This is a genomic window from Pseudoalteromonas sp. HF66 (assembly GCF_011806445.1).
Classification (GTDB): domain Bacteria; phylum Pseudomonadota; class Gammaproteobacteria; order Enterobacterales; family Alteromonadaceae; genus Pseudoalteromonas; species Pseudoalteromonas apostichopi.
Genome location: NZ_JAATOU010000004.1, coordinates 115,344 through 230,686, shown reverse-complemented (window position 1 = coordinate 230,686; position 115,343 = coordinate 115,344). Strand labels below are relative to the sequence as shown.

112 protein-coding genes (2 of these 112 cut by a window edge) are annotated in these 115,343 nt (G+C 41.1%); 31 read left to right on the top strand and 81 right to left on the bottom strand.

All coding sequences use genetic code 11. The features are described from left to right. The 4 genes from HCZ11_RS06650 to HCZ11_RS06635 form a co-directional block, all read right to left on the bottom strand. Positions 1 to 1,244: the 5' portion of an HD domain-containing phosphohydrolase gene (locus HCZ11_RS06650; protein WP_167657974.1), read on the bottom strand. The gene continues 1,933 nt to the left of window position 1, outside the view; only the first 1,244 of its 3,177 coding nucleotides appear in the window; the start codon lies at positions 1,242 to 1,244; its stop codon lies beyond the left edge, outside the window. Positions 1,245 to 1,365: 121 nt separating this feature from the next. Next, complete coding sequence (locus HCZ11_RS06645; RefSeq protein WP_167657973.1) at positions 1,366 to 3,807, bottom strand: HD-GYP domain-containing protein; 2,442 nt, start codon at positions 3,805 to 3,807, stop codon at positions 1,366 to 1,368. Positions 3,808 to 3,915: 108 nt separating this feature from the next. Then, the gene (locus tag HCZ11_RS06640; RefSeq protein ID WP_167657972.1) at positions 3,916 to 5,079 is read right to left on the bottom strand and encodes a GGDEF domain-containing protein; all 1,164 of its coding nucleotides are present in this window, start codon (positions 5,077 to 5,079) and stop codon (positions 3,916 to 3,918) included. Between the two features lie 175 nt (positions 5,080 to 5,254). Continuing rightward, on the bottom strand, positions 5,255 to 5,905 hold the full coding sequence (locus tag HCZ11_RS06635; protein ID WP_167657971.1) for a glutathione S-transferase family protein: 651 nt from the start codon (positions 5,903 to 5,905) through the stop codon (positions 5,255 to 5,257). A 101-nt stretch (positions 5,906 to 6,006) separates the two neighbouring features. Here HCZ11_RS06635 and HCZ11_RS06630 point away from each other — a divergent pair, with 101 nt between their 5' ends. After that, on the top strand, positions 6,007 to 6,846 hold the full coding sequence (locus tag HCZ11_RS06630; RefSeq protein WP_167657970.1) for a LysR family transcriptional regulator: 840 nt from the start codon (positions 6,007 to 6,009) through the stop codon (positions 6,844 to 6,846). 13 nt (positions 6,847 to 6,859) lie between these two features. On the opposite strand, the gene HCZ11_RS06625 is transcribed toward HCZ11_RS06630, so the two are convergent. Beyond that, positions 6,860 to 8,863 (bottom strand): winged helix-turn-helix domain-containing protein, encoded by a 2,004-nt coding sequence (locus tag HCZ11_RS06625; RefSeq protein ID WP_167657969.1) that lies wholly within the window; start codon positions 8,861 to 8,863, stop codon positions 6,860 to 6,862. A 130-nt stretch (positions 8,864 to 8,993) separates the two neighbouring features. On the opposite strand from HCZ11_RS06625, the gene HCZ11_RS06620 reads away from it, so the two are divergent. Next, a complete protein-coding gene (locus tag HCZ11_RS06620; RefSeq protein ID WP_167657968.1) occupies positions 8,994 to 11,000 on the top strand; it encodes a fused MFS/spermidine synthase in 2,007 nt (668 codons plus the stop codon). A gap of 68 nt (positions 11,001 to 11,068) precedes the next feature. Here HCZ11_RS06620 and aroC read toward each other — a convergent pair whose 3' ends face one another. Both aroC and prmB read right to left on the bottom strand, forming a co-directional pair. Further along, entirely contained in the window at positions 11,069 to 12,166 is a 1,098-nt protein-coding gene (gene aroC / locus HCZ11_RS06615; RefSeq protein WP_130051999.1) for a chorismate synthase, read from the bottom strand. Positions 12,167 to 12,231: 65 nt separating this feature from the next. Next, positions 12,232 to 13,167, bottom strand: coding sequence for a 50S ribosomal protein L3 N(5)-glutamine methyltransferase (gene prmB / locus HCZ11_RS06610; RefSeq protein ID WP_167657967.1), 936 nt, complete (start codon positions 13,165 to 13,167; stop codon positions 12,232 to 12,234). A 101-nt stretch (positions 13,168 to 13,268) separates the two neighbouring features. Between prmB and smrB the strand changes: the two genes are divergently transcribed. Both smrB and HCZ11_RS06600 read left to right on the top strand, forming a co-directional pair. Then, complete coding sequence (gene smrB, locus HCZ11_RS06605; protein WP_130052001.1) at positions 13,269 to 13,826, top strand: endonuclease SmrB; 558 nt, start codon at positions 13,269 to 13,271, stop codon at positions 13,824 to 13,826. Positions 13,827 to 13,850: 24 nt separating this feature from the next. Then, a complete protein-coding gene (locus tag HCZ11_RS06600) occupies positions 13,851 to 14,771 on the top strand; it encodes an AEC family transporter (RefSeq protein WP_130052002.1) in 921 nt (306 codons plus the stop codon). A 2-nt stretch (positions 14,772 to 14,773) separates the two neighbouring features. Here HCZ11_RS06600 and HCZ11_RS06595 read toward each other — a convergent pair whose 3' ends face one another. Genes HCZ11_RS06595 through sixA form a run of 4 tightly spaced genes read right to left on the bottom strand, consistent with a single transcriptional unit; the run spans position 14,774 to position 16,841 of the window. Continuing rightward, positions 14,774 to 15,508, bottom strand: a complete 735-nt coding sequence (locus tag HCZ11_RS06595) for an SDR family oxidoreductase (RefSeq protein WP_167657966.1) — start codon at positions 15,506 to 15,508, stop codon at positions 14,774 to 14,776. Next, on the bottom strand, positions 15,505 to 15,981 hold the full coding sequence (locus tag HCZ11_RS06590) for an ASCH domain-containing protein (protein WP_167657965.1): 477 nt from the start codon (positions 15,979 to 15,981) through the stop codon (positions 15,505 to 15,507). The genes HCZ11_RS06595 and HCZ11_RS06590 overlap by 4 nt, the downstream gene beginning before the upstream one ends. Then, positions 15,965 to 16,315, bottom strand: coding sequence for a RidA family protein (locus HCZ11_RS06585; protein ID WP_130052005.1), 351 nt, complete (start codon positions 16,313 to 16,315; stop codon positions 15,965 to 15,967). The genes HCZ11_RS06590 and HCZ11_RS06585 overlap by 17 nt, the downstream gene beginning before the upstream one ends. 49 nt (positions 16,316 to 16,364) lie before the next feature. Further along, positions 16,365 to 16,841, bottom strand: coding sequence for a phosphohistidine phosphatase SixA (gene sixA, locus HCZ11_RS06580; RefSeq protein WP_130052006.1), 477 nt, complete (start codon positions 16,839 to 16,841; stop codon positions 16,365 to 16,367). A gap of 195 nt (positions 16,842 to 17,036) precedes the next feature. On the opposite strand from sixA, the gene HCZ11_RS06575 reads away from it, so the two are divergent. Further along, entirely contained in the window at positions 17,037 to 19,757 is a 2,721-nt protein-coding gene (locus tag HCZ11_RS06575) for an insulinase family protein (RefSeq protein WP_167657964.1), read from the top strand. A 98-nt stretch (positions 19,758 to 19,855) separates the two neighbouring features. Next, positions 19,856 to 22,048 (top strand): EAL domain-containing protein, encoded by a 2,193-nt coding sequence (locus HCZ11_RS06570; protein WP_254869091.1) that lies wholly within the window; start codon positions 19,856 to 19,858, stop codon positions 22,046 to 22,048. Here the strand turns inward: HCZ11_RS06570 and HCZ11_RS19715 are convergent. Continuing rightward, positions 22,045 to 22,167 carry a hypothetical protein gene (locus HCZ11_RS19715; protein WP_256854814.1) on the bottom strand — a complete coding sequence of 41 codons (123 nt, stop codon included), beginning with the start codon at positions 22,165 to 22,167 and terminating at the stop codon, positions 22,045 to 22,047. The genes HCZ11_RS06570 and HCZ11_RS19715 overlap by 4 nt on opposite strands. Positions 22,168 to 22,177: 10 nt before the next feature. Next, positions 22,178 to 22,303 (bottom strand): hypothetical protein, encoded by a 126-nt coding sequence (locus tag HCZ11_RS19710; protein ID WP_256854756.1) that lies wholly within the window; start codon positions 22,301 to 22,303, stop codon positions 22,178 to 22,180. A gap of 157 nt (positions 22,304 to 22,460) precedes the next feature. Between HCZ11_RS19710 and HCZ11_RS06565 the strand changes: the two genes are divergently transcribed. Then, complete coding sequence (locus tag HCZ11_RS06565; protein WP_167657963.1) at positions 22,461 to 22,937, top strand: DUF4234 domain-containing protein; 477 nt, start codon at positions 22,461 to 22,463, stop codon at positions 22,935 to 22,937. 61 nt (positions 22,938 to 22,998) lie between these two features. Here the strand turns inward: HCZ11_RS06565 and HCZ11_RS06560 are convergent, their stop codons facing one another. The 7 genes from HCZ11_RS06560 to yeiP all read right to left on the bottom strand — a co-directional run bounded on the left by HCZ11_RS06560 (position 22,999) and on the right by yeiP (position 30,276). Beyond that, a complete protein-coding gene (locus HCZ11_RS06560) occupies positions 22,999 to 24,318 on the bottom strand; it encodes a DUF58 domain-containing protein (protein WP_167657962.1) in 1,320 nt (439 codons plus the stop codon). Beyond that, positions 24,315 to 25,298, bottom strand: a complete 984-nt coding sequence (locus HCZ11_RS06555) for a MoxR family ATPase (RefSeq protein ID WP_130052012.1) — start codon at positions 25,296 to 25,298, stop codon at positions 24,315 to 24,317. Before HCZ11_RS06555 ends, HCZ11_RS06560 begins: the two co-directional genes overlap by 4 nt. Then, complete coding sequence (locus HCZ11_RS06550; RefSeq protein WP_167657961.1) at positions 25,295 to 26,443, bottom strand: DUF4350 domain-containing protein; 1,149 nt, start codon at positions 26,441 to 26,443, stop codon at positions 25,295 to 25,297. The genes HCZ11_RS06555 and HCZ11_RS06550 overlap by 4 nt, the downstream gene beginning before the upstream one ends. Continuing rightward, positions 26,433 to 27,893, bottom strand: coding sequence for a hypothetical protein (locus HCZ11_RS06545; protein WP_167657960.1), 1,461 nt, complete (start codon positions 27,891 to 27,893; stop codon positions 26,433 to 26,435). The genes HCZ11_RS06550 and HCZ11_RS06545 overlap by 11 nt, the downstream gene beginning before the upstream one ends. Next, entirely contained in the window at positions 27,883 to 28,833 is a 951-nt protein-coding gene (locus tag HCZ11_RS06540) for a stage II sporulation protein M (RefSeq protein ID WP_130052015.1), read from the bottom strand. Before HCZ11_RS06540 ends, HCZ11_RS06545 begins: the two co-directional genes overlap by 11 nt. Next, positions 28,830 to 29,558, bottom strand: coding sequence for an RDD family protein (locus HCZ11_RS06535; RefSeq protein WP_130052016.1), 729 nt, complete (start codon positions 29,556 to 29,558; stop codon positions 28,830 to 28,832). Before HCZ11_RS06535 ends, HCZ11_RS06540 begins: the two co-directional genes overlap by 4 nt. Before the next feature lie 145 nt (positions 29,559 to 29,703). After that, a complete protein-coding gene (gene yeiP, locus HCZ11_RS06530; RefSeq protein WP_130052017.1) occupies positions 29,704 to 30,276 on the bottom strand; it encodes an elongation factor P-like protein YeiP in 573 nt (190 codons plus the stop codon). 190 nt (positions 30,277 to 30,466) lie between these two features. Here yeiP and HCZ11_RS06525 point away from each other — a divergent pair, with 190 nt between their 5' ends. Beyond that, a complete protein-coding gene (locus tag HCZ11_RS06525) occupies positions 30,467 to 30,853 on the top strand; it encodes an MmcQ/YjbR family DNA-binding protein (protein ID WP_130052018.1) in 387 nt (128 codons plus the stop codon). A gap of 13 nt (positions 30,854 to 30,866) precedes the next feature. On the opposite strand, the gene HCZ11_RS06520 is transcribed toward HCZ11_RS06525, so the two are convergent. The 3 genes from HCZ11_RS06520 to fadI form a co-directional block, all read right to left on the bottom strand. After that, entirely contained in the window at positions 30,867 to 31,397 is a 531-nt protein-coding gene (locus HCZ11_RS06520) for a GNAT family N-acetyltransferase (protein WP_167657959.1), read from the bottom strand. A gap of 138 nt (positions 31,398 to 31,535) precedes the next feature. Then, positions 31,536 to 33,761 (bottom strand): fatty acid oxidation complex subunit alpha FadJ, encoded by a 2,226-nt coding sequence (gene fadJ, locus HCZ11_RS06515; RefSeq protein WP_167657958.1) that lies wholly within the window; start codon positions 33,759 to 33,761, stop codon positions 31,536 to 31,538. Then, a complete protein-coding gene (gene fadI / locus HCZ11_RS06510; protein WP_130052021.1) occupies positions 33,761 to 35,071 on the bottom strand; it encodes an acetyl-CoA C-acyltransferase FadI in 1,311 nt (436 codons plus the stop codon). The genes fadJ and fadI overlap by 1 nt, the downstream gene beginning before the upstream one ends. A gap of 336 nt (positions 35,072 to 35,407) precedes the next feature. Between fadI and HCZ11_RS06505 the strand changes: the two genes are divergently transcribed. From HCZ11_RS06505 to HCZ11_RS06470, 8 genes are all read left to right on the top strand, one after another. Then, entirely contained in the window at positions 35,408 to 36,364 is a 957-nt protein-coding gene (locus tag HCZ11_RS06505) for a MoxR family ATPase (protein WP_130052022.1), read from the top strand. Between the two features lie 3 nt (positions 36,365 to 36,367). Then, the gene (locus HCZ11_RS06500; RefSeq protein WP_130052023.1) at positions 36,368 to 37,312 is read left to right on the top strand and encodes a DUF58 domain-containing protein; all 945 of its coding nucleotides are present in this window, start codon (positions 36,368 to 36,370) and stop codon (positions 37,310 to 37,312) included. Between the two features lie 2 nt (positions 37,313 to 37,314). Beyond that, complete coding sequence (locus HCZ11_RS06495; protein ID WP_130052024.1) at positions 37,315 to 37,755, top strand: DUF4381 domain-containing protein; 441 nt, start codon at positions 37,315 to 37,317, stop codon at positions 37,753 to 37,755. Continuing rightward, positions 37,748 to 38,734 (top strand): VWA domain-containing protein, encoded by a 987-nt coding sequence (locus HCZ11_RS06490; protein ID WP_167657957.1) that lies wholly within the window; start codon positions 37,748 to 37,750, stop codon positions 38,732 to 38,734. The genes HCZ11_RS06495 and HCZ11_RS06490 overlap by 8 nt, the downstream gene beginning before the upstream one ends. 1 nt (position 38,735) lies before the next feature. Next, positions 38,736 to 40,610: a VWA domain-containing protein gene (locus HCZ11_RS06485; RefSeq protein WP_167657956.1), complete on the top strand. Its 1,875-nt coding sequence runs from the start codon at positions 38,736 to 38,738 to the stop codon at positions 40,608 to 40,610. Further along, positions 40,604 to 42,253 (top strand): BatD family protein, encoded by a 1,650-nt coding sequence (locus HCZ11_RS06480; protein WP_167657955.1) that lies wholly within the window; start codon positions 40,604 to 40,606, stop codon positions 42,251 to 42,253. Before HCZ11_RS06485 ends, HCZ11_RS06480 begins: the two co-directional genes overlap by 7 nt. Positions 42,254 to 42,325: 72 nt before the next feature. Next, on the top strand, positions 42,326 to 42,880 hold the full coding sequence (locus tag HCZ11_RS06475) for a sigma-70 family RNA polymerase sigma factor (RefSeq protein WP_368484043.1): 555 nt from the start codon (positions 42,326 to 42,328) through the stop codon (positions 42,878 to 42,880). Continuing rightward, positions 42,880 to 43,626, top strand: a complete 747-nt coding sequence (locus HCZ11_RS06470; protein WP_130052029.1) for a DUF3379 family protein — start codon at positions 42,880 to 42,882, stop codon at positions 43,624 to 43,626. The genes HCZ11_RS06475 and HCZ11_RS06470 overlap by 1 nt, the downstream gene beginning before the upstream one ends. 77 nt (positions 43,627 to 43,703) lie before the next feature. Here HCZ11_RS06470 and HCZ11_RS06465 read toward each other — a convergent pair whose 3' ends face one another. The 4 genes from HCZ11_RS06465 to HCZ11_RS06450 all read right to left on the bottom strand — a co-directional run bounded on the left by HCZ11_RS06465 (position 43,704) and on the right by HCZ11_RS06450 (position 47,648). Next, complete coding sequence (locus tag HCZ11_RS06465; RefSeq protein ID WP_167657954.1) at positions 43,704 to 44,894, bottom strand: amino acid aminotransferase; 1,191 nt, start codon at positions 44,892 to 44,894, stop codon at positions 43,704 to 43,706. Positions 44,895 to 44,967: 73 nt separating this feature from the next. Continuing rightward, positions 44,968 to 45,627, bottom strand: coding sequence for a GAF domain-containing protein (locus HCZ11_RS06460; protein ID WP_167657953.1), 660 nt, complete (start codon positions 45,625 to 45,627; stop codon positions 44,968 to 44,970). Positions 45,628 to 45,672: 45 nt separating this feature from the next. Next, positions 45,673 to 47,343, bottom strand: coding sequence for a fused response regulator/phosphatase (locus HCZ11_RS06455; protein WP_167657952.1), 1,671 nt, complete (start codon positions 47,341 to 47,343; stop codon positions 45,673 to 45,675). After that, entirely contained in the window at positions 47,343 to 47,648 is a 306-nt protein-coding gene (locus HCZ11_RS06450; protein WP_130052033.1) for an STAS domain-containing protein, read from the bottom strand. The genes HCZ11_RS06455 and HCZ11_RS06450 overlap by 1 nt, the downstream gene beginning before the upstream one ends. A gap of 133 nt (positions 47,649 to 47,781) precedes the next feature. On the opposite strand from HCZ11_RS06450, the gene HCZ11_RS06445 reads away from it, so the two are divergent. Beyond that, positions 47,782 to 48,111, top strand: a complete 330-nt coding sequence (locus tag HCZ11_RS06445; RefSeq protein WP_130052034.1) for a stress response translation initiation inhibitor YciH — start codon at positions 47,782 to 47,784, stop codon at positions 48,109 to 48,111. Positions 48,112 to 48,139: 28 nt separating this feature from the next. Here the strand turns inward: HCZ11_RS06445 and HCZ11_RS06440 are convergent, their stop codons facing one another. Then, a complete protein-coding gene (locus tag HCZ11_RS06440) occupies positions 48,140 to 51,139 on the bottom strand; it encodes an EAL domain-containing protein (protein ID WP_167657951.1) in 3,000 nt (999 codons plus the stop codon). A gap of 334 nt (positions 51,140 to 51,473) precedes the next feature. Here HCZ11_RS06440 and HCZ11_RS06435 point away from each other — a divergent pair, with 334 nt between their 5' ends. The 3 genes from HCZ11_RS06435 (at position 51,474) to HCZ11_RS06425 (ending at position 53,573) form a co-directional block, all read left to right on the top strand. After that, positions 51,474 to 52,625: a chorismate mutase gene (locus tag HCZ11_RS06435; protein WP_130052036.1), complete on the top strand. Its 1,152-nt coding sequence runs from the start codon at positions 51,474 to 51,476 to the stop codon at positions 52,623 to 52,625. A 127-nt stretch (positions 52,626 to 52,752) separates the two neighbouring features. Beyond that, on the top strand, positions 52,753 to 53,271 hold the full coding sequence (dsbB, locus tag HCZ11_RS06430) for a disulfide bond formation protein DsbB (RefSeq protein WP_130052037.1): 519 nt from the start codon (positions 52,753 to 52,755) through the stop codon (positions 53,269 to 53,271). Further along, entirely contained in the window at positions 53,271 to 53,573 is a 303-nt protein-coding gene (locus tag HCZ11_RS06425; RefSeq protein WP_130052038.1) for a DUF6170 family protein, read from the top strand. Before dsbB ends, HCZ11_RS06425 begins: the two co-directional genes overlap by 1 nt. Positions 53,574 to 53,902: 329 nt before the next feature. Here HCZ11_RS06425 and HCZ11_RS06420 read toward each other — a convergent pair whose 3' ends face one another. Continuing rightward, positions 53,903 to 54,196 carry a helix-hairpin-helix domain-containing protein gene (locus tag HCZ11_RS06420; protein WP_130052039.1) on the bottom strand — a complete coding sequence of 98 codons (294 nt, stop codon included), beginning with the start codon at positions 54,194 to 54,196 and terminating at the stop codon, positions 53,903 to 53,905. 246 nt (positions 54,197 to 54,442) lie between these two features. Here HCZ11_RS06420 and HCZ11_RS06415 point away from each other — a divergent pair, with 246 nt between their 5' ends. Continuing rightward, the gene (locus HCZ11_RS06415) at positions 54,443 to 54,745 is read left to right on the top strand and encodes a YebG family protein (RefSeq protein ID WP_130052040.1); all 303 of its coding nucleotides are present in this window, start codon (positions 54,443 to 54,445) and stop codon (positions 54,743 to 54,745) included. Between the two features lie 61 nt (positions 54,746 to 54,806). On the opposite strand, the gene putP is transcribed toward HCZ11_RS06415, so the two are convergent. After that, complete coding sequence (putP, locus tag HCZ11_RS06410) at positions 54,807 to 56,318, bottom strand: sodium/proline symporter PutP (protein ID WP_130052041.1); 1,512 nt, start codon at positions 56,316 to 56,318, stop codon at positions 54,807 to 54,809. Positions 56,319 to 56,688: 370 nt separating this feature from the next. Between putP and HCZ11_RS06405 the strand changes: the two genes are divergently transcribed. Further along, a complete protein-coding gene (locus HCZ11_RS06405; RefSeq protein ID WP_130052042.1) occupies positions 56,689 to 57,912 on the top strand; it encodes an EAL and HDOD domain-containing protein in 1,224 nt (407 codons plus the stop codon). A gap of 65 nt (positions 57,913 to 57,977) precedes the next feature. Here the strand turns inward: HCZ11_RS06405 and HCZ11_RS06400 are convergent, their stop codons facing one another. Genes HCZ11_RS06400 through ccmA form a run of 10 tightly spaced genes read right to left on the bottom strand, consistent with a single transcriptional unit; the run spans position 57,978 to position 65,693 of the window. Beyond that, entirely contained in the window at positions 57,978 to 58,709 is a 732-nt protein-coding gene (locus HCZ11_RS06400) for a VacJ family lipoprotein (protein ID WP_130052043.1), read from the bottom strand. Positions 58,710 to 58,718: 9 nt separating this feature from the next. After that, entirely contained in the window at positions 58,719 to 59,981 is a 1,263-nt protein-coding gene (ccmI, locus tag HCZ11_RS06395; protein WP_167657950.1) for a c-type cytochrome biogenesis protein CcmI, read from the bottom strand. Beyond that, positions 59,982 to 60,443, bottom strand: a complete 462-nt coding sequence (locus HCZ11_RS06390) for a cytochrome c-type biogenesis protein (protein ID WP_130052045.1) — start codon at positions 60,441 to 60,443, stop codon at positions 59,982 to 59,984. Then, positions 60,443 to 61,012, bottom strand: coding sequence for a DsbE family thiol:disulfide interchange protein (locus HCZ11_RS06385; RefSeq protein ID WP_130052046.1), 570 nt, complete (start codon positions 61,010 to 61,012; stop codon positions 60,443 to 60,445). Before HCZ11_RS06385 ends, HCZ11_RS06390 begins: the two co-directional genes overlap by 1 nt. Next, the gene (locus HCZ11_RS06380) at positions 61,009 to 62,964 is read right to left on the bottom strand and encodes a heme lyase CcmF/NrfE family subunit (RefSeq protein ID WP_167657949.1); all 1,956 of its coding nucleotides are present in this window, start codon (positions 62,962 to 62,964) and stop codon (positions 61,009 to 61,011) included. The genes HCZ11_RS06385 and HCZ11_RS06380 overlap by 4 nt, the downstream gene beginning before the upstream one ends. A gap of 1 nt (position 62,965) precedes the next feature. Further along, positions 62,966 to 63,445 carry a cytochrome c maturation protein CcmE gene (gene ccmE / locus HCZ11_RS06375; protein WP_130052048.1) on the bottom strand — a complete coding sequence of 160 codons (480 nt, stop codon included), beginning with the start codon at positions 63,443 to 63,445 and terminating at the stop codon, positions 62,966 to 62,968. Further along, complete coding sequence (gene ccmD / locus HCZ11_RS06370) at positions 63,442 to 63,645, bottom strand: heme exporter protein CcmD (protein WP_167657948.1); 204 nt, start codon at positions 63,643 to 63,645, stop codon at positions 63,442 to 63,444. Before ccmD ends, ccmE begins: the two co-directional genes overlap by 4 nt. A gap of 2 nt (positions 63,646 to 63,647) precedes the next feature. Then, on the bottom strand, positions 63,648 to 64,385 hold the full coding sequence (locus tag HCZ11_RS06365) for a heme ABC transporter permease (protein ID WP_130052050.1): 738 nt from the start codon (positions 64,383 to 64,385) through the stop codon (positions 63,648 to 63,650). A gap of 1 nt (position 64,386) precedes the next feature. Further along, on the bottom strand, positions 64,387 to 65,073 hold the full coding sequence (gene ccmB / locus HCZ11_RS06360) for a heme exporter protein CcmB (protein WP_054553246.1): 687 nt from the start codon (positions 65,071 to 65,073) through the stop codon (positions 64,387 to 64,389). Further along, positions 65,073 to 65,693, bottom strand: coding sequence for a cytochrome c biogenesis heme-transporting ATPase CcmA (gene ccmA, locus HCZ11_RS06355; protein ID WP_130052051.1), 621 nt, complete (start codon positions 65,691 to 65,693; stop codon positions 65,073 to 65,075). Before ccmA ends, ccmB begins: the two co-directional genes overlap by 1 nt. Before the next feature lie 102 nt (positions 65,694 to 65,795). On the opposite strand from ccmA, the gene HCZ11_RS06350 reads away from it, so the two are divergent. Together HCZ11_RS06350 and HCZ11_RS06345 are read left to right on the top strand one after the other, a co-directional pair. Then, positions 65,796 to 68,423: a flagellar hook-length control protein FliK gene (locus HCZ11_RS06350; RefSeq protein ID WP_254869084.1), complete on the top strand. Its 2,628-nt coding sequence runs from the start codon at positions 65,796 to 65,798 to the stop codon at positions 68,421 to 68,423. Between the two features lie 5 nt (positions 68,424 to 68,428). After that, a complete protein-coding gene (locus HCZ11_RS06345) occupies positions 68,429 to 68,737 on the top strand; it encodes an EscU/YscU/HrcU family type III secretion system export apparatus switch protein (protein ID WP_130052052.1) in 309 nt (102 codons plus the stop codon). A gap of 28 nt (positions 68,738 to 68,765) precedes the next feature. Here HCZ11_RS06345 and HCZ11_RS06340 read toward each other — a convergent pair whose 3' ends face one another. From HCZ11_RS06340 to HCZ11_RS06190, 31 genes are all read right to left on the bottom strand, one after another. Next, positions 68,766 to 69,170: a DUF2802 domain-containing protein gene (locus HCZ11_RS06340; RefSeq protein WP_167657947.1), complete on the bottom strand. Its 405-nt coding sequence runs from the start codon at positions 69,168 to 69,170 to the stop codon at positions 68,766 to 68,768. 15 nt (positions 69,171 to 69,185) lie between these two features. Next, positions 69,186 to 69,683, bottom strand: coding sequence for a chemotaxis protein CheW (locus HCZ11_RS06335; RefSeq protein ID WP_054553251.1), 498 nt, complete (start codon positions 69,681 to 69,683; stop codon positions 69,186 to 69,188). A 21-nt stretch (positions 69,684 to 69,704) separates the two neighbouring features. Then, complete coding sequence (locus HCZ11_RS06330; RefSeq protein WP_130052054.1) at positions 69,705 to 70,463, bottom strand: chemotaxis protein CheW; 759 nt, start codon at positions 70,461 to 70,463, stop codon at positions 69,705 to 69,707. A 2-nt stretch (positions 70,464 to 70,465) separates the two neighbouring features. Next, on the bottom strand, positions 70,466 to 71,236 hold the full coding sequence (locus HCZ11_RS06325) for a ParA family protein (protein WP_130052055.1): 771 nt from the start codon (positions 71,234 to 71,236) through the stop codon (positions 70,466 to 70,468). 11 nt (positions 71,237 to 71,247) lie between these two features. Beyond that, complete coding sequence (locus HCZ11_RS06320; protein WP_130052056.1) at positions 71,248 to 72,207, bottom strand: flagellar motor protein MotB; 960 nt, start codon at positions 72,205 to 72,207, stop codon at positions 71,248 to 71,250. 6 nt (positions 72,208 to 72,213) lie between these two features. Further along, positions 72,214 to 72,978: a flagellar motor protein gene (locus HCZ11_RS06315; RefSeq protein ID WP_167657946.1), complete on the bottom strand. Its 765-nt coding sequence runs from the start codon at positions 72,976 to 72,978 to the stop codon at positions 72,214 to 72,216. Further along, on the bottom strand, positions 72,971 to 74,134 hold the full coding sequence (locus HCZ11_RS06310; RefSeq protein ID WP_167657945.1) for a chemotaxis response regulator protein-glutamate methylesterase: 1,164 nt from the start codon (positions 74,132 to 74,134) through the stop codon (positions 72,971 to 72,973). The genes HCZ11_RS06315 and HCZ11_RS06310 overlap by 8 nt, the downstream gene beginning before the upstream one ends. Before the next feature lie 62 nt (positions 74,135 to 74,196). Next, positions 74,197 to 76,488: a chemotaxis protein CheA gene (locus HCZ11_RS06305; RefSeq protein ID WP_167657944.1), complete on the bottom strand. Its 2,292-nt coding sequence runs from the start codon at positions 76,486 to 76,488 to the stop codon at positions 74,197 to 74,199. Positions 76,489 to 76,503: 15 nt separating this feature from the next. Further along, entirely contained in the window at positions 76,504 to 77,271 is a 768-nt protein-coding gene (locus HCZ11_RS06300; RefSeq protein ID WP_130052060.1) for a protein phosphatase CheZ, read from the bottom strand. Between the two features lie 17 nt (positions 77,272 to 77,288). Further along, on the bottom strand, positions 77,289 to 77,672 hold the full coding sequence (gene cheY / locus HCZ11_RS06295) for a chemotaxis response regulator CheY (RefSeq protein WP_016708035.1): 384 nt from the start codon (positions 77,670 to 77,672) through the stop codon (positions 77,289 to 77,291). 40 nt (positions 77,673 to 77,712) lie between these two features. Then, a complete protein-coding gene (locus HCZ11_RS06290) occupies positions 77,713 to 78,423 on the bottom strand; it encodes an RNA polymerase sigma factor FliA (protein ID WP_054553325.1) in 711 nt (236 codons plus the stop codon). 26 nt (positions 78,424 to 78,449) lie between these two features. Beyond that, positions 78,450 to 79,310, bottom strand: a complete 861-nt coding sequence (locus HCZ11_RS06285) for a MinD/ParA family protein (protein ID WP_130052061.1) — start codon at positions 79,308 to 79,310, stop codon at positions 78,450 to 78,452. After that, entirely contained in the window at positions 79,303 to 80,784 is a 1,482-nt protein-coding gene (flhF, locus tag HCZ11_RS06280) for a flagellar biosynthesis protein FlhF (RefSeq protein WP_130052062.1), read from the bottom strand. Before flhF ends, HCZ11_RS06285 begins: the two co-directional genes overlap by 8 nt. Positions 80,785 to 80,804: 20 nt before the next feature. Beyond that, entirely contained in the window at positions 80,805 to 82,916 is a 2,112-nt protein-coding gene (gene flhA / locus HCZ11_RS06275) for a flagellar biosynthesis protein FlhA (RefSeq protein ID WP_130052063.1), read from the bottom strand. Positions 82,917 to 83,147: 231 nt separating this feature from the next. Next, complete coding sequence (flhB, locus tag HCZ11_RS06270; RefSeq protein WP_130052064.1) at positions 83,148 to 84,278, bottom strand: flagellar biosynthesis protein FlhB; 1,131 nt, start codon at positions 84,276 to 84,278, stop codon at positions 83,148 to 83,150. Positions 84,279 to 84,287: 9 nt separating this feature from the next. Further along, positions 84,288 to 85,067, bottom strand: coding sequence for a flagellar biosynthetic protein FliR (gene fliR / locus HCZ11_RS06265; protein ID WP_130052065.1), 780 nt, complete (start codon positions 85,065 to 85,067; stop codon positions 84,288 to 84,290). Then, positions 85,068 to 85,337 (bottom strand): flagellar biosynthesis protein FliQ, encoded by a 270-nt coding sequence (gene fliQ, locus HCZ11_RS06260; RefSeq protein ID WP_036970111.1) that lies wholly within the window; start codon positions 85,335 to 85,337, stop codon positions 85,068 to 85,070. Positions 85,338 to 85,377: 40 nt separating this feature from the next. Beyond that, positions 85,378 to 86,118, bottom strand: coding sequence for a flagellar type III secretion system pore protein FliP (gene fliP, locus HCZ11_RS06255; protein WP_130052066.1), 741 nt, complete (start codon positions 86,116 to 86,118; stop codon positions 85,378 to 85,380). 4 nt (positions 86,119 to 86,122) lie between these two features. Continuing rightward, entirely contained in the window at positions 86,123 to 86,506 is a 384-nt protein-coding gene (gene fliO / locus HCZ11_RS06250) for a flagellar biosynthetic protein FliO (protein ID WP_130052067.1), read from the bottom strand. Beyond that, positions 86,503 to 86,904 carry a flagellar motor switch protein FliN gene (gene fliN, locus HCZ11_RS06245; protein ID WP_054553267.1) on the bottom strand — a complete coding sequence of 134 codons (402 nt, stop codon included), beginning with the start codon at positions 86,902 to 86,904 and terminating at the stop codon, positions 86,503 to 86,505. Before fliN ends, fliO begins: the two co-directional genes overlap by 4 nt. Positions 86,905 to 86,926: 22 nt before the next feature. Further along, positions 86,927 to 88,018: a flagellar motor switch protein FliM gene (gene fliM / locus HCZ11_RS06240; RefSeq protein WP_054553268.1), complete on the bottom strand. Its 1,092-nt coding sequence runs from the start codon at positions 88,016 to 88,018 to the stop codon at positions 86,927 to 86,929. Between the two features lie 9 nt (positions 88,019 to 88,027). Beyond that, the gene (gene fliL / locus HCZ11_RS06235) at positions 88,028 to 88,549 is read right to left on the bottom strand and encodes a flagellar basal body-associated protein FliL (RefSeq protein WP_167657943.1); all 522 of its coding nucleotides are present in this window, start codon (positions 88,547 to 88,549) and stop codon (positions 88,028 to 88,030) included. A 72-nt stretch (positions 88,550 to 88,621) separates the two neighbouring features. Next, complete coding sequence (locus HCZ11_RS06230; protein ID WP_167657942.1) at positions 88,622 to 90,997, bottom strand: flagellar hook-length control protein FliK; 2,376 nt, start codon at positions 90,995 to 90,997, stop codon at positions 88,622 to 88,624. Between the two features lie 100 nt (positions 90,998 to 91,097). Further along, on the bottom strand, positions 91,098 to 91,553 hold the full coding sequence (gene fliJ / locus HCZ11_RS06225) for a flagellar export protein FliJ (RefSeq protein WP_130052070.1): 456 nt from the start codon (positions 91,551 to 91,553) through the stop codon (positions 91,098 to 91,100). After that, entirely contained in the window at positions 91,553 to 92,887 is a 1,335-nt protein-coding gene (fliI, locus tag HCZ11_RS06220) for a flagellar protein export ATPase FliI (RefSeq protein WP_167657941.1), read from the bottom strand. The genes fliJ and fliI overlap by 1 nt, the downstream gene beginning before the upstream one ends. A gap of 17 nt (positions 92,888 to 92,904) precedes the next feature. Further along, positions 92,905 to 93,723 (bottom strand): flagellar assembly protein FliH, encoded by an 819-nt coding sequence (fliH, locus tag HCZ11_RS06215; RefSeq protein WP_130052072.1) that lies wholly within the window; start codon positions 93,721 to 93,723, stop codon positions 92,905 to 92,907. Positions 93,724 to 93,726: 3 nt separating this feature from the next. Next, positions 93,727 to 94,767 (bottom strand): flagellar motor switch protein FliG, encoded by a 1,041-nt coding sequence (gene fliG / locus HCZ11_RS06210; protein WP_130052073.1) that lies wholly within the window; start codon positions 94,765 to 94,767, stop codon positions 93,727 to 93,729. Next, positions 94,760 to 96,475: a flagellar basal-body MS-ring/collar protein FliF gene (gene fliF / locus HCZ11_RS06205; RefSeq protein ID WP_130052074.1), complete on the bottom strand. Its 1,716-nt coding sequence runs from the start codon at positions 96,473 to 96,475 to the stop codon at positions 94,760 to 94,762. The genes fliG and fliF overlap by 8 nt, the downstream gene beginning before the upstream one ends. 20 nt (positions 96,476 to 96,495) lie before the next feature. Beyond that, on the bottom strand, positions 96,496 to 96,828 hold the full coding sequence (fliE, locus tag HCZ11_RS06200; protein WP_130052075.1) for a flagellar hook-basal body complex protein FliE: 333 nt from the start codon (positions 96,826 to 96,828) through the stop codon (positions 96,496 to 96,498). Positions 96,829 to 96,998: 170 nt separating this feature from the next. Further along, positions 96,999 to 98,402, bottom strand: a complete 1,404-nt coding sequence (locus HCZ11_RS06195) for a sigma-54 dependent transcriptional regulator (RefSeq protein WP_167657940.1) — start codon at positions 98,400 to 98,402, stop codon at positions 96,999 to 97,001. Further along, positions 98,399 to 99,511: a PAS domain-containing sensor histidine kinase gene (locus HCZ11_RS06190; RefSeq protein ID WP_167657939.1), complete on the bottom strand. Its 1,113-nt coding sequence runs from the start codon at positions 99,509 to 99,511 to the stop codon at positions 98,399 to 98,401. The genes HCZ11_RS06195 and HCZ11_RS06190 overlap by 4 nt, the downstream gene beginning before the upstream one ends. 128 nt (positions 99,512 to 99,639) lie before the next feature. On the opposite strand from HCZ11_RS06190, the gene HCZ11_RS06185 reads away from it, so the two are divergent. Further along, positions 99,640 to 100,230 carry a DNA-3-methyladenine glycosylase I gene (locus HCZ11_RS06185; RefSeq protein ID WP_167657938.1) on the top strand — a complete coding sequence of 197 codons (591 nt, stop codon included), beginning with the start codon at positions 99,640 to 99,642 and terminating at the stop codon, positions 100,228 to 100,230. A gap of 29 nt (positions 100,231 to 100,259) precedes the next feature. Here the strand turns inward: HCZ11_RS06185 and HCZ11_RS06180 are convergent, their stop codons facing one another. Then, a complete protein-coding gene (locus HCZ11_RS06180; protein WP_167657937.1) occupies positions 100,260 to 101,699 on the bottom strand; it encodes a sigma-54 dependent transcriptional regulator in 1,440 nt (479 codons plus the stop codon). Positions 101,700 to 101,841: 142 nt separating this feature from the next. Further along, positions 101,842 to 102,627, bottom strand: a complete 786-nt coding sequence (locus HCZ11_RS06175) for a flagellin (protein WP_167657936.1) — start codon at positions 102,625 to 102,627, stop codon at positions 101,842 to 101,844. Between the two features lie 209 nt (positions 102,628 to 102,836). On the opposite strand from HCZ11_RS06175, the gene pseB reads away from it, so the two are divergent. The 6 genes from pseB (at position 102,837) to HCZ11_RS06145 (ending at position 108,186) form a co-directional block, all read left to right on the top strand. After that, complete coding sequence (gene pseB / locus HCZ11_RS06170) at positions 102,837 to 103,838, top strand: UDP-N-acetylglucosamine 4,6-dehydratase (inverting) (protein ID WP_167657935.1); 1,002 nt, start codon at positions 102,837 to 102,839, stop codon at positions 103,836 to 103,838. Between the two features lie 9 nt (positions 103,839 to 103,847). Then, on the top strand, positions 103,848 to 105,011 hold the full coding sequence (gene pseC / locus HCZ11_RS06165; protein WP_167657934.1) for a UDP-4-amino-4,6-dideoxy-N-acetyl-beta-L-altrosamine transaminase: 1,164 nt from the start codon (positions 103,848 to 103,850) through the stop codon (positions 105,009 to 105,011). Further along, positions 105,008 to 105,892 (top strand): aldo/keto reductase, encoded by an 885-nt coding sequence (locus HCZ11_RS06160; RefSeq protein WP_167657933.1) that lies wholly within the window; start codon positions 105,008 to 105,010, stop codon positions 105,890 to 105,892. The genes pseC and HCZ11_RS06160 overlap by 4 nt, the downstream gene beginning before the upstream one ends. A 60-nt stretch (positions 105,893 to 105,952) precedes the next feature. Beyond that, positions 105,953 to 107,101, top strand: coding sequence for a Gfo/Idh/MocA family protein (locus HCZ11_RS06155; RefSeq protein WP_167657932.1), 1,149 nt, complete (start codon positions 105,953 to 105,955; stop codon positions 107,099 to 107,101). Between the two features lie 3 nt (positions 107,102 to 107,104). Further along, on the top strand, positions 107,105 to 107,575 hold the full coding sequence (locus tag HCZ11_RS06150) for a hypothetical protein (protein ID WP_167657931.1): 471 nt from the start codon (positions 107,105 to 107,107) through the stop codon (positions 107,573 to 107,575). A 248-nt stretch (positions 107,576 to 107,823) separates the two neighbouring features. Beyond that, positions 107,824 to 108,186 (top strand): FkbM family methyltransferase, encoded by a 363-nt coding sequence (locus HCZ11_RS06145; RefSeq protein WP_167657930.1) that lies wholly within the window; start codon positions 107,824 to 107,826, stop codon positions 108,184 to 108,186. A gap of 46 nt (positions 108,187 to 108,232) precedes the next feature. On the opposite strand, the gene HCZ11_RS06140 is transcribed toward HCZ11_RS06145, so the two are convergent. From HCZ11_RS06140 to HCZ11_RS06105, 8 genes are all read right to left on the bottom strand, one after another. Further along, positions 108,233 to 109,741, bottom strand: a complete 1,509-nt coding sequence (locus HCZ11_RS06140; protein WP_167657929.1) for a class I adenylate-forming enzyme family protein — start codon at positions 109,739 to 109,741, stop codon at positions 108,233 to 108,235. Positions 109,742 to 109,745: 4 nt separating this feature from the next. Next, on the bottom strand, positions 109,746 to 111,308 hold the full coding sequence (pseG, locus tag HCZ11_RS06135) for a UDP-2,4-diacetamido-2,4,6-trideoxy-beta-L-altropyranose hydrolase (RefSeq protein WP_167657928.1): 1,563 nt from the start codon (positions 111,306 to 111,308) through the stop codon (positions 109,746 to 109,748). Beyond that, positions 111,295 to 111,555, bottom strand: a complete 261-nt coding sequence (locus HCZ11_RS06130) for a phosphopantetheine-binding protein (protein WP_062566791.1) — start codon at positions 111,553 to 111,555, stop codon at positions 111,295 to 111,297. The genes pseG and HCZ11_RS06130 overlap by 14 nt, the downstream gene beginning before the upstream one ends. Beyond that, complete coding sequence (gene pseI, locus HCZ11_RS06125; protein WP_167657927.1) at positions 111,552 to 112,589, bottom strand: pseudaminic acid synthase; 1,038 nt, start codon at positions 112,587 to 112,589, stop codon at positions 111,552 to 111,554. The genes HCZ11_RS06130 and pseI overlap by 4 nt, the downstream gene beginning before the upstream one ends. A gap of 1 nt (position 112,590) precedes the next feature. Continuing rightward, on the bottom strand, positions 112,591 to 113,361 hold the full coding sequence (locus HCZ11_RS06120) for an NTP transferase domain-containing protein (protein ID WP_254869080.1): 771 nt from the start codon (positions 113,359 to 113,361) through the stop codon (positions 112,591 to 112,593). 1 nt (position 113,362) lies between these two features. Next, positions 113,363 to 113,851, bottom strand: coding sequence for a GNAT family N-acetyltransferase (locus tag HCZ11_RS06115; protein WP_167657926.1), 489 nt, complete (start codon positions 113,849 to 113,851; stop codon positions 113,363 to 113,365). 1 nt (position 113,852) lies between these two features. Beyond that, complete coding sequence (locus tag HCZ11_RS06110) at positions 113,853 to 115,172, bottom strand: aminotransferase class III-fold pyridoxal phosphate-dependent enzyme (RefSeq protein ID WP_167657925.1); 1,320 nt, start codon at positions 115,170 to 115,172, stop codon at positions 113,853 to 113,855. Positions 115,173 to 115,272: 100 nt separating this feature from the next. Beyond that, positions 115,273 to 115,343 carry the 3' portion of a 6-hydroxymethylpterin diphosphokinase MptE-like protein gene (locus tag HCZ11_RS06105; protein WP_167657924.1) on the bottom strand. It continues 2,008 nt past the right edge of the window, so the window shows 71 of its 2,079 coding nt (coding positions 2,009-2,079); its start codon lies off the right edge, out of view — the gene reads right to left on this strand; its stop codon occupies positions 115,273 to 115,275.

The following is a 115,343-nucleotide window of genomic DNA, read 5'->3' as shown; positions in this document are numbered from 1 at the left end:
ATTACCGACCAGCCTTCACCAATTGCTAACTGTTTACCCGCTAACTGCTTCATGCTAACGACCGGTGTTGAACCTTTTGCAGTAATGATACTGAACGGCAAAGTTGCCATTGTTTGGCTCATAAGACCGAGCGACTCATTTGCTGGGGTTTTAAAAATAGGCTGTACAATATCTATTTCATCTTTTGCAAATTGAGTTAAAAACTCAGTCCATGTAAAACCGTTAATAAAAGTTACCTTAATTCCGAGCAACTCAGCCAAGGCATTAATATAATCAATACTATAGCCTTTCGGGTTACCGCCGACACTAAAGTCCATTGGTGGCCAATTAGTTTCGTTAGAAACGCTCAAATAAGGGTACTTCGCCAATACACTTTGCTGCTGTTCTGTTAAGGGAAGTTTTTCAAGCCTTGGCAAAAGTAAGCTATTTTTTTGTTGGTTAGAGGCAACAATTTCACCTTCTTTATTGTAAATGTACAGCTCACTTAAATACTGGCTGCTCATTTTACTTTGCTGTTGACTCAAATATTCAGAAATACTCGACAAGCTAACGTCTAACGCCAACACACTATTTTCATTTGCTGACTTTATTGAGTAGGTTTGCCCAGGTGCTTGCAGGTGAGTAAAGAAATATGGCTTTGTTTTTTTCACGCGTGTTGAGTTTGCTTGCTTAAACCACAAGCGCTCTCGCGGATCATAGCTGGTGCCTTTGGTTTGCGAGATACGTAAATTAAATTGCTGGTCAAAATAATGAGTATGCTGAACACGCTCTGCCCCTTCACCGCTAATGTGGATCACCACCCAACGGTCTGCTTCAATGGCCTGCAACTGCTGACGCACTATTTCACTGCTTTCTAAATTAATTAATTCATAAAAGTCACCATTTTCATAGCCTACATACAACGCATAAAACAATGGATTGAGCTGCATGATTTCACTCATGACATTTCTCAGCTCACTTTTATCTTCGCTATTGGCACTGATCAAGCTACTATTTTGAACCATTACACTTAGCGTGTTTTCTGACTTTTCATTCACCCTTGCAAGGTAATCAACCACTGAGCCTGTGGCTAAATTAAAGTTTTTGACACTGGCCTCTATAGCCATTTTTTCGCTGAAATAATATTGCAGACTAATTGCAATGAGAGCTGTTAGTGAAGTTGCTAAAACGAACACGGCAACAACGGTAAGGCGAATCGAAAAACGAATTCTCGATTTAAGTTTTTGAAAAGCAGATACCAGCACTTATGCATCTCCTTGCAATGCTTTGTTCGTTAGTAATATTAGCTTGTATATCTTTTATACACCAATAATTTTGTATTACAAACAAAACTCTGCAATTTTATCCTAAAGCATAAGCAAATAATTACCTTAGATATTTTGTTAAATTGACAGAATCAATTTGCGACTCATGTAAAAACTGTTTTGCATATTTTAGGTAAATGCCGGAAGTTAAAAAGAGCTCAAATACGTCACGGTCAATATGATCGTCATCAACCATTTTCGCTAAAATATCAATAGCAACACTCAAAGGTTTGGCTTTTTTATATGGGCGGTCTGCCGCGGTTAATGCTTCGAAGATATCAGCAAGTACTAACACACGTTCAGGTATTGATAATTGTTCCGCGGTTAATTTTCGTGGGTAGCCAGTCCCTTTTAAGGTTTCGTGGTGGGTTGATGCATAACGCGGAACTTTAGCTAATTCTTTCGGGAATGGCACACTACCAAGCATACGAATTGTACTGATCACATGCTCATTGATCTTAAACCGGTCTTCCGCTGTAAGCGTGCCCCGCGCCACCGACAAGTTATACACTTCGCCAAGGTTATATTTATACTCCGGAATCGCCATATTAATGCCCAAACTTTCTGGGTACTCAACGGCTTTTTCGTGTGGAATTAAATCACTTAGCTTATCGCTCAGGAGTGACTCTTCGACAGGTAAATGCTGATTCTTCAAATCAGCCATACGCATTTCTTCAAGGGGCGATAAACCTAAACTTGCGTCAAAATGGCGCTGCCACTTAATGCTAGCAACCTCATGTAAACGAGACAGCTGCGCTTCATCCATAAACTCACCACCAACATTACAGGCAGCAATAAAGCTAAAGTCTGCATGTAACTTTTTGGTTCGTTGGTCAAGCGTTTGCTTAAGCACAGATTGCTGCTCAGGATGGGCTAATAACTGCTCATAATAAGTAATTTTTGCATCACGTAGCAGCACCTCAAATCGAGTACGTACTTCATGAATACGGTTATAAATGGTTTCAAGCTTAGTGCCTTTATCAACGATATGCTCAGGCGTAGTAATTTTACCACAGTCGTGCAACCACGCAGCTAAGCGAAACTCTCGTCGTTCATCAGACGTTTTAAAGCTGAACTCAGAAAACGCCTCATTTTTTGAGTCTGACGCAGCATCAGCAAGCCAAATACCCAGCTCAGGGACCCGCTCACAGTGCCCTGCCGTATATGGTGATTTGTCATCAATCGCTTGGGCGATAAGCTCTACAAATGACTCCATCAGGGCTTTTTGTGAGTTTTCATGTTGCTCAATAGAGCGACTCATATCCACCATCGAACTTGCCAAATAATGGATTTCTAAAATGTGGCTAGAGAGTGTTGAAACTTCATTATAATCTCGCTGCTGAATTTTTTTATTTTCACCTACTAATTTGAGAATCGGGTTGACGATTGAAGAGGCAAAAAACCAAGAGACTGGCAGCAGCAAAATTAAAAATAAACCAGTCACTAAAATTGAAATACGAATTTTATCTCTTATAACCGCCAGCACGTCATCTTTAGATACCAGCACCGTGAAATAATCAACTTCATCTGATTGCATATCGCTACTAAGCGGCAGCGGCAGTACAAACATGTATTTTTCTATGCCCTTTTCATGCACATTTAACATTTTGCCGAATTGATGTTCTTTGTTAGCAAGCCCTGATTTTTGTTCATCCAATTTAACTAACTTAGATAGGTCAGCAAAACTATGCTGATGACTTTGATTTTTACTGCTTGCAATAATTTCACCATTCCCCCGATAAACATACATTTCGCTTTCAACAAGGTGCTTCATTTTAGATTGTTGGTCGGTTAAAAAGTGATTCAAACTTGCACTGGCTATATCAATCGCTAATACATCGCCTGTTTGCGCTGACTTTATTGCATAGGTGTAACCTGGTACCTCAAGTACTTTAAACACATACTGCTCGGTTTTCGTTACAGAGTCACTCGTTGCATCCAGAAACCAAACTCTATTCCGTGGGTCGTAATCCGTAGTTTGGGTGTCTCTTTTACGAATGACCAACGACTCATCTAAATACGTGGTTACATGCTTACGCTCCTCCCCCTGCCCAGAAATTTGATACACTAACCAATGATCGTCTTCATCGAGCTGGATTGATGGGGGAAGCTTTGCATACCCTTTTAAATTAATAACCTGTAATAAGTCACCATTAGCATGACCAAGAATTAGCGAATAAAAGTCAGGATGACGCGTTAAAATTTCGATCAGCACTTGCTGTAAAATTTCTTTGTTATTTTGGCTCTCTGATAATAGCCTAGTGTCGTGGATCATCACGCTTAAGGTATTATCAGCACGCTGATTGATTCTTGTTATGTGATCGGCTATTTGCTGACTAGTTTGTTTGAACTGTTCTGATTTAGATTGCAGTAATAACTTTTCACTAAAGTAATAATGCAAACTTATCGCCACGATACCGGTGAGTAAGCTAGCAAGGGCAAAAACCAGCAATACACTTGCCCTAATTGAAATTTTATAGCCTTCCGCCTGGCGTGTTAGCATTCGCGACTCCTTGCTTGCTAATAATTCAGATTAAATTAATAGAAAAGAATGTATAAAGATTATACTTAAACGAGCATAAGGTACATATTTTGACTTATATTTAGGCTATTAAAATTTAATAACTAATTGATTCCGTCCTGCATCTTTAGCCTGATAAAGTGCAGCATCAGCTCTGGAGATAACTGACTTTTGCTCCTCTTCTTTCATTACGGTTAAGCCAAAACTTGCACGTATTGCTAAAGATAACTCACCAACCTCGCACATTTCACTATTCATCCTTGCGATCATAGTATTAATAATAACAGTTGCATCTGACACTGAGCATAGTGGTAGCACAATAACAAATTCTTCACCGCCAAATCGATATACATCATCAGAGGAACGTAATGAGTCAGTTAAAAAAGCAGAAAAACGCTGCAATACAACATCACCTACCTCGTGACCATGGGTATCGTTAACACGTTTGAAGTAATCAATATCAGCTAAAATAACACATACTTGCTTGGACTCACCTTGCTGCTGTTTAACCATCCGCTGATATTCTTCATAGGCATTATCAAAAGCACGACGGTTAGGTAACTGAGTAAGGGCATCTTTAAGGGCTTGGCTTTTCATCTCATGGGCAAGCTGAGCAAGCTGGGTGTTCCTTACAAAAAGTTCTCTACGGATAATATGTTCATGAGCAGCCATGATCATACCTGCTAAGTTTGCTGCCACATGCGCTAAAACCACCATGTAAAAAGAGTGGTTAGATATTTCTTTACTGAAATAGATAACAGAGATAGCAAGAGCACTATATGAAATACTTAAAAATACCGATAACTTAATTGAAACCAAGGTCGAGAAATAAAATGTGATCAAGATGATCACATCAAAAAACATATGCAAAATATAGAAACGCTCATAAGTGATAGCCATAAATTGCATGTTCAAAAATAAAAACAGCATAAACACAGATATCACCAAACGAAATGACTGGATGCTTTTAATATAATTCAGAGCAAAAGCACTAAGAATACAAACTGAGACCATAATAGCTCGGCCGATTAAAGCGGTTTCTGGCCAAAATGAAGCCTGTATAATCATCTTATCGAAGAAGGTTACAAGCGCAGTGACTAATGCAATTGTACAGCACAAAAATTGCGCTATTTTTTTATCTTGACCGAATTTACTTTGTAAAAAGACATGCTCTACCTCAAGCGACTTAAATTGACAGGCATAGCGCTCAATTGTCATATCTTGATTTAATAATTTTGCTGCAAAAGCGCCCATAAATAAATGCCTACTACGAAAGGAAATGTGGGATGTTCGATTAAAGAGCAACTACTCTAGTATAGTGTGTGTGCTCATTAATTGAACTAGTATTTTTGTATAAAAATATGCCAAAAAATCCCACGCAAAAGTATAATAGGCAATAAAATTAATAGTTAGAAATTCTCAATATCGGCTAGTTAATTTCCTCACCTGCTTCATCACAGTCAACGATATCTGTTTCCTTAAGAGCTTCGCTAATCCAGATTTTGATAACCGGGCAAGCAAGTAGATGCTGGCAATAAGTTTGTGCAGCACACGATAGCTCAACTTGATACGTTTTAAAACGAAGTACTACAGGTGCGAACATCGCATCAACAATAGAGAAATCGCCAAATAACCACATATTAGGATAACTTTGTTGCTGAGAAGAAAATATCTCATCGATACGAGCGATATCTTTTTTAGCTTGTTCTGATAATTCAACATGCCTTTTAGCACGAATATTCATTGGCATTTCATTACGAAGTGCAGCAAAACCAGAGTGCATCTCGGCAGCTAGACTGCGCGCTTTTGCTCTTTGGGCTATTTCACTAGGCCAAGCGGCACCATTTAGATAAGCATCATTGATGTATTCACAAATAGCGAGTGAGTCCCACACGGTTAACTCAGCATCAATAAGTGCCGGTACTTTTTGCACGGGAAACTTATTTTTTAATGCTTCATAAAATTCAGGCGTATCTAAAACCAATTGTTGCTCTTTAAAAGAAACATTGAATTTACTTAGTAAATACCACGCTCGCAATGACCAAGTTGAGTAGTTTTTATTGCCAATAAATAATTGCATTGTACTTCCTTTAACGTTTAGATTAGGCTCACTATAAAACAGCAATTGGGCAATTACTCGCCAATTGTTTTTATAGTACCTATAAGAAAAGCTGATACATTATGGATATTGATGCCCTTAGAACATTTTGCGCCTTCGTCGATACAGGTAGTTTCACCCGTGCTGCAGCGCAAATTTCTAGAACCCAATCTGCGGTAAGTATGCAAATGAAAAAGCTTGAACAGGACCTCGCAAGTTCACTATTTGAAAAGCAAGGTCGTCAGCTGGTGCTAACCCATCAAGGCCACCAGCTAGCAAGTTATGCGAAGCAACTGATAGCCCTTCATGATGAAGCCTTTAAACAATTAAAAGCAGGTACTTGCAATTTACGTGTGCGCATCGGCTGTCCTGACGACTATGTCCACTCTTTGCTACCACAGCTTGTTTGTGCCCTACACCAACAGTTTGATGCCTTAGATATACAGATAAGCTGCGCCCCAAGTTCTGAGCTTAGAGCCAAACTAGACCAAGGTATGCTCGATTTAGTTGTTGCCACTCGCTCACCAGACAGCGAAGAAGGTTACTTATTGCAATCAAGCCAAGGCGTATGGGTGAAAAGCCCCGCTTTTGAGATTGAAGATTCAACCCCACTTCCTATTGCCCTGTTTCAACGAGACTGTAAGTTTCACCAAGCCAGTATTGAAGGTCTCTTAAAAACCGAGCGTCGTTTTAATATTATTGCCTGCTGTGGATCAGCAGGTGCATTACATGGCTTAATTGAACAAGGGTTGGCAATCGGCAGCATGGCGCGAATAAGCATGCAAAAAGGTTTGGAAGAAATCAGCGATAATTCGTTACCAGTACTGCCTATGATTGATATCGTACTGTTGTACGGTAATCATGCCCACAATCCACTCAATCATGAACAGCTTAAGCAGCTTGTGGAGTTGATTAAGACGTAAAGAACATATCAAGCTACTGAAGTTTTACTAACTTACGAGTTCTATAAGGTTCTGTAAGATATAAAAACTCTTTTAAATCATGAGCACTGTTGATCAACATATGTTGCTTAGGTTGTGTTAACTGCCAACTTTCTGTTTCAGCAGTTGCCAAATCGATACGCTGGAAATTAATTGTATCTGCATGCTCCATTGTTACTGCTAATTGCTGGTTACTAACAGATATACCAATAATGTCATTGCTAGCTGCTTGCCAAACAGTTTCTATATCTCCACGGGTATTAACTCGAAACACTTCATTGCTATTTGAGAAGTAGATCTGATCTTGCTCATCTAAATCCATACCATAACAGCTTAAACGTTTCCCTGAGCCTGTGAATGGTGTCAACGTTAAGCTTGTTAAATCGAATTTTGCTGGATGAAACGTCTGTCCATCCTCTGCTCGATACGAAACTAAAATCGCGTCTTCATTGTGATACATTTCTCTCAAATAAAAAGAGTGATTTCCATGAGGTATTGTTTCATAAGTGCCACTGTTTAAATCAATTTTAAACAGTGTATCTTTACTTGCGGTGTAAACCAGCCGTGCGTCTTGGCTCCAAACAATGCCAAATAACTCATGGTTATCAGGGTTAGCAAAAATGCGCGTTTGCTTGCCACTATCGTATAAAAATAATTGTTTTAATCCAAAACGATGAGACTCAAAAACAAATTTCGTTGAGTCTGGCGAAAACACGGGTAGAAAGTCGATTGATGAGGTATCAACGAGTTTAGTCAATTTGTCAGGGTTGGCCCGTGTTTGGCTAACAATATCTACATCAACATTCACTAACTCCATCAAAATGGCTTCAGCGTCTGGTGTGTACTGTGCATCACGAATTATTTGATAATTATTAAATGAAATTAACTGAAGCTCACCATCAAGATCTAGATTTACAAGCTGATTTCGTTGGCTAATTAATAGCGCTTGATTATTCGGGTGCCAACTTAACCCTTGAATACCGTTTTCTATGATAGCAATAGTTTGTATTTTTTTACTGGCAAGGTCGAGTACATCAATACGGTATTTATTTTGCCCAGCCTCAATCCCCATCGCGACTTTACTACCATCTTTCGATAACGCATTAACGAGCAACCAATCTTGCTGTGTAGCAGCTAGTAACTGTGTCTTTTGTTTAGATTCTAAGTTAAGTGAAACGAGTCGAGTATCGTTGTTTAGTTTATCTTTTTCTATGTAATAGAGCAGCTTATCAACATGCCAATCGATGTGGTGACTGGTTAAAACGGTGTCATTAAAAACACTCACAGTCGCTTGTTCTAATGGCTGAAATTTAGATAAATCAATGCTTATAGTGTTTAGATGTTGTTTCTGCTCTGTACTTTTCACAAATGCAATCGCATTATCGGAGGTCGACCACCCCAAAGCGTAGTAGCTTGCAGCATCTTCAGTCAGCCTCACCTCTCGCTCAGTCGCAAGCTCTTTAATCCAAATCTGCTGACTTCCTTTATTACCTCGAACAAAAGCAAGGTACTTACCACTATGTGAAAGTGACAAATTAGCTTCATTTAGTTCACTCGAAGTGAGTGGCATCAACTGAGTAAAGTGAGCAGTATCTTGTTGTTTAGGCACTAGTTGCCACGCAATAGCAATAAAGCTAACTAGTAAAACAAACAGCAACAGAACATGTTGCGCTTTTAATTTTTTGCCTGGCCCCTGTGTTACTTTCTCAAGGCTATAACCGCGCTTAGGGTGTGTAATTATAAACTGTGGGTTCTTGGCATCTTCTTGGAGTGCTTTTCGTAGCAATGCTATACAACGCTGTACCGAACTGGGGTTATAGGTAGCATTAGGCCACACTTTTGCAAAGATTACTTCTTGGCTTACAACTTCACCTTTATTTAAATAAAGGGTATGTAATACATCCATGACCTTTGGCTCGACTATTTGCTTATAATCTTGCGATGAAATTAAACATCGACTCTCATCAATTGCAAACTTGCCGATTCGATAACGCGCCACTTACTTCTCCAATAAATATTTACGAATCAAAGATTAAGGTTTTCTTAAGAGAAACTCAAGGGTTACTCCATTGTCACTTTGCTCTGGCTATTGGATTGTTTTTGCTATCTCAAAATAGGTAATAAAAACAATGTATAAATATTTATCAACGCTCACTATTTTCATCAGTGCTTTTTTAATTTTTCAAATCCAACCGATGCTTTCAAAGCAACTGCTACCACAATTTGGTGGTGGTGCCTCTATCTGGTCAGCGAGTTTAGTGTTTTATCAAGTCATGTTACTTATTGGCTATTTCTATGCGCATAACATGGGTCGTTTTCATATTAAGTTGCAGGTAGTCATCCATATAGTTTTAGTCACCTTTGCCACACTCATTGTTGTGACAGAATTTGCAGCCCCAAATCTCACAAATTGGCCGCCTGCGCTTGCGGTGTTTGTTAATTTATTTATAGAAATTGGTCCAATATTTACTCTACTGAGCGCTACCAGCGTACTTTTACAAAGATGGTATGTGCAAACTGCTTCAGCACAGGTGCCTTACCATTGGTATTCCATCTCAAACTTGGGTTCTTTACTGGCGTTAATGAGCTACCCGCTCGTTTATGAATTACTATTTTCTTTAGAGCAGCAAACTACCTACTGGCTATTTGGACTTATCAGCTACTGCTTGTTATTAGCACTTCTAGTAATATTTTTACTAAAAAAAGCACCCGATTTATCAAGAGAGTCTATTCAGACTAGGCCTGTCACACTATTAAAAGGTAAAGGTCAATGGCTGTTATTAAGTGCCTTAAGCTCAGCCATGTTGGTATCTACCACGCATATGATCAGCACTAATATTCCCCCCATGCCATTACTTTGGTCGTTACCTCTTGTAATTTACTTGCTCACCTTTAGTTATACGTTTGCCAACAAAGCAAATTATCAGCGTCATGTCTGGGCATATGCGTTTATATTTTCGGCTTTTGCAGGCCTGCTGATGTTTTATTTTGGCAGCTTATTCAATGCCCTAGCCCAGCTTATAATTTACAGCATGATTCTATTAACCGCCGGTATGGTCTGTCATGGTGAGCTGAGAAACAAAGCCCCTGAAAACGAGCAATTTACCGTTTTTTATTTTTATATCGCCCTTGGCGGTGTGTTAGGTTCGCTTTTCAGTACGCTCATTGCCCCATTGCTATTTGTCCAGATTGACGAGTATTTACTTACATTAGCGGTTATTTTTAGTTTTGTGTGTTACTACCAAATAAAAGCTAAAACAAAGACAAAACAGCTCAAATTCACTCTCGCAACCAGCTCAGTTACTTGGTTAGCATGCTATTGTTTTTTAGCGGTAAACTTTAACCAATATAACGTTGCGACTAGCCGCAACTTTTATGGCTATTTAGCGGTTAAAGATATAAACACTCAATCAATAAAAGAAAGGCGCTTAATTGACGGCACCACGATTCATGGCTCAGAGCCACTAAATCCAAGCCAACAGTTTGGGCAAAGTTATTACCACCAGCATACTGGTGTCGCTAAATCACTTGCCATACTAAAGCAACACAGCGCACTAAACATTGGCGTGATTGGTTTAGGTGCAGGCGTATTAGCTCGGTTTGCAGACCAACAGGATAGTATTCACTTTTTTGAGTTAAACCCTGCTGTATACGAGATGGCAAAACGTTATTTCTCATATCTTGAAAACAGTGAAGCCAAGCTCACAGTCAGCTTAGGGGATGGTCGTATTGCGCTAAAAAATAATGCAAACGAAGTATTTGATGTCTTAATAATTGATGCGTTTTCAAGTGATGTAATTCCTGCGCATTTGCTAACCCAAGAAGCAATGTCACTTTATTGGCAGAGGCTCAATGAAAATGGCGTATTGATTGTGCATATTTCAAATAATCATATCGACTTACTGCCTGTATTACAGGCACATAGCCAACACTTCAATAAGGCTATGTTAAAGTTTAGCTATCAAGGCCATAGCCCATCAGACATAGGCTCAGACTGGGTGGTGCTAACTGATAATCAGGCTTTTTTAAATCGTGTATCTATCAGTGATTTGTCGCCCATTAAACGCTACCCACATAACGAGCTGGCAATGTGGACTGATAGCAAACATAGCCTACTCCCCTTATTAAAATTCTAACAGGCATAAAAAAAGCGCGATGATATTATCGCGCTTATTAACTGCGTTTACTTTATTTAAAGCTGCGCTTAAATCGAACCTTTGATTGGTCCATGTTCATGGCTAACATGTGGGTTTTGACCACGTTGGCGCAATAAGTGATCCATTAAGGTAATCGCCATCATCGCCTCAGCGATAGGAATGGCACGAATACCTACACATGGGTCATGACGTCCTTTAGTGATCATCTCTACCGCTTCGTTGCTAGTATTAATGCTGTTGCCCGGTATGGTGATGCTTGAAGTTGGCTTAAGGGCGATTGAGGCAATGATATCTTGCCCTGTCGAGATACCTGCAAGTACACCACCTGCGTGATTTGATGTAAAACCATCTGGGGTTAACTCATCACGGTGCTCAGAGCCTTTTTGCTCAACCACATCAAAGCCATCACCAATCTCAACGCCTTTTACCGCATTAATACTCATTAATGAGTGTGCAAGCTCTGCATCAAGGCGATCAAATACTGGCTCACCAAGACCTACAGGAACATTTTTAGCAACCACTTTAACTTTAGCGCCTACCGAATCGCCTTGTTTTTTTAGGTCACGCATGTATTCATCAAGCGCTTCTAGCTTGCTGGTGTCTGGAAAGAAAAATGCATTGTTTTCCACCTCATCCCAGTTATAGTCTTCGGCTTTGATTGGCCCTAGTTGGCTCAAACATGCTCGAATTTCAATACCATGAAACTGTTTTAAGTATTTTTTCGCAATTGCACCTGCCGCTACACGAATAGCCGTTTCACGGGCTGAGGAGCGACCACCACCTCGATAATCACGGATACCGTATTTATGCCAATAGGTATAATCGCCATGACCTGGGCGAAACACTTCAGCGATTTTGCCGTAGTCTTTTGAACGCTGATCGGTGTTTTCAATCAGTAAACCAATGCTAGTACCTGTGGTTTTACCTTCGAATACACCAGAAAGAATTTTTACTTCATCACTTTCGCGGCGCTGTGTTGTATAACGACTTTGCCCCGGCTTGCGACGGTCTAAATCAATTTGTAAATCGGCCTCGCTAATTTCAAGACCTGCTGGTGTGCCATCTACAACGCCGCCTAATGCAACGCCGTGGCTCTCACCAAAGGTGGACACTTTAAATAGTTGTCCGATGCTATTACCTGCCATTAACTTTCCTCATTCCTAATGACTACTGAGACCGAGCCCTCAGGCTCGGCTTTTAAAATATGCTGTTAATCTGCGAAATACTTCACAAGCTGCTGTTTGCTGATTACAAACACGCCAAGGCCACCTTGTTCGAATTCAACCCACTCAAATGGTGCACCCGGGTACAGCGCTTCCATATGTACCATAGAGTTACCAACTTCGACAAATAACAAACCGTTATCAGTTAGATGCTCTGCGGCTTCCGCTAAAATGGTACGAGTCACATCAAGACCATCATGTCCCGATGCTAAACCAAGCTCTGGCTCGTGATGGAATTCACGTGGTAAATCAGCCATATCTTCAGCATCAACATAAGGTGGGTTAGCTACGATCAGATCGTACTTTTGACCCGGAACACCACTAAACACGTCTGACTGAATTGGCAGTACGCGGTCATTCAGCATGTAATCGCTAATATTAATATCAGCAACTTCTAGCGCCTCGTAAGAAATATCAACCGCATCAACCTGTGCATCTTCAAATGCTTGTGCAAGGGCAATGGCAATACATGCTGAGCCAGTGCATAAATCAAGAATGCGCGTTACCGACTCTGGCTCTTCTAACCAAGGAGCAAAACGATTATTAATTAGCTCTGCAAATGGTGAGCGAGGGATTAACACACGCTCATCAACATAAAACGGCATACCTGCAAACCACGCGATGTTGGTCAGGTATGGTACTGGCGTACAATCATTAATACGCTCTGCAATTAGTTCAGCTAAACGGCTTTTCTCGGTGCTGGTTAAACGCGCATGCATTAGCTCTTTAGGTGCATCGATTGGCAAGCTTAGTGCAGGTAATAAAAGGCTAACTGCTTCATCCCATGCGTTGTCTGTGCCGTGCCCAAAGAAAATACCACTGCTGGCGAATTGACTGGTTGTCCAACGTAACCAATCATGCAACGTTGAAAGTTCTCCAATTGCCTCGTCTAAAATTGCGTCTTCTATCTGGAAATGGTTCATGTATGTTCCTTAACTTTCAAAGTCTGTTCTGACGCGTATTGTACCGTCTTTTCAGTTGGTTTTTACTCGATTTTTAGCGTTTTTTTGTTTAGACTGCCGCCATGAAAAAAGATCCCCACGCCAACAATCACATTAGCACTGACGATATTGACTTATTTCGTCAGAGTATCAGTGGTGCCAAAGCATTTAAACAAGACACTATTCGATTCACCAATAAGCCTAAAGTGTCACAAGCGAAACAATTTTCCCAGCAAAAAAAGCAACATCAGGCAGAATTTTTCTTTTCTGATGAATATGTACCAGACATAGATACTCATGGAACCGTGAGTTATGTCAAACCTGGTCATGATAGCTATTTGGCAAAGCAACTTCGTCGTGGAGATTACCCACCTGATTTAACCCTTGATTTACATGGCTTAAATAAAGAATTAGCCAAAGATGAGCTGGCTGGTTTAATTCATGAGTGTAAAAAGCAGCATTACTATTGTGCCTGTGTCGTGCATGGCATTGGTGAACGCATACTCAAACACAAGGTGCCGCAATATTTAGTACAACACCCTGATGTGATTGCTATGCACCAAGCACCTCTTGAATTTGGCGGTAAAGGTGCTGTGCTTATTTTAATTAACCTTCCACAAAGTGATGAATTCAGACGCTAACGTCTTCTTGTCATAAGGCTTAATGTGCATATTTTTTCGATTATCTTTCCACTGATTTTTATCGTGTTAAGTGGTTATATCAGTTCTCGTAGCAGGTTTTTATCGAAAGAACATATAGCAGGGTTAAGTAAGTTCACTTTTTATATTAGCGTGCCAGCGTTTCTATTTTTAAATATGGCACAAGCCGATTTACAAAGTAGTGTTTCTGTTGCGGGCTTTTTAAGTTTTTACTTTCCAGTATTGGCTATTTACGCCCTTGGCTATGTTATTGACCGCTATTTCATTAAGAAACAATCTGCAGCATCACATCACGCAGTTTTTGCCCTTGGCAGTAGTTATTCAAATACAGTGCTGGTAGGTTTGCCAATTATTATTGCGGCACTTGGCGAGCAAATGGTCGGTATTGTGTTTATGATCATTACTTTTCATAGTGCACTTTTGTTTACCCTAACCTTTTTACTTAGTGCTAAATCGCAGCAGTCTTTTTCTTGGCGAGCATTTGCTAAAAACATGCTGCTGAACCCTGTGGTGTTAAGTATCAGTAGCGGCCTTGCTGTTAACTTACTTGGTTTTACACTTTTTGATGATTTAGCAAATGGCCTCACCCTACTTGCCAAACCTGCCATTGCCTGTGCGTTATTCGTATTAGGAGCAAACCTTGCGTTTTATAAGGTGTCAGACAACTTACAAGCATCACTCATCGCAACCATCATCAAGCTTGCCGTGTTACCGTGCGGAGTCTACTTTTTTGCCAACTACGTCTTTCATCTAGAACAATCGTTACTAAACGTGCTGGTACTTTTGAGCGCTTCTCCTTTAGGTGTAAACGCCTATCTAATCGCTAATCAAATTAAGCAACATCAAGCAACACTCGCAAGTGCTGTGGTGCTCTCAACGGTATTAAGTGTTGTAAGCTTTAGTGTTTGGTTAAGTATTTTACTTTAGTTTTATAAGCCACCTGATACATCTATAAAACTGCCCGTTGTGAATGATGCTTGCTCACTTGCCAAAAAGTAAATTGCTGAGGCGACCTCGTCAGCTTCACCACCTCGCCCTAGCGGTAACTTAGATTTTAACCTATTAACTCGGTTTGCTTCACCGCCATCGCGGTGCATATCGGTATAAATAAGGCCTGGCCTTACCGCGTTTACCCGAATAGCTTTACTGGCGACTTCTTTAGCAAGGCCGATCGTGAAGGTATCAAGCGCTCCTTTAGATGCAGCATAATCTAAATATTCATTTGGCGAGCCTGTGAGCGACGCACCTGATGAAACATTCACAATACTGCCTTTATTCATACGCTTAATTGCTTCTCGTGCACACAAAAATGCGCCTGTAACATTGCAACTTAAAATGGCGTTAATGCGCTTTGCATCCATCTCTAAAAGCGGCATTTGCGGCATCATCATTGCTGCATTGTTAACCAGTACATCTAAACGTGGTGCCCAAGTATCAAGCTTCGCAAACATTGCCTTCACTTGCTGCTCATCAGCAACATCGGCTTGTATAGTAAACGCTTTAACGCCCAGTTTTTCTATTTCTTTGGCAACTTGCAAAGCACTGTGCTGATCCGACTTATAGTTGATACATACATCATAACCATGCTTGGCAAATAACTTTGCCGTTGCTGCGCCTATACCACGGCCGCCCCCGGTAATAAAAACCACAGGATTCGAACTCATTCTGATTCCTTAAAAACTAACTTAAACTGCTCACACACCAATGGCATATCAGGATGACATTGATAATTCGTACCTGCTAGCTCTCGCTGATAATAATCCCAATGCACACGCTGCCAGTATGCAAGACTTTTGTCGCCCTCGCCTTCTAATGCAGCGTAATCTGCACTTATTTGATTATATGGGATGATGGTCACTGAGACAGTTTCAATAATGCCTAAGGGCTGTCCGTGCCAATTGGTAAAAATGGCTAAATCACCGACCTCAGGAAGAGCCTCATTATTTGCTTCGAACCAATATAATGAAGGGGTTGTTGCTTGCTTTTCGCCACTTAAAACCAGCAATGCGCAGTCATTGGCATCTTGCTCATTATCGCAAAAATGCCAACTCGGTAGTTCAATAATTGCGCGCCCTGATTGCTCGTTAAATCGAGCAATCAAATGCGCTTTACGCCGTTCGTTACTTAACTGCTGCAACAACAGAAATCTCTACGAGCAGAACATCACGCGCCATTTTTGCCTCAACACAAGCGCGAGCTGGAGCATGCCCTTGAGGTACCCATGCATCCCAAACTGCATTCATCGCTGCAAAGTCTTCCATGCTTTTTAAATAGATGGTGGCGCTTAGCATATGCTCTTTGCTACTACCCGCTTCAGTAAGTAAAGCTTCTACCTTATCGAGCATAGTTTGAGTTTGTTCGGTGATATCTTTTTCAGCATCAGCACAAACTTGTCCGCATAGGTATACTGTGCCGTTATGCTTGACGATGCGGCTCATACGCGCACCGGTTTGTAAACGTTCGATTGTCATAGTAAGAACTTGAAAAATTAACAGTGGCGCTAATTTAGCAAATCCACTGTTAGATTTCGACGTTATTTGGCGAGTGAATACTGAGGTAGTGGCTGCGCTGTTTGTGTTCATCATATTCGATAACTGCAACCGCGCCTGTATTGAAAATAGGCATATGACCTGGACTTAACTGATCAACTAAATAGCTAACAATTGGCATATGGGCAACGATTAACCAGGTGTTGCATTGTGGATGCATAGCAATCAGAGTTTCCAAGTAATCAGCAGCAATTTGTGGAACACCATCAGGGGTAATATCGCTGCAAGTTTCATTAAATTTTAACGAAATATGTTGTGTAGCATCAGCAGCCGTTTGTTGTGCACGAATGTAAGGACTCACCAACAAGGCATCGGGTTTATGATAGGTTGCTAACCACTGCCCCATACGACTGGCTTCATAGTGACCGGTCTCGGTAAGTTGTCTTGCTGCATCATCTGCTTGCATTGGCGTAGCTTCGCCATGGCGCATGATTAAGATTGTTTTCATAAAAAATCAACCGATTAAAGAATATAAAACAGTAGCCAGTTTGCTTGATTGTCCGCTATATTAGAATATCATCACTAGATACATTAAACATCCGCTTATGATATTCAGGTAGATTTTCGTAGCTCTGTCTTTTTTAGCTTTCCTGAAAATATCATCTGTTGTTAGGACATTAACGCACTCTTTCAGGAGCATCTTTTGAATATCAGCCGCAATGATAACAGAACATATCAACCCCTAACACTGGACAATGGTCTAAAAGTACTTTTAGTGCAAGACTTAGAATCAACAAAATCAGCGGCTTCTATGGCTATCAACGCAGGCCATTTTGACGATCCTCTTGATAGACAAGGCCTTGCACATTTTTTGGAACATATGCTTTTTTTAGGCACAGACCTGTACCCGGAGTCGGGTGGTTTTTCTAATTTTGTATCACAATCTGGTGGCAACACTAACGCGTGGACAGGCACAGAGCACACATGCTACTTCTTTGATATTAAAAACCAACAGTTTGCTGAAGCATTAGCACAATTTAGCCGTTTCTTCATAGCACCATTACTAAACCCTAAAGAAACAACTAAAGAGCGTAATGCCATAGATGCTGAGTTTAAGCTAAAAATAAAAGATGATGGCCGACGCATCTATCAGGCTCACAAAGAAACAGTCAATCCAGCCCACCCTTTTGCAAAGTTCTCGGTCGGTAACCAGCAAACCCTCGCTGATCGTGAAGGCTGCATAAGTGATGAGTTACGTGCTTTTTTCGATAGCCATTATCAAGCTCAGTGGATGACACTTGTGATATGTAGCAATGAAGATATTGCGACAATGACTGCTTGGGTAAAACAGTTTTTCAGCGAAATTAAAGGTCAACCAAAAAGCAAAGAGATAATAGAACAGCCACTTTACCGTAAACAAGACTTAGGTAAGGTGTTACACATTGAACCACATAAACATATGCAAAAGCTGATCATTAGCTTTGCAATGCCTAATATTGACGACTTTTATCGTCACAAAACCGTTAGTTTTATTGCTCACCTACTCGGTTACGAAGGCAAAGGATCACTGTACTCTATTTTAAAAGAGCAAGGCTGGATAAATGCCCTTTCTGCAGGTGGGGGCATTAACGGTAGTAACTTTAAAGACTTTAACATCAGCATGGCTTTAACTGATGAAGGTATTGAGTACTATGAAGATATCGTAGAGATGGTGTTTGAGTATATCTGTTTAATAAACCAAAACTGCGATAAATTGCCACGTCTTTATCAAGATAAAAAGAATCTCTTACAAATTGCCTTTGATAACCAAGAAAAAGCTCGCTTAATTGATTGGGTTAGTAATTTAAGCATAAATATGCAGCATTACGATGAAGCTAATTATGTACAAGGCGATTATTTAATGGACGGCTTTAACCGTTGCGCTCACGAAATTGCCATGCAATGGCTCACACCTGACAATATGCGCTTGGTCTTAATTCATCCAGGTGTAGAACCAGAGCACACCACAGCTTGGTACAACACCCCCTATAAAGTGGAAGATATCTCGACAAGTTGGTTAGAAGCACTCAGTGAAATTAACACGCCATTGCCACAGATGTGCTTACCAAGTGCTAATCCATACCTCACTAAAGATGTTGAACTACTGCCATTAGAGAAACCAACTAGATCGCCTGAATTGCTAGTCAAAAAAGAAGGCTTTGACTTTTGGTTTAAACAAGATGCTACTTTTCGAGTGGCTAAAGGGCATTTTTACTTAGCGATGGACTCAACCTTTGCCATTAAAGATGTTAAACATATGGCCCTCACTCGTTTGTTTGCAGACTTGTTTATGGACAGTGTTGCTGAGCAATTTTATCCGGCAGAACTGGCAGGCCTTAGTTATCACTTAACATCTCACCAAGGCGGCTTGACCTTGCATACCGCAGGTCTTTCATCGAGCCAGTTAGAGCTAGTTAACGAATTACTTGAAGCTCTATTTAATGTTGAGATATGTGCAAAACGCTTTGCTGAATATAAAAAACAACTAGTTAGACACTGGCGAAACAGCAATCAAAACAAGCCTGTTAGTGAATTATTTAGTATTTTGGGTGCGCAAGTTATGCCGTGGAACCCAGAGCCTAACGCGCTCGCACAGGCTTTAAAGGATACTAGCTTTCATCAATTCAATTGCTTTAGAAATGAGTTTTTTAAAGCTTTGCATGTTGAATGTTTTTTACATGGTAACTGGCAACGAAGTGATGCGCTTAAGTTTCAAAAGCAAATTACTGAACACTTGTCTGGTAGCACCACTATCATTGATTTAACGCGACCACTTAATAATATTACCGAAGTGGAGCAACAGCGCTTCACGTTAAATTGTAGTGATCATGCGATGGTACTTTACTATCAAGCTCAAACTGATAACACCACCGAAAAAGTGCAAATGATGGTACTTAATCACCTGATAAATCAAGACTACTTTAATGAATTAAGAACCAAGCAACAACTAGGCTATTTAGTCGGTGCTGGCTATGCACCTTTTAACACACGCGCTGGTATCGCTTTTTATGTTCAGTCACCTAAACATAGTGCTGATGAGATTCTTCAACGTCACCAACAATTTATTAATAATTATGTGTCGCAAATAAATAACATATCTGAGCAGCAGTGGCTCGACACCAAAGCAGGTCTTGTCACTCACATCGCTGAAAAAGATAAAAATTTACGCTTACGTTCGCAGCGTCTATGGCTAGCTATAGGCAATCGCGATACAGAGTTTAATATGCAACAGCAGCTTTTAGAGGCGCTTGATAAGTTAAGCCTAACCCAAATGCAGCAATATATTGCCGTAACGTTTAGTGACAACAGGCCAAGAATAGAACTTTTAAGCGAACCTAAGGACAAAAAACAGCCAAAAGCAACACTTTCTTCGCATTCTCTTTGACTCGAACGCGAGCTTAGATTAGATTAATTGTTGCGAATTACGGTAATGCATTAATGATAAAAATAATAAAAATGATTTCTGCTTTTTTAACAATAACTATGACTGGGATTTTTTCAGCATCCGCTAGTCCTATAGAGCTTGAACAGAGCACATTGCTGCTTATCCCAAGCGCTATTATGATGCTATTATTGCCGTACCTATTATTTGTCATTTTTAAATTGAAGCGCTCTCGAAAGCAACTGCGTATTTCAGAACATCGCTTAAAAAGTACCGTAGAAGGCAGTGGCGACACCCTCTGGGATTGGAATATTAAAACCGGAGAAGTGTTACGAATTAATGATAAATACACTTCAGATACTAATAATAGCAGCGGCTTCCCCCCTAACCGCGAACATATCCACCCTCACGATTTACAACACGTCGAAAAAGCTCTTAAAAAACACTTTGCCGAACATACCGCCTTTTTTGAAGCGAGTTATCGCATTAAAGACACCCTAGGTCGTTGGCATTGGGTTCTAGATCGCGGCAAGATCATAGAAAAAGACGCAAACCTAAACCCTTTGCGAATGACAGGAACTGTGCGAGATATTTCTCAGCTCAAATCAACGGAAGCACGATTAAACCTATTTGCTAAATGCGTTGAGTCATTAACTGATGCTATCGCTATTTACGATAAAAACTTCAAGCTGGTTGACTTAAATCCAAGCTTCTTAACTTTGTTTGGTGGTAGCCGCGAACAATACTTAAAGAAAGAATTTACCCTAAATGGCTACGATCAAAGCTATGTAGATGAAATTAAAGCCACTGTAAAAGCGACAGAACACTGGCAGCAAGAGGTAAAACTTCGCAATGCGAAGAGGCAGCTGTTACCGATTGAAATTTCAATTGATGAGATTAAAAATGAGCACAATCAAATTTGCAACTATGTAGTTGTTTTTTCAGATCAAACTGAGCGTAAAAAAGCCGAATCACAATTACATAATTTATCGAACCGTGACCGCACAACGGGCTTACCAAACAGAAACTTGTTTTTCACAAACTTGAAGAAGCTCGCTAAGCAAGATAATCATCACGCTTTATTAGTCTTCGACTTAGATAACTTCAAAAAGATCAACGACTCACTCGGTCATCAGCTCGGTGATAGTTTGCTATCTAAGCTTGCAATGCGTTTGAATAAGTTAACCCGTGAAAAAGATGTGTTCTATCGCCTAGGGGGAGACGAATTTGCACTGGTAATGTCCGGAACTAACGATATTCATACCATTACTCGTATGGCTAAACTTTTTTTAGCGGCAATTGCCACACCGTTTAATATGGCTGGCCATGAACTTGTGATCACCTCAAGTGTGGGTATTGTGCTGTTTCCTGAGGATGGGAATACCCCAGAGTTATTGCTTAAAAATGCCGATACAGCCATGTATCACGCTAAGAAAAAAGGTAATAGCTACCTGTTTTTCAATGACACTATGAACCGTGAAGCAGTTAAACGCCTACAAATCGAAAACTTGATGCGCTACGGCCTAAAAGAAGATCACTTCGAAGTCTACTATCAACCGAAAATGAACATTCGCACAGGTAAGCTAGATGGTATGGAAGCACTGGTGCGTTTCATTACCCCAAAAAAAGGCGTGATCAGTCCAGGTGTGTTTATACCGATTGCTGAAGAAACTGGGCAAATTATCGAAATTGGTGAAGTTGTCTTAAACAAGGCATGCCGAGACGTAAAAGCATGGATTGATCAAGGCTTATTTAATGGTCGTGTCGCGGTGAATTTATCGGCTAAACAGTTTAGCTTGCCTGATTTAACCACCCGTATTGATGTAATATTACAAAAGAATGAACTGCCCTCTTACTTCCTTGAGCTTGAGATCACAGAAGGCACCGTAATGGATGATCCAAACGAAGCTATTGCCGTAATGCGTTCACTCAGCGCCCGTGGTATACACCTTGCAATGGATGACTTTGGTACGGGTTATTCATCATTAGCGTACCTAAAACAGTTTCCGCTTAATACCTTGAAAGTCGATAAAGCCTTTATTGACGATATGCAATCTGAACGAGGCCGCAATATGGTCGACTCTATTGTGACAATTGCTCATAACCTTGATTTACATGTGGTTGCAGAAGGTGTGGAACAAGCTGAACAAATAGCTATGTTAGAACAGTTAAAGTGTCAGACAATACAAGGCTACTATTATTCTAAGCCATTATCTCAGCCAGAATTTACCGCATTCTTGCAAAAGCAACTTGATAAGTCAGCGCCGAGTCTATTAAAAACCGTAAAAGCTTAAGGTCGCCAGCCACATGACTTGCGGCCAACATGGCGTACAAATGCGCGGCGATAGTGCACATTAAACAAACACCAAGCTACGGGCCCCAGCACACCACCTAACAGCATCCAACGTTTCACTGGCATCCCTTTAGAAAGAGACTCTAAATACATAACCACTATAAAAATACAGCTCAAAAATATAAATAGCACAAAGCACCTCATTAAAATCAGCGGCAGTGTACATAATTTCATCAAGCATTGAAACTTCACGCATGCTATAGCCTCTATAAGGCCTATTTATGCTCGCTTTAATACTCTTTAGCTTTGTCATCTAGGTTATTGAAACAATGTACAAAAACCAACCATTTTGCTATTATAGGGACGTGCGGTTAGCACAAAGGAATATACAAAAATAATCATGAGGAATCGTTATGTCTGAAGAATCAGCTAACATTTATGCAGCGCCAGAAGCCGAACTTACTCAACAAAATAATGGCGGAAATAAACCAATTTTGAATTTTGATCGTTTCTCAGCTTGGGGCGTGTTTTTTTTAAGTCTTATCACATTGGGAATTTACTCAATATATTGGCTTGTAAGCCGAACAAATAAGGCAAACATGCTTGCTAAACATAAAGTAAACCAAAACTTAGTTTATGGTTATATTGTACTTTATGTAATCAACTTTGCTTTAGCATTTACAGCTATTCCAGAAGTAATATCTTCTATCTTTTCAATCATTACTTTTATTGTTGGTCTAGTATTCATTTTCTCGTTAAGAACTTCACTTCAAGAGCTTATTAATGAAGGCAGCAATGAACCTGTGCACTTAAGTGGCATACTTACATTTTTCTTTTATGCTATTTATTTCCAATACAAAATTAATGAAGCTATTGATAATCAGAAATAACCATTTCGTTATCTAATAAAAAAGGCATTGAATTCAATGCCTTTTTTATTGCCGGATGGTATTACAATGCCCCTGAGTGCTTCACATTTAAATAGGTGTTAAGCACATGCGGTAGTAGCTGCTCAGGGTTACAGTCTATGGCTATCACCCCTTGTTTTTTAAGCTTAGCCATATTGGCTTTGTGTGAATTTAATAGTGCTAATGCTGCACAATAGCTGGTTGCATCTTCGTACTTTTCTATAGGCTCTTCGAGTACTTCATTCACTGCACGATTGTTAATATTAATAAGTGCGACTAAGTGATGCTTTTGTAATAGCTTAATTGCAGGCATTAATTCATCAATACTTTGCTCATCGAGCGTGGTGACTAATAACACTAGAGAGCGTTTACTGCGCTTGGCAATTAATTGGTTCACAGCCACTAAATAGTCACTACTGCTTTTATCTGGGTATAGATCATAAAAGTGATTCATCACCCTTGATACATTTTGTGCGCCTTTTACATCGGGTAACCAACGCAGATTTTGGTTAAAGCTTTGCATGCTAAACCAGTCACCTTGCTTTAAAACCGTGTGTGACAGCAATAATAATGCATTTAAAGCATGATCAAAGTGACTGCCTTCATTGGCTTCTATGGCCATTTTTTTAGAGGCGTCTAGCATCACTATGACGTGTTGGTTTTGTTCTTCTTGATACTCACGAGAAATGAGTTTTCGACGCTTACTAGTCGCCTGCCAATCAATCTGCCTGACGCTATCACCTTGGCGATATTCACGTAACTGCTGAAACTCAATACCATCACCGCGCTTTTTAGTGAGTTTTAAACCTGAAATTGGCTTATTCACCACCCCATTTAAATGCTGCTTTGAAGTAACACGGCTAAAATCTGGGTAAACCTTTAATTGGATAGCTTGAGCAGTTAACCAGTTTGTTTGCCAAAGGCCCAGTGGTGACCCAACTCTAAGCTCAATCGCACTAATCTCTGCATCGCCTCGTTTGTGAGCACGTAAATTAAAGCTCTGCTTAGCTTGTTGCATCGCATCAATAAACACAGTTTGCTGTGGTTTTTGCAGCTCAATCGCATTACTTAAATGAACACTGACATCTAACATAGTCGCATGCTTAGCTTTATTTTTAATGACTACATTTAATGCTTGGCGTCGATATAAGGCCATGTTGAGATTAGTTTGTGCACTCACTTCAAGTAAAGGCTCTGACTTCGCTGCCATATAATCTACAAATACCACCAATAAGGGCACTAATAACAAGGCCGTTAGCACTAAGCTGTCAACCGATGCAATAGCACAGACAAGCAACAATAACAGCAGCAAAGCTGTTAATTGTACTAAGCGTTTTGCAGGTCTATGCTTGATGCGATTCATGAGCGCGGCGCTTCAACACTGGCTAAAATGGCACTGATCACTTCATCAAATGATACCCCTTCAAGCTCCAGATCAGCGGATAAAATTAAACGGTGCCTTAAAATATTCACTGACACTGACTTCACGTCATCTGGGGTTACAAAGTCACGGCCATTCATCAATGCCATTACTTTTGCAGCTTTAATGATGTTAATTGAGGCCCGTAACCCTGCGCCGTGCAGCACACCCTGCCAAGTTCGTGAACTTCGCACAATATCAACAGCATAATTAAGTATTTGTTCGTCCACTAAGATATCTGCACAAAGCTGTTTAATTTCAGCAATACGCTTAGCATCCAATACTGCAGGGAGCTGCTCTACTTTGGTTTCATTAGAAACTATTTGTGTATTCAGTTTTAAAAGCTCAACTTCCGATTCATGTGAAGGAAAACCAAGCTCGACCTTCATCATAAAGCGGTCTAATTCAGCCTCTGGCAGTGGGTAAGTCCCTTCTTGATCTAACGGATTTTGAGTAGCGAGTACCATAAACGGTGAATCAATAGATAATGACTCACCATCAATGGTGATTTGTTGCTCTTGCATTACCTCAAGTAGTGCTGATTGCGTTTTAGCTGGTGCACGGTTAATTTCATCAGCCAGCAAAATATTAGTAAATGCTGGGCCTTTTTTGATATTAAATTCACCTGATTTCATATCATACAAACTATGACCAACAACATCTGACGGCATTAGATCCGGCGTAAACTGCACTCGCGAGAAATCTACATTTAAGCTCTTTGCTAGGGCTCTAACCAGTAGCGTTTTACCAAGTCCAGGAACCCCTTCAAGTAACACATGACCACCCGCAAATAGAACGGTAAGTACATCTTCAACAATGGCATCTTGACCAACTAACACACGTGAAATGTTATGCTTTACTTGTTTTACTGCATCAGCGGCCTCAATTAAGCTCATGCGATTAGTATCCAATTCCGTGCTCATAAGGCATTCCTTAATTGTTTGAATCGTTTTATATATTCTGTTCGTTGTTCTTTTGACTCAGGCAACTTGCTAGCAAGTAACTGAGCCACATGTTGTTTTTCAAAATGAGTTAAATTAGCGATGATCTGCGCCTGTTTTTCAGCACTGAGCATTTTAAAGTTAGGCACTCGCGACTCTACTTTGGCGTAAAAATCTTTTTCTAGTGCGGTAAATAATACGGCTTCGTGACCATGCTCTGTATAGAAATTTGCTACTGCACGAATATGCTGATTAAAGCTGGTTTTTATATCGAATTCAGGAGTATAAGAGCGGCCAATGCGACTACTTATATGCCACACTGCAAGCACAATTAATAACAGCAACGTCACCACAAATTGCCAGCTCCAGTGCCATAATTTGGCAAACCAATTTGGGTAAGTTAGGTAAGGTACATAAGTGACTTTATCAGCCCCTTTACTTAGCCAAAGTAATAAGCTGCCATGATCAAGATGGCGAAGTCGGTAATTGGTAAAAGGTAACAGTGACGGCATAACGATGACCCGACCTTGACCAAATGCAAAGTCACACATCAGGGTGTCACTATTTTCACTATTGGTGCTAACACCGGGGCAATTTTTAATATAAAACGCGCGACTTAACTCAAGATCGAGCTGAGTGTTTTCATCGATTGATAGCGTACTGTTTTTATTCCCTTCTTTAAGCATCACAAAGTCATATTCAAAGACATCTTCTTGGCTTTGCACATTGATGCCAAGCTGACTAAAAAACACCGTGTTATCAATCGCCAGTTCATCGCGTTGCCTATTTAATACATAAATTAAACGCCCGCCATCAGCGACCCAATCAGCAAGTTGTACATCTAACTGGTAAGAATCAGCAAGCACTGCTTCATCCAAAATTAAGATACTTTGCGGGTCTATGTTTAACTCATCACTTTGTACTTGTTCTGCCAAGCGCTTATTCTTCTGCCAATCGATGCCATTGGCTTTGAGTAGTCGTTGAGCCATCGTGAAGTTGTCTTTTGCCACATCACTATGAAAACCAATTTCGATTTCTTTTTTCTGCCAATCTAAAGAAGCAATACCGGCAATAGCAAATATGCTAAACACCACTAGCGCCGCAATCAGCACATATTTAAGCTTCATGGGCTTGCTCCTTAGTCTCTGCTGTCATTGCTGTAATTTGCTCAGTCAGCTCGATAAAGTCGATATCAGGGGTTTTATGGCCCCAAGCAACTGTGACCCATGCAGAAAATAAGCGGGCAAAAATCGCTTGCCCTTGGCTAGGTACCTTTGCATCAATTGCACCTTTACATTCGCGCTCAGTCATCGAGCGGTGCAAGCGCACTTCATGTCGCTGCTGCGCCCAAGTCAGCGCATGATGAAGCAAGTACGCTAGCGCCAAGCGATGCTGACCTTGCTCAAAGCATTGCTTTGCAGCGGCAATTAAATCAGTAGGTAAATCTTTACTTTTAATTTCTGCAAATAAGGTCGGGATCACCGACTCTTCATTCACTTTACTACGCTCAGGCAAGCTTAAATTGGCAAAAAAACCGCGCTTTTGCATCAGGTAATAAACTAGCCAAATGACTAATAAACCTACCAATACCCAAACCAACATACCAAACATCTGACCAATGGCTGTAAACACATCGATAAGCCACGACCAATCACTATCTGATGAACTCGCTTTCGCTTCAATATTTGGCAGCCAGGTAGTCTCAGTTTCAATGACATTAGGCTCATTATAAAGAGCTGTAACTTGCTCTTTTACCGCTTGCTTATCGATTTGCTCTGCATAGCTAGTTGATGGTTGCAGCGTGAACGTTGTAAGTATAAGTAGTGCTACAGCACTGACTACGCCTGCAAGGCGGGTGCGAATATTTTTGAATGCCAGCTCGATATCCCAGCCTTCTAGTTCAACTCGACGGTGTAAATAAGCAAGGAAACCGCCAGTGACGAAAAGCGGCGCCACTAAGGAAATACTAAGGATGTATATAAAATTAAACGCTATCTCAACCCAGATTGGCGCTTCGAAAATTTGATACATGGCTTCTTGTGCTGAAAATGAATGGGGCACAAGTGCAATTGTCAGCGCAGAAATCCCCATTAATAAGATAAACTCAAAATGCACACAAAATAGCATCCACAACGTTTGCTTTGGCTTCGTTGAGGCAAATAAAACCTGCTTGCGCTTTGTTTTTCGCTCGCCTGATAGCCGCTCAAGTTGCTCAACGGGCGCTAAAAATGCTCTATTTGGGCTAAGCCTGAAAATGGTTAAATGCGCTAGCATATCGGCAACTTTTAACTGTTTAAGTGACTTTAAGCTACTACTTATTTTGACCGGTTGATTGAATACCGCCTTTGACATGTAATCGAGTAAAGGTCGTTCAAATACAGGTTTAAGCCACCAAACAACAAATCCGCCTATGCCCCAATTTAATAAAAAGCCGACAATTAAAAATACTGGAACTGCCATCATCAAATACAAAGTGATCAGCGCCACAATATGCTGCTTAACTAACAACACAGTTAAATCAAAGGTCTCGTAAGCACTGCGCTTGCGGGGTGTGAAGCTAAGACGATTAAGCTCCATAGCGCATTCCCTTGTACAAACGGAAAATGACATAACACCAACAGCCGCTGCCAACTATATATTTAATTTCGTAAGCAATATCACGAGGTGACCAAAACGCTTCAATAAAAGCAGCAATTACTAACATTAAAAAAGCACCAACAATGAGCGGAAGTGCCTTTTGTGCAGCCTGTTTCATTGCATATGCACGGGTATACTGCCCAGGGCTTAATATGCCGTAACCAATCTGACACCCTGCAGCTGAGGCAATGATGATAGCAGTCAACTCAAACGAGCCATGAGTGATAACAAACGAAAAAAATGGCCCTTCAAAACCTACATTAACAATATGAGCAGCAACTGCACCAAAGTAAAAACTATTAAATAATAGGAAAAAAGCAGCGCCAACACAGAACAGCACACCACCTGCAAACATCTGAAATGCAATTCCTATGTTATTGTAAATGTAGACACCGAACATCATTAAGTCTTGCGGTGCACCGCGCTCAGCCGATTGAACGCTGCCACTGGGGTTATACATTTGTTCGATATTAAGCACTGTGCCTTGCCCTAAAAATGTATAAACGGCATCAGGGTCAATTGTCACCCAAATAAAAGCGATAAGGGCCAATCCCCAAAACGCGATTAAGTTTACAGCCAGCATTAAACGGTTTTCATACAGTGCGCGTGGAAATGCAGTTCGCGCCACATGCCATATTTCAGAGAATTGATTGCTTCGAGACAAATAAAGGCGCTTTTGCCCTAACTGCACAAGCCTATTTATTTGCTCAATCAACACAGGGCTGTATTGACGACTTTGGGCAATGGCTAAATCATTACAAACTTTGCGATATAAATTAGGGAAATTAACAGGTAAAGACTCAGCATTATTTTGCTCACAAAGGGCTTCGAACTCATCCCAACTTACGCTATTTGATTTTACAAATTGAGTTTGCTTCATTGTTTACCCTCCTGCTGCGGGTAATCGTTATCGTGTTGAACTTGCCCAGCGAAGTGGCGTGCGTAACTAACGAGCTGCGCTTCAATCTCGTGCTCTGCTGTAGAAAACGGTGCAGCTAAAATAGCTGCCAACTCACGACGCCTTGCATCAGATAATTCATCATGGCGCTCAGCAAAAGCAAGTACAGCTAATTGCTCTTCGGTAGTTAAGCTAATTGAAGGAATATGCACTTCACCTTGAGCTATTTCAGGCCGCTCTGCGAACTCATCGTCGTAAATAACCATGGTGCCTGCCGCCCAATCACCAATGCGTTTAAAGCGGTTGTTAAACAACATAACTACAAGGCCCAAAAAATAGCCTATCGGTAGCATATCTGCGGGGCGTAGCAAGTTACGCACAACTATTTGCGAAAAGCTCGCTGGTAAGCCATTGTCTTGCACAACACGAATATTAAGTCGTTTTTTACCTGGGGTTTGGCCACTTTCCATTTCAAACAGGATGTTATAGCCCCATGAAATTAAAAAGTAAGCAATTAATATAAGTCCTTGCCCTGCATCGCCAAAAAAGGCAAGTACAGTGCCTACAGCAAGTAAAACCAAACTACGGATAATAAAATCGATGGTGTAGGCATAGCTTCGGGCGACAACACCTGCAGGAGTGATAGCGATATTAACGCCTTCGGGGAGTTTGATGTATTCTCTGTTTTCCAATCCGTGGTTCAACATTAATCTACTACTGGTATTTATTGTTGTTTTCGTAAGCCAATAATAATGCGCGTTTTTAGTCCCTTTTTCAATGCATTTTGTTATAAGCGCGTTATAAATAAAACAAAAAAACCGGCTAAAAGCCGGTTTTTGAAGAGCCACAAAGTTATTTTTCTGCGCGGCCCATAAACTTATGTTCAACCGTGTTGATACGAATGCGATCGCCTGTAGAAATATGCTCAGGTACCTGAATCGTTAAACCGGTTGTCAAACGTGCAGGCTTTGAACGTGCACTTGCTGAAGCACCCTTAATTGAAGGATCGGTTTCTTCAACAACAAGCTCAACACTTGATGGCAAATCTAGGCCAACCGGAGCGCCATCGATTACAATTACGTGAAGACCTTGAGTTTCTTCATTTACGAATAAAATCTCTTCGCTAATCGCTTCTTTATTTAAGTTATAAGGCGTGTAGTCTTCATTATCCATGAATACATACTCTTCACCGTCAATGTAAGAGAACATTGCTTCACGACGAATTAGATCCGCTAGTTTTAGCATGTCGCTGTCTTTGAATGTTTCATCAACTTTACCACCAGTTACCACATCGTATAAACGCATACGGTATAAACTGCCACCAGCACGACCTTGTGGTACAGAACGTTGAATATCTTTAACTACTAAAACACGGCCGTTATGCTCGATAGCGGCGCCTTTTTTAACTTCACTTGCCTTAGGCATGGGTGTATTCCTATCGTTTTTTGTTGACAGAAATTTACCACGTAATGGCTATTGTTCAATAAAAATTTGCAGTTTTAACTCACAGCCGTTATTTATTCGATTTTTCAGCAAATTATAATATTAGTTGTCTCAAAACTAAGAAAAAGCTGCTATGTTTATAACTACGAAAAATGACTTCAAGGATTGGATCATGAATCAACACACAGTACACGAATATTTAATGAAAAAGCCATTGGTGATGATCACCCAACCATTTGGCCAAGATGTCGACGTTTACAAGGTGAATCATAAAATGTTTGCCACCCTTGCTGAGGGCAAAGAAGGCCAAACAGACGATGAAGGTAATCTTGTATGGTGGCTAAATCTGAAATGCGAGCCAGATGAAGCCCAAGCATTGCGTGATATTTTCCCGTCGGTGATCCCGGGTTATCACATGAACAAACGTTTATGGAATACGGTTATTTTAGATGGTACCGTACCACAAGGAGAGATTGAGCGGATGATTGATAATTCGTTTGATTTAGTGGTTGCGAATATGCCAGAAAAAGACAGAAAAGCGATTGAGCTTCATCTGTAAAATTGCGCACTGATCACGCTCTGTGATCAGTGCAACCTAAATAAAAATGATGATCGGTATACAAAACACCGCCAATAGCATACGCATCTAGCTGCTTATCGACTAACTGAAAACCACATTTCTCAAGTACTTTTTCTGAACCGATATTACCTTCGGTGACAACCGCTTTAAATTCCCGCACAGCATGTTCTGATTTGGCGTAATCAAGCACTGCTTGCAAAGACTCTGTGGCATAGCCACGACCATGAAAATTAGGCAGCAGCAAATAACCGACTTCTTGACTATCAGGCACTGTTGATGAAGTAAACCCAGTTACACCCACCTCTTTACCTGTACTAGTTTCAATAATAACTAAGCACAGTGGTGAATTCGAATTTGGCTGCCAAGGCTTTAAGCGTTCATTAAACTTTGCTCGTAGCTGCGCCTCTGAGGGCTTATCGAAGCATTTCTCTATCACTTGGGCATCATTATGCAAAGTATAAAACAATGGCCAGTCATCGGCATTTAACAGCCGTAGTGTTAATCGCGAAGTGGTGAGAGTCATGGTGATTAATCGCTTAGTAAATAAACCTAGTTATAACAAACTGATTTCGAGAATTAAATACCACTTATGGCCAATATATAAGTAAAAAGCCCCGCTCAATAAGCAGGGCTTTTAAAATTAACTAATTAATTTAAAGAATTAGCTTTTAGTCGTTTCTGTATTAGCTTCTTCTGACGCTTGCTCGTCTTCAACCACTTCTTTGGTTACTTCAACCGGATCGACAGGCGTAGCTTCAGCTATTGCCAGCTCTTCGCTTTCTGCTTGGTAAAAACGCCCCCCCTTTTCAGCCATTGCTTTTAACGTATCGCAAGGTGTGAAAATAGGGTTGTAGTTAGCAAAAGTCGCCATTTCTGAGCTCACTTGTGCTGCACCCAGTTTATCCATATAGCTAAATGGACCGCCTAAGAATGGTGGGAAACCGATACCAAAAATAGCACCAATATCACCGTCACGCGGGCTTGCAATAATGCCATCATCTAAACAGCGCACCGCTTCGTTAAGCATTTGCGCAACACAACGTTTAGCAATTTCGCTCTTGTTTAAACGAGGTGATGGCGTAACACCAAGTAGCTCGTATACTGACTCATCCACTTTTTTATCTTTCTTGTCGTAAAGGTAAAAACCACGGCCAGTCTTACGACCTAAACGCTTAGAATCGATTAAGCGATTAAAGGCGTCAGGTGCTTTAAAGCGCTCGCCCAACTCTTTTTCAAGGATTGGCGCAATTTTAGAACCTATATCAATCCCTACTTCATCAAGTAACGCTAAAGGCCCTACCGGGAAACCAAACTCAACCAATGCTTGGTCAATCTTTTCAATTGGCTCACCTGCAAGCAGTAAATTAGCCGCTTCATTAACATAAGGCGCTAAGATACGGTTTACATAAAAACCAGCCATGTCTTTAACCACAATCGGGGTTTTACCTTGCTTACGGGCAAAGTTAACAACGCGTGCGATAGTTTCTTCAGACGTACCGGCGTGTGGAATGATCTCAACAAGTGGCATCTTTTCAACTGGAGAGAAGTAATGCAGACCAATTACATTTTCTGGGCGTGCTGCATCAGCAGCGATTTGTGCAATCGGTAATGATGAGGTATTACTTGCAAAAATAGTGTTGTCTTGGCATTCACGTTCAACATCAGCCACCATACCTTGCTTTAAAGCAAGATCTTCAAACACTGCTTCGATAACGATATCAATGTGTTTAAAGCCGCTGTAATCGGTTGTACCGGTAATGCGGTTCATGGTTTGTTGTAAATCAGCTTTAGATAAAATACGACGCTTTTGCTTTTTATCTAAAATCTTATAGCTGTAGTTCATTGCATTGCTGATGCCCTTTTCAGCCACATCTTTAATGCGCACTGGAACACCCGCTTTTACAGCACTAACATGGGCAATACCCGCGCCCATGAGGCCGCCACCTAATACTGCCGCTTTAGCGATTGCTGGTGCATCATCATTACGCCACTCTTTTTTCATTTCAGTGGTTGCAAAGAAAATACCGCGCAATGCTTTTGACTCATCACTCATTACCAGCGTGGCAAAGCCTTCTGCTTCAGTTTTGTATGCTTTTAACTGATCAAGCTCAACACTTGCACGAACCGCTTTAATAATGGCTAAAGGTGCTGGGTAGTGACCGCCTGTTTTCTTCAGCACGTTTTCTTGTGCTTTTTTGAAAATAATATTGCGACCAAATGGGTTTGACTCAAGTAATTGACTTAAACGGTCTAGCTTAGGTTTAGTAGCCTTCGCCTTACCTTTCAGAGCAAACTCTTTAGCAACGTCAAGTAATACACTGTGTGGTACACAGTCATTTACTAAGCCTGTTTTCTTCGCTTGCTTAGCACGCACTTGCTTACCTGTAAGCATCCACTCAAGTGCTTTTTGCAAGCCAACTAATTTTGGTAAACGTTGAGTACCGCCACCACCAGGTAATAAGCCTAACTGTACTTCTGGCAAACCAAGCTTAGTGATATCGCTGTCAGAACACACTCGATAATCACATGCTAAAGCAAACTCTAAACCACCGCCTAACGCTGCACCATGAATAGCACTTACTGTTGGGAAAGGTAGCTTTTTCATATCGAAAAAGGCTTGTTGGCACATTTCGCTTAACGCTAATGCATCTTCACGGCTATTCGCGCTATCAAGCATTTTAATATCAGCACCAGCGATAAAGTTATCGCTTTTACCACTAATAAATACCATACCTTTTACAGCTTGCGCTTGTGCGTCTTTGAGTAAGGTTTTTAAATCTTCTGCGAAACTGCTGCGCAGGGTGTTCATTTTCTCACCCGGCACATCAATGGTTACAACGGCTACGCCGTCATCAGCCACTGATAAACTAAATACTGAATCTGTCATTACGCACTCTCCAATACAAAGGCTGCGCCTAAGCCACCCGCTGCACACGCAGTCGTAAGCGCTAAGCCGCCACCGCGACGATTAAGTTCATTTAAGCTTTGCGTGATCAGGCGTGCACCTGTTGCCGCAAATGGGTGACCGTATGCTAGTGAGCCACCTAATACATTGAACTTGTCCATGTTAATTTCGCCGATCGCTTTACTGCGACCAAGCTTTTCTTGTGCAAATTTGTCTGACGCAAACATCTTCATATTAGCCAGTGTTTGCGCTGCAAATGCTTCGTGCATTTCGATTAAATCTAAATCTGCTAATGTAATACCTGCACGGTCAAGAGCAATTGGCGTAGAGTGAGCCGGACCCATTAGCATGTCCTCATGGACACCGATTGCCGAGAAAGCAAAGCTACGTACATAACCTAAGATATTGTAACCCAATGCTTTTGCTTTACTTTCACTCATCATTAATACCGCAGCAGCACCATCAGTTAGTGGCGTAGCATTAGCGGCTGTAACAGAACCGTGTTGACGGTCAAATACTGGTTTTAATTTCGCATAGCCTTCAACAGTCGAGTTATGGCGAATGTTATTATCTTGCTCAATAAAACTCTTATAAGGCGCTACATGCGCAGTCATCACTTCGTCTTTAAGTTTGCCATCAGCCCATGCTTGGCTTGCAAGAGTATGAGAACGATGTGCTAAAGCATCTTGGTCTTCACGGCTAATACTATGCGTTTTAGCCATTTGCTCTGCCGTTTGACCCATAGATAAGCCTGTAGAGTACTCAGCTACCGCTGGCGGCACAGGAAGTAAATCTTTTAGACGTAGTTTTGAGAAAATCTTTAATCGCTGACCAAGCGTGCGTGCTTTGTTTAAATCAACAAGGCTACCCGCTAATTTTTTGCTGACACCAATAGGTAATACAGACGATGAGTCAGCACCACCAGCGATACCCACTTGCACTGAGCCTGCCATAATTGACTCGGCTACGTTAGCAATGGCTTGGAAACTTGTCGCACACGCACGCGAAACAGAATAAGCATCAACAGAAACAGGCATGCCCGTACCTAATACGATTTCACGGGCAATATTTGGGGCTTCTGGCATTTGCACTACTTGACCAAATACAAGTTGATCAATTTCAGATTTATTAAAGTTAAGTCGTTCAAGCATTTCGTTGACAACTAACTTACCCATATCAAGGGCTGGTACATGATGAAATGCTGTGGCTTGCTTTGCGAATGGCGTTCGCAGGCCGCTAACGATAGCGATACGATCGCCTTTTGCTGTTTTAAGTATATTTTGCTCAGACATTTATGCTCTCCCGCTGACAGGTCTGACCTGTTTGTTTTTCCTGATTCTAAAACAACCCGTGTACGAATGCCAATATTAAGTTTTCAACCATAGGCTTTTTTTGGCCTATTTACAAAAAAACACTGTATTTATATGGTAGGCTAAAAATCCTTAAAAAATAACGAACTATTTGAGGATTTTGTGTCTAACACTTGTGTTATAACTTTTGAATCCTTATAACTTGTTAATAGCGCCCCACCACGGTACCGCGTAAAGAATTTATCGGTACTGAATATAACGCATTGGCGCATAGCAAAAACAATTTTTGACTCACGCTTTTAGGACAGTCTTTTTATTATGGCAGTTAACGCATTTTCACAATTAAAATCATACTTAGACACGCAAATTATCGGCCAACCACAATTAACCCAAGCACTGTTAATCGCGATTTTGGCAGATGGCCATTTATTAGTAGAAGGCCCTCCAGGTCTTGCAAAGACCCGTGCAGTCAATGCCTTAGCAAAAGGGGTTGAAGGTAGCTTCCAACGTGTTCAGTTTACCCCAGACTTATTACCTGCGGATGTCACAGGTACCGATATATATCGTCAGCAAACCAGTGAATTTGTATTTGAAAAAGGACCGTTATTTCATAACCTAATTTTGGCTGACGAAATTAACCGTGCCCCTGCTAAAGTACAATCTGCGCTACTCGAAGCCATGGCTGAACGCCAAGTAACGGTTGGTAAAAACACTTATCCACTGTCTGATCTATTTATGGTTATGGCAACCCAAAACCCGCTAGAGCAAGAAGGCACTTACCCACTACCAGAAGCACAGCTTGACCGCTTCTTATTGCATTTGAGCATTGATTACCCGGGTGCTGAACACGAATTAGATATCCTACGCCTAACCCGTGGCGAGGCTATTTCTGATAAGCAAGCAGAGACACAACAAATTAGTCAAAGTGAACTTTTTGCTGCGCGTAAAGCTATTTTAGGCTTGTACTTAGCTGAGCCACTTGAAAAGTACCTAGTGCAATTAATTGTTGCAACCCGTGAAGCTTCAGAGCTTGATGAGCAACTTGGCCGCTGGATTGAATATGGCGCAAGCCCGCGTGCAACCATTGCCCTTGATAAATGCGCACGAGCTCATGCTTGGCTTGAAGGCCGTGATTTTGTAGCCCCAGATGATATTCAAGCGGTGCTGCATAATGTGTTACGTCACCGTATTATTTTAAGCTACGAAGCGCAGGCCGATGGCATCAGTAAAGATGACGTGATCAGCCGTATTTTAGAACTGGTAGCAGTGCCATAAGCTATGTCGAGCCAATTTGATACAGCGGCGTGGTTAGCAACGAGCCATAGTCAAGGCGTCAATTTATCACTCAAAGAGTTGATGTATTACAAAGCCAAAGCTCGTTTACTAGAACTTGCGCCCAAAGTAAAAATCAAAAACAGTTTAGCTGGGCAATACCTTGCGCCACATAAAGGTCGCGGGATGGAGTTTGCTGAAGTGCGTCATTATCAAGCTGGTGATGACATACGCTCTATCGACTGGCGTGTTACCGCCCGTACAGGCGAAACCCACACTAAACTGTTTCAAGAAGAAAAAGAACGCCCTGTTTTTGTATTTACCGACTTTTCTAACTCGATGCTGTTTGGCTCAAAGTTACTGTTAAAATCGGTGCAAGCAGCGCATATTAGCGCATTAGTTGCTTGGTCAGCGTGTCAAAGAGGTGACCGCATTGGTGGTCTGGTGTTCAATCAACATAGTCATCACGAATTAAAGCCTACGTCACGCGAAAAGGCGGTGTTAAAGCTCTGTCACAACTTATGTGATATTCACAACCAAGCGCTCAATAATATCGACAAAACAGCCAACAGCCTATTTAGTGAAAACCTAAAACGCCTTAACCATTTGGCTAAACCCGGTAGCCTAGTTTATATCGTTTCTGATTTTAGTGCCCTTGATGAAGCGAGCTTTAAACAACTTGAAATGCTGAGCAGACACTGTGAGTTGGTTGGTTGCCATATTAGCGACCCATTTGAACATCAGTTACCTGCTTTTAAACAAACAGTAACTGTGTCGGCAAATGGACAAGATCTTGCTTTACCATTAATGGACAAGCAATTTCGCGAGCGCTTCGCTAAATCTGCTGAAGAGTCTTTTTCTAATAGGTTAAAGCGCCTACAAAAATCTGGGCTTAGTTTAATTTCATTCAGTGCAGCCACTCCACTTGAGCTGCAATTAGTGAGAAAGTAACAATGCAAAAAAATCCGCTAGATGGCTTACATGATGTCATTGCACCGACCGAGGTTGCATGGTGGCCACTTGCTCCAATTTGGTGGCTGATCATCGCCTTAGTTGGTTCGTTATTAATTATCGGCTTAGTGCTTTTATATAAAAACCAACAGTTCAAAAAAGCCAAGAAACAAGCCATTAAATTAAGTAAAACCCTTAGTGATGATGATGCACAAGAGCTACACATTATTTTAAAACGTTTAACCCGTCATTATTACAGCAGTCAACTTGCCTCTCAGCCTTTGGCAAAGTGGTCTGAAAATTTATCTAAGCTAAGTGGCGATAACTTTAGTTACGACGAGTTGATGCCGCTTTATCAGCAGCAAAGTAATAATGCTGAACTTGCAGCTAAATTACGCAGTGCCATTCGCAACTTTAAACTCAAGGAGCCAATTAATGTTTGAGTTTAGTTGGCCATGGTGTTTTGTGCTTTTACCCCTACCTTGGCTTTTAAGTCGCTTTATGCCGTTAAAGCAACAAGGGCAATTACGGTTGCGTATTCCTGGCTTTGCTAAGCTTGGTTTGAATAATCAAGCGGTGCAGCAACATAGTCGTAAAGTCTCTTTGCTCGAATGGGCAGTATGGGGATTATTAGTTATTGCTATCGCAAACCCGACTTGGCTTGATGACCCCATCACCTTGCCCAATGAAGGCCGCGATATCATGCTTGCAGTAGATTTATCTGGTTCTATGACAGAACAAGATATGGCCTATCAAAACCAGTATGTCGACAGGCTAACTATGGTAAAAGCGGTACTGAGTGACTTTATTGAGCAACGTCAAGGCGACCGCCTTGGTCTCATTTTATTTGGCGACACCGCATTTTTACAAACACCTCTTACGCGTGATGTTAAAACCGTGAGCCAAATGCTGAGCGAGGCGCAAATCGGCCTAGTAGGTAGAGCAACCGCCATTGGTGATGCGTTAGGTTTGTCAGTAAAACGTTTTGCTAATAAAGATGAAAGTAACCGTATCGTTGTACTATTAACCGATGGTCAAAACACCGCAGGTAACCTTGACCCAGAAGATGCCCTGCTGTTAGCCCGCGAAGAAGGCATTAAGGTATATACCATAGGTGTTGGTTCTGATAACCCGCGTGGATTTAGCCTGTTTAATATGGGTGGTATGAGTGGCGGTAACTTAGATGAAAGCTTACTCAAGCGTATTGCAGAACAAACTGGCGGCTTATATTTTCGTGCAAAAGATGTGGCTGGCTTGCAGCAAATTTATCAGGAGCTCGATAAACTTGAGCCTATCAGTAGCGATGAGCAGACGTTCCGTCCACAAATTTCATTGTTTTATATTCCACTGCTTGTGGCGCTAGGCTTAATCAGCTTAACAATGTTAGTCAATTTTATTCGCCAACTTAAGCAGGAGAGCTAGTATGGATTTTGAATTTATTCGCCCTGCACTACTTTGGTTATTGCTCCCCGCACTGATTATTTTTAGTGTGTTGTTAGTACGCAATAAAAAGAACGCCCCAGCTGATTTAATTGCCCCCCATTTGGCGCAGTTTGTAATGAGCGACAATCATAAAAAGCAAAGCCAACCGCTTTGGCTAGTTGCTATTTTTACCTTGCTAGCCATTGTGTTTGCAGCAGGTCCAAGCTTCGAGAAAAAACAAGTCCCAGTGTTTCAAGCGAAAAACGCACGGGTTATTGTGATGGATATGTCGTACTCAATGTTCAGTACCGACATCGCACCAAATAGATTAGTTCAAGCTCGCTTTAAAGCACTTGATATGATTGAACTTTTCAAAGAAGGTGATACGGCATTGGTTGCTTATGCAGGTTCTGCATTTACCATTTCACCGCTAACCAATGACGCCAGCACCTTAGCTAACCTCATCCCAAGTCTAAGCCCAGATATCATGCCGAGCAAAGGTTCAAATGTTATTGAAGGCCTAGAAAAAGCCGACGATTTACTTAAACAAGCAGGCTATTTAGATGGTGATATTATTTTAGTTACCGATGGGGTTGATAGCCTTGATCAAGAAGATATTAGTCGCTTTACCGCTCAGTCGAGTTATCGCTTGAATGTCTATGGCGTCGGCACGGAGCAAGGTGCGCCTATTAAGTTACCTGAAGGTGGCTTTTTAAAAGATTCGCAAGGACAGATTGTTATTCCGACGCTAAATATCAGTCGCTTAAGTGCTTTAGCGCGCAACAGCGGTGGCAAATTTGCACTTTATCAAACCAGTAATCAAGATATTCAAACATTTGCCCCAACAGCCAATGCTGAAGTACTCAAAGACGAGAAACAAAGCCAAGCATTATGGCGTGTTGATGCTGGTATATACGGTCTTGTTATTTTACTACTATTAGCGCTCTTTTTAATTCGCCGAAGCAGCCTAGTACTTGGCTTTTTGTTCGTTATGTTATTACCTCAGCAACAGGTTTACGCCGCCGAGTTACCAGAGGTGTTTAAAAACCAAGACCAACGCGCTCTCGATGCCTATCAGCAAAATCAATTTGAACAAGCCGCCCAAGCTGAAAACACGCAATTAAAAGGCGCAGCCCTTTATCAGCAAGGTAATTACCAAGCTGCCATGGATGCGTTTAGTGAAGATAAATCTGCGACGGGTTTGTACAACTATGGCAATGCCCTTGCAAAGGCAGGTGAACTAGAGCAAGCAATAGAAGCTTATAAGAAAGCCCAACAGCTTAAAAATGACTTCACTGAAGCAAAAGAAAACCAAGCCCTTGTTGAACAGTTAATGCAGCAGCAAGAGCAACAGCAGCAACAAGATCAACAGCAAAACACTGATCAACAAAACTCCGATGGTCAGCAAGATAACCAGCAAAAGCAACAGGGTGAAAACTCCCAGCAAGGCGATAACTCTGAGCAAAGTGAGCAGCAAGATGGCCAACAACCCTCAGAGCAAGGCGAACAGTCAGATCAAAAAGGTGAGCAAAGTGACTCTGAAAGTGATCAACAAAACAAACCTGAAATGCAATCTGAATCAGAAAAGTCGCCACAATCAGGTGAGCAAAAGCCAGAGCAATCTCCTGAGCAACAAGATGCCCAGCCAGAGCCATCGCAAAGCGATGAACAAGCTAAACAGCAAGCAGAGCAACAGGCTATGCAGGCACAAGCTGCTGAGCTGACTAATGAAGAGAAAGAAAAAGCCCAGCAACTTAATCAATTGCTGCGTAAAGTTCCCGATGATCCTGCGATCTTATTAAGAAATAAAATGCAATTAGAAGCACAAAAACGAAACTATCAACGTCGTCCACGAGGAGCCGAAAAATCATGGTAATGCGATTATTATGTTGTTTATTGCTAATCGCGGCAGCGCCGCTTTGGGCTGCCACCCAGCTACAGGCAAGTGTTGATAAAAACCCAGTCCTTGCCGGTGAGTTTTTTGTTTTAACCATCTCAGCAGACGACTCTATTAACAGCGAACAACCCGACACTTCAGTGTTATTAAAAGACTTTGTTGTAGGGCCTACCAGTGTAAGCTCGCGTACCAACATTATTAATGGTGAGATCAGTAAGCAAACTAACTGGTCTGTAAAACTGATGACCCGCAAAGAAGGCACTTATACCATTCCTGCTTTTACCGTTGCTGGTGTCAGTTCAAAACCGATTGAGCTAACGGTGGCTAAGCGCAGCCAAACCTCTGAGCAAAATAAAGAAGCCTTCATTAAAACAAGCATCAAGCCAACTAGCTTATACGTGCAAGAAGCCGGTGTTTATACGGTTAAATTGTATTTAGACAACAACAAAGAACTGCTTGATGGCAACTTAACCACACCAGAAATGGAAAACGCTGAGCTAACTCCAATTAACAAGCAATCTGAAGACTATGAGTTAATTGATGGAAAACGCTATTTAGTGATCACCCGTGAGTATTTAGTGCAACCACAAAAAAGTGGCGTGAATACCATCACAGCCCCAGTATTCAATGGCCGTATTCGTCAAAATTACCGACAAATGGCTGTTTCAGCAATGGGCGAAGATGTCGATATTGAAATCAAGCCAATTCCAGAAAACTACTCAGGTGCTTGGTTACCGAGTGAATTGGTTAACCTTGATGAGCAATGGCAACCAAAAGATGACACCGTGGAAGTCGGTACGCCGATCACTCGAACTATCACCTTAACCGCATTGGGGGTTACTAAAGAGCAACTTCCTGATATCGATATGCCGCAGGTGCAAGGTTTTAGAAGTTACCCTGATGAAAAAGAGAGTAATCATCTGGTACGTGATGGCCGTGTTATTTCACAACAAACGGCTTCTTATGCTTTATTACCGCAAACACCAGGCACTTATACATTGCCTGAAATAAAGCTGCCTTGGTTTAATACCAAAATCAATCGTATTAGCTACGCGACAATACCTGCTCGAACATTAACAGTTGTGCCAAGTACAAATCCACTCACACCAACAGCCCCTGCTATCGCAGAGCCGCAAACAGCAAGCTCTAATGAGCTGAGTCATACGCCAACTAATGTGCAAACCGTTACGCAAGTCACGACGCCAATGTGGCTTATTGTCGTGGCAGTTGTCGGCTATGGACTTTGGTTAGTCACCTTAGTGCTTTACATTAAAAAGCGCCCTCAACAATCAACGCCTAAAGCATTATCTAAGAGTGTTACATCCGTGTCATTAAATGAGTTAAAGCTGTTTGCAAAACAGAACAATAGCTCAGCGTTTTATAACGCATTAAACCTCTATGCAAAACAGTACACAGGTAAGAATGTAGCGGCCATTGAGTATTTACTCGCATCACTCAAAAACACACAACTTAATGATGAAATTGCTAAATTACGCACTAAACTTTATAGTTCAGCAGATGAACAAGTTGATTTAAGTTTAATTGTAAACTTGCTAAGCCAAGCAACAAAGCACACTCAATCGACAAGTAATGACACTGAATTAAAAAATCTTTACGATTAACGATTAATCTAATAGATTGAATATAAACGGCTAATCTTGAATTAGCCGTTTTTTTAAGAAAAAAATAATAATATCAGAAAGATTTTTTCTGATAGGCAGGTCTTAGTTACTATGACAGAAAAACAAAAGCGATATGAAGCGCTGGTTCATGTCTACCACAGTGAGCTTTTTCGCTTTGCGTATTGGTTGTGTCGTGATCAGAACATTGCTGAAGACTTAGTGCAGGAAACTTTCCTGAGGGCTTGGCGTGCCTTGGATTCACTGCAAGATCAACAAGCGGTAAAACCTTGGTTGTTAACTATCTTACGTCGCGAGAATGCACGTCGCTTTGAACGTAAACAATTTGATTACGCCGATGTTGAAAACGACACCCTTGTAGATGAAAAAAGTACAACCCTTGATGCTGAAATGGAACAAACAGTGATTCAACGACAAATTGGAAAGTTATCACAAGAGTATCGAGAACCATTACTGCTGCAGGTGGTAATGGGTTGCTCTGGCGACGAGATTGCCCAGATCCTCGATTTAAATAAAAATACTGTCATGACACGACTTTTTCGTGCCAGAAACCAGCTTAAAGAGGCTTTAAGCAGTGATGATGATCAACTTAGAGGAGCATCAAATTAATGGATGAACTCGAGTTTCGCCGCCGCATCCTCGCCGAGCCAAGCACTATTGATAAGGAACTTGAAGCGTTTGCCGAGCAGGACACTGATAAACAGGCGTTTATTGATGATGTACGTGCCCTCGATGATGAACTAAGCAAAGCGCTTAACGTACCCGTGCCTGAAAATTTGGCAAAGCGAATTATTGATAACACCTATGCTTGTGAAGAAAACCATGAGCAGCCGCTAGACACTATTATTGAGGCTAAGTCGCGCTTTGCCTTCAATCGCCTGTATTTAGCCGCCGCAGCATCGTTTTTAGTGGCAATTAGTGTGTTCTTTGTCATTAACAAACAACATACTTTATACAGTGTGGGTGAGCATGCCTTTACACACCTCTATCATGAGATTGGCGCGTTAGATAAGCATGAAGCGATAGACCTTGCTTATGTAAATGAAAAGTTTGCTACTATTGGCGGACACCTAGATGAGCTACCAGGTAAAGTAACCTATTTGATGTTTTGTGACTTTCAAGGCAAAAAAGGCCTACACTTGGTGTTTGAGTCTGACTTTGGCCCAATGACAGTATTCATAGTGCCTTCTGACGAGCAACCGTTTGGCACTGGCTCTGATGATTTCAATGATGAGCGTTTTGCTGGTCACATTAACCGCGGAGAGCGAGCAGATACTATCTTAATAGCGAGTATTGGCGCTCCGCTTGACAGCTACAACAATATGATTAATGACGCCATTCGCTGGCTACATTAATACCTACTCGTAGTAACACATATTACAGGCACAAAAAAACCGCAGTCATGCGGTTTTTTTTATCGCTATAGAGCCGATTATTTACAAACGTCTGCTACTGCATTTGCAAAGTAATCAATGTTAGCATCACTGATACCAGCAACGTTTACACGGCTAGAACCAACAATGTAGATTGAGTACTCTTTTTGTAAACGTTCGATTTGCTCTTTATTAATACCTAGGAATGAGAACATACCATTTTGACGATCAATAAATGAGAAGTCTTGATTAATACCTTTTGCAGCTAAGCTTTCTTTGATTAAAGTACGTAAGCCATTAATACGGTTGCGCATTTCATCAAGCTCGTCATGCCACATTTGAGTAAGCTCAGTGCTACCTAAAATCGTGCTAACAATATCAGCACCATGCGCAGGCGGCATAGAATAGATACTACGTACAACACTTAATAATACAGAGTTAGAGATATCAGCAGTCGCTGCATCTTTAGCAATGATTGAACATGCACCGATACGCTCGCGGTATAAACCGAAGTTTTTCGAGCAAGAAGAACAGATGATTAGCTCATCTACCGCTGCTGCTAATTTACGAAGACCCGCTGCGTCTTCTTCAAGGCTTGAACCAAAACCTTGGTAAGCAATATCAACCAGTGGCGTGAAACCAACTTCAACAGCAAGATCAGCAACTGTGCTCCATTGCTCAGCATTTAAATCCATACCGCTTGGGTTGTGACAACATGCGTGGAATAACACAACATCACCTTTAGGCACTTGCTTAAGGGTATTAATCATGTCATCAAATAAAAGGTCTTTATTTTCGTAATCGTAGTAAGGATATTCTTTTACTGTTAAGCCCGCCGCTTCAAATAAGCTGATGTGGTTTGCCCACGTTGGCGTAGTTACCCATACCGTCGCATCTTTGTTGCAACGCTTAATGAATTCGGCAGCAACACGTAGCGCACCTGTACCACCTGGTGCTTGTGCAGTGCGAACACGGTTAGCTAAAAGTGCTGGATGCTCACCCAGTAATAAGTTTTCCATTTTTTGACAGTAATCTAAGTTACCAGCCAAGCCAATGTACGATTTACTGGTTTCGTTTTCTAAACGAAACGCTTCCGCTTTTTTAACCGCTTTTAATACAGGCGTATTGCCTTGCTCATCCTTATAAACACCTACACCCAAATCAATTTTCTTTGGGTTTGTATCTTGTTTAAAGGCCGCCATTAGGCCAAGAATAGGATCTGTTGGTAATGGTTTTAATTCTGAGAACATTGACTATCTCTTTTTATAGGGGTTAGCGTTGCCACTAGCTTAACATAAAAACCCAGCCTGATTACTAGTAAAATTAGACCAAGAGTTGAGGAATTTTAATACAACAAGCCACAAGTAATGCAAGGGTCTGCTGATCAAAGAAATCATTACTAAATGCTTCTGCATCTATAATACCTAAGCATTCATTTTTAGCTGATAGTAAGGGTAAACAGGTTTCAGCTTTCACATTTGGATCGCAGGTATAATACTCACCACCTTTTGCAAGATAATCAGCAACGTTATTGATCACGCGACCTTGCTTAGAAAGCGCGACTTGAACATTGTTACTACCTTTAGCAAACGCTTCTGTAAGCGGGAATAATGGTCGGCTAGGTGCCCCGTGATAAACCAGTTTTAATAACTGAGGGCCTTCGTCAGTATTTGTTGCTTGATAAATACCAAACCAATCAACTTGAGTCTGAGCAACGACAAAATCGATGATTTGTTGAAGCTTAGTCAGCTTTTCAGTATTTGTAGCATCATCTGCAACATAATCGTTTAATTTGAATGGTTCATCTTGCAAATAACCAAATAAGCTACACGCCCCCCCCTCGCCTAGCTCAGGAATTTGATACTCCCAACGCACTGCTGGTGAAGCGGACTCTGCAAGATATTGTTCAAGGTTCGATAATTGCTCAGCAACCAAGTTTTCTGGTAATTCAAGCTGTGCAGTAGATAAGTAGTTAGAAATCATTTAGCCATCCAAACATCTATAATGCCAGAATGATAACATGCGATTTTAGTGTGAGCTAGTACTGCTTGCTGTTAATTGATAATAAATTTCGACTTGATTACCAGCACTATTAAATGTCACTTTTGAGGCAACTTCTCTAAGTAAGCACAAGCCTCTACCATGCTCCCTTGCAAGGCTTTGTTGATTTGTTTGCTCTTTACTAAAACCGTTTCCTGAGTCACAAACGGTAAAATATAGAGCACACTCTTCGGGGCAATAACGGATATCAATAATGATTAAAGCATCTGTTAAATTTGCGAGGGCCTCTTCTCGTTGTTGATAATAAATTAAAAAGCCATCTTCTTGATTCTTAATCTCTGAGTCGAGACCTAACACACCGTGATCTAAGGCATTATTATAGGCCTCTGAGAGTATCAAAAAGATATTTGCGCGATGGGCATTTAACCCCGCCACTTTACTTATTACATCAACTACTTCCAACACAGGATCTGTGCTTTTGATTTGCTTTGAATTTAAGCTCAATGAAAAATTAAAGGGTAATGCAGATAGCTGTTCAGACTTTTGCTCAGACTCATCCATAGGTAAACAATTTAATAATACTAAGCTTAAGTCGTCTTGTTGTTTATTGCCGCGGGCAAATTTGTTTACTCGTTCTAATACTTGATTTGAAGAAATATTTGGCTTTGAGCCAAGCACCTTTTTAAAACGCTGCTCACCAAAATATTCATCATTTGGGCTAGTCGTTTCAATAATGCCATCGGTCGCCATCACGATACGAGAAGTATCTTCTACCTCTATGTGAATAAGTGCACGTTCAAATTCATCCTCTTCTAAAATACCCAGTGCCATGTGTTGAGATTCAAGAGTGCGAATGAGTTCTCCATTTTGGTCGATAATATACGTATCAGGTAATCCTCCAAGCCAAGCCGAAACACTTTTCCCGGTGTTACTGAGCTCTATAATGGTGGCAGCACAAAACATATGTCCTGGCAGTAATTTACCTAGTACTGAATTAATTTCTGCAGCAATATCACTGACTGACATCCCCTTACTTACCATTGTATAAAATACCCTTGAAGCAGGAAGTGCTCCGACCGCAGCAGCTAAACCATGGCCGGTAAAATCACCAAGCATGCAGTACAAGCTGCCAATTGGGCTTTGTGCTACCAAAAACATATCGCCATTAAACATAGCGGCAGGTGATAAATGAAAGTCTAAATGCGACGGAAATGACTGTTGGTTTTCGAGGGCGTTATTAAAAATATGTTCGACGATTTCATGTTCGCGCTCGACTTGATTTTGATGATATTCAAGTTGTAGATTTTGCTCTCTTGCCTTTTGGCTTAAATTACGGATCCGGCTATGCGCTTTAATTTTCGCGTTAAGAATGACCTCTTGAAATGGCTTATGTAAAAAGTCATCGCCGCCAACCGCTAAGCAACGCTCAAAACTCGCTTCATCTTCTAAAGAGGTAATAAATATAATCGGTAAGTAAACTTGGCTAAAGCGCTCTTTGATAATCGCTGCGGTTTCAAAGCCGTCCATCACAGGCATAATGACATCGAGTAACACAATATCAATGGTGTGTTCTTCGAGCAGGTTTAAAGCAACAAGCCCGTTTTCAGCGGTATAAACACGGTAGCCCTGCTGCTCTAACATCACGGTTAATAAGCGACGATTTAAGGCAAGATCGTCTACAACCAGAATATTAAGCATCAATCAATATCGAACTTTTTATCAAAACGTGAGATTTGCAGGATTTTTTTCAGTTGCGGTTGGCAATTGCTAATTTGAATTGTTTCAACTTTGCCTGTTAGGTTTTTTTTCATGTTCAGCAACATGCCTAACGCTGAGCTGTCCATGTAATCTGTTTCTCTGAGGTCAATAACCACTTTATCGATATTGTCGTTAAGATCGGCGTACGCCTGACGAAAAGATTGCACCAAATTAAAATCAAATTTTCCTTTGATTTGTACGGTTAATATAGCGCCATCAGCAGAAGTGCTGCGCGATAAACTCATAATAAACTCCTAATAAACAAATCTTTCCTGATACCTAATTAAATATAACCGCTTAGAACAAATAAGCCAAAAATTAAAACACTTAGGATGAAATTTGTTATCATTTAGCCAAGCTTCTACAACGAGATCCACTATGAGCGATAATAATCTAGTTTATTCAACTGCTACGGGTCGCATTGAGCAACCTAAAGAAAGCAAACCAACCCAAGGTAAAATTTTTAAAGACGGCTTTTTGCGTATTGAACGTCAAACCAAAGGCCGCAAAGGTAAGGGTGTCATGTTAGTTGTTGGGATCGACAGCGAACAGCACGACTTAAAAAAATTAGCTAAGACCATTAAAAGTAAAATGGGCCAAGGCGGTGCAGTAAAAGACGGTATCATCGAAGTTCAAGGTGATGACAGAGATAAACTAAAAGCGATTCTCGAAGGACTAAAATTTAAAGTTAAAATTGCAGGGGGCTAATCGCCCCCTTATTTTTGAGTTCTGTATTTTATGAATTCAACGAGTTGAGCTGTTCATAAAGTGCAGGCAACTCATCTTCAGGGATAGGCTTACTATAGTAGTATCCTTGCACAATATAACAGTTGTTATTTTGTAAAAACTCAATTTGTTCAATGGTCTCAACCCCTTCGGCAACAACATTAAGTTTCAACTTTTGCGCCATAGCAATAATCGCAGCGGTAATTTCCATATCATTAGTATCCTCAGGGATATCTTTCACAAACGAGCGGTCAACTTTCAAGATATCCACAGGGAAACGTTTTAGGTAACTTAATGAAGAGTAGCCAGTACCAAAGTCGTCGATTGAAATTGATACCCCCAAGGCTTTTAATTGATGCAGTTGTAAAATAGCGGCTTCAACATGCCCCATCAGCATACTTTCTGTTAGCTCAAGGTGTAAGCGTTTAGGCTCAACCCCTGTTTGCTTGATTATCGTATCAAGAGTCGTCACTAGGTTGGCATCTTTAAACTGGCGAGCCGATAGATTGATTGAAATATTATTCTTCAAATCTTGGCTTGCTAAACGAGCCGCAAATTCACAGGCTTCTCGTAATATCCATGCACCTAACTCAACAATTAAACCGGTTGCTTCAGCAATTGGAATAAATTTCGTCGGTGGGATCATTCCTTCTTCAGGGTGGAACCAACGAATAAGCGCTTCGTACCCAACTACCTGATTATTGCGACAATCCACTTGTGGCTGATAATAAACTCTAAACTGCCCTTCACGGATACCAGTACGTAACTCATTTTCAATAAATAAGCGCTCGTTCGCAGCTGCATTTAATTCTTGGCTATAGAAGTGGAAGGTATTGCGCCCTTTGGCTTTTGCTTCATACATCGCAAGGTCAGCATGTTTAAGTAATTGATCTTCTTCTTGACTATCAAATGGCGCCATAGTGATACCAATACTGGCACTAATGATCACTTCATTATTACCTAATTTGATAGGCTCATTGAGAGTGCGTTGAATCGTATTTGCGACTTCCATGGCGTGTGTTTGATGCTCAATACCACTTAATAATACCGCGAATTCATCGCCGCCTAAACGCGCAATCGTATCTTCTGTACGCAGACGCTTTTTCAGTCGATTAGCAACTTCTACTAGCAACTGATCACCCGCATCATGACCTAGCGTATCGTTGATACGTTTAAATTCGTCTAAGTCAAAATAGAATAAGGCAAATGCATAATGACCACGCTCAGCAAGTGCCATTGACTTGCGCAGCTGCATTCTGAAGAAAGTGCGGTTAGCAAGTCCAGTTAAAGTATCAAAGTAAGCCAGTTGTTCCATTTTACGTTGGCTTTCTTTCACAAACGAAATATCTTGCGCAGATGCCACATAACTGGTGATCTCACCACCATCTTCACGAATTGGTGAAATACTTAGCGAAACCCAAACAGATTGGCGTTCATTAGCTTGTAATAAGGTATCCCCTCGCCAGTAATTACGGCTACGTAAGTCAATATCAATATCATCAACTAAAATAGCCATTTCTTGAGAGATGATATTTAACAGCGGCGAACCAATGAAATGACGCTCTTCGAAACCGGTCATTTCAACCATTTTCGGATTCACGTATTTGATCTCAAAATCTTGGTTCGTGATCACTACACCGGTGCCCGAGAAAGCCACAGCTTTAGATAAGCGGTTAGCTGCCTTTTCAGCTATTTCTTTTTCGCTAATGCGCTGGTTGAGACCATCAATTAATTTACGAATTTCAATAGCCATGTCTCTGAACGAGCCATTTAAGGTACCAATTTCATCTTTATTGGCTTTTGGAAACTCTGTTTGTAATTGCCCTTTGCCAAAACTCACCACCGCGTTAACTAATGAGTGAATACGACGCAGTACTAATTGGTAAAGTGCTTGATGCAATAACAAGGCAACTAAAATAGCGTACAAGATAAACAAGCCAAAGAATTTTACTTTTAGCTCTTCTAGTGCTGAAAGTGCCGACGAACGCTTTTTATAAATACCAATATACCAATTTAGGTTCTCAACTTTACGAATATTGATAATGTGAGTTTCGCCATCTTGGACAAATGAATTTGCAGATTCAGGTAATTTTAAGCGAATCGTTTCAGACACTAGCTTTTGCAGATCGGGATTAACAAAATCTTCTGTCAGTAATTTTTTACCTTCTCGTCCATATTGCTCTAAAGTTGTCCTATCTAAATCAGGGTGAGCTAATAACTGACCTTTTGCATCGAAAACAAATAGATGTTGCTCACGATCACCAATAGGCAGTTGTGCCAATAAAGTTTCAAGAGCAATATCGCTACCTGTTACACCAAAAAATTCGTTATCAAGGTAGATTGGCACAAGTACACTAACGACCCATTTATGCCAAATAGTGTCGTAATACACTTTTGACCATACCGCTTCTCGGCTTGGATTAGTTGCAGCTTGGGCATAATTGAAGGCTTCGTCTTTGGTGAAGTCAAAGTCGCCAGGTACATTTAGCGCCCAGTTTGGTGGCGCTATACGAATAAAGTTGTCTTTCGTAACTAAGTAAAAATTAAAGAAATCTTGAATTAAAGTAGGTGAAACGATTTTCCACAGTGATTCAGAATCGTTTATAAGCTGCTTATAAAATTCAGAATATTTATCTTGAGGGATAAACGCTGCAGATAAACCATTTTCTGAAGTACTGCGGATACTGCCATCAACGGAAAATTTAATATCAGCGCTTCGTTTGCTTTGTAAGTGAGACTCATTGTGAAGCAGTTGGCTGCTTACAACATTATTAGCCTGCTCAGCGATATTTATTTTAGTTTTAATCAGGCGGTTAAATTGACGACTCAAGCGTTCACTCGAGTGTTTTAAAAGTTCATGCTCTTCAAAAACAAGCTGTTTTTCTTCAGATTTAAGCATCAAAGCCGCAGCACATATACCTGCAATCAAACAAATCGCAGAGATCAGCAGCGACAATTTCATACTTAATGAATTCACACCAAAACGTGATGGCGGTCGTCGATACACCACAGGACTACCTTATTAATAATTGTTATTATTTATTGTGCAAAAACAAATATACCAGATTCATTTTTATATTTATAAATTTTTTATGAAGATTAATGAATTTTCTGAATAAACACATATGATTTCAAAATTAGCCTCGATAGGCGGTTGACTTTACATACAAGTGTTTTTACATTAACTCAATGAAACAAATTATCTCTCGCACTTACTTTTCGTTTTTTAGCTTCTTTAAATAGAGGAGGCTTAACTGTTTGCGAGATAAATTCACCGAATAGCTAAAGCCTCCCACTTGGGAGGCTTTTTTGTTTGCGCACTGTTTTGGAATGAGGAAACCAACATGAGCATTGATACATTAAATGCGTTACGACACGATATTAATGAAATAGATTCCGACTTACTTGTCTTACTGGCAAAAAGACGTCGTATCAGCCACAGCGTGGTTGAGTACAAGATAGCCAATAACAAACCAATTCGCGATGAGGCTCGCGAACAAGCATTACTCGAAAAGCTCATTAGTTATGGAAAATCATTAGGCCTTGATGCGTACTACATTAATAACGTGTTCCAAACCATTCTTGAAGATTCTGTTCTAAACCAACAAGCGATGTTGCAAAAAAACCTTAACCCAGAAGCCATGAGCGAAAGTCATCGTGTTGCTTATTTGGGTGGTCAAGGTTCATACAGTCAATTAGCCTGTCATAAATATTTCAGCCGCCGCCCGGGTAAAGTAATTGAAATGGGTTGTTCTAGCTTTGACCAAATCACCGGTAAAGTAGAAAGTGGCCAAGCTGATTTTGGTTTATTACCCATTGAAAACACCAGTTCTGGTAGTATCAATGAAGTATTCGATTTATTACAGCACGCTCAAGTATCAATTGTTGGTGAAGTGACGCACAGCGTTGAACACTGTTTATTAGCGATGCCTGGTACTGAGTTATCTCATATCAATAAAATATTTGCTCACCCACAGCCTTTTGCTCAATGTAGCCGTTTCATTCAGGGCTTAGGTGACATTCAACATGAAACCTGTGATTCAACTTTCCATGCATTGCAATCAGCAGTTGAAACCGCAAACAGTGCCGCTATCGGCTCTGCACAAGCAGGGAAAAACGTCGGTTTAGAAGTGGTTAAATCAGGCTTGGCCAATCAAAGTGAAAACCATAGCCGCTTCATTGTAGTAGCCCGTAAACCTCTTCAAGTGTCGAAACAAATCCCAACCAAAACGAGTTTAATTATGGCCACCAAGCAACAAGCGGGTTCGTTAGCTGACGCCTTAATGATTTTTAAACATCACAAAATTAACCTTGTAAAACTAGAGTCACGTCCAGTACCTGGAAACCCTTGGGAAGAAGTGTTTTATGTAGATCTCGAAGCAAACCTTGATGACTTACATGTTAAACAGGCACTAGAAGAGCTAAAAGAACATACTCAGTACACCCGTGTACTTGGTTGTTATCAAAGTGAGTCTTTGCAAGCTGTAAGTGTTTAACTGACGATCATTACTGATTAATGAAAGGAGCCGCTTGGCTCCTTTTTCGTATAATTTCATCTTAGATACTTGCACCCACAGCCCCGTCTAAGCATAATCTTGAAAACAATTTCAAATTGGATCATTCATGAATTGGTTAGCAGAATTAGCAACTAAAAGAACACCTTGGTTATTATTAGCATTTATTTCACTAGCGTTTGAAGTCACTGCGTTGTTTTTTCAATACAGCATGGGACTTGAACCATGTATTATGTGCATTTATCAACGTACCGCTGTTTTAGGCTTACTTGCAGCAGGTGTGATTGGAGCGATTAACCCACAAAATATGGTTGTTCGCCTTGTTGCATTTGCTACTTGGGGTATCTCTGCAATCTGGGGTTACTTTATTGCTAAAGAACACATTGCAATGCAAAACAATACCGACCCTTTTGCATTTAGCTGCGCATTTGAGCCTAATTTCCCAAGCTTTATGCCACTGCATGAATGGATCCCTAGCTTTTTTGCAGCCACTGGCGATTGCGGCAATATTGATTGGCAATTTGCATCAATGAGTATGCCTGCATGGATGGAGATTATTTTCGCTGCGTTTTCAATAGTCTTTGTAGCCGTTTTATTTAGCCGTTTAGTAACTAAAAAGTCGTTATAATGATTTATTTTTTTACTAGTCAAATCCCTGCTTTAAAAACTTTTAAAGTAAGGCAGCGCCAGCAAATAATTGCACTTGCTCTGGCTCATTTAAGCCCAAGTAAAAAGATTATTTTATCGGTGTGTAAGCTTGCCTTTCTTGCGCCATTATTTTTAGGTTTAGCCTACTTTGAAGGCTGGATGCTGTTACCTTGGTTATTATTAGCAGGCTTAAGTTACCCACTTATCACAACACCTATCGAAAATTTGTTCGCACTAGCGCATTTAGACAAAGCTATCAATGAATTTAAACAGGGCGAATAACGCCCTGTTTAGGGCGTGTTGACCTTTGTGGATTAAAGTTTGTTCACTCTAGGGGCAATTTAATCGCGGCGCGAGATTTGTAACCTAGTGGACTAAGTAAAAATCGAGCAAAGCTACCGCGTTCTGCCCACGCCCTTTAGCTTCATCTATTTAAGTAATAAAAAGATAATCGCCCCTAGGAAGAACCCAAAAGGTAGCGCGTGTTTGGTATGGATGCTGCGTTATCGCCTATTTATGTTGAACAACCACACGACATAGGCTCTGCCTTGCTTAAATACCAAACATACTGCTGCAAAATTAATCACAATAGGTCAACACGCCCTAGTCTTTTAAAGCGTAATTTTCCCCTCAAGTTTAGCAAATACCTTATCGCCTATTCCTTTTACTTCTTTTAATTGCTCTACCGACTTAAACGGACCTTGCTTATTGCGATGCTCAACAATCGCTTTAGCTTTAGACTCACCAATACCCGGTAATTGAGTAAGTTGATCGATGCTAGCTTTGTTAATACTGAGCTTTTGCATTTTAACTTGTGTTGCTTCGGTTGGTTTTACGGCGAATGCCGGTGTTGTAGGCAGTAACGCAATACTCGTGGCAAGTAAAAGACTTGATAGTAATTTCATAATTTCCTCCGTGATGTCCCTCTTGGACAGGTAGTTAGCTATTACCCAACACTCACTCCATCGCTTGTGTTTAACTTTGGGTAACAATATAAATAAAGCTAATGCCCCTATTATTGTCAAATTTGTTCCATAAAAAATTTCTTTAGATACTTGCAAAGTAAGGCCCGAAGCATTACTGTATATAAAAACAGTAATCAAAGTGGCGATTTTACGCTGCAAATGCCACGCTTAAATGCAGGAGAAATCATGGCTGTTGTTGTTAAATATGTTGTAGAAAGAAACGGAGTCGAGCGCATGACGTTTACTACTAAGAAAGAAGCTGATGCGTATGACAAAATGCTCGACATTGCTGAGTCATTAGAATTAATGCTTGAAAAAGTTGATGTACCATTAAGCGAGCAACAAATTGAATCACTAGCGCTTGAAATGGCAAAAGAAAAAGACCAATTTATGGCTGTACTTAAAGGTGCAAAAGAGGTTCCTGCGAAGCCTAAAAAAGCAAAATCAGACGATAACGTTGCAGATATAAAAGAAAAAGCTGCAAGCTAAGCATTGGTTATAAAATTAAAAAAGGGCAACAAATGTTGCCCTTTTTTGTGCTTACTCAAAACTAAAGTGATGACTCAACTTCATCAAATAAATCTGTAATTTCTTTTTTCGGCTCAGTCGTCATTAGGCTCACAACAATAATGGCAATCGTTGATAAAATAAAGCCAGGGACAATCTCATAAATAATTGCACTTAGCGATTGGCCATCGATCTTAATTGGCGCGTAAATCCAAAACAGTACTGTTGCAGCACCGACAACCATACCACTGATAGCGCCTTGTAAGTTCATGCGCTTCCAGTAAAGGCTAAGTAGTACTAATGGACCAAATGCAGCACCGAAACCAGCCCATGCATTACTTACTAAATCCAAAATAGAGCTATCGCGGTCATACGCTAGGTAAATAGCAAACAGAGCAACCAAGATAACACTAATACGACCGACTAATACTAGCTCTTTTTGAGAAGCACTTCGGTTTAAATAAATCTTATAGAAGTCTTCTGTTAGAGAGCTTGAACACACTAGTAATTGCGATGAGATGGTACTCATAATCGCAGCTAAAATAGCAGCCAATAAGAAACCAGCAATTAGAGGATGGAAGATAAGCTCAGACAATACCAAGAAAATAGTTTCTTTATCATCAATTGGCATTTGGTTTTCAAGCATATAAGCAGCACCAAATAAACCTGTTAACACAGCACCAATTGCTGAAAGTGTCATCCACGACATCCCCACACGTCGCATAGTTGGCATATCTTTAACTGAACGCACAGACATAAAACGAACAATAATATGCGGCTGTCCAAAATAACCAAGACCCCATGCCATTGCAGAGATAATAGCAATCGTTGAACCACCAGCAAACCAGTCCATCATATTAAGTGCATGAATTTCAGTTTCTTTTGGTGAGCTTAACAATAAATCATAGCGTGCATTGGCGAGTGTATCCATGAATGGTTGATCAAGCATAGTATATGTCGCAATTGGTACTGCAAGCAGCGAGATAAACATGATACAGCCTTGAACAAAGTCTGTAAGGCTTACTGCTAAGAAGCCACCAAACAAGGTATATAACACTACAACGCCAGTTGTGATATACAGACCCATTTCATAGCTCATATTAAATGAGTTTTCGAATAACTTACCACCCGCGACAACACCTGATGAAGTATACAAGGTGAAGAAAACAATGATTACTATCGCAGAAATAACACGCAGTATATTTTTATTATCATCAAAGCGGTTTGCGAAATAATCTGGAATGGTGATTGAGTCATTCGCTTTCTCAGTATAAACACGTAAACGAGGCGCTACCAAGAAATAGTTAGCCCAAGCACCGAGTACTAGACCTATAGCAATCCAAACTTTGCTTAAGCCGAACAGATACATTGCACCTGGTAAGCCCATTAGCAGCCAACCACTCATATCTGATGCACCTGCTGAAAGCGCAGCAACACTTGGTGATAAATTACGACCACCTAGCATATAACCTGATACATCGTCTGTGGATTGCTTATAAGCGTATAGCCCAATCCCCAACATTACGATGAAGTACAATGCTAACGAAATTATCATTCCTGTTTCCAAATTAGCCTCCAATTATTATTTAATGTTGGCTTTTAATCCGAATAATGACTCGCAAGTTACTTAATTTTAAGACATTATTGGGGTAAAAACCGATATCACTCATGACTATAACATGCTTCTACCCTACAACTCCAATCAAGCCGTTCAGTGGCAGGGTTTACAATTACAACCTTTTCATAACAAAAATGTGATATTTAATCGCTAGTTATAGAATTTCATTACAATTTATCCTAGTCTTAGGATCACAGAAAATCAGTATTTATCCTCAAAAATGAATATTTAATTAATGCTATTTTAGGCACGATGACTTATATTGCTCATGGATAAATGAATTAACCGAAGTGGACTTGCTAGGACTATGTATTTTTACGCTGCACGCCAACCTATTTTAGATAAGGAAAAGAAACTTGTCGGCTACGAACTCTTGTTTAGGGATGGCGTAGATAACGTTTTTCCTGATATTGACGGTGATGAAGCGACATCTCGACTCATTGAAGGTAGTCAGTTCAATTTTGGTTTAGAAGATTTAACGGATAACAAACCAGCCTACATTAATTTCACCTTAGAGACACTCCAAAAAGGCTACCCACTTTTACTGGGTAAAGAGCAAGTAGTTGTCGAAATTCTTGAAACGATTCAACCGGGTAAACGTTTACTAGCAATGGTTCAAGATTTAAAAGAGCGCGGATATACGCTTGCCCTTGATGATTACATACACCAACCTGTTTGGCGCCATTTTTATCCGTATATCGATATTATCAAAATTGACTTTTTAACCTGTGATAAAGAGTCTATTGAATCCGTCGTTGAGGCAATCAAACCTCACCCGCACATCAAGTTACTCGCCGAGAAAGTTGAAACATACGAAAAATACCAACTTGCTTTGGACATGGGGTTTAGCTATTTTCAAGGCTTTTTCTTTTCAAAGCCTGAAATGGTGCAAAGTAAAACTTTACCACCTTCTGAGATGGCTCTTGCCGAGCTTTTATACGAAACCTCAAGTATTGATTTAAATCTCAGAAAAATCACCGAGGTATTTGAACGAGACGTTAACTTATCTTACAAGTTGTTACGCTATTCAAACTCAGCAGCTTTCAAACGCAGAGCTGAAATTAGCACGATAAAACAAGCGCTGATTGTTTTAGGCAGTGAAGAAATCAAACGTTTCTTATCACTTTTATTTGCTGCACAAGTTGCGGCAGATAAACCTGCAGAGCTGATACGTTTATCACTAACCCGCGCCCGTTTTGCTGAGTTATTAGCAATAAGCCATGGCAAGTTACGTGATACGGGTATGGCATTTTTAACCGGTATGATGTCGTTAATGGACGCTATCCTCGATGAAGATATGCCAAGCGTAATGGGTAAACTTCCTCTTACAAATGAAATCAAAGGTGCTTTGCTTCATGGTGAAGGATTACTAGCGACTTATTTACGCTTAGTAAAATTTTATGAACAAGCTGAGTGGGATAAAGCAAAGGATATTCAAGAAGAACTCGGTCTTAAACCCGAAGAAGTACCTGATGCTTACCACGATGCATTAAGCTGGTCTAATGAACAAATGGGTGTATTTGGAGATTAACTTCCCCCATATAAACATAAAAATGCCAGCAATTGCTGGCATTTTTATTGGTTTGATTTTTTAGGTTAGAGATTTTCTAGGAAATCTTCATCAAAATCATCGGGTTCTTTTTCTACTGGTGGATTACCATCATGTAGCTCATATAATTGACGCTGGAAGTAGATATCCTTCATAAAAATGTAAGGGTCTAACGACTCATTTAATAAGCTCTCTTGCGGCATCAACGAGGCACGTGCTTCAACGGCTTTTAGCGCAAATACCAGAATAGTTTGTGGTGTGGTTAGTGTAATTTCAGGTAGAACGAAGTTATCTACCACATCACCAGTTAGATTTCGTGCTGTACTTGGCCCCATACCTGGGATCATTAAATAAGCACCATCACCGACTCCCCATACACCTAGGGTTTGACCAAAATCTTCATCGACAATTTCTAAACCAAGCGATGAGGCTACATCAAATAAGCCAAGTAGACCTACCGTAGAGTTCACTAGAAAGCGCGCTAAACTAATACCCATATTACCTGGTTTACCCTGCAGACCAGCATTGACCATATCTGTCGGCGCTGTAATGTTATCAGTAAAATTAACAATACTGCGTCTAACAGGGGTTGGTGTCACTGTGACATAACCAACGGCTGCTGGACGAAGAATATAGGCATCAAGCACGTCCATATTAAAATCATACATAGGACGGTTAAACGACTGTAATGGGTCTCGCTCATCCACTTTTTCTTCAGGTATCTGTGCGCATCCTGCAAGTACTAAAAAAAAGATAAAAAATATACTGTGCCTAAACATCGGCTATCCTTACGGTATTAACTCATTAATTAGCAGTGAATATTCTTTAACGTTTGCACGCTCTAAGACATCCGACTTGCCTTCCAACTCGCCGCTTGAAGTTACCACAGTTGCATCTTTTGATAAACGCGCAGTTAAAATAATTTTATCGACACTAGATAGATTCAGACCTTCAACCATCGCATTCGTATCACTTAAAATCACTGTTAACGGAAAACTATACTCTGTCATTTTAACTACAGCCAATGGCATTTGCGGGCCACTTGCCGCTTTAGCAAAAATAAACAATGTACCGTTTTGCGGCTGTGAATCGGCAAGTGCAGGGTCTAAATCAACTGTGATGCTAATTTCACTGCTTGTAGCCTCTGCTAATTCAGTCTTTTTGACTTGCTGATCATTACTTAAATGGGCATCGATTTCGGCAATACGCTCTGCAATCATGCTATAACGTGGGTCGCTTTGCTGCATACTTGCAAGCAATACTTCAAATGCTGTTTTAGCTTGAAGCCAATCTTTACGCTCATAAGCAATCAATGCTAATAATGAGATTGCATCAATATTAGTTGGCTCTGCTTTTAGCACTCTTGATAACATAGTCGCTGCTCGAGACATATTCGCATCACTGCCTTCCATTAGCAAAACTTGCGAGTAGCTGATCAGCACTTGTTTGTTATCAGGATTCATTTTAAGCACTTTATCAAATGACTGCATTGCCATATCAAATTCATTTAATGACATAGCAACACGACCTAGTAGCATCCACGCCACTTCATCGTCACCACTTTGATCAAGCTTAGTACGCAGTGCTAAAGCGAAAGCTTGTAGCTCATTCGGTGTTAAAGGCTCACCTTCTTGCATAACGGCACGCTCACCGTATGACTTAAGATTAGCCATCGCGTAATGCCAGCCTTTAATTTGCTGCTGACTACCGGTATAACCATAAAAGATAGCTGTTAAAACAATCAAAAAGCCTGCGCCAGTAAGGGCAAAAATACGGTTATTACCTTTACTGTTCAACGCTTTTTCAGGCGACAACTCATTGAGTAAACGACGTTTTTGTTCGATAACTGACTCATCGTGCATTTGTGCATCAATACGTTGGTTATCGAGTTCAGTTTTAAGTTCATCTAAACGTTGATGATAAATTCGGATTAACTCCGAGTTTGCATTGTGATCAAGACGTTGAATACGCTCACGTTTAAAAAACGGTACGACAACAAATAGCAATGCAATCAGTGTGAGTAAAACAAAAGAAGCCCACATTAATGCCATCTAGCTTTGCTCCTGACGTTGATTTTGTTCAATTAATTTTGCAAGTAATGCTTCGTCTTGCTCTGTCCATGTTTGTTTCACTGATGCCTTGCGTTGGCGTAAAACAATAAAGCCAAAGCCAAGAACCACAATCAATACAGGCAATACCCACAATACCAAGGTTGCTGGTGTGACTGGTGGATCGTAGTGTACGAAGTAACCATAACGGTCAATCATGTAATCAATGACTTCATCTTTGCTTTTGCCATCTTTTACCAGCGCTAACACCTTATCGCGTAAGTCTTTGGCTACAACCGCGTCTGAGTCAGCTATATTTTGGTTTTGACATTTTGGACAGCGCAGCTCTTTGGTTAGCTCACTAAAGCGAACGGCTTGTTCTTTATCATCAAATTGATACTTGTCTTGCTCTGCAAATGCTGTAAACGTGATAAACAAACTTACTAAAAAGATCACGAGTCTCATTACTGTAACTCCTGCATTAACGGTGCGAATTTAGCACGCCATACACGCGGATTAATATCACCTGTATGGTGCAGCAAAATAGTGCCTTGCTTATCGACTAAGAAGGTTTCTGGCGCACCAGAAACCCCTAAATCAAGAGCTAAAGTGCGCTTTAAATCTAAGATATTAAATTGATACGGGTCGCCGGCACGATTAAGCATGCTAGTTACGTCTTCACGTAGTGCGTTAATATCAAACTGACCATCGAAATCAGGGTCATAGCCTTGTTCATAGTATAAACCAACGATCTTAACGCCCTGCTCTCTAAGCTCAGTCAAGTAACCTAACTCAGCTAAACAAGTCGGACACCAAGTACCCCATACATTAAGTAGGTAAACTTCACCTTTTAAATCGGCGTCAGTCCAACGCTTTGACTCATCCATCAAATCTGGCAAGTTAAAAGTAGGCATAGCCTGCCCAATACGCCCTGTTTGTAACTCACGAGGATTAGCAAACAAACCTTGATATAAAAACACACACAGTAAAACGAACACCAATAAAGGTGCTAGTGCGATGAGTTTGCGATTCATACTAAAGCCTCCTGCTTAGTCGACTTCTGGCGATAGCGTTTATCACCAAGCACTAAAAAGCCTGCCAGTGAAATCAAGATACCACCGAGCCACATCCAACGAACATAAGGTTTATGATAAATACGTAACGACCAAGCACCTTGGCTTAATTGCTCACCCAGTGCTAGGTATAAGTCTCGTGTAAAACCGGCATCAACAGCCGCTTCTGTCATAAATTGCATACCAATGTCATAACGACGCTTTTCAGCATGTAAAACGGTCACTTTTTTATCGTTTTTCAGTACAGTGACGACACCTGCATGACCACTATAGTTTGCGCCACGAATTGTTTTAACACCGTCAAATCGGTACTGGTATTCATTTAAAGCCACGGTTTCGCCAGGCTTCATTGATACATCACGCTCAACTGAGTAAGCAGAAGTTAACGTTACACCTGCAATCACGAATGCTAAACCAATGTGACCTAAAACCATCGCCCAGTAACTTAGCCCTAGTCGTTTAAAGCCTTCGCCTAGAGAGCTATGAATAGTCACTTTTGCAGCTAAATCAACAAGAGTGGTAACAAAAATCCATACCGCCAATGCTGTTGCAATAAAAGTAATTGGCGCAATCACGTCGTAGCTTGAATACAACCATGCCGCCGTTGCAACTAAACTTATTGCTGCCGACAGAACAAGTTTATTCTGCAGCATTGACCATTTGTTTTGTTTCCAACGTAACAGTGGACCCATACCCATTAAAATGGCAAATGGCACTAGTAGAATAGCAAACATCTTGTTGAAGAAAGGCTCACCAATCGAAATACTGCCTAAGCCAAGCTCTTTGTGGATCATTGGCAGTAAAGTACCTAGAAGTACAATCAGCGTTGCCACAACTAAAAATATATTGTTTAACCAAAGGGCAACTTCACGTGAGGCAAACTTATAACGGCCCTCACTTTTCACCTGTGAAACACGCAGTGCATACAGCGATAAACCGCCACCCACAACAATCGCTAAGAAAGCTAAAATGAACATACCGCGATTAGGATCTGACGCAAAGGCATGCACAGATACAATAATGCCCGATCGAACAATAAAAGTACCCAGTAAGCTTAGAGAGAATGCCGCAATAGCCAGTAACACTGTCCATGACTTAAATACACCACGTTTTTCTGTGGTTGAGAGTGAGTGTAATAGCGCTGTTGCCACAAGCCATGGCATTAAAGAAGCGTTTTCAACGGGATCCCAGAACCACCAGCCGCCCCAGCCTAGTTCTGAGTATGCCCACCAACTACCGATGGTAATACCTAAAGTTAAAAATCCCCATGCAGCCATAGTCCAAGGACGAGACCACTTGGCCCAAGTGTTATCGAGTTTACCAGTAAGTAGCGCAGCGATTGCGAATGAGAAAGACACTGATAGACCTACGTAGCCCATATAAAGCAATGGCGGGTGAATAATCATACCTGGGTCTTGCAGTAATGGATTTAAATCGCGACCTTCAACTGGGAAATACGGCAATAGACGTTCAAATGGGCTCGACATTAACAAGGTATACAGCATAAAGCCGACACCTAAAAAGCCTAACACACCAAGCACTCGGGCACGTAAAACCCAAGGCAATGATTGCGAGCGCATAGCAACAACGGCTGTCCAACCTGCTTGCATCACTAACCAAAGTAAAATTGCTCCTTCATGACCACCCCATGTCGAAGTGATTTTGTAGTACCAAGGTAAGGTGCTACTTGAGTGATAAGCAACGTACGATACGGTAAAGTCGTCGGTTAAACTGGCATAAATAAGTGCTGCAAATGATAAAAGTACAAATACGAACTGCCCAATTGCTAATGATGGAGCTGCGCGCATTAAACGTAAATTGCCGGTATGCGCCCCCCACAAAGGAAAAATACACAGTAAAACACTGAGCACCATAGCCAGTGTTAAAGAAAAATAACCGAGTTCTGGGATCATATTAATTACCGTTCTCTAAGTTATACGTCGGTTTTTCGTGTTTAATACCTTTCACTGCTTCTGCAACTTCTGCTGGCATATACTCTTCATCATGCTTTGCAAGAACTTCAAAGGCATCAATTTCATTCGCTTTTACTAACACGCCCTGCGCCACAATCCCTTGGCCTTCACGAAATAAGTCTGGCAAAATCCCTTGATAATTAATGGTCACCATAGGGCCTTTATCTATTAACTTAAAGCTTACCTTTAAGCTTGATTCATCTCGAACAACTGAGCCTGGCACAACCATGCCACCTATACGTAGCTTCTGACCGATGTGCGGTTTTTCTTTATTTGGTCCTTTACCCTCAACAAGTTCACTTGGGGTATAGAATAGATTGATGTTTTCTTGCAGTGCATAAAGCACTAAACCAATGGTTGCACCCACACCAAAAATAATGGCTACAACAGCTAATAAACGTTTTTTACGTCTTGGATTCATTGCCCTGCCTCTTGCTTCGCTTTCTTAATGCGCTCTTCACGTTGTGCTTGCTGCCTAACTGAAGAGAAAATACGCTTTGTATCGTTTAACGAACTAAATAAAATACCGAGTAAAATCAATGCACAGCTGCCAAAAGACAACCACACATAAAAGCCATAGCCACCCATGGCAATAAAATCTGAAAAAGAATCAAACTGCATGATTAACCTCGCTTAAGCATATCACGCACCCAAGGGCGGTGCTTTTCACGTTGTAAAATTTCGTTTTTAAGGCGGATTAAAGTCACAACCCCAACAAAACCTGCAAACGCAACTATGTTCACCATTAATGGCCAAAACATGCTTGGATCAATGGCTTTAGTATCAAACTTTGTAATGGTTGCACCTTGGTGCAAGGTATTCCACCACTCTACCGAGAAGTGAATAATCGGTAAGTTGATAACTCCAACAATCGCTAAAATACAGGCGGCACGACCCGCTGCTTTTTTATCTTCAAAAGCATGATAAAGCGATAACACACCCAAGTATAAAAATAACAGAATGAGCTCAGAGGTAAGACGCGCATCCCACACCCACCATGCGCCCCACATAGGCTTACCCCATGCTGCGCCGGTAATTAGTGCTATCGCTGTCACACATGCCCCAACTGGTGCAATTGCAATTACAGCAAGTTCAGCATTACGTAATTGCCATACTAGTGCGATCACTGCTGCAATCGCCATAGAAGAATAAGCGCCCATTGATAAAATTGCTGAAGGCACATGGATAAAAATAATTCGGTAGCTATCTTTTTGTTGGTAATCGGCTGGAGCATAAGCAAGCCCCCAGACCCATCCAACAATCATACAGACCACCGTAACGACGGCGAAATAAGGCAGTAAGGTGTTACACAATTGGTAAGCACGATCTGCTTTTGCGTAGGGATGTAACCACTTCCACATATTAACTTACACTCACTTTCAATGCTGACGATATGGCAATTGGCGCCGCTATAATCGCTACGATTAGCATGGCACCAAGAATTGCAAGCTGTCCGCTATAGGCAAGCTCCATAGAGCTGGTATCAATAGCAGAGGTTGCAAAGATTAGTACAGGGATATACAAAGGCAAAACAAGCAAACTCATTAGAATGCCGCCTTTTTGCAGTCCCACAGTAAGTCCAGCGCCAATTGCGCCAATGAAGCTAAGCAATGGTGTCCCCAACAATAACGTGAGAACAGTTGCTAAAAGCGCTGAACTTTCTAAATTCAATAACAAAGCAAATACCGGTGTCATTAACACTAAAGGCAGCCCCGTAATAACCCAATGAGCCGCAACTTTTGCAAGCACTGTCAACGGTAATGGATACGAAGAGGCAATTAATTGCTCTAATGTTCCGTCGTGATAATCATCACGAAATAGTTTATCTAGGCCTAACATTGTCGATAGTAACGCAGCAACCCAAATAATACCCGGAGCCATGCGAGCTAGCAGTCCAGGCTCAGGGCCAATTGCTAACGGAAAAAGTGTAATAACAATAAGAAAAAACAAGATGGGGTTAACGATTTCAGCACGCTGACGAAACGCTAATTTCAGATCTTTAGAAAAAACCGCAGAGAATAATTGCCAATACGAATGCTGCTTTACCATCAGTGGCGATACTCCAAAGTCACTGTTTTTAGGTCACTAAATTGTGTCGTTAAATCTTGGTGGGTGGTTAAAAGAATTGCGCCGCCAGCATTTAAATGCTCAACAAAGCGTTCTTGCAAAAATGCTACACCGCTTTTATCAAGAGCCGTAAATGGCTCATCAAGGATCCATAGCTTGGCACTATTTAACCACAACCTTACTAAGGCTACACGGCGCTGCTGTCCTGCTGACAACATGCGAACAGGCACATCTTCAAGGCCAACTAAACCTATTTTTGCTAGGATCGGATATAAGTCTTGCTTGCAATCATAACCATTAATTTTTAGCCAAAATGCAACATTCTCAAGGGCAGTGAGTTGCGTATTTACACCGGTTTTATGGCCGATGAACATTAGCTCTTGTGCATATTCATCATAGTATTTTGTAATCGAACGCTCTTGGTAAAAAACATCGCCTTCATCTGGCATAGCGAAACCCGCGATAATGCGCAATAATGATGTTTTACCAGCCCCATTCGGACCAGCTAACTGCATAATTTGCCCCGATTTCAAGCTGAAATTAAGATCCGCAAACAAACAACGATCTTGCTTGATGCAGGTGACGGCCTTAATGTGTAACAAGATGACGATTCTCTATACCCAAAATTAGGCGTTAGTCTACCATAATGATAGGGTAATACGAATATTGCTTTAAAACGATTAACTTATATTTGATCTAAAATAATGAATAAACAAAGCCAGTTGACTCTCAGCACTCAGCTTAATCTAGACCCAAAAGCAATAAGCAGTGCATCAGAACACTCACCAAATGATGCCTTAAAAATGCTGGCTGAGCAGAGCCTAACTGCCCGTAATATTGTGATTGGTAAGCACAGCGTGCAAATGGACGTGCTAATCAATAACTCATGGCAAACTTTACGCTTATCAACAGAGCAAGAGAATCTCAAAACTGAGCGCTTTTTAGCGGCCAACATTCAATTAAGTAGTGATGGTAAACAGCTGACTATCACACCATCACCGCTGACGATTACACTTGGCAAAAGCCAGCAGTTACAAGCACTACTGAACTTGCTAACGCAAGGGAGTGCAAATACAAATCTGCCACACCCAGCTCAAATTGCGCCAAGCAAACCTTTACTACAACTACCAACATTAAAAACAGAGTTTACTCTTAACAATAGCCTCGTTGCTCTTTTAAAAGCTGAAGCACCACTTAAAGCCATTTTGCTGCCTGCTACCAATCAACAAAACAGCTTTAACTTAAATATTATTAATCGCTTTGGCGATTCATTGCATCAACAAAGTGTTAACCAACAAAAAGTAGCCGAGTTGGTGGCTAAGCTAACCCCTGAAATGAACTTAAAACTAGCTGGGCAGCAAGTGCAACTGAGTGTTGCTAACAAACAACAAAACGAATTAATTCTACCTCTTTCAAGAATGTCGCCAAAGCAAGCCAAACAGATTCAAGCCCAGTGGCAATTTCACCCGCATGCATTAAAACTAATCCCCCAGCAAGTTAAAAATACTGTTGAACTGATAAATAAAGCACCTGTGCAACAAATACTGTTAAAGAATTCGCTGTCTGAAACATTTAACCAAGCATTAAAAAGCCAAGCTGTTGAACCTAAGAATACGTTGTTAGCACCATCGAGCAGCTCAAATTCACCAATTAGCTCTTGGCTAAAAGACAGTTTTGCTGATTTAAAAACGCGTATTAGTGATGCAGTGCGCTATTTTGAAAAACTCCCTGCTACCACAAAAGCTGCTGTTAACCAGTCAACGCATCAGCTGATTGAAAGCAAAAACATGATTAACCAGCTAGGCTTTAATGCTAATAAAATCAATATAATAAAGTTTGCCGCTGTTCAACAAACCGCGCCACAATACGCTGCGTTCCAAGTAGCGCAAAAAGCCAGTGGGCCAGTTACAGCTAATACGCCATTACCTACGTCTAAACAGACAGAATCATTAACCGAAAGTCAGTCTGCAAAGCAAGTTAGTTTACCCGTAAGCTATAACAAGGCGGCACCTTTAATACAACTATTGCAGCGAATAAAAGTCAGTTTAGAGCCGCTTGTTAATGCACAAACTCAGGCGAGTCAATCATCAACAAACAGTAGCAAAACACAACCTTCTTTGCTGAGCACAGATAATACTTTGCAAACAGCGCCTACAGACAACAAAGCTGTTAATACACTGAGTTCTGGTAAGCCTGTACCTGAACAGCTTGCTCAAGTTAAAAGTAATCTTGCAAATTCAGTAGTTAAAAATAGCAGTGAGCAGGTTATACAAACTAAACAAGCGACATTAAACTCAGCGACTCGAGCACTTAGTGAGCAAACCGCAGGGTTACAAAAAGTTGCTCAGCAGCAAACTCAATTACACGCCCCTTTTTTAGCTTTGAAAGAACCGAACTTGAGTCAGCCATTATTGCCGATAAGACCGATTGAAGCGGCACTGATTTCGAAACTATTACCGCTTCCTGAAAGCAAGCCTGTAGCAAGCATACCTCTACCGGTGCAATTAACAGAAAAACTTGTAGCACTGAGTGAACAAAATACATCATCTTCAGTAGATTTAAATCGACTCGTTAATCAAGCATTTAATCGCATGATCTCGAGTCAAAACATGCACCCTACAACGATTGAACGAGAACTTTTAAGTATCCTCAGGCCAACAGCGCTGCCTAGCCAAACTCAGCAAGCAAGCTTTAGCCAAGGGTTAGAACAATTAGCAGTGGCTACACTTGCCGCACCAATTATTAACCAAGCACCAACCAACCTTAGTTTTAATAATCAGACAGGTCTTGATGCCTTACTGCAAGTGTTAGTGCCCAACTTTAAAGCCGTTAACGGCAGTAAGTTACTAGAACAGCTACAGCAGCCTGCGATGCAAGCTATGGCAGCTGAAGCTTCACAACTAAAAAACACTTTGGCTCAAGTGCAAACAACGCCCATCAATCAGCAACAAGATAACAGTGCTTTGGCGCAGTTTTTCTTGCCGATGAAGTTACCTCCTGATACTGGGCAAACAGAAATCAGCTTAGGGCAGTATAAAAAGCCAAGTAAAAATAAACTCGAAGCTAAGAATGTCTGGTTTGTGCGGTTGAACTTTGATTATGCCCAGCTTGGCAAGTTACAAATTACCGCAGAGGTGATGGATAAAGCAGTTGATTGTCAGTTACTCGCTTCTTCACAAGAAGTAACCGCACTTGCTCATCCGCACTTAGAAACACTGCGTCATAAATTAGCTGGCCATGGCTTAAATGTAGGCGAGCTAAACTTGCAGCAAGGTACATCAAGCCACCAAGCTTTTTATAAATCGCATGCGATTATTAATATTAAGGTGTAATATTTATGAGTGAACAATCGGTGCATAAATCAGCAATTGGCCTACTATATGAAGCAGGCAGCTCACCACGAGTAACCAGTAAAGGCTTTGGTGAATTGGCTGAAGAAATCGTTAAACTTGCTGAGCAAAAAGGTATTTTGATACACCAAGATGCTGACTTAGCACAAACCTTATCGCATCTTGAGTTAGGTGAAGAAATTCCAAAAGAGCTTTACTACGTGATTGCAGAGTTAATTGCTTTTTCGTATGTATTACGTGGTAAATTTCCACCGGGTTGGCAAGATTTTCAGGGTAAGCTCAACATTCAAGCTTAGGGTTCAAAAACTCAAATAAAAAAGCGCCTCATTGGGCGCCTTTTTGTTTATGAAGTGACATGAGCAGCTCTGCTTCGGCTCTGGGTAATTCACATTCACGAATTATTTCTTCTAAATCAGCACCTAGCTCAACCATTTTTACCGCTCGCGAATAAATTTTCGCATTCGGATCATCATATTTTTGTGCATCTTGCAGCTGCTCAAGCTCTTTACTTTTCTCTTCAACAGCGACAACTCGTTTGCCAATACTAAGCATTCCGGCACGCATTTCAGCCACTTCGCTACGCAAAATACTCAACTGTTGCTGAGCTTCTTGTAGCTGTTTTTGCTTGGCTTGAATCGCCAGCGCTTGCTTATTGTTATTGACAAAAATAAGCCCCAAACACACTAATACAAGCAAGATTGAGGCACCAAACAAAGAGTATAACAGCATATAATTTCCAAACGCTTATAGTGCGCTTAGCTCGTCCCACTCATCGTCATTTAATAATTTATTAAGATCAACCAAGATCAATAACTCACCATCACGGTTTGATACGCCTTGGATAAACTTAGCACTCTCTTCAGTGCCAATATTTGGCGCACTATCAATTTCAGAGCTACGCAGGTAAACCACTTCAGCAACACTGTCGACTAAAATACCGATCACTTGCTTTTCTGCTTCGATGATGACGATACGTGAATTATCAGTTACCTCTGCGCCCATCAGACCAAAACGCGCACGAGTATCAATAACAGTAACAACATTACCGCGTAAGTTGATGATACCTAACACATAAGAAGGCGCACCTGGCACAGGAGCAATTTCTGTATAGCGAAGTACTTCTTGTACTTGCATTACATTAATGCCGTACGTTTCTTCTTCAAGTTTAAAGGTTACCCATTGTAACACTTCATCGTTGCTATCAGCGTTTTTATTTGCTGACAGTAGTCTTTCTTCACTCATGCTATTACTCCGTAAAAATAGTTACTGCTCACGGCTGTCTAAGCCCTGCTCTAGCAATTGATTTAAATTTTCAACGTCAATCAAGGCGCACATTTTCTCTTTGATGACACCTGCAAGCCAAGGCCGCTTACCTGATTTCGCTCGCCATTTTACATCTTCTTTACGAAGCGTAATATTATTTACGAGCTTTTCAGCCAATAATCCCCATTGACTGTCGCCTAAGGTGATTAAATACTGATAATTTAGTGATTGTTCTAATTTTTCATCATATTTTTCTGGCATTACCCAGCGTGCTGTGTCAACAACATTAAGCTTTTCTTCTCGGTTAAGCATTACACCTTTAAACCATTTAGGCTTGCCAAATAATTGATTAACCTCTCCCAGCTGATGAATTCCCCCTAATGCTTTTAAAGGTACAGCAAGAGTTAAACCCGCCACTTCAAAGAACAACGCCTGAAATTCACCATCAAAATAGTCTTCTTGACGATCAGACGAAGTTTTTGCAACCAGTTCAGCTTTAGGTTCTGCAACTATATCTTTGATATTAGCTTGGTTCTCGGTTTTCTCAAGCTCTTTAGTCGGTTCAGGGGTCGGTAAAGCAGATTTTGGTGTAGGCTGAACCTCTGTCAGCTTTTCTTCTGTCTTAGTTTCAGGCTCTTTAACCTGCTCCAGTAACTTTGCAACCGGCTCTAGATTTTCTTCAGTAGGCTCATCTTCACACAACAAAGCGCCCAAATATTGGGTCATCACTTTTTCATTGGCAAATAAATGCTTACTCATCTTTAACCCTGTGCAATTAAGTAATCAAGCAGTGCGCGATATGCAAACACGCCACGTGAGCGTGGGCAAAATTGAATCGGCACCTGTTGTGCTAAACTAGCATCTCGAAATTTTGTATCGACGGGCACCACGCCTGACCATACTTTATCTTTGTAATTATCCTGCAGAGTCTTATAAGCTTCAAGTGATGCTTTAGTACGTTTGTCGTACATTGTTGGAATAATCGTATATTGGTACTGTTTTGCTTGCGATGTTTGCATCAGCTCCATCGTACGCATCATACGGTCAAGACCTTTCAAGGCCAAAAACTCTGTTTGTACTGGTACTAATATCCGTTCGCTCGCTGCAAGTGCATTCACCATTAAAACACCTAAAACAGGTGGGCAATCAATAATTGCATAATCGTAATGGTCACTAATTTTAGCTAGTGCTTTTTTAAGTATCAGACCCATACCATTTTTATTGCCCATGCTTCTATCTAGCGTAGCAATTGCCATTGTCGCCGGTAAAATGTCAAGATTCTCTAGCGTAGATGGGCACAGAGCCTGTAAAACTTCTTCACTGGCCATACTATTGCCGCGTGCAAAGATATCATACACGCTGACTTCAAGCTCTTCAGAGTCAATGCCAAAATAATAAGTTAATGATGCGTGCGGATCAGTGTCAATAAGTAACACTCGTTTTCCTTGTAAAGCAAGAATGCCAGCAAGGCTAACAGCTGTTGTTGTTTTCCCTACCCCACCTTTTTGATTCGCTACGGTCCAAACTTTCACATCACACCTTATTATTGTTCATTGCGCGTGGTAATCCTAATGCCACCGTGCGGTAATTGAATCACTTTAATGCTGTTATCATCACTTGGCAACTCAATTTCTGTCGTCTTTTCCGGTTGATTTTGTGATTCTTGTTCAGTACTTTGCGGCTCTTCGGGGGGTAAACCATACTTCGATAACGCTACGACCACTTTACGGTTCTCCGCGCGACCTTGCTCAGTGTCATTACTAGCGAAAGGTGAATATTCACCATAACCTTCAATAGCCATTCGAGCAGGATTAATACCTAAACTCTCAAGTTCAACAAGTATTGATGTTGCACGGGCTACCGATAACTCCCAGTTAGAGCGAAACATTTCATTACGAATACCTTCGTTATCAGTATAACCACGCACGCGGATATAGTTATCAACAGGCGCTATAATATCTCTAACTAAACCTACAACTTCCTTTGCACGTTGCTGTGCAACAGCACTGCCCGAAGAAAACAACATACCTGAGCTTAGTTCAATAATAAGCCAGTCTTGATGAAGCTCTAAACTTGCTTCACCATCACGAATTTCATCAATGAGTGCAGATTGTAGTTTAGTTAGCAAACTATCAAGGGGCTTGCCTAGATGCTTTTTATCAATATTACTCGTTTCACTTTGCCCATCAAGTAATTCAGGCCCTTGCTCATCCTTTCGGATACTTTCACCGTAAAGGATGTCTTTTTCTGGACTGACTCTGTCTGTTAAAATTCCGGTGCCGTTCACTCCGGTTCCAACTTGCTGTTGCTCACGAGCTGATTTCTCGAAAACCTGCTCAAGCGAATCGGAGAGAATTTGAAAGTCTTCATTTTTATTAATTGCTATGGCATACATGACCACAAAAAAAGCAAACATGATAGTCATGTAATCGGCATAAGAAACAAGCCAACGCTCGGTATGTTGGTTTTTTGACGTGTTATGACGCAGACGACGGCGCATCATAATAAATTACTCTTCAACTAAGCTTGGACGCTCAACACGGTACGCCTCAAGTTTTAGTTCTATATTCAGTGGGCTTTCACCTTGCGAGATAGCAATAATGCCTTCAGCAAGTAATTCATGATACAGCATCTTTTGTTCAATTTGCTGCTTTAACTTATTGGCCATAGGTAAGAATAATAAATTAGCTAAACCTACACCGTAGATGGTAGCGATAAAAGCGGTGGCGACACCCGCACCCAATTTTTCAGGATCTGTTATAAATTGCATTGCCTGAATCAAACCAAGTACCGCACCTAAAATACCAATTGTTGGGCTATAACCCCCCATCGCTTCATAAACTCGGCTAACCTCTAACAAGCGCTCTCGTTCAAGCATTAAGTCAATTTCAAGGGTATCTCTAAGCTTTTGCTCATCGATACCATCAACGAGTAGGCTCAACCCTTTTGCCGCGTATGGGTCTGTATGAGTAAGTGCCTCAGATTCAAGCGCTAAGTAACCTTCTTGGCGTGCTTTGTGCGACCAGCGCTTTACTTGTTCGATAGCTGCATCAATATCATGATATGGCGGAAAGAACACCCAATGACTAATTTTGAGTGTTTTTGCAAAAACACTACCAGGGGTCTGGAGCATAACAGCCCCAAGCGTACCGCCAAGAACAATAATCAGCGCAGGTCCATTGAACAAAGCTGTGACAACGCCGCCTTCTAATGCATAACCAAATGCAATAGCACTAATTGCGATAATTAAGCCGAGAAAAGACAGCTTATCCACAGCCAGTCTCACGCGTTAGGCGGGCTGCAACATCTGTGAGCGCTAAGCTTTCACTAGCCAAACCAGCATTCGCAACGGCTTGTGGCATACCATACACTACACTGGTTTTTTCATCTTGCGCCCAAATAGTTGCACCGACTTGCTTAAGCATACGCGCTCCATCACGACCATCAGCACCCATACCCGTTAACACCACGGCTAGAACATCACCGCCATAGGTTTTTGCTGCACTCGCAAAGGTGACATCAACACTTGGCTTATAAGTAATACGTGGGCTATCATCTTCAAACACACGTAATGTACGAGAGCCGCTGCGCCCTTCAATCAACATTTGTTGACCACCTGGCGCTAAATAGGCTGTACCTGGCATTAAGCGGTCACCATTTTGCGCTTCTTTCACATTGATTCTGCATAAACCATTGAGGCGTGCTGCAAAAGCAGGAGTAAACGCAGCTGGCATATGTTGAATAAGCAAAATAGGATGCGGAAAGTTAGCAGGCAGCTGAGTTAAAATGGTCTGTAGCGCAACCGGCCCACCAGTTGATGTACCAATAGCAACCAATTGATATTGCTTGCCCGAAGCTCGAATTTTACTTGTACTCGATGACGATTCCGCAGGCGAACTAGCAGGAGCTGAACGGCTAAAGCTGCGATCAGGCTGAACAATACCGCTGCTAGTACTTGTAGCGCTACTGCCCCTTGGTGCAGGAGCCGGAGTTGGTCTCGAAATAGGTGTCGGACGCGAAAAACGAGAGAGGCGACGACGACCAATTTCTTTTACTTTATTTTGTAAAAGCGCGATTGCATCTTCATTATTACGTGCAATGTCTTCGAATTTTTTCGGTAAAAAATCTAAAGCACCAGCATCAAGTGCATCGAGGGTTGCTGTTGCACCATCACGGGTGAGTGATGAGAACATTAAAATAGGAGTCGGTGTTGCTGCCATTATTTCTTTCACAGCACTAATGCCATCAAGAACTGGCATCTCAACATCCATAGTAATTACATCAGGTCTTAATTCACGGGTTTTATCTACCGCCTCACGACCATTAACGGCAAAACCAATTACCTGAATATTGCTGTCTTGCTCTAAAATTTCGCTTACTCTGCGGCGAAAAAAGCTTGAATCATCAACAACTAATACTTTGACTGCCATTGGCACTCTCTTGTTTTATATCATTTAAAGTGCAGCTAAACACTGCACTTTATTATTTATTATTAGCCAACGTAATGTTTAAGCATACTAGGTACATCGAGGATCAATGCAATCCCACCATCAGAAGTAATTGTCGCACCTGCCATTCCTGGCGTGCCTTGTAATAAGGCATCTAAAGGTTTGATAACCACCTCTTCTTGACCAATTAATGAGTCAACAACAAAGCCCACTTGTTTAGTACCTATTTGTACAATCACCACGTGACCTTCTGCTTTACGCTCTTGGCGGTTGGCACCTTTTACTAACCAATGTTGTAAATAGAAAAGCGGAATCGCTTTTTGACGAACTATTATTGTCAGTTGGCCATCAACTACGTTAGTTTTAGTTAAATCAAGGTGGAAAATTTCGCTTACGCCAGCAAGCGGTAGAGCAAAGGTTTGCTCACCTACAACAACCATTAGAGTTGGTAAGATAGCAAGCGTTAATGGCACCTTAATTTCTAGTGCAGTACCTACGCCCAATTCCGACTGGATGTTAACCGAACCATTTAACTGGGTTATTTTAGTTTTAACCACATCCATGCCGACACCGCGCCCTGAAATATCAGAGATCTCTTCTTTCGTTGAGAAACCAGGAGCAAATATTAGGTTGTATGCTTCTGTATCCGACAAACGGCTTGCTTGATCATGATCAATTACACCCTTGCTGATTGCGATTTTTTTCAGCTTATCAGCATCCATACCAGCACCATCATCACGAATGGTAAGCAGAATATGATCACCTTCTTGTGATGCTGAGAGCGTGACTGTACCTGTACGCGGTTTACCTGCAGCTTCACGCACATCTGGCATTTCAATACCATGGTCTACAGAGTTACGCACTAAGTGCACCAATGGATCAGCAAGTGCTTCAACAAGGTTTTTATCTAAATCGGTTTCTTCACCTACTAGCTGCAGATTAATGTCTTTTTTCAAGCTACGAGCTAAGTCACGAACTACGCGTGGGAAACGACCAAATACTTTCTTAATTGGCTGCATCCGGGTTTTCATTACCGCACCTTGTAAGTCTGCGGTTACCACGTCTAGGTTCGAGATGGCTTTACCCATTGACTCACTGTTGCTGTTATTCGCAAGACTTACCAAGCGGTTACGAACCAATACAAGCTCACCAACCATGTTCATGATTTCGTCAAGACGTTTGGTATCAACACGAACCGTTGTTTCTGCCTGTGGAGGCGGAGCCTTTTTCGGTGCCGCTGAAGCTGCTGGCGCTTTTGCAGGAGCTGGAGCAGGTTTACTAGCTGCAGCTGCAGGTTTCGGTGCAGGTGCCGGTTTAGAGGCTGCAGGCTGAGCAGGTTTTGTAGGTTCAGCTTTTGGTGGCTCTGGTGCTTTTTCCGCGGTTGAACTTTCCAATGATTGAGGAGCTGTGCCTTTGCCATGTAACTCGTCAAGAAGTGCCTCAAACTCATCATCACTAATTTCATCGTCTGAATCGCTGCTTGCTGCCTCTGCAGTAGGGGTGGCAGAGGCTGGCTCAATAGAACTTGTAGCTTCAGGCTTGGCAGTATTATCTTGTTTTACTTCCCCAAAATTACCAACACCGTGCAATTCATCTAATAAACTATCAAATTCATCATCGGTAATATCATCACTGTCACTGCTATTTGACTCAGGAGCAGATGCTGCTGGTCCTTGGCCTTTTCCGTGCAGCTCATCTAACAGGCTTTCGAATTCATCTTCAGTGATTTCGTCAATATTTTGAGACTCAGCGCTGCTATCAGCAAGACCGCAGCCATCAAATAACATATCGAACGCAAATGGGTCATCTTCATCGATGTTGTCTGTTGCTGTATCTGCTGTGACTTCAGGCGTATCAACAACAACCTCTTCAACTGCTGGTTCTTCAGGTGCAACTGCAACGTCCTCTGCTACAGATAAATCTTCACCTGCAAGCTCTTCTGCAGTAGGCGGCTGACTTAATTTATGAAGGACTTCTAATAGGGCTGGATCTGCAGGCTCTGGTTGTTCGCGATTTTGAATCGTGGCGAACATTTCATTAATAGTATCAAGAGCTTGTAATATTACGTCCATTAGCTCAGGCGTAACAGTGCGTACACCTTGGCGTAATAAATCGAAAACATTCTCTGCGCCATGACAAGCATCAACAAGTTCAGTCATACTTAAGAAACCTGCACCACCTTTAACAGTGTGGAAGCCCCTAAAAATGGCGTTTAATAGATCTTTGTCTTCTGGGTTGTTTTCAAGCTCAACTAATTGCTCCGACAATAGCTCTAAGATTTCTCCTGCTTCAACAAGGAAATCCTGTAATATATCTTCATCGACTTCAAAGCTCATGCAGCTACTCTCCTCTTAGAAGCCCAGACTTGATAATAGATCATCGACTTCATCTTGTCCTGAAACAACATCATCGCGAGACTCTTTATCAATAATCGGCCCTTCAGGACCTGCTAGTGTGTCACTTGGTGCAGGTGCTTTTTCTATGGCCTGTTTTTCTTGTTGTTGATGACCATCTTCTTGACTGCCAAACACAGTTAAGAGATTAATTAAACTGTCTTCTACTTCTCGCACTAGTTCAATGACACGACGAATAACTTGTCCAGTTAAATCTTGATAATCCTGCGCCATCAGCACATTGGTCATCAAGCCTTGAAGCTCATCGGTTTTTGTGTGCGAGTTATTCATGAACTTATCTAGGCTATGACATAACGATTTAAATTCACCGAGTTCAATTTCTCGGTTCATTAAACGATCCCAAGTAGGCTTAATTGCAGCAATTTCATCAGCAAGTTGTTGCGCTATCGGTAAACTTGCTTCAACTGCATCCATAGTTTTATTGGCGGCACTTTCTGTCATTTCCATAACATAATTTAAGCGCTGCTTAGCATCTGGGATAGCGTCGGTAGTTAAATCAGCGAGACGAGTATCTAGGTCAAAGTTTTTTAACGCTTCATGAAGTTGACGCGTCAATTTACCGACTTCAGCAAACAACTCTGATTGCTCTTTTGACGCAGCATCAAGAATTAGCTTATCAGCTTTTTCTTGTTCACCATTTTCAAGATACTCAACAAGTTGACGAGCTTGCTCTAAACTTATTTGAGGCGCAGCAAGTGCTGACATAAGCCTCTCCCCTTAGATTAACCTAAACGTTCAAACACTTTTTCCAATTTGGTTTTAAGTGTCGCAGCAGTGAATGGTTTAACGATATAGCCATTAACACCTGCTTGAGCAGCAGCAACAATTTGTTCTTTTTTCGCTTCAGCTGTCACCATTAACACAGGAATATGCTTAAGGCTATCATCAGCACGAATTGCGCGTAACAAATCAATACCTTGCATACCAGGCATGTTCCAATCTGTTACAACAAAATCAAATTCTTGATTTTGTAGCATTGGCAATGCTGTTGAACCGTCGTCAGCTTCCTGCACATTGGTAAAACCTAAATCCCTTAATAGATTTTTAATGATACGTCTCATTGTAGAAAAATCATCAACAACAAGAATTTTCATGTTTTTATCCAAAACATCCTCCGGTGAGGTTTGAACCTTTATTTACTTACTACTAATTAATCCAGTCATTGATTTTTGCTTTGAGCTTAATCATCGCCTGACCATGTATTTGACTCACACGCGACTCGCTAACATCGAGTATGTGTCCTATTTCTTTTAAGTTCATTTCGTCGTTGTAGTACAAAGACAAAACGAGAGCATCTCTTTCTGGTAACGATTGGATAGCCGTTAATAGAGACTGGTTAAACCGCTCATTTTTAACGTTATTAAACGGTTTGTCTAGTCCTAAATCCTGACCTACTGGTGTGATGACATCTTCATCCACGCCTAAGTCTTCAATGCCTAATACTTTACTAGAATTTACATCATGTAGAATATGATGGTACTCATCCAGTGTAATATCAAGTTTTTCAGCTACTTCAGTGTCTTTTGGTTCACGATTTAACGTGCTCTCTAATTCGGCAATGGTTTCTGCCACTAGGCGGGCATTTCGGTGAACTGAACGTGGAGCCCAGTCACCTCGGCGAATTTCATCCAGCATAGCACCACGAATACGAATACCAGCGAAGGTTTCAAAACTAGCACCTTTGCTAGCATCAAAGTTTTTTGACGCTTCAATCAGGCCTATCATGCCTGATTGAATTAAGTCATCGAGTTGCACACTGGCAGGTAAACGAGCAATTAGATGGCACGCCACTTTTTTCACTAAAGAGGCATGTTTTTCAACAATCGCATTTAAATTTTGTGCTGATTGATATCCCATCGCTTTATTCACCGATGTTGTCATAGTTAGCCGTTTACTAGTTTTTCAATAAAAAATTCTAAATGGCCAGACGGTTGATTAGGGATCGGCCATTTAACTGCTTTTGTTGCTAATGTTTTAAACGCCACCGCTGCTGGTGAATTCGGGAATAATTCAACGATTACTTTTTGACGGCGCGTAGACTTACGCATGTTCTCGTCATAAGGAATGGTTGCAACTAACTCCATCGAAACATCTAAAAAACGATCCGTTACTTTTGAAAGTTTAGCAAATAATTCTTGCCCTTCACGCAAACTGCGCACCATATTGGCAACAATTTTAAATTTATATACGCCATGCTCACGGCTAAGTACTTTTATAAGTGCGTAAGCATCAGTAATTGAGGTGGGTTCATCACATACAACTACAACAACGTCTTGGGCTGCACGAGAAAAGCTTAATACCATGTCTGAAATACCTGCGGCGGTATCAACAATTAAAATATCAAACTCAGTGTTTAACTCGCTAAATGCACGTATAAGACCTGCATGCTCAGATGGCGATAATTCAACCATACTTTGAGAACCAGACGTTGCTGGTACAATTTTGATTCCTGCAGGGCCTTCGACGAGAATTTCATCAAGCTCACACTCGCCCGACAAAACATGAGATAAGTTACGTTCAACACGAAGGCCAAGCATCACGTCACAGTTTGCCAAACCTAAATCGGCATCTAATACTAATACACGATTTCCTTGCTGGCCTAATGCGATTGCGGTGTTGAGTGAGACGTTGGTTTTACCCACTCCACCTTTACCGCCAGTAACAGCGATAACTTTAACGCCACTATTATTATTTTGATTCATTTTGCGCAGGCCGCTTGCTTGATCTAATACTGTGTTAATCATACATCCCTACTGTGTTCGACGCTACTGCTTGACGTCTTGAATGTTGTGCTTTTGCTCGTTTTAAATACAATTGTTCAGCTTTTTTCACTAGTTTTTCAGCATTCGCTACGCGAATATCCTCAGGAACGCGCTGACCGTTAGTAAGATACCCTATTGGCAGACGATTTTGAATCGCTATGCTAATAATCTCACCTAAACTTAAAGATTCATCCAATTTAGTGAAGATACAGCCACTTAGGTGAACCTTTTTAAAGTGTCTTACGGTTTCTTGCAACACATTTATCTGCGCTGTAGCACTTAATACTAAATAACTACGAATATCAACACGCTGATTACGCATTAAGGTGTTTAATTGTTCAGTTAAGCGTAAATCTCGTTGGCTCATACCCGCAGTGTCTATTAATACTAGACGCTTATTACGTAAATGGTATAACACTTCAGCTAATTCATTCGCATCTTTTACTTGCTTTACACCACAACCAATAATACGACCATAAGTAGCCAATTGTTCGTAGGCACCAATTCTGTATGTATCAGTGGTGATCAGTGCAACTTTATCAGCACCATATTTTTGTGCTCCAAGTGCTGCTAATTTCGCAACTGTGGTTGTTTTACCAACGCCCGTTGGACCAACTAGTGCAAAAACTCCACCTTGGCGTAGGATTTCGTTGTTAGTTGTATGCATTTGGTTTTCAACCATTTGCAGCAGCGCTTGCCATGCTTGTTGGCGAGATACATCATCAGGAATAAAACACGCCATTTGCTCAGCAACATCACGCTCAATCCCCATACCAGCTAAACGATCAATCATACAAGCGCGTGTTGGATCACGGCGCGCCATATCTTGTTGCATTAATCCAGATACTTGGTGTTCAAGTAATTGACGAATCGCATTCATTTCTTCGCGCATAGTCGTCATTTCTGATTGATTAGCTGGGGCTGAGTTTTTATGATCAGCGGGTGAGTCTAAATCATCAAAACCTGCGTCTAAATCGTCATCAAACCCTAGGCTATGAGCTTGAGTTTGTACACGAGGTGCTGCTTGCTGCTGATAACGAGGAGCTTGCTTATATTCAGGCTGTTGCTGCTCAAAGCTTGGTTCTTTTGGTTGATAATGTTCACTCGTATCAATACCAGATTGACTAAACATTGACGCCAACTCTGGCGAACGAGGGCGTGGGGCTTGACGCTCAAGTAACGCTTGTAGGCTATCAGCAACTTTCGCTTGCGGCTCAGGTTTAGCACGCATTGGCTCAGGCTTAACAAAATTATGCTGTGGTGCAGGTGCTGATTGTGCCACTGCAGGTTTAGCTTCGGCTTTCGGGGCTGCTTTGTCGTAATCAACAGCTGCAACGATTTCAACGCCGTTAGCAAGCTTTTTGTTCGACATAATAACCGCATCAACACCTAACTCATCTTTCACTTCTTTCAGTGCAGTGCGCATATCTTTAGCAAAAAAACGTTTAATTTTCATGGTTCAACCCCTTTACTATCCTATTGTTGGCCTACTGAGCTGACAATCTTAATCTGTCTTTCGTCTGGTACCTCTTGATAAGACATCACCCTTAAACCTGGGATTGTGTACTTAACGAAGCGAGATAACACAGTACGTAACATTCCTGACGTTAACAGTATCGAAGGTTCACCGGCCATTTCTTGGTTTTGATGCGCTTCATTCAATGATTGTTGAAGTCGCTCTGCAAGGCTTGGCTCTATTCCGGCACCTTCGTCACCTGCATTCTGAAGTGACTGATGCAACATCTGTTCCAACTCAGGCGCCAAGGTAATGACAGGGATCTCAGAAGACATACCAACAGCGTCTTGAACGATAAGTCTGCGAAGTGAAATTCGCACTGCAGCCGTTAGTACATCAGGGTCTTGGCTACGTGGACCATACTCAACAAGGGTTTGAACAATCGAGCGCATATCGCGAATTGCCACCCCTTCATTGAGTAAGTTTTGTAGCACTTTTACGATAGTAGTAAGTGGTAATACGTCAGGAACCAGTCCTTCAACAAGACGTGGATGACTCTTCGCTAACATATCTAATAAGTTTTGTACTTCTTCATGACCAAGTAGTAAAGCAGCACTGTTCGTGAGTAACTGACTAATATGAGTTGCAACTACCGTTGCTGAATCAACGACGGTATAGCCAAGTGATTGTGCTTCATCTTTTTGGTCAGGTTTGATCCAAACCGCATCTAATCCAAATGCAGGGTCTTTTGTGGCAACCCCTTTGATTGGACCAAATACTTGGCCTGGATTAATCGCTAGCTCATCACCATGTTTAAGCTCACCCTCACCGCTTGAAACACCCATCATAGTGATTCTGTATGCATTAGGGTCGAGTTCTAAGTTATCACGAATATGTACAGGAGGTACTAAGAAACCAAGCTCCTGAGAAAGTTTCTTACGTACACCTTTAATACGATTTAGCAGTTCACCACCTTGAGATTGGTCAACAAGTGGAATTAAGCGATAACCCACTTCTAAGCCAATAACATCAACTTGCTGTACGTCATCCCAGCCAAGCTCTTTTTGTTCTTGTTTATTGGCAACACCAGTACCAGGCGCACCACCATTTGCTTCTTGCTCTGCTTTTTCAGCTTCTGCTTTGGCTTTTTGTTGTTGTGTGAAATAAGCAAGGTAACCAAGTAAAGCACCTAAGCTTAAAAACGCGATGTGCGGCATACCTGGTACTAGACCCATGATGATCAGAATACCTGATGCAATATAAAGTGACTTTTCGTTACCTAGCTGTGTCTTAACTTGGTCGCCCATATTGTGCGACTCATTCTGACGAGTAACAACGATTGCAGTACCGATAGAAAGTAACAGTGAAGGCAGCTGTGCAACAAGACCATCACCAATAGTCAACAAGGTGTAGACTTCCATCGCACGGCTGAAAGATAAGTCATGTTGGATCATACCGACGAATAAACCACCAACGATATTGATCACTAGAATGACGATACCTGCTATTGCATCGCCTTTTACGAACTTACTAGCACCATCCATTGAACCATAGAAGTCGGCTTCACGGGTGACTTCTTCACGGCGTTCACGGGCTTGCTCTGCACTGATAAAACCTGCGTTTAAGTCAGCATCAATCGCCATTTGTTTACCAGGCATTGCGTCAAGAGTAAAGCGAGCTGATACTTCAGAAATACGGCCAGCACCTTTGGTGATAACCACAAAGTTAATAATGATTAAAATAAGGAAGACCACTAAACCAACAGCATAGTTACCGCCGATAACAACCGAGCCAAAGGCCTCGATAACTTTACCAGCTGCATCTCCACCATTATGACCTTCTAGCAATACCACACGGGTACTGGCAACATTCAGCGCTAAGCGCATGATAGTTGCAATCAGTAGAACCGCCGGGAACATACCAAATTCAAGGGGCTTCATGGTATAAACCGTAACCAGTAACACCACGAGTGCTAAAGCAATATTAAACGAAAAAAGAATATCTAAAAGAAACGGAGGCAGAGGTAATATCACCATACCCAGCGCAGCAAGTACCATTAACGGCGTACCGATACCCTTAGCATATTCTTTTTTATCTCTGTTAAGTTGTTGTAATACCGCTTTAAATTCCATAATTCAACAATTTCAAAAAATTGACACTACACGGAATTTGCAATAACTATTCCAAGTTACAAATTTATACCAATTCGCTTAATTAAGTGATCTATTTTGAGGCAATAAAACCTCGTTGATAGCAAGGCAAAAATTTCGTTATTTAGTTGTTCTAAATCAGAAATTTTTAACGCAGATAGCGACAGGTTTAATCCCTCAAAATGATTAAAGTATTATTGCGGATTGGTATTATTAATATTTGTAAGCATCTGGTATTGGTAGCTTTTTATTGAGCGGAACAGGGCGTTTTCCGCGCCCTTTTTGGAAGCGTTTTAACTGGAAAACATAAGCTAGCACTTGCGCTACTGCGGTAAATAGTTGATCAGGTATTTGCTGACCAACATCGGTAGTGTGATACAACGCACGAGTAAGCATTGGCGATTCGACAATTGGCACGTCATTACCCTTTCCCACTTTACGAATTTGCATAGCAAGCTCGTCCACGCCTTTGGCAAGAACAATAGGCGCACCAGCTTTAGCTGTGTCGTATTTTAGTGCAACAGAATAGTGAGTCGGGTTGGTTACAATAACGTCTGCATCAGGAACATCTTGCATCATCCGCCTTTGCGACATTTCCCGCTGGGTTCGACGAATACGCGCTTTAATTTGCGGGTCACCCTCAGAGTTTTTGTATTCGTCTTTCACTTCTTGCAGGGTCATTTTTAGCTCTTTATGGTGTTTATGACTTTGGTAAGGAGCGTCAATGGCGGCAATAATAATTAATGTACAAGTTAGCCCAAGGAACATCCAAGATAAAATTTCAAGCGCATGAATAAAATTACTAGGGGCGCTTTCTTGGCTTAAATGTAGTATTTCATCAAAGAAGGTATTGATTAAAAACACCGCAAAACCGGCAACGACAGCAAACTTTAAAATAGACTTGACCAGCTCTACCCCAGCTTGAGGACCAAGCATACGTTTTATGCCTTTAGCTGGTGACATTTTACTCGCTTTTGGTGCCGCCGCTTGCCAACTAAAGTTAAATCCTCCTAATAGTGTATTGCCTATAAAAGCTGCAATTACAATAATAAAAACAAACATTGCCATAGGGAATAGTAAAGCATCCGCAACTATTCCCCACACAGAGAACATTTTAGTGGTGTCGTAGGTTTCATTTCGATTAAGGCTTAATAAGCGCCCCATGACATTATAAAGTCCCTTACCAATTTCAGGACCATACAATAATAAAGAAATTGCCGAGAAGATAAGCACAAACATAGTGCCTAACTCTTTTGAGCGAGCAACCTGGCCTTTTTTCTTGGCGTCTTCTATTTTTTTTCCTGTGGGTTCTTCGGTTTTTTCTTGACCTGAATCTTCAGCCATGGCGCGCTCCTAAGGTGTACAACCAACTAGGCTGCACATTAACTCAACCATTTTTAACCACTGAAACTCAAATTGAGTCATAAAGTTACCTAGAGTAGCCCAAATAATCACAAGACCAGCCACCAAGGTAAACGGAAAACCTATCGAAAAAATATTTAATTGCGGTGCCGCACGGGTCATTACACCAAATGACATATTAATAACAAGCATCGCCGTCAGTGGCGCTAAAGCAAGCACCAGGGCAGTAGTAAACATCCAACCGCCCCATGTGACGATATCCCAGTAATGATCAACGGACCACCAAGTTCCATCGATTGGTAGTACCTCAAAGCTATGAATGACCATTTGAATCATCATTAAATGACCGTTAAATACGAAGAATAGCAAGGTAGCCAAAATTAAATAGAACTGACCAACCGCGGGGACATTCATGCCGTTAGATGGATCAACAACTGACGCAAAACCAAGACCAGTTTGCATTGCAAGTATTTGCCCAGCTAGTACAAAAGTGTTTAGTAATAGTACTGAAGCAAAGCCTATCGCCACACCAATAAGCATTTGCTGAATAACGACAAGGATCATTTCAAAGGAGAATAGGTTATTGAAGGTCGCTTGTGGCAGCATAGGCACAGCAACAAAGGTAACGACTACCGCTAAACCAAGTTTAATTCGAGTGGGTACATTCTTCGCACCAAGGCCTGCCATGATCATGATCATGGAACTAATACGCACCAATGGTAGCAAAAAATCGCTGAGCCATTGAATAATGACTGCAAATGGAAATTCCATTTAGCCTGCAATCTCCGGTATCGACATCACTAAACGAGTAAAATAGTCCATAAGCTCTTGAGTGAACCAGTGACCACCTAAAATTAATGCACTAATTGTAATTAACAAACGGGGTAAAAAGCTTAATGTTTGCTCATTGATGGATGTTGCCGCTTGGAAAACTGCCACCACAAGACCGACTAACAAGCCTGGCACCACAATTGCCGATACCAATTTAATGACTAAAAATAGTGCATCACTCAGAATATCGACAAAAATTTCCGGTTCCATTTTGTCTCTCCTAACTAATTATGCGCCTTGAAGTGCATTGTTACACCCCGAGCCCGAAACTCTTCGCAAGTGTGCCCATAACAAGACCCCAGCCATCAACTAACACGAATAGCATGATCTTAAATGGTAAAGATACAATCATCGGCGAAAGCATCATCATACCCATGGCCATTAATACGGAGGCCACAACCAAATCCACAATCAAAAAGGGAATGAAAAACATAAAACCAATGATAAAGGCCGTTTGCAGTTCACTGGTAACAAAGGCTGGGATTAAAACAATCAGTGGGGTGTCTTCTGGCGAGTCTAATTGCTCATAACCAGCTATTTTCGCAAAGGTCTCTAAATCTTTTATACGAACTTGCGAGAGCATAAAAGCTTTCATTGGCTCTTTGGCAAGCTCAAGTGCTTGTACTGAGGTAACTTGCTCATTCAAGTATGGCTCAATAGCGCGCTCATTCACCTGCTGATAAATTGGCGCCATAATAAAAATACTTAAAAACAGCGACATACCTAACAAAATCTGATTCGATGGCGTCTGTTGTAAGCCTATTGCTTGGCGTAATATCGCCAAAACCACAATAATCCGTGTAAATGAGGTCATCATAATCACTGCCGCTGGAATGAAGCTCAGCGCAGTCATGATCGCTAACACTTGTAGCGTCACAGAGTAATCTTGAGAACCATCAGGGTTAGTGGTAATAGTCAGGGCTTCTATACCCTCAGCGTTAACCGACGGCAAAAACAGCAAACTTGCTAAAATAAGTATCCACTTGATCATAGCGTTAATTCTTTTTATTTGAAGGTGATTGTGGGTTCAGTAGCTTACCAAACTTCTTGGCAAGTTCTGGGAGTTCTTTTTCTTGTAAAGGTGTTTCTAGCTTATGCAAGTAATTAATACTGTGCGGGGTAACACCAATTAAGTGTTGAGCGTTATCAATTTCAATAACCATCAAACGTTCACGGGAGCCTAAGGGCAAGCTACGCACTACTTTAAACTCATCACTGTTGGCAAGGTTTGGGTTTAATTTTTTTACCAAAAAAGCCAAAGCAATAATAACCACAAGCACTAAAAGCAAAGACATCACCATAGACAATAAATCTGCCGTTGGTGATGCCGTGGGAAATACAGTGCTCGACGCACTTGTTAAAACGACTAAAGCATTCATCGTAACTTTTTAATACGTTCAACTTGGCTAATAACGTCAGTTAAACGAATACCGAACTTATCATTTACTACGACTACTTCACCATGCGCAATCAGGGTGCCATTAACCAATACATCAAGTGGCTCACCAGCTACTCGGTCTAGTTCGACCACTGAACCTTGGTTGAGCTGTAATAGATTACGAATGTTGATTTTTGAACGACCCACTTCCATCGAAATAGTAACAGGAATGTCCAAGATAGTATCAAGTTTACGTTTTTCGTCGCCAGACAGCTCATGTCTTTCATCTTTTAGTTCATCAAGTTCAGCTACAGCCGCATCACCTGAACCACCTTCGGCTTCTTCAGCTTCAGCCAATGCCGCAGCCCATTCGTCCATTGTATCTTGATCATCACTCATTATGTTTAACCTTATAAATCGACTACCAGTCTAAATCCACACCTTCTGATAGATGTAGATCTTCTTCTAGTTCTGCTAATTCTGCATCTGAATCCAGTTTTTTGCCACCTTTTGTGAACACATGTAGTTCTGACTTAACTGATTCAGGGCGTTTAATTTTTTCGCTAATTTGTAGTGCAACATTGTCACGAGAACGACCCATTTTTGCTCTAAAGGTCGGCAATTCTTCTACAAAGACGGTGATATGTTCTGGCATTTCCACAGGGATAATATCGCCAGCTTTAAGCTCCATGATTTGTTGTAGTGTTAAATCGACCTCAAGTAATTGAGTCGACAAATCCACTTCAACATCCATGATCTCATCACGCAATGCTTTACTCCAACGTAGGTCAGTGTCTTCGGTGTCTGATTGCACACCGGCATCGAGCAATTCACGAATAGGCTCAAGCATAGAGTACGGCAGTGCAATATGGAAATCACCACCACCACCATCTAGCTCAATATGGAAAGAGCTAATAACAACGACTTCAGTTGGACTTACGATGTTAGCCATCGCAGGGTTAACTTCTGAGTCAAGGTACTCAAAAGATACATCCATTACCGGTGCCCATGCTTCTTTATAATCTTCAAAGATAATTTTAAGCAGCATTTGAACGATACGGCGCTCTGTAGGGGTAAATTCTCGGCCTTCAATTTTTGCATGATAGCGACCATCTCCACCAAAAAAGTTATCCACTAAAATGAATACTAATCGGGCTTCCATGGTAATTAGGCCTGTGCCCTTCAAAGGACGAAAACGTACCATGTTCAAACTGGTTGGCACGAATAAGGTGTGAATATATTCGCCAAATTTAATCATTTGCACGCCGTTAATCGACACCTCTGCGGTGCGGCGCATCATGTTAAATAAGCTAATTCGCATATGACGGGCAAAACGTTCATTCACGATCTCCAGGGTCGGCATACGACCACGGACAATACGATCTTGTGATGAGAAGTCATACTGTAAGGTATTACTGTCTAAGTCATCACCTTCGTGAATATCTTCCTCTTCGACTTCGTCGACGCCATGTAAGAGCGCATCAATTTCGTCTTGAGATAATAAATCGCTCACGCTGACCCCTTATTGCATCACAAAGCCGGTAAATAATACCCGCTCTATCACTTTGCTACCTTCAACATCACTTAATGCTGATTGTACTTTTTCAAGTGCAGCGACACGCACTGACTCTTTACCTTCGCTAGTACCTAATTCATCTGCGGTCGTTGTTGAAAGAACGCCAAGTAAGGTACTTTCGATAAGTGGAATGTGTTTTTTGGCAGTTTCTTCGTTTACTTCACCGCGCACTAGTAGCTGAACTTTTATCTGTACGATACGGTCTCGACTAGCACCGGGTACATTAAATACAAATGGACGTGGCATTGCGACATATAAAGCCGAACCAATCTGTGCGGTGCTCGATGGTGCAGCGGCCTCAGTTACTGTGGTTTCATCTGCTAGGCTTTCTTCAGGGGCATCATTGCCCATAAATAAAAAGTAACCAGCAGCTGCACCAACTATCAACACTACAGCAGCAATGATGATAATCAGCTTCTTTTTGCCTTTACCCGTATCTTCTATTTCTAAATTTGCTTCTTCGGCCATTGTCACTTCCCTCAAAGTTACAGCAAGCTGTTTATCACGCTGTAACTATTTTATTTCTTATAATAGCAGGACTCATGCATAGTAATCTATTGATGATGAAGATTGTTGTCGAGAAGTTTCTGCGCTTTGTGCTGTTACTTCTGGCTGCTGCTCCTCAGCTTGTTGATTTCCAGCAAGCTGCCCTTGCCCAGATTGCTCTTGTTGTTGCTCAGGGTTACCCTGCTGAATACTACTCTCACCAAGTTCAATACCTTGCTGCGCTAGCATTTCTCGTAAACGTGGCATTGACTGCTCTAAAGCTTCTTTTGTTTGCTGATTTTGTACAACAAAATTAATTTGAGCTTGCTCTGCATCGCTACGTATACGAATTTGCATACTGCCCATTTCTGGCGGGTCTAAGCGAATTTCAGCTTCTTTATTATTGATATTTAATAATGCACTAACACGCTCTTGAAGCATTTTTGCTGCATCACTTTTTATAATGTTAATCGCATGCATTACTCCAGGGTCAAGGGCCACTGATTTAGATTGAGTCTGAGTTTGCGCAGTTGTTTGTGTATGCATTGTTTGTACGTCAAGCGCTTGCTCGTATTGTTGATGAGCCATTTCATAAGCACCTGGCTGTACTGTTGCACCTGGTTGTACTGTTGCATTTGCTTGAGCCGTAATCTGAGTAAATAACTGAGCTACACGCGCAGTAACAGCTTCTTGTGTACGTTCTGTATTAATGTTTGTATCAAGCTCTGTTGCGACGTCATCACCAGTCATTGCTTTGCTTGCATCAGCTGTAACTTGCGCTGAGCTATTTTGTTTCGACTTGCTATGTTCAGCTGTGACCGTTGCTGCGGTAACAGGCATTGCTGTGGCTGTATTTACTTTAGCTGGAGCATTAATAGCCTCTGTGAGCAAGGTTTGTGCCGCAGAGAGCTTTTCGTACTGAGCAGTGCCCGGCGTTAACGTTTGCAGTTGAGTATTTACTTTATTTAAAAGCGCTTGCTGTTCATCCTTAGTCAACGCCGTGATTTGCTTTTCGACGCCTGTAGGTAACTTGTTATCTAGAGCCTTATTGTCAGCTAATTTAGTATCTTGTTTTGCCTGATTTTCATTAGCAATGTCTTGTTCTACAGCAAATTGTGATACAGGGCTTTGTGCTACTGACTTGCTATTGCTTAATTCAGACAATAGCGACTTGATTGTTGCCACCTCATCAGCGCTGAGTTTATTATCAGCTTTCAGTTGATTTATTTGTTGCTCAAGTTGCTTTTGCTGTTCAGAGGTTAGCGACAAACCTTTAGCGAACTCACTTACAGCATGTCCATCGCCACTTTGTACTTTAGACAGCAAGCTAGCGATTGACTTATCTGTCACTGGTTTATCTGATGTTTTCGCCGCACTTGCTTCAACGCTTTTTTGAGCTACCTGCTCAGTAGCCAGATTTACCGCAGGCTTATCAACGTTGCCTTGTGCTTGCTTTGCCGTCAGATCAACCGCTTTTGCATCACTTTGAGTGCCATTATCTGTATCGCTAAGTAACTTATTTAAAGCAACTTTGCTTGTCTCATTTGCACTAGGTACTTTTTCATCAGATGATTTTAATATGTCTACATTCGCTGACTGTTTTTGGGCGCTATTTAACAGAGCGTCTACATCAACTGTGGTTTCTTTGTTGTCAGTTACTTGTGCTGCACTGGCAAGGTTAGCCACCTGAGGTTTTGTATCAGGCGTATTAACAGCAGAAACACCCAGCTTTCCTTTATCGGCTAATGGGCTGTCAATAACAGGGGTTATGCTATCTTTTGGTGGTAAATCACCCATTGCTTTTAGCTGGCTATCTACCGCAGTCGCAACTTTAGACTTATGTAATAAGCTTGCTATTGAATTATCGCCTTCCGCGTCGGCTTTTGAATCATCGGTTTGTGCAACGTCTGTCATCGGTGAAGGTATAACAGGTGTAATGATATCGATTGGGGTTGGTTTTTTATCAACAACTACAGGGCTAACATCATTATTTTCAATCAATTTATTAACACGCGTACTCATAGCTTGAGCCGCATTAATTTGCGAAAGCAGTGAGTTTTCCTCATCTTCTACAAGAGCAAGTTCATTGCTTTGTTCTTTAGTTACAGCTTCATTACGAACATCTGGACTTGTTTTAGATTGCTGTTCTGAAGAGGTGGTAGCAGTTGCAGCTTTAGCATCAGCAGCTGTGCTTTCATCACCAGGTTTAGCATCTGATTTAGGCTCTCCAGAAGTACTGATAGCTTTAGTTTCATCAACTGAGTCAGCACCTGCATCACTTTTTGCTTGCGCGTTTGCCGCTTCACTTGCTTGTGTTAGTGAAGTTAAAAAACTTAAGCCCGATGCTTTGTCGCTAGACTCTGATTCTTTGCCTGAAAAACCAGTACCTTGCTCAGTTTTAACCTGCAAATTGATATCACTGATCGCCATAATTCACCTAAAACTAAAGAGGCAATTTGCCGCCGCAAGTGCCAAAATTAATGCTACTGGTTAGGTAAATGCAATTAACATGCCTAAAAAAGGTCGTATTTTAGAGAAGTGCGTTTTTAAGTTGACGTTGATAAAACTGATTTGAAGCGAACTCATCCAGCATTTTTTGCTCCGCTTTAGCCACCTGCATCGCTTGTTTTTCAGCTTGCTTTTCGATTAACTTCGCAACTGCTTTAGCTTTCACTTGCTGTTTTAACCACAGTGCTTTTCGCTGCGTAACAACTTGCTTTGCGGTATTCACAGTGCTTGCTTGCTGACGTATCGCTTCTTCAATTTTTGCGATAAAGGCATGATATTGACTAAACCCGGCACTAGACAAACCAGAGCGACCTTTCAAATGTAACTGCTGAGAATACTCCATGCGAAAGTTATTCAGCCCTTGCAGTTTTTGTTGGTTACTTTGTAAGTGCTGCTGCGCTTTTAAGTAATCCATGCGTAGAGACTCTTCTTTATCGCTCTCAAGCTTTAACAATAAATCAAGTTTACTTTTAGCCATTAACCTTGTCCTAATAACTGCGCAAGACCTTGTAGACCATCATCATAACTGATCACATCTTTCATGCCTTGCTGAAGGAATTGATTCACACGTGGCATCATATTAATTGCTTGGTCAAGCATAGGGTCGGTGCCTTTTTGATACGCACCTAGTGTGATCATATCTTTGTTCTGTTGATACATTGAATACACTTGTTTTAGCACGCGAGCTTGTTGCATATGCGCTTCAGATACAACCTGTGGCATAACACGAGAAATCGATTTTTCAATATCAATAGCAGGATAATGACCACTGTCAGCTAAATCTCGAGATAAAACAATGTGGCCATCTAAAATAGCTCGGGCAGAGTCAGCAATTGGGTCTTGCATATCATCCCCTTCACTAAGCACTGTGAAAAACGCGGTGATCGCACCTTGCCCTTCACCACCATTACCGGCACGCTCCACCAGCGCAGGCAGTTTAGCAAATACTGAAGGCGGATAACCCTTCGTAGCTGGAGGCTCACCAACCGCTAAGGCAATTTCACGTTGCGCCATGGCATAACGGGTAACAGAGTCAAGTAATAACAACACGTTAAGACCTTGATCACGAAAATATTCAGCAATGGTAACTGCACTTTCACAGCCTTTTAAACGCATTAATGGTGAAGCATCCGCAGGAGCTGCAACCACCACTGAGCGCTTGCGACCTTCAACACCTAAAATTTCTTCAATGAACTCTTTTACCTCACGGCCACGTTCCCCCACAAGACCAACAACGATTACATCGGCTTCAGAGCCGCGAGTCATCATACCTAGTAGCACTGATTTACCGACACCTGAGCCTGCAAACAGACCCATACGCTGGCCTTGACCTACAGTAATAACGGAGTTGATGGCTCGAACACCTACATCCATAGGCTGACTAATAGGACGTCTTGCCAGCGGGTTTATTGGACTTTGTGCAAACTTTAGATGATGCTCAGCATTAATGGCACCTAAGCCATCAAGTGGCCGACCGAGACCATCCACCACTCGGCCAAGTAAGCTCATTCCTACAGGCAACCCTGTTTCGTTTACTTTTGGAATAACTCGCGCACCAGGCAGTACACCAGAGATATGATCATTCGGCATCAAGTAAAGTGTTTGGTCATTAAAACCAACCACTTCAGCATCAACAAATCCATTGATGGTCTCAATTTTACATTGACTGCCAACCGGTGCTCTAAGCCCTTTTGCTTCAAGTGTTAAACCAACGACACGCGTCAGAATACCAGCAACAGCAGGTTTGGGAGCCTTGATATGTTTTTCATAGCGCTGTAAGCGTTCGCTTAGAGTCATAGATTGAGCACTCATAATGAGCCTAAAAAGTGTTAGATACCACTGCTATGCAAAAAGTTTTCCAACGTTTCTTTGACGCGGGTCTTAATTGTCATATCTAAGGATGATTGTGGGGTTTTAATTTCACAGCCACCACGATCTAATGTGGGTTCTGCGATTAACTGCCAATGATTATCTGCGATGGTTTGCTCGCCATAACTTTGGGTAATTAAATCGATATCATCAGGGTGTAAGTGAATACGTACTTTCGCTTGTTCTTCACCCAAAGCGTCAATAGCCTGCTTTAAAGCATGCAAAATGACTTCTGGTGAAGTTTTAATTTCTTGATAAACTAATACTTCAGTTAACATGACCGCTAGCTGCACTAACTGCTTTTCTGCACTTTCATCTACTTTAGATAAAGGCTGAGAAAGGCTATCGAGCAAGCTTCTCAAGTTAGTGAGCTGCTCTTCTAAAATAGGCTTAATTTCTTCTTGGCCTTGCTCCTTACCAAGCTCAACACCTTCTTTAAACCCCGCTTCTTTACCTTCATGAGCGCCTTTTTCAAAACCATCTATGTAACCTTGCTCATGGCCTTGCTTTAGCCCCTCTTCAAAGGCATCTTGACGGATTTTTTCAAGTTCAGCCATAGTCAATGACGGGATTTCAGGCTCTTCTGGTTGTTCGTCAGCTTGTTGTTTTTGCTGTTCTTTACGATATAAATCAGCTAGAGGCGTGCCGTATGCAGTTGAGCGCCCAGCAAGTTTTTTTGTATCTTGCGTAACTTCAGGGATTGGCCAGTTTTCAAGTAATTCATCAGCAGCTTCGCTGGCATGCACTGGACGTCCGGTATGAAAAGAAGACTTACTCATGGCTTACAGGAACTCCTCACCACCACCGCCACCAAGCATAATCTCGCCTGAGTCAGCCAAACGACGTGCCGTAGAAAGAATTTCTTTCTGTGCAGCTTCAACTTCACTAATACGAACAGGGCCCATCGCCTCAAGATCATCAGCGAGTAATTCTGCGGCACGTTTTGACATGTTACTTAAAATTTTCTCTTTCAATGCTTCATCTGTGCCTTTAATTGCTTTCATTAATACGTCTTGCTGTACTTCACGAAGAATCGCTTGAATACCACGGTCTTCAACATCCATTAAGTTCTCAAAGACAAACATAAGGTCTTGGATTTGCTGCGACATCTCTTCATCATGTTCACGGATTGAATCCATTAACTGACCTTCAACATTGGTATCTAGGTAGTTCATGATATCAGCAGCAGCTTTCAAGCCGCCCATTTTCGCAGCTTGCGCACCAGCTTGACCGGCGAATTGTTTCTCCATGATTTCATTCAACTCTTGTAATGCTGCCGGTTGAACTTCTTCAAGATTAGCAATACGCATAGTTAAATCTAAACGCACTTTCTCTGGGAATTGCGACAAAATTTCTGCTGATTGCTCTGGTTCTAAATAAGATAAAACAATGGTTTGAATCTGAGGGTGCTCATTGCGAATAATATTCGCCACTTGTTTTGAGTCCATCCACTTCAGTGAATCAAGACCTTTCGCACCTGACCCCATGACAATTTGGTCAATAAGGCTGGCGGCTTTATCTTCACCAAGCGCTGCGGTAAGCGCTTTTTTGATAAAGTCTTCAGACTGGAAGCCAATGGTACTGAAGCTTTGAATTTGCTCAATAAACAAATTATGGACTGCACTAATTTTCGCTTGCGATAAATCATCAAGCGCAGCCATTGCCATCCCCACTTTTTGCACTTGCTTAGGCTCTAAGTGTTTAAGGATTTGCGCAGCATCTTCTTCTGATAAGCTCAGCAATAAGATTGCCGCCTTATCAACGCCGTCTAATTTATCAACATCAAACGCCGGTGGTAATTGTTTTTGTTCTTGATCAGTCATCTTCTGTTAACCACGCTTTCACTACTTGAGAAGACAGTTCTGGTTCATTTGCAACCAATGCACGAACTGCTTTGAGTAAATCTTCATCGCCATGTAAGTCTGGCAGCTGTAGTGTACCATCACTTGAGAATCCTACAGCAGCAGAGTCAAAGTCTTTATTTAGCATATCTAGCGTGCTATCACCAATATCTACACCAGCACTTAATGCATCTTCATCATATTCCTCTAGTGTATCGTCTGGGTAAATTAGACGTTTCAACATAGGTCTTACTACAAAGACAATCAATACAATGATAACCAGAGCACCTAATGCTAAGCGTAGCATCTTCATGAACCAATCTTGCTCCCAAAGCGGAACTTCAATTGCTTCCCCAACATCTTCACGAACAAATGGTACTGTTACAACTTCAAGTGCATCACCACGTTGCATATCAAAACCAACACCACCTTGTAGTAAGCGACGAATATTTGACAATGCTTCTACAGAGCGAGGAACCATGGTTGTTTCACCGTTTTCACCCACTTGCGGCACATAATCAACGGCAACTGAAACGCTTATGCGACGGATAACACCGGTTTGCTGACGCTTATGCGAAATAGTTGTATCAAGCTCGTAGTTGCGTGTTGCTTCTTTATGCGAACGGCTAGGATTCGTTGCTGAACCCGCACTACCTTGGCCAGCAATTTCAGGAATATTAGAGTTTACTGGCGGCTGATTAGTTAGCGCACCAGGAATGCCGACAGCGAGGCCACCTATGTTATTTTCTTCGAAAGTTGTTTCACTGCGCACTGCCGGTAAATCTGGGTTATAACGTTTTTGTGTTTCTTCGACTGCGCTGAAATCCATGTTTAAATCGACTTGTGCAGTATAGTTACCTAGGCCCACTACAGGAATTAGAATACTATCGATTTTATTTAAGTACTCTTCTTCACGCTTACGCTCAATTTCATACTCTTTACGAGAGCGTGCCGCGAGTGAGTTTTGTGAACCAGAATTAAGTAAGCGACCATTTTGATCAGTCACGGTAACACGCTCTGGCGATAAACCTTGTACCGCTGAGGCAACAATATCAACCACTGAGTCAACTTCTTCACCATCAAGCGAACGGCCACGTTTTAAGGTTAGCACTACTGTAGCTGAGGGCTGTTTTTCGCGACGAGCGAATACGTTTTCTTTTGGAATAGCTAAAAGTACTTTGGCGCGAGTAACATTTTTTAGCTCTTCGATGGTACGCGCAAGCTGTTGCTCACGACCATGTTTTAAACGTTCACGTTCAAGGCGTTGGCTTACACCAAATCCCATGTCTTGCATGATGATGTCAGTACCTGAGCTTGGCGCTTGCTCTAGGCCTTCACGAGCCATCAATAGCTTTATGTTTTGGTATTCACCTTCTTCAACAGAGATGACGTTACCATCGAGTTCGTAATCAATCTTTTGAGCGTCTAAAAAGTCCAACGTTTGAATAAGCTCTTCCGTTGGCATTTTACCAAGCGGACGCATATCTGGCTGACGAGCCCAAATAATAATGAAAATTGCGATAGCCAAACAGATTGCCAAAGCAATCACTAAGGTAACCTGACGTAAAACATCTACGCCGTTTAAGGCACTTAGGTAGCCTGACTTTTGCTCTTGTTGATCATCGGTATCGGTTGAATCGATACCACCGCCTGCTAAGGCTAGATCAGTTGATTGATTAGATTGCGCCACAATAATTCTCCACTACCTAGTTACACAGGCATGTTCATGATTTCTTTATAAGCTTCAACAAGTTTGTTTCGAACCTGAACCGTTGCTTCAAATGCCACTGATGACTTTTGCGAAGCAATCATCACATCAGCTAAAGAAACACTGCGGTCACCCATTTCCATTGCCGTTACTTTTTGCTTAGCGTCTTGTTGTAAGCCATTCACTGTATCAAGTGCATTAGTAAGTAAATCACCAAACTGTGCCGACGATGTTGGCTGAGTTTGTGTTGGTAAATTATTAATTGAGTTGCTACGGCCTGCTTCTAAGGCCATAGATTGCATTTCTTGAAATAATGCGCTGTTTTGAACTTTCATAATACTCTCTGACAATGCAGTTTACTTATGAACTGATAAAGCATAAACCGTGCCACAAAATAAAAACTGCAATTTCAATAGCTTAAGCAGCATTCTTGGTTTGTCAGAGTTTTGACAGCAAACAAGCTCACAAAAATGTGAGCTTGTTTGCTTAACTTTTTGGAAGGAATCTATGCAGGTAAGGCTATACCTAAGTCTCGCATTTGCGCCAGTTTATAACGTAAAGTGCGTGGACTAATACCTAAGGTTTCTGCAACCTCTTTACGCTTACCATTACAGCGCGCTAAGGTTTCTAAAATAATACGATGCTCTTTATCTTTCAGCTCGTCTTTGTAATTACCTTGCTCGCTTACTTGTGGCACGGTATCTATATTAACCTCTACAGGCTGCTCTTGATAAGCCGGTGCATTGTGTGATGGCGTAGCGACTGGCTTGATATCGGCAGATAACAACTCTTCAATAAAAACATCGTCTTGATGAATACTATTACCATCACATAATATCAACGCCCGTTGAATAACGTTATCAAGCTCTCGTACGTTACCTGGCCAAGCATGCGATAGTAGCTTTTGTTTCGCACTCTCACTTAGTTGAGCGATAGGCTCTTTACTTTTAAGGCAATGACGCTCTATCAAATGCTCAGCCAATACAATAATATCGCCAGGACGCTCAGCCAGTGGTTTCCACATTAGCGGGAACACATTTAAGCGATAATATAAATCTTCTCTAAATAGATTTTCGCTCACCGCTTCTTTTAAATCTCGGTTACTTGTGGCGAGTACGCGAACATCAAGTTCAATAGTTTTACGTCCGCCTAAGCGCTCTACTTCGCGCTCTTGAAGTACACGCAGTAATTTAGCTTGTAAGCCTAAATCCATCTCAGTAATTTCATCAAGTAAGATGGTACCACCTTGAGCTTGCTCAAATTTACCAGGACAGGCTTGAATAGCGCCGGTAAACGCCCCTTTTTCGTAACCAAATAAGGTTGCTTCAAGCATATTTTCCGGAATAGCCGCGCAGTTAATAGCAACAAAGGGGGCATCGCTACGATTTGATTTGTCGTGGATAAAACGAGCCAACACTTCTTTACCCGAGCCACTTGGGCCGAGTACCATAACACTGGCATCGGAGCGCGCAACTTTACTCGCAAGTTCTAATAGCTTAATGCTCGATGGATCGGCAACAATTGGGCCATCAGTTTCTTTTTCCTTTTCAGGCAAATAACGGCTCACCATGTTAAGAAGCACTTCTGGGGCAAACGGTTTTGCCATGTAATCAATCGCGCCTAGACGCATTGCTTCTACAGCATCATCAATGGTGGCATAGGCCGTCATCATTAATACCGGCAGCTCAGGATAATTAAGTTTAATGCTACGTAGTAGGTCAAGGCCGCTCATAGCGCCCATTTGCACGTCGCTAACAACCAATGAATAGCTATTTTGCTTAAGCAAGATCATCGCTTGTTCAGCGCTATCTGCAGCAACGCAATCAATACCCGACATTTCAAGGGTATCGATTAGCGCTTCTCGTAAGCCTGCGTCGTCTTCAACGACTAAAATAGAGTTAGTATTCATTTTGCCTCCGCTGACATTGGTTCTGCACTAATTGGCAAGATCAAACTAAAACATGCTCCCCCATGAGCATTATTAGTCACTTCAACCCGTCCTTGGTGCGCATTGGCGACTGAACTTACAACTGCAAGTCCAAGCCCCGTGCCTTGGCTTTTGGTAGTGTAAAAAGGTTCGAATAATTTGTTGGCATGGCGTAAATCAACACCCGGGCCATTATCACTGACACTGATGCGAACACAGTTTTCGCTAGTTTCGTCACGCTCAGCACTCAGTGTTACCACAGCCTCAGAGCCAATAATTTGAATACTGTTATGGATCAGGTTTTGAATAGCGCTCGCCAGAGCGCTTTTATTACCCACAATTTCAATATCTGGCTCTGGTAAGTTCACGCTAAGTTCACTGTTATTTTGAGCAACCATAGCATCAGCACCCGCTTTTACTTCATTAAGTAACTGCTGCATCGACACACTTTCAACCACTTGTTGCTCGCCACTTTTGGCAAATAACAGCATGTCATTCACTTGGGTTTCTAAATCTTTTAAACGCGACATTAGCTTTGTATGGAAATTACCACGAGAACTTTCTGGGAGACGCTTTGAGCCTAAATTTGCGGCATATAACATGGCAGCAGATAGCGGCGTCCTGACTTGATGAGCAAGCGAAGCAACCATTTTGCCAAGCGCACTTAAGCGCTGCATATGTGCCATCCGCTTTTGTAAACGTCTGGTTTCAGTTAAATCTGTCATTAAAATTAACTGTCCTGGCTCTGGGGCAAGCGCAGTAATATCGAGCTTAATTAAACGTCCATCTTTGAGTGATACTTCATGCCCATCATCTTGTTGTGGTCGAAATGAACGTTGAATAACGCTAAACCACTTTTCACCTTCAAGTGGCTCACCTAGCATATCAATGGCAATTTGATTTGCTTTCGCGATCATACCTCGGCCATCTAAAACAACTACACCTGCGGGCATAGTATCCACCAAATGACCCAACCAGCTGGCTTGTTGGCGCAACTCGCTCAACTCACCCACATACTCTTCTTGTAGTAAGCATGGGTTATATTGTTTGGCTGTGATAAATTGTGGTTTTAGGACATTTGCTAAGGCCATAATCAATACTCAAAAAATCGTGTCTACCTAGCTAAATGCACAATTCGTACCAAATTTATTTTTGTTTTATTTCAATAAATTAAAGACAAAAACAACACTGACAAAAAAATGACAATCGCGAGGGAATAATGCAAAAAGAACACCATTGTCGTTGCCCATGGCTCGATACCAGCAAAGAAAATTATGTGGCCTATCATGACCAAGAATGGGGGGTGCCATTATATGATGATCACCGTTTATTTGAGTTTATAACCTTAGAGTCAGCACAAGCGGGACTGAGTTGGTATACCATACTTAAAAAGCGTGATGGCTATCGCTGTGCCTTCAAAAACTTTGTAGTTGAAGAGGTTGCCCAAATGACCGAAGACGACGTCGAACGGTTAATGCAGTTTGAAGGCATTATTCGTAATCGCGCCAAAATAGCTGCGACTATCAATAACGCACAACGTTTTATTGAGATTCAAAAAGAGTTTGGCAGCTTCTCAAACTACCAATGGCAGTTTGTCGATGGCAAGCCTTTGGTAAACAACCTTGATAAATTAGAAGACTATCCGGCTATTACTGAAGCCTCAACAGCATTTGCCAAAGATTTAAAAAAGCGCGGCTTTAAGTTTTTAGGTCCAACCACTGTGTATGCGCATATGCAAGCCTGCGGCATGGTAAATGATCATAGCAATGATTGCTTTAGAAAGGCTGAGATAATCAGTGAGTACGAATAGATAAAATCGAGGAAGTCACCTAACGCGGCTTAGTCGCGCGTTAGGTTATATTTCTTCATTTTTTCGACCAGTGTGGTACGGCGAACACCTAAAATTTCTGCTGCACGTGCAACAACATAATCGTAGCGCTCTAATGCTTGGCTGATTAAGCTGATTTCTAGCTCAGCAAGATACTCTTTGAGCTCAATGCCTTCATCAGGGAGTAAACCTGAGTCAACCGTTGTTGCTGGGGTATCGGGTTCTTCATCATCGTAATCACTAAAGCCAGTGCTGAAAATATCGTTGAACGCATCTCGCTCCATCAACTCTTCAGGGTACTCAGGTTCATAAGCCTCAACTTCGATATAACGATATTTAGCTGGAAGGTCTGGCACATCAACCACTTTATCTGGAAACATGATCACCATACGCTCAACTAAATTAGCAAGCTCACGAATATTCCCCGGCCACGCATGCTCTTTTAAGCTTTGAATCGCACGCTCAGTAAATTTGGCCGTTGTGCCACTTTGCTCGTTAACACGACGCATTAACTCTTTTAAAAGTAGAGGAATATCGTCAGCACGCTCACTTAGCGAAGGGTTTTCAATTGGAAACACGTTTAAGCGATAAAAAAGGTCTTCACGGAAGTCGCCCTTTTCAATCATTTCTTCAAGGTTACGGTGAGTTGCAGCAATAATTCGTACGTCAGCTTGAATAGGCTTAGTACCCCCTACTCGCTCATAGCTACGCTCTTGCAACACACGTAGTAGTTTAACCTGCATTTGCAAAGGCATATCACCAATTTCATCTAAAAACAGCGTGCCGCCTTGCGCTAATTCAAAGCGCCCTTTTCGTGCAGAAATAGCGCCCGTAAAAGCCCCTTTTTCATGGCCAAATAGCTCACTTTCAAGTAGTTCACCAGGAATAGCACCACAGTTTACCGGCACAAATGGTCCGGTATTGCGTTTAGAGAGTAAATGAACGTTACGTGCAACAACTTCTTTACCTGTGCCTGACTCACCTAAGATCAACACATTTGCATCGGTTTTTGCTACTTGCTCAATTAAAAAGCGCACATCTTTTACAGCTTCGGTTTCACCGACTAAACCATCAAATGATTTGTTAGATTTAGCTTGTTTATGGTCACCCGGTAGCATGCGTTGATATTGCTGACAATCATGCAATAGCTGAGTAGTTACGTCATGGTTAAACGGCTCACAAATTAAACCAACGACATTAGCAATGCTTAGTAACGGTTTGAGTGTTTCACCAATTAATAAAAACGGAATGGCAGGAAACTGTTTGATCACAGCCTCGTGATTTAGCTGCTGTAAAGCACCAAGAATGACCATGCATTCTTGCTGTTGATGTTTTTCACAAAAAGACTGTAATGAAGTCTCATCAACTAATTGTGCAGTTTCACCAATGAAGGTAAGTGCTGCATGTAAACCTATCGCACGATTATTATTATTGTCTAAAATTAAGATCATTATTGGCGAACCACAGTTACCACGAGGTTAGTTAATTTCTAAATTGTAAGCGAGTTTAGAAGGGATGCAAGCGCTAAGCGGCAATTTATTGACATCAACGCCAAAAAATAGTCACTTAGCCCCTGAATTTAATACTAAAGAATTAAAGTAAACCTAAAATGGATTCAGCTGAGCGATTTGCTTGACCACGCAAAGCAACAGATGCTTGTGACAAAATATCATTAGCTACTTGATCAGACACTGATTTTGCATAGTCAGTATCTTCTATTCGGCTTTGGCTCGCAGCAATATTCTCTCGCTGGTTACCTAAACCTTTTATCGTACTCGCTAAGGTGTTTTGAAAAGCGCCTAGCTCAGCTCTTTGGGTGTTAATTTCCTCTGCTGCTTGATCGCTAATATCTATGGCAGCTTGTGCCCCTGCTTGCGTTGAAATATCGATTCCCGCAATCACAGAAGCAATACTGCCATCCGATGGCGTCACTGATTGTGTGGTGTTGGCATCTGGGCCAACTTGAAACGACACTTGCTCACCATCAAATAAAGGTTTGCCACCGAATGAGGCATTTTCGAATGTTTCTGAAACTTGTGTTTGCAATTGCGACACTTCTTCTTGAAGTGCAGCCCTGTCACTGTCTGTAAGCGCACCATTACCCGCTTGAATAGACAGCTCTCGTATGCGAGAAACAGCATCATTCACACCTGATAGGTTTGACTCCGTTACTTGCGAGTAAGAGATGCCATCGTACGCATTGTTAATTGCTTGACTGTAGCCATCTTGCTGTGATGTTAATCTATCAATAATTTGTAGTGCAGCAGCATCATCTGCCGCTGAGTTTACTTTTTTACCTGACGCTAATTGCTCAGCAAGCTTATTGCCCGTTTGCTGAGTTTGGTTTAAAAACCCGGTATTGGGTGATTGAATTTTCATGGCGGCCTCCGACAAACCGATTGCTTAAATTATAGCTTAATTTGCCAAATTTTGTACTTTGTACCATGGTTTAGATAAATTAACTTGGCATCTGACTTGCTAGTGTATTAGTTAATAGTTAAATTACTGAGAATTGTGTCAAAATTCTCACTTTGCGTACTTCACTTTTATAAATAACTACGCCAATGATAAATAACTTAGGTAACGCTATGTTCGACAATAAAACGATTTTAATTACCGGTGGTACTGGTTCATTCGGCAAAAAATACGTCAAAACGCTACTAGAACGCTATAAACCTAAGAAGATCATTATCTTCTCACGGGACGAACTAAAGCAGTTTGAAATGCAGCAAGAGTTTGACCAACCGTGTATGCGATACTTCATTGGTGATGTGCGCGATAAAGAAAGGCTTCGCCGTGCTATGCGAGGTGTGCACTATGTGATTCACGCAGCAGCATTAAAACAAGTTCCAGCTGCTGAATACAATCCAATGGAATGTATCAAAACCAATATTAATGGTGCTGAAAACGTCATTGATGCAGCTCTTGATAATAACGTAGAGAAAGTCATTGCACTGTCGACTGATAAAGCAGCGAACCCAATCAACTTATATGGTGCGACTAAACTTGCATCAGATAAGTTATTTGTTGCTGCTAATAATATTGCTGGCGGCCATAAAACAACCTTTTCAGTAGTAAGATACGGTAACGTAGTTTGCTCTCGTGGCTCTGTTGTGCCTATTTTCCAAAAGTTTATTGACCAAGGTCGCGACCATATTCCTATTACCCATGAAGAAATGACCCGCTTTTGGATTAGCCTGCAACAAGGTGTTGATTTTGTTCTAACTAATTTCGAGCGAATGCTGGGTGGCGAGATTTTCGTGCCGAAGATCCCTTCAATTCGTATTACAGATCTTGCCAAAGCAATGGCCCCTGACTTACCAATTAAAATAATTGGTATTCGCCCAGGTGAAAAGTTACACGAAGTCATGTGCCCGGCCGACTTATGCTTTGAAACGTACGAATATAGCGATCACTTTGTAATCGCTCCAGGCATAAAATTCAGTAGTCGTAGCAATGATTTTACTGTGAATGCACTAGGTGAAAAAGGCGAGCAAGTTGCTCAAGGTTTCGAGTATAACTCACTCGATAACCCAGATTATATGAACATTGAGGAAATTAAAAACTTCAATGTCCAAGCGTTACTGTAATACTGCATTATGACGAATAAGGTAATTCCTTACGGTAAGCAAAGTATTTCGCAAGATGACATTAATGCCGTAATTGATGTTTTAAAATCTGACTGGTTAACACAAGGTCCTAAAGTACCCGCATTTGAAAGTGCCATTGCAGAGTACTGCGGTGCTAACCATGCCTGTGCCACTAACAGTGCGACTTCAGCGTTACATATTGCTTGCCTTGCTTTAGGCGTAGGTAAAGGTGACATTGTATGGACGTCGCCAATCTCCTTTGTCGCATCGAGTAACTGCGCCCTGTATTGTGGCGCAGAGGTCGACTTTGTTGATATCGACCTTGAAACAGGCAATATGTCTGTTGCAGCGCTTCAAGAAAAACTAACGTTAGCCAAACAAAACCAGCAACTCCCTAAAGTCGTGATCCCTGTTCATTTAGCTGGTCAGTCATGCGATATGGCTGCAATCAATGCACTTTCCAAAGAGTATGGTTTTAAGGTTATTGAAGATGCCTCGCATGCAATAGGCGCAAAGTATAAAGACAAGCCAGTTGGCAGCTGTGTTTATTCAGATATTACTGTGTTTAGCTTTCATCCAGTAAAGATAATCACATCTGCTGAAGGGGGGATGGCGGTTACCAACTGCGCTGAACTCAACAAAAAAATGAGCCGTTTGCGAAGCCATGGTATTACTAATATTCCTGAAGAAATGACCGAGCCAAGTCACGGCCCTTGGTACTATCAACAGCTAGCGCTTGGTTTTAATTATAGAATGACGGATATGCAAGCCGCTTTAGGACTGAGTCAATTAAAGCAGCTAGACAACTTTGTATCAGTGCGAAACGACATTGCAACAATATATAACCATGCGTTTGCAAATTCAACGGTAGCTCATTTGACACAATCGGATGATTGTTACTCTAGCTACCATTTATATATTGTTCGTTTAACACAGTGTGATGTAGAAAAACATAAGTCAATCATTACAGGCATGCGCGAGCAAGGAATTATTGCTCACTTGCATTATATACCGATCCATTTACAGCCTTATTATCAAGCTTTAGGCTTTTCGGACGGTGATTTCCCTAATGCAGAAAGCTACTATAAACAGGCTGTTACTATTCCTCTGCATCCAACTATGACAGCAGATGAGCAGCAATTCGTTATCGATACATTGATTGGTTTAGTATGAAGCTTGCTCTAGGTACAGTGCAATTTGGCTTGAATTACGGTGTCAGTAATAAACTTGGTCAACCAAGCATTGCCAAGGCTCATGCCATTTTAGATATTGCAAAAGACGCAGGCATTACAACATTAGATACCGCACTTGGTTACGGCGAGAGTCACCAAGTGTTGGCATCCTATCCTTCGATTAATGACCGCTTTAACATAGTTACTAAGTTACCTCCTCTACAAAAAGAGCAATTTTCTAATCAGGATGCAGATAATTACATTGCATTAATTGAGCAATGTTTTTCAGATTTTAAAACTCAAAAACTAAATGCAATCCTATTTCACCAAGCAAGCGACATTGAGAAACAAGGTGTAGCGCCCGTTTTAGCGTGTTTAAAACAACGACAATTAGAAAATCAATTAGCGAGTAAAGGGGTTTCTTTGTATTCAGGTGCAGAGGTGGATAGCTTCACACAGTTGAGCGAAATTAACCTTGTGCAAATACCTTACAATGCATTTGATACCTACTTTAAAGACACTGGCGCTCTTTCATTACTAAGTAAAAACAACACTCAAGTGCACGCTAGATCTTGTTTTTTACAAGGCTTGTTATTAATGCCCATCAATGAGTTAGCTAGTTACTTTAAACCTTGGAAGCAAAATTTAGAATCATTTCATCAGTTAGCGCAGCATCTTGGTGTATCGGCACTAACACTCAGCCTTGCATATGCTTTAAAAGAAGATGAAATAGATAAAATAGTTGTCGGTGTGAACTCAGAGTCTGAGTTAGAGCAAATTTTAGAGGCCTATCAAAGCAGCATCAAAATCTCTCACGACGTGCTCAAAGAAATGACTGTAAATGATCCAAAACTCACCAATCCAGCAAATTGGCAACTATAAATAGTTTAGAAAAATGATTGATTGCCGATAAATGGCTATGATCAAAAAAGGCAGATATATATGAATGACAACAATAAACAATTAAAACTTGCCTTTATTGGCGGTGGCAATAACTCAGCTGTAGGCTATGTTCACTTCGCCGCAAGTCAACTTGATAACAAGTTTGCAGTAGTTGCAGGTGCCTTTTCAAGAAACCCCGATGAAAATAGTGCAACAGCGCAGAGGTGGGGAGTTTCAGAAAAGCATTTATACAACGATTGGCAAGAGCTTGTAGAGCAAGAGAAAAACCATGTTGATGCATTTGTTATACTGACACCAACACCCCATCATATTGAGGTGATAACCTCGCTTCTAAAGGCGAATTTACCGATTATTTGCGAAAAAGCACTTGTTACCGGCCCTGCAGAAGTCGCTGAAATTGAAGCCTGCTACGATAAAAATAAACACTTTCTAGCTGTTACATACAACTACAGTGGCTATGCGATGGTCAGAGAGTTGAAACACCTAGTAAAGCAAGGTGCACTTGGCACTATCCAAAAAATTCACCTTGAAATGCCACAAGAGGGATTCAGAAGGCCGCCAGATATTGCAGGTAAACCATCGATGCCGCAGGAATGGCGTTTAAAAGATTTTGAAGTGCCAACCATTTGCTTGGATTTAGGGGTGCATTTACACCACTTATCAACATACTTACTTGAAATGGAGCCAACAGAAACAATCGCACAATTTACTAACCATTCTCAATACCCTAATTTAATTGATGATGTAAATATGTTGCTGAACTACCCAAATAACATAAAGGGTAGTATGTGGATGTCAAAAACGGCTATTGGCCACCGCAATGGACTTCAAATCAGAATATACGGTGATAAAGGAAGCGCGCGTTGGTTCCAACTAAACCCTGATGAATTAGAGTTAAACTACAATGACGGTCGCAGAGAAATCTTAGATAGAGCCGGACAGTGTGAGTATGCTAACCAATTTAGATATAACCGAATGAAGCCAGGTCACCCAACAGGATTTGTTGAAGCTTTTTCTAATTTATATACAGATATTTACGAAGAACTTTGCTGTTACTTAGCTGGTACAGACAAAAAAAATGACTATGTATTTGGCTTAGAGCAAGCGAAAGACGGCTTGAACTTATTTAAAGCAGCGCAAGAATCAGTCGAGTCAGCGCAGTGGATAAAGCTTAAAAGAGGTAATTAAATTATGATGAATAACCTTCCTATAGCAATCTATGGCGCCGGTGGTAATGGGCAAAAAATCTATCATGCACTTTCAGAACATGGAATTAAAATAGAATTTTTTGTCGATTTATACACGCAAGAAACTGAGTACCAAGGCTGTCCAATTTACAAACCTGACAATATTGCCAATAAAAATGTAACCATGCTTGTATCGGTATCTTGTACAAGTGAAGCTATTAAGCAGGATCTAATTGGAATAGGTGTTCAAGAATGCCTAAACATGAATGAAATCATTAATAGCTACCCATATGTTTTAGAAAGTTTTATTTCAAAGGATTACCGAGCAAAACTAATCTCTAGCACACAGAACGACAAAGAACAGTTAGCTTGGCTTAAAGAAAGACTAAGCGATGATGAGAGCAAAAAGTGTCTTGATGATATCATCGCATTTCGTAGCTCACCCTCTAGTGAAAGCTATGTTGAAAACGACTAGCAAACCCAATACTTTCCACCTTGGTTACTGAAACTTCCTCTTTGGAAAAATGGGATTAACTTTATTGATTGCGGTTCATATATCGGCGATACACTTGCAAGTGCAGCACAAGTATTAAAAGAAGCAGATATACAGTTAAGCACAATGCAATGTTTTGAACCTGATCCAAAGAACTTCCACTTATTAAACAAAACAGCGAAAGAATTAGTCTCTCAAGGTATTAAGACTTATTTATTTCCATGTGGTGTATGGGAAAAAATACAATATTGAGCTTCAGTGCAGACCTTTCGCAAGGCAAGTTTGCTGACTCACAGCAAATCACAGACAACAATCTACTTCTGCCTGTTATAGCGTTAGATGATACCAGCATAGCCTCTGCGGTTAATTTCATTAAAATGGATATCGAGGGCGCAGAGCCGCATGCATTGAAGGGCGCAAAAAAAATTATAACGCACCAATCCCCGCTACTCGCTATTTCCGTCTATCATGAGCCTGCTCATCTTTGGCAAATAGCTCAGCAAATTGAAAGCTATAACCCTAATTATGAGTACAAACTTCATTGTCATGGCGATTTCGGTCTAGAGATAATACTGTACGCAATTCCGAAATAAAAAACTTTATAAAGCAGCCTTCATAGGCTGCTTTGCCAACTTATGGCTATTGGGAATACTTTTCTTTGACCAACTGACGAAGAATTTTGCCTAAACTACTTCTTTCAAAACTATCAATCTGCTCTAACACTCTAGGCTGTTGATAATCGGTTAATTGCTGTAAACACAGTTTCTTTAATTCTGTTTCATTTACTGACGCCGAAACCGTCGTATAAACAACTTTTATTACCTCACCAAACTGAGAGTCTGGAATTGAAAAAGCCACGCAATCCTCAATGTCCGGATGCATTTTTATAACGGCTTCGATATCTTGAGGGTATACATTGATCCCCCCGCTTGAGATCAACTCTTTTTTACGGCCGACATAATATAAATAGCCTTGCTCATCAAGGTAACCTAAATCACCGGTTTTGAAAAAATCACCAAGATAATAAGCTTCTCGCGTTTTTTCCGGTAATTTATGATACCCGCTAAACCCGGTTGTTGTTTTACAACAAATTTCTCCAACTTCAGTTGCAGCTAATTCTTGGCCATGCTCATCGGTAATTTTCACAGTAACAAATGGTAAAGCATTGCCTACACTGCCGCTCAATTCAGGGTGTTCTGATACCGCAAAATCAGTCACAACACCAACCTCTGAAGCACCGTAACACTCGTGTAAGCGGCAACTAAGCAAAGAAAGTAAGCTTTGTTTACTCTCTTTATCTAATACCGCCGAAGAGGATACGAGGCAGCGTAAAGAGCTCAAATCATGCCCTTCAACACCATTTTGAATTAAGCTTACTAATTGAGACGAAACGGCAAATAGAAAACTCACCTGCTGCTGTTCAATTGCTTGTAGCCATAGCTTCAAATTAAACTTTGGTAATACAACCGTTGTTGCACCAAGCATCAAAGGCATTAGCACACCACGCTGAGCTAATGAGTGGTACATAGGAGTCGCTACGAGAATAACGTCATCGGGCGTTAATCCGTAGTAGTTTATGGTCGCATCAAATGCTCTATTTACTTTACATGCTTGGCTCAACACTATTGGCTTAGGTTGACCGGTAGAACCAGAAGTCATGGTTAAGATATAAGGTGCTTGCGTATCAATTGTATCAGTAAAAAAGTATTCTGCTTCAGCTTGTTGAACACAAAGCCAATTTGTTTCATTAGCAACACTTTGGCCTAATGTTATTAAATTTTCAGCTTCAATAAGATTATCTGCAAGAAGTGATTTGCTAATGGTCGGCCAAGCAATCACCTTAGCAACGGGGGTTTTCTTAAGAGCAACGGTCAGAGCAAGCCCTTTTAAGCTAACAGGTAACGGCACAGCGGCTAAACCTAATTTAGCGATTGCCAGCAGCGAAACAATAAATTCAATACCGTTAGGTGCAAATATTGCGACACGTTGGCCTTGCGTAACACCTTGTTTTAAAAAATGGCTAGTAAGCTTAATAACTTGCTGATTTAATTCATCATACGTTACGCTTTGCTGTTGAAAAACGACAGCTACCTTAGTGGGAGTGTTAGCGACATTCGTAGCAAATAACTCATAAATACCTTTATCCACCTACTCACCCTTTTCCTACAAAATTAAAATCATCAATCGAAGCATTTGGAAATAAATGTTGGGTCACTGCCATTTTTTTCGCATCCCCTGCAATAGATTTAAATCCTGCTCGCTGATTAAGCAAATTTACAAACTTATTTTCTTTATTAATAACGGCTACCCACATTGCATCTGGGTATGTTTGCTCAGTCTCTTTTAGTTGCCAATCTAATACTAGTTGAGCATGGGCAAAATTAACATCGTCACTTGCTGCAAACCAGCCACCTATTAAATAATTTTGCTGTTCTATTTCATACAATTGATGCCAAACGTAAAGTAACGGCTTGCCTTTCACTTCCATAACATAAGAGTCGCGTCGATTAGCAAACCACCAGCAATAATGATCAAGTTGATCGATATCTTTTGTGATCGTCATTCGCCAAGCATTGTTCGGTAAGTTTCTCGCTGTCAAATAGCGGTTTATGTCCTGATCAACCACTCGCCTTAACGTGATTGTGTCGGTTAAATGCTGATACTGGCTTGCAATTAGATTGTTATTGGCTTGAGTAATCTGGCTAGAAGCGAGTTCTGAAGTAATTAACTTAGCAACACGACTTGCACCTTCGCCATCAATTTTTACCGCAACGTTTTCACGCATTAGGTGGATACGTTCTATATTTTGTAGCATTGCTAAAATTAGCTTTAAAACCTGTTCTGGCGGATAGTCAATTAAGTTTGCGATATGGAAATAATGCCCCAAATCATCTAATGCAGCTTGTTGATTTTCTTGATTCTTTGCGATTGAGAACGTTAACGCAGGGGTTTTAGTCGCAGCCAGCTCATACAAGGACGTGCCTAAAGCGCCAACAAACAAGGTACAGCTTTTATAGTAGTTTGCTAAACAACTAGGTGCTGCAATTAAATTTAATTGTGAGTGACCTAAAGCTAACTCATGTAGCTGAGTAACGGATGTAGCATTAGGGCCTATAATTAGATTAACTTTATACTCTGGCGCTGTTTCAAGAATTAATCGTATGATTTCAGTAAGCTGTTTCCAATCGCCACCACCGCCGAGAGAAAACATAAGCTCTTTATTTGAGCGCTCTGTTTGCACGCAGTTTCGATAAGCCCTAGACAGCATCGAAAAATCAGGACCAAGTAAAAAGTGTTGTGATTCAAGTGCTGTACTTTGATAACGAGACGAAGTCTTTTCAGCATTCCATTTACTATCGATAACCAGCTCTGCTAGATGCTCTCTTTCAAGATCATCAACCGCAATAATCGATGGCACATGTTTAGCCATCTTTGATTCCCATTCAATATCAAAACGATAGCTATCAATAATTAATTTATCAATAATGAGCTGTTGCTCGTTGAAAAGCTGAACACAGTTAGCCGCATCTTCTATCTGTGTTTTTGCATAGGGTAATAAATGTATATTTCCAAGTTCTTTAGTTAAATGATCCGACAATTGTGTATCGACTAATAAAACAACCTCTTCACCTAAACATTGCAACTCTAACGCGAGCCATTTGCAACGCATAAAGTGGCCCAAGCCACATAGTGTATCGACTCTAATTGCTATCATTTAACTTCACTAACGCAGTCGCTAAATTTCCTACTTTTGCGTTTTCACTGTCGACCATTAACTCTGGAGGAACAGCAATACCATATTCGGTTTCTAAGCTCATTATAAGGCTCAGTATTTCAAATGAGTCTAACGCCCCTGCAGCTACAAAGTCATATTCAGCAATGTCAGCATCTTCAACAAATACGCCGCGTTCTAATAAAAATTGCTGAACCGAATGGATTAAGTCTTGTTTCATATCGCTCATTTTAGATCACTCCAAGACAATTGAGTGCCACAACGTAATTCTTTATTAACTGTTCGTCCAATAAGGTTTGGAAGCTCTTTTGGCATAATTTCGCCGCCCCCAGGACGCATTTGTCTTAAATGCTCAGAGCTCAGCTGATCTCCAGCTTTAATATCTTTGATAATGTAAACACAGCGACGTGCTTTTGAAGCAACGGATGGATAATCAACTTTACCCAATGCTTTTTCAATTTGTCTCACTCCATGGACAAGGGCCTGAAGCTCCGATGGCGTCATTGAAAAAAAGCTATCTGCAGTATTATCTGTTTTATCTAATACAAAGTGCTTTTCTATCATGCATGCGCCGACGGCAACTGAAGCCAGTGGCACATCATTTCCCAGTGTATGATCAGATAAACCCACCGGACATTCAAAAGCCTGTTGCATATGAGGGATAGTTCGCAAATTAATAGTCTCTGCAGGAGCGGGATAAGTGCTTGTACACTTCATCAATGCAAGTTCAGTAACACCCGCATCTTCAGCGACTTTTACCGCCTCAGCAATTTCAACTAACGTCGCACCACCTGTAGACATAATAACGGGTTTACCGGTAGCCGCTACATCACGAATTAATTGGTGGTCAATTAATTCCGGTGAAGCAATTTTATAGGCTGGAGCATCTAATTGTGCTAATAAATCTACTGCCGATTTATCGAATGGTGATGAAAAACAAGTAAGTCCAAGTTTTGCTGATAGTTCAAACAGTTCCGCATGAAAATCCCAAGGCATATAGGCTGTCTTGTATAAATCATGTAAGTACTGACCTTGCCATGGTCCCGTCGCTTCAAAGTGCGGAAGTTTACAATCCATGGTTAAAGTATCTGCGGTATAAGTTTGTAGCTTAATCGCATCAGCACCGGCTTCATGAGCGGCATGAACTAACTCTTTAGCTTTATTTAAACATTGACCATGGTTAGCTGACATTTCAGCGATGATATAACAAGGGTGATCGTGCCCTACCCATGTATCAGCTATTTTAAATTCTTTCTTAAACATTTTACCCAACTTGAACTTGTTCTACGTGCTCATTGATCTTAAGTATATCAGGATGAGAGCTTAGCATTTGTTTTAATTCATCAAATGTGAAATCAGTACGGTAATCGAATAAGCTATAAATGGCTTTAATTAACTCATAGTCAGCTGGCTCATCTAAAGTTAAACGCCAATGACTTAAATCATCGATGTTCTTATAGTCAGCCACTTTCATATTTCTGCAAATATATTGCGTCATATGCTCTTTTTCAAAATCTTCTGTTGCGCATTTAAAGGCTGATTTAAGCGCCTCAAATGTAAACACTTCTGTATCAAAACCATTAGGAAAACCACAGTGAGGGCCAGCCGAAATATAATCATACTCACTGCGCACACTATAGAAGTGGTCTATAACACGTGCGGTTTCAGTTAAATCAATAAGAGGACAATCACTGGTACAACGAACAATCACAGTATCTGAGTTTGCCTTTACAGACTGTGCAGCTAGGTAATAGCGACTTAATACATTGTTAGTGTCACCTTCAACGTATTTCACACCCAGTCGTTCACACAACTCAGTGATCGGTCGCTGAGTGCCATCATCTGTTGTCGCGATAATGATCTTCTCTTTAAAAGGAGCCAATCTTTCAAGCATCACTTCTAATACAGGCTTTGTTCCAAGAGGTAGCATTACCTTTTGAGGTAAACGAGATGACGTCATTCTAGCTTGAATTACAATATAAAAATCGTTGTTCAGAAGCTTTGAAACAAGCTGTTCAGTATAAGTATTCAACAACTTAAAACTCCCATAACATTGTTAGACCGCCATCATTTCGACCATCATCTACAACTTTAAAACCTATTTTATAATAAGCCGAAACGGCAGCAGTATTAGCTGAGTCAACACCAAGCTGCATTTTAGTAGTACCTAATTGCTGCTTTGCATGGCGTGCAAAACATTCAATTACTTCCTTTGCAACCCCTTTGCCATGCCACGCTTTTTCACCAATCAGAATACCCATTTCAACACAATCGCGTTTTTTTCCTTTGATGATAAACTTAATATTTCCAATATGCTCATCACTATCAAGAGTAAAAATGCCATAAAAATACACATCTTTATCTGCAAGCTGCTCTTCAATATATGCAACAAGGCCACTGTGAGACTCTGGTTTATTTAGGATGAATTCGCTAACACCTGAATTCAACCAGTTTAAATACTTAGCCGATGCATCCGCTGCTTCTAAGTATCTTAGTTTAAACCTATCTGAAGTCAGTAAGTTCATCTTAATTTAGCCTTTTAAAGCCCGAGGTTGATGGAATAACATGTGCCAGTAACTCTGGGTTTTCAATCGCATCGGCTATGGCAGAAAACGCATTATCAACCGCTTTTAAATAAGTCTCAACGTGGTGCTCTTTGTGCGCATACATGCAGTAAAACATATTAGTTGCTAATACACCTTGCTCTAACATTTTCTCAATAAAGTAGGATTTAAGCGTCAAAAAGTTTTCATTCTTTAAACTAAAGTGGCAAAGGGCATCAATACCAGAAACATGAATTTCAAGGCCATGCTTTTGCGCTAAACTTAGCCAGCCATCCTTAATTTTTGCACCGATTACGGCTAGATGCTCATGGACTTGGTGTTGCTCGTAATAGTTGATCGTTGCTAATGCAGCAGTAGGCCCTACTCGTTCAGTCCACATAGTGCTAGATATAAAACTAGTTTGTGCTGCATCCATCCATTTAGACTTGCCTATGACGGCAGCCATAGCATATCCATTAGCCATTGCCTTAGAAAAAACTGCAATATCAGGATTAATACCCAGCTTCAAATGCGATCCGCCACAGTTGATCCTAAAGCCCATAGATATTTCATCAATAATTAATGGGATATTTAATCGTGCTGCAATGGCCTCAACTTGCTGCCAGTATTCTTCAGATGGGGCAAAATTTCTCATTGGCTCCATCACGATAGCTGCAAGCTCATCACCATTTTCTGCAACTAACTGCTCTAGAGCTTCGATATCATTAAAAGGAAAAGGGAGTGCTGTTCCTGCTAGCGCTTTTGGAACACCTTTAGGTGAAAGGCCAGGAATTAAATGGTCGTTAAGATTACTATTACTTGTAACATTGGCAGATAAGTACCAATCATGCCACCCATGATAACCACTAAAAGCAATTTTATCTTTACCTGTTGCTGCTCGTGCAATACGCACTGCGACAGTCATTGCTTCACCGCCACAACGGGCATATCTAACTTCTTCAGACCAAGGGTGTAATTCTAATAACTTCTCAGCAAGCTCAACATCCTCAGGGCAATTTAAGCTAGAACTAACCCCATTGCGAATAGAGTTAATAACCGCATCATCAACTTCATCTACCGCGTAACCAAGAATATTTGCGCCGATACCAGAAATAGACATATCGAGGTACTCGTTACCATCAAGATCCCAAACTTGGCATCCTTTTGATTTAGAAAAATACCCAGGCCAAATATTGGTACTAAACATATCTGGTCGCTTAGAAAGCAATTGAGTTAAGCCAGGGATAATTGACTTTGCTTTTTCTTGTAATTTAATACTACTTACTACAGATTTATTTGTCATATTCTACCCAAAAGGAACCAATCTAATTAAAGAAATGTGTACACAAAATTAAATAACACTAAATTTCTACACGATAGAAGCTTTATCACGACTAAATAGACTACTTACACACTCTGAAGTTATTTCTATAATAATCAGGGGCTTGCTCTAAAAATTCAATCCAAAGATTTA

Bases quoted from the DNA above. Each gene is read 5' to 3' on its own strand.
- HCZ11_RS06285 (WP_130052061.1), bottom strand. From the start codon at position 79,310: ATGATTAACACAGTATTAGATCAAGCAAGCGGCCTGCGCAAAATGAAT.
- HCZ11_RS06555 (WP_130052012.1), bottom strand. From the start codon at position 25,298: ATGAGCACGGAATTGGATACTAATCGCATGAGCTTAATTGAGGCCGCT.
- HCZ11_RS06290 (WP_054553325.1), bottom strand. From the start codon at position 78,423: ATGGGATATCAATCAGCACAAAATTTAAATGCGATTGTTGAAAAACAT.
- HCZ11_RS06300 (WP_130052060.1), bottom strand. From the start codon at position 77,271: ATGTCAGCACTTGCTGCGCCTCAAATAAGTTTAGAGCAAGCTCGTCAA.
- HCZ11_RS06480 (WP_167657955.1), top strand. From the start codon at position 40,604: ATGGTAATGCGATTATTATGTTGTTTATTGCTAATCGCGGCAGCGCCG.
- HCZ11_RS06130 (WP_062566791.1), bottom strand. From the start codon at position 111,555: ATGAGCGATATGAAACAAGACTTAATCCATTCGGTTCAGCAATTTTTA.
- HCZ11_RS06570 (WP_254869091.1), top strand. From the start codon at position 19,856: ATGACTGGGATTTTTTCAGCATCCGCTAGTCCTATAGAGCTTGAACAG.
- HCZ11_RS06460 (WP_167657953.1), bottom strand. From the start codon at position 45,627: ATGATTTCTAACTACTTATCTACTGCACAGCTTGAATTACCAGAAAAC.
- prmB (WP_167657967.1), bottom strand. From the start codon at position 13,167: ATGAACCATTTCCAGATAGAAGACGCAATTTTAGACGAGGCAATTGGA.
- HCZ11_RS06465 (WP_167657954.1), bottom strand. From the start codon at position 44,894: ATGTTCTCAGAATTAAAACCATTACCAACAGATCCTATTCTTGGCCTA.
- HCZ11_RS06405 (WP_130052042.1), top strand. From the start codon at position 56,689: ATGTATTTTTACGCTGCACGCCAACCTATTTTAGATAAGGAAAAGAAA.
- sixA (WP_130052006.1), bottom strand. From the start codon at position 16,841: ATGAAAACAATCTTAATCATGCGCCATGGCGAAGCTACGCCAATGCAA.
- HCZ11_RS06160 (WP_167657933.1), top strand. From the start codon at position 105,008: ATGAAGCTTGCTCTAGGTACAGTGCAATTTGGCTTGAATTACGGTGTC.
- HCZ11_RS06520 (WP_167657959.1), bottom strand. From the start codon at position 31,397: ATGACTCTCACCACTTCGCGATTAACACTACGGCTGTTAAATGCCGAT.
- HCZ11_RS06320 (WP_130052056.1), bottom strand. From the start codon at position 72,207: ATGATGCGCCGTCGTCTGCGTCATAACACGTCAAAAAACCAACATACC.
- putP (WP_130052041.1), bottom strand. From the start codon at position 56,318: ATGATAATTTCGTTAGCATTGTACTTCATCGTAATGTTGGGGATTGGG.
- flhA (WP_130052063.1), bottom strand. From the start codon at position 82,916: ATGGAATTTAAAGCGGTATTACAACAACTTAACAGAGATAAAAAAGAA.
- HCZ11_RS06400 (WP_130052043.1), bottom strand. From the start codon at position 58,709: ATGTTTAGGCACAGTATATTTTTTATCTTTTTTTTAGTACTTGCAGGA.
- HCZ11_RS06540 (WP_130052015.1), bottom strand. From the start codon at position 28,833: ATGAAGCAAACTCAATTTGTAAAATCAAATAGCGTAAGTTGGGATGAG.
- HCZ11_RS06435 (WP_130052036.1), top strand. From the start codon at position 51,474: ATGAGCATTGATACATTAAATGCGTTACGACACGATATTAATGAAATA.
- HCZ11_RS06585 (WP_130052005.1), bottom strand. From the start codon at position 16,315: ATGACAATCGAACGTTTACAAACCGGTGCGCGTATGAGCCGCATCGTC.
- HCZ11_RS06560 (WP_167657962.1), bottom strand. From the start codon at position 24,318: ATGAATCGCATCAAGCATAGACCTGCAAAACGCTTAGTACAATTAACA.
- HCZ11_RS06595 (WP_167657966.1), bottom strand. From the start codon at position 15,508: ATGAGTTCGAATCCTGTGGTTTTTATTACCGGGGGCGGCCGTGGTATA.
- fliN (WP_054553267.1), bottom strand. From the start codon at position 86,904: ATGAGTGATGATCAAGATACAATGGACGAATGGGCTGCGGCATTGGCT.
- pseI (WP_167657927.1), bottom strand. From the start codon at position 112,589: ATGTTTAAGAAAGAATTTAAAATAGCTGATACATGGGTAGGGCACGAT.
- fliR (WP_130052065.1), bottom strand. From the start codon at position 85,067: ATGGAATTTCCATTTGCAGTCATTATTCAATGGCTCAGCGATTTTTTG.
- pseB (WP_167657935.1), top strand. From the start codon at position 102,837: ATGTTCGACAATAAAACGATTTTAATTACCGGTGGTACTGGTTCATTC.
- HCZ11_RS06175 (WP_167657936.1), bottom strand. From the start codon at position 102,627: ATGAAAATTCAATCACCCAATACCGGGTTTTTAAACCAAACTCAGCAA.
- HCZ11_RS06310 (WP_167657945.1), bottom strand. From the start codon at position 74,134: ATGGCAGTCAAAGTATTAGTTGTTGATGATTCAAGCTTTTTTCGCCGC.
- HCZ11_RS06450 (WP_130052033.1), bottom strand. From the start codon at position 47,648: ATGAGTTTATCGCGCAGCACTTCTGCTGATGGCGCTATATTAACCGTA.
- fliI (WP_167657941.1), bottom strand. From the start codon at position 92,887: ATGAGTGCTCAATCTATGACTCTAAGCGAACGCTTACAGCGCTATGAA.
- HCZ11_RS06180 (WP_167657937.1), bottom strand. From the start codon at position 101,699: ATGATCTTAATTTTAGACAATAATAATAATCGTGCGATAGGTTTACAT.
- HCZ11_RS06495 (WP_130052024.1), top strand. From the start codon at position 37,315: ATGCAAAAAAATCCGCTAGATGGCTTACATGATGTCATTGCACCGACC.
- HCZ11_RS06500 (WP_130052023.1), top strand. From the start codon at position 36,368: ATGTCGAGCCAATTTGATACAGCGGCGTGGTTAGCAACGAGCCATAGT.
- dsbB (WP_130052037.1), top strand. From the start codon at position 52,753: ATGAATTGGTTAGCAGAATTAGCAACTAAAAGAACACCTTGGTTATTA.
- pseC (WP_167657934.1), top strand. From the start codon at position 103,848: ATGACGAATAAGGTAATTCCTTACGGTAAGCAAAGTATTTCGCAAGAT.
- HCZ11_RS06490 (WP_167657957.1), top strand. From the start codon at position 37,748: ATGTTTGAGTTTAGTTGGCCATGGTGTTTTGTGCTTTTACCCCTACCT.
- fadJ (WP_167657958.1), bottom strand. From the start codon at position 33,761: ATGACAGATTCAGTATTTAGTTTATCAGTGGCTGATGACGGCGTAGCC.
- ccmE (WP_130052048.1), bottom strand. From the start codon at position 63,445: ATGAATCCAAGACGTAAAAAACGTTTATTAGCTGTTGTAGCCATTATT.
- fliO (WP_130052067.1), bottom strand. From the start codon at position 86,506: ATGAATGCTTTAGTCGTTTTAACAAGTGCGTCGAGCACTGTATTTCCC.
- fliG (WP_130052073.1), bottom strand. From the start codon at position 94,767: ATGACTGATCAAGAACAAAAACAATTACCACCGGCGTTTGATGTTGAT.
- fliP (WP_130052066.1), bottom strand. From the start codon at position 86,118: ATGATCAAGTGGATACTTATTTTAGCAAGTTTGCTGTTTTTGCCGTCG.
- HCZ11_RS06550 (WP_167657961.1), bottom strand. From the start codon at position 26,443: ATGAAGCTTAAATATGTGCTGATTGCGGCGCTAGTGGTGTTTAGCATA.
- pseG (WP_167657928.1), bottom strand. From the start codon at position 111,308: ATGATAGCAATTAGAGTCGATACACTATGTGGCTTGGGCCACTTTATG.
- HCZ11_RS06350 (WP_254869084.1), top strand. From the start codon at position 65,796: ATGAATAAACAAAGCCAGTTGACTCTCAGCACTCAGCTTAATCTAGAC.
- ccmB (WP_054553246.1), bottom strand. From the start codon at position 65,073: ATGGTAAAGCAGCATTCGTATTGGCAATTATTCTCTGCGGTTTTTTCT.
- HCZ11_RS06340 (WP_167657947.1), bottom strand. From the start codon at position 69,170: ATGCTGTTATACTCTTTGTTTGGTGCCTCAATCTTGCTTGTATTAGTG.
- HCZ11_RS06620 (WP_167657968.1), top strand. From the start codon at position 8,994: ATGTATAAATATTTATCAACGCTCACTATTTTCATCAGTGCTTTTTTA.
- HCZ11_RS06190 (WP_167657939.1), bottom strand. From the start codon at position 99,511: ATGGCCTTAGCAAATGTCCTAAAACCACAATTTATCACAGCCAAACAA.
- HCZ11_RS06150 (WP_167657931.1), top strand. From the start codon at position 107,105: ATGATGAATAACCTTCCTATAGCAATCTATGGCGCCGGTGGTAATGGG.
- HCZ11_RS06335 (WP_054553251.1), bottom strand. From the start codon at position 69,683: ATGAGTGAAGAAAGACTACTGTCAGCAAATAAAAACGCTGATAGCAAC.
- fliL (WP_167657943.1), bottom strand. From the start codon at position 88,549: ATGGCCGAAGAAGCAAATTTAGAAATAGAAGATACGGGTAAAGGCAAA.
- ccmD (WP_167657948.1), bottom strand. From the start codon at position 63,645: ATGCAGTTTGATTCTTTTTCAGATTTTATTGCCATGGGTGGCTATGGC.
- HCZ11_RS06185 (WP_167657938.1), top strand. From the start codon at position 99,640: ATGCAAAAAGAACACCATTGTCGTTGCCCATGGCTCGATACCAGCAAA.
- HCZ11_RS19710 (WP_256854756.1), bottom strand. From the start codon at position 22,303: ATGCGTGAAGTTTCAATGCTTGATGAAATTATGTACACTGCCGCTGAT.
- HCZ11_RS06330 (WP_130052054.1), bottom strand. From the start codon at position 70,463: ATGAGTAAGCATTTATTTGCCAATGAAAAAGTGATGACCCAATATTTG.
- HCZ11_RS06630 (WP_167657970.1), top strand. From the start codon at position 6,007: ATGGATATTGATGCCCTTAGAACATTTTGCGCCTTCGTCGATACAGGT.
- HCZ11_RS06565 (WP_167657963.1), top strand. From the start codon at position 22,461: ATGTCTGAAGAATCAGCTAACATTTATGCAGCGCCAGAAGCCGAACTT.
- HCZ11_RS06155 (WP_167657932.1), top strand. From the start codon at position 105,953: ATGAATGACAACAATAAACAATTAAAACTTGCCTTTATTGGCGGTGGC.
- ccmI (WP_167657950.1), bottom strand. From the start codon at position 59,981: ATGGCATTAATGTGGGCTTCTTTTGTTTTACTCACACTGATTGCATTG.
- HCZ11_RS06445 (WP_130052034.1), top strand. From the start codon at position 47,782: ATGAGCGATAATAATCTAGTTTATTCAACTGCTACGGGTCGCATTGAG.
- yeiP (WP_130052017.1), bottom strand. From the start codon at position 30,276: ATGCCTAAGGCAAGTGAAGTTAAAAAAGGCGCCGCTATCGAGCATAAC.
- fliJ (WP_130052070.1), bottom strand. From the start codon at position 91,553: ATGGCTAAAAGTAAACTTGATTTATTGTTAAAGCTTGAGAGCGATAAA.
- HCZ11_RS06425 (WP_130052038.1), top strand. From the start codon at position 53,271: ATGATTTATTTTTTTACTAGTCAAATCCCTGCTTTAAAAACTTTTAAA.
- HCZ11_RS06535 (WP_130052016.1), bottom strand. From the start codon at position 29,558: ATGTTGAACCACGGATTGGAAAACAGAGAATACATCAAACTCCCCGAA.
- HCZ11_RS06385 (WP_130052046.1), bottom strand. From the start codon at position 61,012: ATGAATCGCAAACTCATCGCACTAGCACCTTTATTGGTGTTCGTTTTA.
- fadI (WP_130052021.1), bottom strand. From the start codon at position 35,071: ATGTCTGAGCAAAATATACTTAAAACAGCAAAAGGCGATCGTATCGCT.
- HCZ11_RS06525 (WP_130052018.1), top strand. From the start codon at position 30,467: ATGAATCAACACACAGTACACGAATATTTAATGAAAAAGCCATTGGTG.
- HCZ11_RS06345 (WP_130052052.1), top strand. From the start codon at position 68,429: ATGAGTGAACAATCGGTGCATAAATCAGCAATTGGCCTACTATATGAA.
- HCZ11_RS06645 (WP_167657973.1), bottom strand. From the start codon at position 3,807: ATGCTAACACGCCAGGCGGAAGGCTATAAAATTTCAATTAGGGCAAGT.
- HCZ11_RS06145 (WP_167657930.1), top strand. From the start codon at position 107,824: ATGGGAAAAAATACAATATTGAGCTTCAGTGCAGACCTTTCGCAAGGC.
- HCZ11_RS06305 (WP_167657944.1), bottom strand. From the start codon at position 76,488: ATGAGCTTTGAAGTCGATGAAGATATATTACAGGATTTCCTTGTTGAA.
- HCZ11_RS06110 (WP_167657925.1), bottom strand. From the start codon at position 115,172: ATGACAAATAAATCTGTAGTAAGTAGTATTAAATTACAAGAAAAAGCA.
- flhB (WP_130052064.1), bottom strand. From the start codon at position 84,278: ATGGCTGAAGATTCAGGTCAAGAAAAAACCGAAGAACCCACAGGAAAA.
- HCZ11_RS06195 (WP_167657940.1), bottom strand. From the start codon at position 98,402: ATGAATACTAACTCTATTTTAGTCGTTGAAGACGACGCAGGCTTACGA.
- HCZ11_RS06545 (WP_167657960.1), bottom strand. From the start codon at position 27,893: ATGGAGCTTAATCGTCTTAGCTTCACACCCCGCAAGCGCAGTGCTTAC.
- HCZ11_RS06230 (WP_167657942.1), bottom strand. From the start codon at position 90,997: ATGGCGATCAGTGATATCAATTTGCAGGTTAAAACTGAGCAAGGTACT.
- smrB (WP_130052001.1), top strand. From the start codon at position 13,269: ATGAAAAAAGATCCCCACGCCAACAATCACATTAGCACTGACGATATT.
- fliH (WP_130052072.1), bottom strand. From the start codon at position 93,723: ATGAGTAAGTCTTCTTTTCATACCGGACGTCCAGTGCATGCCAGCGAA.
- HCZ11_RS06640 (WP_167657972.1), bottom strand. From the start codon at position 5,079: ATGGGCGCTTTTGCAGCAAAATTATTAAATCAAGATATGACAATTGAG.
- HCZ11_RS06365 (WP_130052050.1), bottom strand. From the start codon at position 64,385: ATGTGGAAGTGGTTACATCCCTACGCAAAAGCAGATCGTGCTTACCAA.
- HCZ11_RS06415 (WP_130052040.1), top strand. From the start codon at position 54,443: ATGGCTGTTGTTGTTAAATATGTTGTAGAAAGAAACGGAGTCGAGCGC.
- HCZ11_RS06635 (WP_167657971.1), bottom strand. From the start codon at position 5,905: ATGCAATTATTTATTGGCAATAAAAACTACTCAACTTGGTCATTGCGA.
- HCZ11_RS06115 (WP_167657926.1), bottom strand. From the start codon at position 113,851: ATGAACTTACTGACTTCAGATAGGTTTAAACTAAGATACTTAGAAGCA.
- HCZ11_RS06485 (WP_167657956.1), top strand. From the start codon at position 38,736: ATGGATTTTGAATTTATTCGCCCTGCACTACTTTGGTTATTGCTCCCC.
- HCZ11_RS06455 (WP_167657952.1), bottom strand. From the start codon at position 47,343: ATGCTTAATATTCTGGTTGTAGACGATCTTGCCTTAAATCGTCGCTTA.
- HCZ11_RS06380 (WP_167657949.1), bottom strand. From the start codon at position 62,964: ATGATCCCAGAACTCGGTTATTTTTCTTTAACACTGGCTATGGTGCTC.
- flhF (WP_130052062.1), bottom strand. From the start codon at position 80,784: ATGAAAATTAAACGTTTTTTTGCTAAAGATATGCGCACTGCACTGAAA.
- HCZ11_RS06390 (WP_130052045.1), bottom strand. From the start codon at position 60,443: ATGAGACTCGTGATCTTTTTAGTAAGTTTGTTTATCACGTTTACAGCA.
- aroC (WP_130051999.1), bottom strand. From the start codon at position 12,166: ATGGCAGGTAATAGCATCGGACAACTATTTAAAGTGTCCACCTTTGGT.
- fliQ (WP_036970111.1), bottom strand. From the start codon at position 85,337: ATGGAACCGGAAATTTTTGTCGATATTCTGAGTGATGCACTATTTTTA.
- HCZ11_RS06470 (WP_130052029.1), top strand. From the start codon at position 42,880: ATGGATGAACTCGAGTTTCGCCGCCGCATCCTCGCCGAGCCAAGCACT.
- fliE (WP_130052075.1), bottom strand. From the start codon at position 96,828: ATGAAAGTTCAAAACAGCGCATTATTTCAAGAAATGCAATCTATGGCC.
- HCZ11_RS06505 (WP_130052022.1), top strand. From the start codon at position 35,408: ATGGCAGTTAACGCATTTTCACAATTAAAATCATACTTAGACACGCAA.
- HCZ11_RS06420 (WP_130052039.1), bottom strand. From the start codon at position 54,196: ATGAAATTACTATCAAGTCTTTTACTTGCCACGAGTATTGCGTTACTG.